Source organism: Hymenobacter sp. B1770 (assembly GCF_049896385.1).
Lineage (GTDB): Bacteria > Bacteroidota > Bacteroidia > Cytophagales > Hymenobacteraceae > Hymenobacter.
The window spans coordinates 288,107-400,973 of record NZ_JAFCUF010000004.1; the positions used below are offsets into that span (position 1 = coordinate 288,107).

The 112,867-nt window shown below is 59.2% G+C and carries 110 protein-coding genes (2 of these 110 cut by a window edge); 55 read left to right on the top strand and 55 right to left on the bottom strand.

Annotated elements, in window-relative coordinates; all coding sequences use genetic code 11:
• Together ACP7AJ_RS10410 and ACP7AJ_RS10415 are read left to right on the top strand one after the other, a co-directional pair.
• A protein-coding gene (locus ACP7AJ_RS10410; RefSeq protein WP_426060131.1) for a phospho-sugar mutase crosses the window boundary here: on the top strand, positions 1-775 show its 3' end. 962 nt of this gene lie to the left of the window's left edge; the window shows 775 of its 1,737 coding nt (coding positions 963-1,737); its start codon lies off the left edge, out of view; it ends in the stop codon at positions 773-775.
• A 140-nt stretch (positions 776-915) separates the two neighbouring features.
• Positions 916-1,398 carry a hypothetical protein gene (locus ACP7AJ_RS10415; protein WP_426060132.1) on the top strand — a complete coding sequence of 161 codons (483 nt, stop codon included), beginning with the start codon at positions 916-918 and terminating at the stop codon, positions 1,396-1,398.
• 31 nt (positions 1,399-1,429) lie between these two features.
• Here ACP7AJ_RS10415 and ACP7AJ_RS10420 read toward each other — a convergent pair whose 3' ends face one another.
• From ACP7AJ_RS10420 to ACP7AJ_RS10465, 10 genes are all read right to left on the bottom strand, one after another.
• Entirely contained in the window at positions 1,430-2,509 is a 1,080-nt protein-coding gene (locus tag ACP7AJ_RS10420; protein ID WP_426060133.1) for a hypothetical protein, read from the bottom strand.
• Positions 2,510-2,710: 201 nt separating this feature from the next.
• A complete protein-coding gene (locus ACP7AJ_RS10425; RefSeq protein WP_426060134.1) occupies positions 2,711-4,876 on the bottom strand; it encodes a hypothetical protein in 2,166 nt (721 codons plus the stop codon).
• 102 nt (positions 4,877-4,978) lie between these two features.
• Entirely contained in the window at positions 4,979-6,670 is a 1,692-nt protein-coding gene (locus ACP7AJ_RS10430; protein WP_426060135.1) for an ABC1 kinase family protein, read from the bottom strand.
• Between the two features lie 183 nt (positions 6,671-6,853).
• Positions 6,854-7,330, bottom strand: a complete 477-nt coding sequence (locus ACP7AJ_RS10435) for a phasin family protein (protein WP_426060136.1) — start codon at positions 7,328-7,330, stop codon at positions 6,854-6,856.
• Positions 7,331-7,598: 268 nt separating this feature from the next.
• Positions 7,599-8,576 (bottom strand): alpha/beta hydrolase, encoded by a 978-nt coding sequence (locus ACP7AJ_RS10440; RefSeq protein WP_426060137.1) that lies wholly within the window; start codon positions 8,574-8,576, stop codon positions 7,599-7,601.
• Positions 8,577-8,673: 97 nt separating this feature from the next.
• Positions 8,674-9,837, bottom strand: coding sequence for a hypothetical protein (locus ACP7AJ_RS10445; RefSeq protein ID WP_426060138.1), 1,164 nt, complete (start codon positions 9,835-9,837; stop codon positions 8,674-8,676).
• An 86-nt stretch (positions 9,838-9,923) separates the two neighbouring features.
• Positions 9,924-10,592 carry a YggS family pyridoxal phosphate-dependent enzyme gene (locus ACP7AJ_RS10450; RefSeq protein WP_426060289.1) on the bottom strand — a complete coding sequence of 223 codons (669 nt, stop codon included), beginning with the start codon at positions 10,590-10,592 and terminating at the stop codon, positions 9,924-9,926.
• Positions 10,593-10,725: 133 nt separating this feature from the next.
• The gene (locus ACP7AJ_RS10455; RefSeq protein WP_426060139.1) at positions 10,726-11,748 is read right to left on the bottom strand and encodes a vWA domain-containing protein; all 1,023 of its coding nucleotides are present in this window, start codon (positions 11,746-11,748) and stop codon (positions 10,726-10,728) included.
• A gap of 115 nt (positions 11,749-11,863) precedes the next feature.
• A complete protein-coding gene (locus ACP7AJ_RS10460; protein WP_426060140.1) occupies positions 11,864-12,787 on the bottom strand; it encodes a hypothetical protein in 924 nt (307 codons plus the stop codon).
• Positions 12,780-13,682 carry a DUF58 domain-containing protein gene (locus tag ACP7AJ_RS10465; protein WP_426060141.1) on the bottom strand — a complete coding sequence of 301 codons (903 nt, stop codon included), beginning with the start codon at positions 13,680-13,682 and terminating at the stop codon, positions 12,780-12,782. Before ACP7AJ_RS10465 ends, ACP7AJ_RS10460 begins: the two co-directional genes overlap by 8 nt.
• Positions 13,683-13,719: 37 nt before the next feature.
• Between ACP7AJ_RS10465 and ACP7AJ_RS10470 the strand changes: the two genes are divergently transcribed.
• Positions 13,720-14,139 carry a DUF4296 domain-containing protein gene (locus ACP7AJ_RS10470; protein ID WP_426060142.1) on the top strand — a complete coding sequence of 140 codons (420 nt, stop codon included), beginning with the start codon at positions 13,720-13,722 and terminating at the stop codon, positions 14,137-14,139.
• On the opposite strand, the gene ACP7AJ_RS10475 is transcribed toward ACP7AJ_RS10470, so the two are convergent.
• From ACP7AJ_RS10475 to egtB, 6 genes are all read right to left on the bottom strand, one after another.
• Positions 14,136-14,480 (bottom strand): tRNA-binding protein, encoded by a 345-nt coding sequence (locus ACP7AJ_RS10475; RefSeq protein WP_426060143.1) that lies wholly within the window; start codon positions 14,478-14,480, stop codon positions 14,136-14,138. The genes ACP7AJ_RS10470 and ACP7AJ_RS10475 overlap by 4 nt on opposite strands.
• Positions 14,481-14,506: 26 nt before the next feature.
• Entirely contained in the window at positions 14,507-15,091 is a 585-nt protein-coding gene (locus tag ACP7AJ_RS10480) for a DUF922 domain-containing protein (protein WP_426060144.1), read from the bottom strand.
• Positions 15,092-15,213: 122 nt separating this feature from the next.
• Positions 15,214-16,587, bottom strand: coding sequence for an MATE family efflux transporter (locus tag ACP7AJ_RS10485; RefSeq protein WP_426060145.1), 1,374 nt, complete (start codon positions 16,585-16,587; stop codon positions 15,214-15,216).
• Positions 16,588-16,734: 147 nt separating this feature from the next.
• A complete protein-coding gene (locus ACP7AJ_RS10490; protein WP_426060146.1) occupies positions 16,735-17,859 on the bottom strand; it encodes a pyridoxal phosphate-dependent aminotransferase in 1,125 nt (374 codons plus the stop codon).
• A gap of 118 nt (positions 17,860-17,977) precedes the next feature.
• Positions 17,978-18,937, bottom strand: a complete 960-nt coding sequence (egtD, locus tag ACP7AJ_RS10495) for an L-histidine N(alpha)-methyltransferase (protein ID WP_426060147.1) — start codon at positions 18,935-18,937, stop codon at positions 17,978-17,980.
• A gap of 125 nt (positions 18,938-19,062) precedes the next feature.
• A complete protein-coding gene (egtB, locus tag ACP7AJ_RS10500; protein ID WP_426060148.1) occupies positions 19,063-20,373 on the bottom strand; it encodes an ergothioneine biosynthesis protein EgtB in 1,311 nt (436 codons plus the stop codon).
• 268 nt (positions 20,374-20,641) lie between these two features.
• On the opposite strand from egtB, the gene ACP7AJ_RS10505 reads away from it, so the two are divergent.
• The 4 genes from ACP7AJ_RS10505 to ACP7AJ_RS10520 all read left to right on the top strand — a co-directional run bounded on the left by ACP7AJ_RS10505 (position 20,642) and on the right by ACP7AJ_RS10520 (position 23,793).
• The gene (locus ACP7AJ_RS10505) at positions 20,642-20,911 is read left to right on the top strand and encodes a KGG domain-containing protein (protein ID WP_426060149.1); all 270 of its coding nucleotides are present in this window, start codon (positions 20,642-20,644) and stop codon (positions 20,909-20,911) included.
• Between the two features lie 39 nt (positions 20,912-20,950).
• Complete coding sequence (locus ACP7AJ_RS10510) at positions 20,951-22,021, top strand: o-succinylbenzoate synthase (RefSeq protein WP_426060150.1); 1,071 nt, start codon at positions 20,951-20,953, stop codon at positions 22,019-22,021.
• Between the two features lie 68 nt (positions 22,022-22,089).
• Positions 22,090-23,352: an aspartyl protease family protein gene (locus ACP7AJ_RS10515; RefSeq protein WP_426060151.1), complete on the top strand. Its 1,263-nt coding sequence runs from the start codon at positions 22,090-22,092 to the stop codon at positions 23,350-23,352.
• A 60-nt stretch (positions 23,353-23,412) separates the two neighbouring features.
• On the top strand, positions 23,413-23,793 hold the full coding sequence (locus ACP7AJ_RS10520; RefSeq protein ID WP_426060152.1) for a DUF423 domain-containing protein: 381 nt from the start codon (positions 23,413-23,415) through the stop codon (positions 23,791-23,793).
• A gap of 100 nt (positions 23,794-23,893) precedes the next feature.
• On the opposite strand, the gene ACP7AJ_RS10525 is transcribed toward ACP7AJ_RS10520, so the two are convergent.
• From ACP7AJ_RS10525 to ACP7AJ_RS10535, 3 genes are all read right to left on the bottom strand, one after another.
• Positions 23,894-24,448 carry a DUF1573 domain-containing protein gene (locus tag ACP7AJ_RS10525; protein ID WP_426060153.1) on the bottom strand — a complete coding sequence of 185 codons (555 nt, stop codon included), beginning with the start codon at positions 24,446-24,448 and terminating at the stop codon, positions 23,894-23,896.
• Between the two features lie 228 nt (positions 24,449-24,676).
• Positions 24,677-26,107 carry an ATP-dependent DNA helicase gene (locus tag ACP7AJ_RS10530; RefSeq protein ID WP_426060154.1) on the bottom strand — a complete coding sequence of 477 codons (1,431 nt, stop codon included), beginning with the start codon at positions 26,105-26,107 and terminating at the stop codon, positions 24,677-24,679.
• Between the two features lie 141 nt (positions 26,108-26,248).
• Complete coding sequence (locus tag ACP7AJ_RS10535; RefSeq protein WP_426060155.1) at positions 26,249-26,707, bottom strand: PaaI family thioesterase; 459 nt, start codon at positions 26,705-26,707, stop codon at positions 26,249-26,251.
• 229 nt (positions 26,708-26,936) lie between these two features.
• Between ACP7AJ_RS10535 and ACP7AJ_RS10540 the strand changes: the two genes are divergently transcribed.
• From ACP7AJ_RS10540 to coaD, 4 genes are all read left to right on the top strand, one after another.
• Entirely contained in the window at positions 26,937-27,512 is a 576-nt protein-coding gene (locus ACP7AJ_RS10540) for a DUF4126 domain-containing protein (RefSeq protein ID WP_426060156.1), read from the top strand.
• Positions 27,513-27,643: 131 nt separating this feature from the next.
• Positions 27,644-28,159 carry an NUDIX domain-containing protein gene (locus tag ACP7AJ_RS10545; protein WP_426060157.1) on the top strand — a complete coding sequence of 172 codons (516 nt, stop codon included), beginning with the start codon at positions 27,644-27,646 and terminating at the stop codon, positions 28,157-28,159.
• A 114-nt stretch (positions 28,160-28,273) separates the two neighbouring features.
• Entirely contained in the window at positions 28,274-29,149 is an 876-nt protein-coding gene (locus ACP7AJ_RS10550) for a DUF3822 family protein (RefSeq protein ID WP_426060158.1), read from the top strand.
• Between the two features lie 104 nt (positions 29,150-29,253).
• Positions 29,254-29,721, top strand: coding sequence for a pantetheine-phosphate adenylyltransferase (gene coaD, locus ACP7AJ_RS10555; protein WP_426060159.1), 468 nt, complete (start codon positions 29,254-29,256; stop codon positions 29,719-29,721).
• Positions 29,722-29,728: 7 nt separating this feature from the next.
• On the opposite strand, the gene ACP7AJ_RS10560 is transcribed toward coaD, so the two are convergent.
• Positions 29,729-30,172: a hypothetical protein gene (locus tag ACP7AJ_RS10560; protein ID WP_426060160.1), complete on the bottom strand. Its 444-nt coding sequence runs from the start codon at positions 30,170-30,172 to the stop codon at positions 29,729-29,731.
• A gap of 52 nt (positions 30,173-30,224) precedes the next feature.
• Positions 30,225-30,929, bottom strand: coding sequence for an NUDIX hydrolase (locus tag ACP7AJ_RS10565; protein WP_426060161.1), 705 nt, complete (start codon positions 30,927-30,929; stop codon positions 30,225-30,227).
• 137 nt (positions 30,930-31,066) lie between these two features.
• Between ACP7AJ_RS10565 and ACP7AJ_RS10570 the strand changes: the two genes are divergently transcribed.
• Positions 31,067-31,573 (top strand): metallophosphoesterase family protein, encoded by a 507-nt coding sequence (locus ACP7AJ_RS10570; RefSeq protein ID WP_426060162.1) that lies wholly within the window; start codon positions 31,067-31,069, stop codon positions 31,571-31,573.
• 170 nt (positions 31,574-31,743) lie between these two features.
• Here the strand turns inward: ACP7AJ_RS10570 and ACP7AJ_RS10575 are convergent, their stop codons facing one another.
• Positions 31,744-32,121 carry a hypothetical protein gene (locus ACP7AJ_RS10575; RefSeq protein ID WP_426060163.1) on the bottom strand — a complete coding sequence of 126 codons (378 nt, stop codon included), beginning with the start codon at positions 32,119-32,121 and terminating at the stop codon, positions 31,744-31,746.
• Positions 32,122-32,357: 236 nt separating this feature from the next.
• Here ACP7AJ_RS10575 and ltaE point away from each other — a divergent pair, with 236 nt between their 5' ends.
• A complete protein-coding gene (gene ltaE / locus ACP7AJ_RS10580; protein ID WP_426060164.1) occupies positions 32,358-33,437 on the top strand; it encodes a low-specificity L-threonine aldolase in 1,080 nt (359 codons plus the stop codon).
• A gap of 90 nt (positions 33,438-33,527) precedes the next feature.
• On the opposite strand, the gene nhaA is transcribed toward ltaE, so the two are convergent.
• The gene (nhaA, locus tag ACP7AJ_RS10585) at positions 33,528-34,721 is read right to left on the bottom strand and encodes a Na+/H+ antiporter NhaA (protein ID WP_426060165.1); all 1,194 of its coding nucleotides are present in this window, start codon (positions 34,719-34,721) and stop codon (positions 33,528-33,530) included.
• Positions 34,722-34,925: 204 nt separating this feature from the next.
• Between nhaA and ACP7AJ_RS10590 the strand changes: the two genes are divergently transcribed.
• Entirely contained in the window at positions 34,926-35,579 is a 654-nt protein-coding gene (locus ACP7AJ_RS10590) for a metallophosphoesterase family protein (protein WP_426060166.1), read from the top strand.
• Between the two features lie 33 nt (positions 35,580-35,612).
• Complete coding sequence (locus ACP7AJ_RS10595; protein WP_426060167.1) at positions 35,613-36,245, top strand: DNA-3-methyladenine glycosylase family protein; 633 nt, start codon at positions 35,613-35,615, stop codon at positions 36,243-36,245.
• A gap of 2 nt (positions 36,246-36,247) precedes the next feature.
• Here ACP7AJ_RS10595 and ACP7AJ_RS10600 read toward each other — a convergent pair whose 3' ends face one another.
• Complete coding sequence (locus ACP7AJ_RS10600; protein WP_426060168.1) at positions 36,248-36,787, bottom strand: 2'-5' RNA ligase family protein; 540 nt, start codon at positions 36,785-36,787, stop codon at positions 36,248-36,250.
• A 6-nt stretch (positions 36,788-36,793) separates the two neighbouring features.
• The gene (locus tag ACP7AJ_RS10605) at positions 36,794-37,375 is read right to left on the bottom strand and encodes a DUF1572 family protein (RefSeq protein ID WP_426060169.1); all 582 of its coding nucleotides are present in this window, start codon (positions 37,373-37,375) and stop codon (positions 36,794-36,796) included.
• A 157-nt stretch (positions 37,376-37,532) separates the two neighbouring features.
• Between ACP7AJ_RS10605 and ACP7AJ_RS10610 the strand changes: the two genes are divergently transcribed.
• Complete coding sequence (locus tag ACP7AJ_RS10610; protein ID WP_426060170.1) at positions 37,533-40,229, top strand: hypothetical protein; 2,697 nt, start codon at positions 37,533-37,535, stop codon at positions 40,227-40,229.
• A gap of 90 nt (positions 40,230-40,319) precedes the next feature.
• On the opposite strand, the gene ACP7AJ_RS10615 is transcribed toward ACP7AJ_RS10610, so the two are convergent.
• Positions 40,320-41,360, bottom strand: a complete 1,041-nt coding sequence (locus tag ACP7AJ_RS10615; RefSeq protein ID WP_426060171.1) for a hypothetical protein — start codon at positions 41,358-41,360, stop codon at positions 40,320-40,322.
• Between the two features lie 168 nt (positions 41,361-41,528).
• Here ACP7AJ_RS10615 and ACP7AJ_RS10620 point away from each other — a divergent pair, with 168 nt between their 5' ends.
• Positions 41,529-43,439: an ABC-F family ATP-binding cassette domain-containing protein gene (locus ACP7AJ_RS10620; protein ID WP_426060172.1), complete on the top strand. Its 1,911-nt coding sequence runs from the start codon at positions 41,529-41,531 to the stop codon at positions 43,437-43,439.
• 194 nt (positions 43,440-43,633) lie between these two features.
• Here ACP7AJ_RS10620 and ACP7AJ_RS10625 read toward each other — a convergent pair whose 3' ends face one another.
• Positions 43,634-44,758 (bottom strand): trans-sulfuration enzyme family protein, encoded by a 1,125-nt coding sequence (locus ACP7AJ_RS10625; protein ID WP_426060173.1) that lies wholly within the window; start codon positions 44,756-44,758, stop codon positions 43,634-43,636.
• Between the two features lie 75 nt (positions 44,759-44,833).
• On the opposite strand from ACP7AJ_RS10625, the gene ACP7AJ_RS10630 reads away from it, so the two are divergent.
• Positions 44,834-45,151 (top strand): hypothetical protein, encoded by a 318-nt coding sequence (locus ACP7AJ_RS10630; protein ID WP_426060174.1) that lies wholly within the window; start codon positions 44,834-44,836, stop codon positions 45,149-45,151.
• Between the two features lie 139 nt (positions 45,152-45,290).
• On the opposite strand, the gene ACP7AJ_RS10635 is transcribed toward ACP7AJ_RS10630, so the two are convergent.
• Both ACP7AJ_RS10635 and ACP7AJ_RS10640 read right to left on the bottom strand, forming a co-directional pair.
• Positions 45,291-45,626 (bottom strand): dihydrofolate reductase family protein, encoded by a 336-nt coding sequence (locus ACP7AJ_RS10635; protein WP_426060290.1) that lies wholly within the window; start codon positions 45,624-45,626, stop codon positions 45,291-45,293.
• A gap of 216 nt (positions 45,627-45,842) precedes the next feature.
• Complete coding sequence (locus ACP7AJ_RS10640; RefSeq protein WP_426060175.1) at positions 45,843-46,487, bottom strand: hypothetical protein; 645 nt, start codon at positions 46,485-46,487, stop codon at positions 45,843-45,845.
• Positions 46,488-46,729: 242 nt separating this feature from the next.
• Here ACP7AJ_RS10640 and ACP7AJ_RS10645 point away from each other — a divergent pair, with 242 nt between their 5' ends.
• The 3 genes from ACP7AJ_RS10645 (at position 46,730) to ACP7AJ_RS10655 (ending at position 51,163) form a co-directional block, all read left to right on the top strand.
• Positions 46,730-48,076, top strand: coding sequence for a DUF5103 domain-containing protein (locus ACP7AJ_RS10645; RefSeq protein ID WP_426060176.1), 1,347 nt, complete (start codon positions 46,730-46,732; stop codon positions 48,074-48,076).
• A gap of 108 nt (positions 48,077-48,184) precedes the next feature.
• Positions 48,185-49,645 (top strand): M48 family metalloprotease, encoded by a 1,461-nt coding sequence (locus tag ACP7AJ_RS10650; RefSeq protein ID WP_426060177.1) that lies wholly within the window; start codon positions 48,185-48,187, stop codon positions 49,643-49,645.
• Positions 49,646-49,759: 114 nt separating this feature from the next.
• On the top strand, positions 49,760-51,163 hold the full coding sequence (locus ACP7AJ_RS10655; RefSeq protein ID WP_426060178.1) for a M48 family metalloprotease: 1,404 nt from the start codon (positions 49,760-49,762) through the stop codon (positions 51,161-51,163).
• A gap of 84 nt (positions 51,164-51,247) precedes the next feature.
• Here ACP7AJ_RS10655 and ychF read toward each other — a convergent pair whose 3' ends face one another.
• Both ychF and ACP7AJ_RS10665 read right to left on the bottom strand, forming a co-directional pair.
• A complete protein-coding gene (gene ychF, locus ACP7AJ_RS10660; protein WP_426060179.1) occupies positions 51,248-52,348 on the bottom strand; it encodes a redox-regulated ATPase YchF in 1,101 nt (366 codons plus the stop codon).
• 235 nt (positions 52,349-52,583) lie between these two features.
• A complete protein-coding gene (locus tag ACP7AJ_RS10665) occupies positions 52,584-52,952 on the bottom strand; it encodes a DUF3276 family protein (protein WP_426060180.1) in 369 nt (122 codons plus the stop codon).
• 268 nt (positions 52,953-53,220) lie between these two features.
• On the opposite strand from ACP7AJ_RS10665, the gene ACP7AJ_RS10670 reads away from it, so the two are divergent.
• From ACP7AJ_RS10670 to ACP7AJ_RS10690, 5 genes are all read left to right on the top strand, one after another.
• Complete coding sequence (locus ACP7AJ_RS10670) at positions 53,221-54,144, top strand: DUF58 domain-containing protein (RefSeq protein ID WP_426060291.1); 924 nt, start codon at positions 53,221-53,223, stop codon at positions 54,142-54,144.
• Positions 54,145-54,206: 62 nt separating this feature from the next.
• On the top strand, positions 54,207-54,428 hold the full coding sequence (locus ACP7AJ_RS10675; protein WP_426060181.1) for a hypothetical protein: 222 nt from the start codon (positions 54,207-54,209) through the stop codon (positions 54,426-54,428).
• A gap of 115 nt (positions 54,429-54,543) precedes the next feature.
• Entirely contained in the window at positions 54,544-54,741 is a 198-nt protein-coding gene (locus ACP7AJ_RS10680; RefSeq protein WP_426060182.1) for a hypothetical protein, read from the top strand.
• 57 nt (positions 54,742-54,798) lie between these two features.
• Positions 54,799-55,263, top strand: coding sequence for a hypothetical protein (locus tag ACP7AJ_RS10685; protein WP_426060183.1), 465 nt, complete (start codon positions 54,799-54,801; stop codon positions 55,261-55,263).
• A 74-nt stretch (positions 55,264-55,337) separates the two neighbouring features.
• Positions 55,338-55,511 carry a hypothetical protein gene (locus tag ACP7AJ_RS10690; RefSeq protein WP_426060184.1) on the top strand — a complete coding sequence of 58 codons (174 nt, stop codon included), beginning with the start codon at positions 55,338-55,340 and terminating at the stop codon, positions 55,509-55,511.
• Between the two features lie 140 nt (positions 55,512-55,651).
• Here ACP7AJ_RS10690 and ACP7AJ_RS10695 read toward each other — a convergent pair whose 3' ends face one another.
• The gene (locus tag ACP7AJ_RS10695) at positions 55,652-56,269 is read right to left on the bottom strand and encodes an OmpA family protein (RefSeq protein WP_426060185.1); all 618 of its coding nucleotides are present in this window, start codon (positions 56,267-56,269) and stop codon (positions 55,652-55,654) included.
• Between the two features lie 278 nt (positions 56,270-56,547).
• On the opposite strand from ACP7AJ_RS10695, the gene ACP7AJ_RS10700 reads away from it, so the two are divergent.
• A complete protein-coding gene (locus ACP7AJ_RS10700) occupies positions 56,548-57,858 on the top strand; it encodes a cystathionine gamma-synthase family protein (RefSeq protein ID WP_426060186.1) in 1,311 nt (436 codons plus the stop codon).
• An 83-nt stretch (positions 57,859-57,941) separates the two neighbouring features.
• A complete protein-coding gene (locus ACP7AJ_RS10705; protein ID WP_426060187.1) occupies positions 57,942-58,322 on the top strand; it encodes a PH domain-containing protein in 381 nt (126 codons plus the stop codon).
• Positions 58,323-58,397: 75 nt separating this feature from the next.
• Here ACP7AJ_RS10705 and ACP7AJ_RS10710 read toward each other — a convergent pair whose 3' ends face one another.
• The 5 genes from ACP7AJ_RS10710 to ACP7AJ_RS10730 form a co-directional block, all read right to left on the bottom strand.
• Positions 58,398-59,369: a deoxyhypusine synthase family protein gene (locus tag ACP7AJ_RS10710; RefSeq protein ID WP_426060188.1), complete on the bottom strand. Its 972-nt coding sequence runs from the start codon at positions 59,367-59,369 to the stop codon at positions 58,398-58,400.
• A gap of 118 nt (positions 59,370-59,487) precedes the next feature.
• Positions 59,488-60,027, bottom strand: a complete 540-nt coding sequence (gene hslV / locus ACP7AJ_RS10715) for an ATP-dependent protease subunit HslV (RefSeq protein ID WP_426060189.1) — start codon at positions 60,025-60,027, stop codon at positions 59,488-59,490.
• 134 nt (positions 60,028-60,161) lie between these two features.
• Positions 60,162-62,711 (bottom strand): TonB-dependent receptor, encoded by a 2,550-nt coding sequence (locus ACP7AJ_RS10720; protein ID WP_426060190.1) that lies wholly within the window; start codon positions 62,709-62,711, stop codon positions 60,162-60,164.
• A gap of 139 nt (positions 62,712-62,850) precedes the next feature.
• Entirely contained in the window at positions 62,851-64,572 is a 1,722-nt protein-coding gene (locus ACP7AJ_RS10725) for a pyruvate dehydrogenase complex dihydrolipoamide acetyltransferase (RefSeq protein ID WP_426060191.1), read from the bottom strand.
• Between the two features lie 131 nt (positions 64,573-64,703).
• Complete coding sequence (locus ACP7AJ_RS10730) at positions 64,704-65,327, bottom strand: histidine phosphatase family protein (RefSeq protein ID WP_426060192.1); 624 nt, start codon at positions 65,325-65,327, stop codon at positions 64,704-64,706.
• Positions 65,328-65,467: 140 nt separating this feature from the next.
• Between ACP7AJ_RS10730 and ACP7AJ_RS10735 the strand changes: the two genes are divergently transcribed.
• The 13 genes from ACP7AJ_RS10735 to ACP7AJ_RS10795 all read left to right on the top strand — a co-directional run bounded on the left by ACP7AJ_RS10735 (position 65,468) and on the right by ACP7AJ_RS10795 (position 80,124).
• Positions 65,468-65,899, top strand: coding sequence for a hotdog fold thioesterase (locus ACP7AJ_RS10735; RefSeq protein WP_426060193.1), 432 nt, complete (start codon positions 65,468-65,470; stop codon positions 65,897-65,899).
• Positions 65,899-67,128, top strand: coding sequence for a chorismate-binding protein (locus ACP7AJ_RS10740; RefSeq protein ID WP_426060194.1), 1,230 nt, complete (start codon positions 65,899-65,901; stop codon positions 67,126-67,128). Before ACP7AJ_RS10735 ends, ACP7AJ_RS10740 begins: the two co-directional genes overlap by 1 nt.
• 91 nt (positions 67,129-67,219) lie before the next feature.
• Positions 67,220-68,929, top strand: coding sequence for a 2-succinyl-5-enolpyruvyl-6-hydroxy-3-cyclohexene-1-carboxylic-acid synthase (gene menD, locus ACP7AJ_RS10745; RefSeq protein WP_426060195.1), 1,710 nt, complete (start codon positions 67,220-67,222; stop codon positions 68,927-68,929).
• 112 nt (positions 68,930-69,041) lie between these two features.
• Positions 69,042-69,866: a 1,4-dihydroxy-2-naphthoyl-CoA synthase gene (menB, locus tag ACP7AJ_RS10750; RefSeq protein ID WP_426060196.1), complete on the top strand. Its 825-nt coding sequence runs from the start codon at positions 69,042-69,044 to the stop codon at positions 69,864-69,866.
• 149 nt (positions 69,867-70,015) lie between these two features.
• On the top strand, positions 70,016-70,429 hold the full coding sequence (locus ACP7AJ_RS10755) for a DUF2809 domain-containing protein (protein WP_426060197.1): 414 nt from the start codon (positions 70,016-70,018) through the stop codon (positions 70,427-70,429).
• 20 nt (positions 70,430-70,449) lie between these two features.
• On the top strand, positions 70,450-71,238 hold the full coding sequence (locus tag ACP7AJ_RS10760; protein WP_426060198.1) for a class I SAM-dependent methyltransferase: 789 nt from the start codon (positions 70,450-70,452) through the stop codon (positions 71,236-71,238).
• A gap of 152 nt (positions 71,239-71,390) precedes the next feature.
• Positions 71,391-72,269: an HAEPLYID family protein gene (locus tag ACP7AJ_RS10765; RefSeq protein WP_426060199.1), complete on the top strand. Its 879-nt coding sequence runs from the start codon at positions 71,391-71,393 to the stop codon at positions 72,267-72,269.
• Positions 72,270-72,444: 175 nt separating this feature from the next.
• Positions 72,445-72,894 carry a hypothetical protein gene (locus tag ACP7AJ_RS10770; RefSeq protein ID WP_426060200.1) on the top strand — a complete coding sequence of 150 codons (450 nt, stop codon included), beginning with the start codon at positions 72,445-72,447 and terminating at the stop codon, positions 72,892-72,894.
• A 217-nt stretch (positions 72,895-73,111) separates the two neighbouring features.
• Positions 73,112-74,860: a DUF885 domain-containing protein gene (locus ACP7AJ_RS10775; protein ID WP_426060201.1), complete on the top strand. Its 1,749-nt coding sequence runs from the start codon at positions 73,112-73,114 to the stop codon at positions 74,858-74,860.
• Between the two features lie 173 nt (positions 74,861-75,033).
• Positions 75,034-75,501 carry a hypothetical protein gene (locus ACP7AJ_RS10780; RefSeq protein ID WP_426060202.1) on the top strand — a complete coding sequence of 156 codons (468 nt, stop codon included), beginning with the start codon at positions 75,034-75,036 and terminating at the stop codon, positions 75,499-75,501.
• A 196-nt stretch (positions 75,502-75,697) separates the two neighbouring features.
• Complete coding sequence (locus tag ACP7AJ_RS10785) at positions 75,698-76,804, top strand: AMP-binding protein (protein ID WP_426060203.1); 1,107 nt, start codon at positions 75,698-75,700, stop codon at positions 76,802-76,804.
• A 178-nt stretch (positions 76,805-76,982) separates the two neighbouring features.
• A complete protein-coding gene (locus ACP7AJ_RS10790) occupies positions 76,983-79,076 on the top strand; it encodes a dipeptidyl-peptidase 3 family protein (RefSeq protein ID WP_426060204.1) in 2,094 nt (697 codons plus the stop codon).
• A 178-nt stretch (positions 79,077-79,254) separates the two neighbouring features.
• Positions 79,255-80,124, top strand: coding sequence for a DUF481 domain-containing protein (locus tag ACP7AJ_RS10795; RefSeq protein WP_426060205.1), 870 nt, complete (start codon positions 79,255-79,257; stop codon positions 80,122-80,124).
• A 40-nt stretch (positions 80,125-80,164) separates the two neighbouring features.
• Here the strand turns inward: ACP7AJ_RS10795 and ACP7AJ_RS10800 are convergent, their stop codons facing one another.
• The gene (locus tag ACP7AJ_RS10800) at positions 80,165-80,857 is read right to left on the bottom strand and encodes a hypothetical protein (protein ID WP_426060206.1); all 693 of its coding nucleotides are present in this window, start codon (positions 80,855-80,857) and stop codon (positions 80,165-80,167) included.
• A 156-nt stretch (positions 80,858-81,013) separates the two neighbouring features.
• On the opposite strand from ACP7AJ_RS10800, the gene ACP7AJ_RS10805 reads away from it, so the two are divergent.
• The 7 genes from ACP7AJ_RS10805 to ACP7AJ_RS10835 all read left to right on the top strand — a co-directional run bounded on the left by ACP7AJ_RS10805 (position 81,014) and on the right by ACP7AJ_RS10835 (position 88,623).
• Positions 81,014-81,463, top strand: a complete 450-nt coding sequence (locus ACP7AJ_RS10805) for an ABA4-like family protein (protein WP_426060207.1) — start codon at positions 81,014-81,016, stop codon at positions 81,461-81,463.
• Positions 81,464-81,504: 41 nt separating this feature from the next.
• Positions 81,505-82,380 (top strand): hypothetical protein, encoded by an 876-nt coding sequence (locus ACP7AJ_RS10810; protein WP_426060208.1) that lies wholly within the window; start codon positions 81,505-81,507, stop codon positions 82,378-82,380.
• Between the two features lie 50 nt (positions 82,381-82,430).
• Complete coding sequence (locus ACP7AJ_RS10815) at positions 82,431-82,949, top strand: DUF2867 domain-containing protein (RefSeq protein WP_426060209.1); 519 nt, start codon at positions 82,431-82,433, stop codon at positions 82,947-82,949.
• A 4-nt stretch (positions 82,950-82,953) separates the two neighbouring features.
• The gene (locus tag ACP7AJ_RS10820) at positions 82,954-83,985 is read left to right on the top strand and encodes a sensor histidine kinase (RefSeq protein ID WP_426060210.1); all 1,032 of its coding nucleotides are present in this window, start codon (positions 82,954-82,956) and stop codon (positions 83,983-83,985) included.
• 6 nt (positions 83,986-83,991) lie between these two features.
• On the top strand, positions 83,992-84,798 hold the full coding sequence (locus ACP7AJ_RS10825) for a LytR/AlgR family response regulator transcription factor (protein ID WP_426060211.1): 807 nt from the start codon (positions 83,992-83,994) through the stop codon (positions 84,796-84,798).
• Between the two features lie 351 nt (positions 84,799-85,149).
• On the top strand, positions 85,150-87,633 hold the full coding sequence (locus ACP7AJ_RS10830) for a TonB-dependent receptor domain-containing protein (protein ID WP_426060212.1): 2,484 nt from the start codon (positions 85,150-85,152) through the stop codon (positions 87,631-87,633).
• Positions 87,634-87,882: 249 nt separating this feature from the next.
• A complete protein-coding gene (locus ACP7AJ_RS10835) occupies positions 87,883-88,623 on the top strand; it encodes an outer membrane beta-barrel protein (protein WP_426060213.1) in 741 nt (246 codons plus the stop codon).
• A gap of 38 nt (positions 88,624-88,661) precedes the next feature.
• Here the strand turns inward: ACP7AJ_RS10835 and ACP7AJ_RS10840 are convergent, their stop codons facing one another.
• The 4 genes from ACP7AJ_RS10840 to ACP7AJ_RS10855 form a co-directional block, all read right to left on the bottom strand.
• Positions 88,662-89,486: a LytR/AlgR family response regulator transcription factor gene (locus ACP7AJ_RS10840; RefSeq protein ID WP_426060214.1), complete on the bottom strand. Its 825-nt coding sequence runs from the start codon at positions 89,484-89,486 to the stop codon at positions 88,662-88,664.
• A gap of 275 nt (positions 89,487-89,761) precedes the next feature.
• Positions 89,762-90,850: a sensor histidine kinase gene (locus tag ACP7AJ_RS10845; RefSeq protein WP_426060215.1), complete on the bottom strand. Its 1,089-nt coding sequence runs from the start codon at positions 90,848-90,850 to the stop codon at positions 89,762-89,764.
• A 209-nt stretch (positions 90,851-91,059) separates the two neighbouring features.
• On the bottom strand, positions 91,060-91,773 hold the full coding sequence (locus ACP7AJ_RS10850) for a hypothetical protein (protein ID WP_426060216.1): 714 nt from the start codon (positions 91,771-91,773) through the stop codon (positions 91,060-91,062).
• A 321-nt stretch (positions 91,774-92,094) separates the two neighbouring features.
• The gene (locus ACP7AJ_RS10855; RefSeq protein ID WP_426060217.1) at positions 92,095-94,344 is read right to left on the bottom strand and encodes a TonB-dependent receptor; all 2,250 of its coding nucleotides are present in this window, start codon (positions 94,342-94,344) and stop codon (positions 92,095-92,097) included.
• Between the two features lie 290 nt (positions 94,345-94,634).
• On the opposite strand from ACP7AJ_RS10855, the gene ACP7AJ_RS10860 reads away from it, so the two are divergent.
• The 3 genes from ACP7AJ_RS10860 to ACP7AJ_RS10870 are packed head-to-tail and all read left to right on the top strand — an operon-like array spanning position 94,635 to position 96,359.
• Positions 94,635-94,922 carry a hypothetical protein gene (locus ACP7AJ_RS10860; protein ID WP_426060218.1) on the top strand — a complete coding sequence of 96 codons (288 nt, stop codon included), beginning with the start codon at positions 94,635-94,637 and terminating at the stop codon, positions 94,920-94,922.
• An 18-nt stretch (positions 94,923-94,940) separates the two neighbouring features.
• Positions 94,941-95,939, top strand: coding sequence for a PAS domain-containing protein (locus tag ACP7AJ_RS10865; protein ID WP_426060219.1), 999 nt, complete (start codon positions 94,941-94,943; stop codon positions 95,937-95,939).
• Positions 95,940-95,996: 57 nt separating this feature from the next.
• Positions 95,997-96,359: a hypothetical protein gene (locus tag ACP7AJ_RS10870; protein ID WP_426060220.1), complete on the top strand. Its 363-nt coding sequence runs from the start codon at positions 95,997-95,999 to the stop codon at positions 96,357-96,359.
• Positions 96,360-96,386: 27 nt separating this feature from the next.
• Here the strand turns inward: ACP7AJ_RS10870 and ACP7AJ_RS10875 are convergent, their stop codons facing one another.
• Entirely contained in the window at positions 96,387-97,154 is a 768-nt protein-coding gene (locus ACP7AJ_RS10875; protein ID WP_426060292.1) for a TatD family hydrolase, read from the bottom strand.
• Between the two features lie 152 nt (positions 97,155-97,306).
• On the opposite strand from ACP7AJ_RS10875, the gene ACP7AJ_RS10880 reads away from it, so the two are divergent.
• A complete protein-coding gene (locus tag ACP7AJ_RS10880; protein ID WP_426060221.1) occupies positions 97,307-97,699 on the top strand; it encodes a BlaI/MecI/CopY family transcriptional regulator in 393 nt (130 codons plus the stop codon).
• Between the two features lie 107 nt (positions 97,700-97,806).
• Here ACP7AJ_RS10880 and ACP7AJ_RS10885 read toward each other — a convergent pair whose 3' ends face one another.
• The 5 genes from ACP7AJ_RS10885 to ACP7AJ_RS10905 all read right to left on the bottom strand — a co-directional run bounded on the left by ACP7AJ_RS10885 (position 97,807) and on the right by ACP7AJ_RS10905 (position 103,094).
• The gene (locus tag ACP7AJ_RS10885) at positions 97,807-98,925 is read right to left on the bottom strand and encodes a glycosyltransferase (RefSeq protein ID WP_426060222.1); all 1,119 of its coding nucleotides are present in this window, start codon (positions 98,923-98,925) and stop codon (positions 97,807-97,809) included.
• Entirely contained in the window at positions 98,922-99,602 is a 681-nt protein-coding gene (locus ACP7AJ_RS10890; protein WP_426060223.1) for a polysaccharide deacetylase family protein, read from the bottom strand. The genes ACP7AJ_RS10885 and ACP7AJ_RS10890 overlap by 4 nt, the downstream gene beginning before the upstream one ends.
• 5 nt (positions 99,603-99,607) lie before the next feature.
• Entirely contained in the window at positions 99,608-100,144 is a 537-nt protein-coding gene (locus ACP7AJ_RS10895; protein ID WP_426060224.1) for a hypothetical protein, read from the bottom strand.
• A 93-nt stretch (positions 100,145-100,237) separates the two neighbouring features.
• Positions 100,238-101,377 (bottom strand): glycosyltransferase family 4 protein, encoded by a 1,140-nt coding sequence (locus ACP7AJ_RS10900; RefSeq protein WP_426060225.1) that lies wholly within the window; start codon positions 101,375-101,377, stop codon positions 100,238-100,240.
• Positions 101,378-101,597: 220 nt separating this feature from the next.
• A complete protein-coding gene (locus tag ACP7AJ_RS10905; protein WP_426060226.1) occupies positions 101,598-103,094 on the bottom strand; it encodes a polysaccharide biosynthesis C-terminal domain-containing protein in 1,497 nt (498 codons plus the stop codon).
• Between the two features lie 120 nt (positions 103,095-103,214).
• Between ACP7AJ_RS10905 and ACP7AJ_RS10910 the strand changes: the two genes are divergently transcribed.
• Together ACP7AJ_RS10910 and ACP7AJ_RS10915 are read left to right on the top strand one after the other, a co-directional pair.
• Positions 103,215-104,297, top strand: coding sequence for a hypothetical protein (locus ACP7AJ_RS10910; RefSeq protein WP_426060227.1), 1,083 nt, complete (start codon positions 103,215-103,217; stop codon positions 104,295-104,297).
• On the top strand, positions 104,294-105,763 hold the full coding sequence (locus ACP7AJ_RS10915) for an O-antigen ligase family protein (RefSeq protein ID WP_426060228.1): 1,470 nt from the start codon (positions 104,294-104,296) through the stop codon (positions 105,761-105,763). The genes ACP7AJ_RS10910 and ACP7AJ_RS10915 overlap by 4 nt, the downstream gene beginning before the upstream one ends.
• A gap of 190 nt (positions 105,764-105,953) precedes the next feature.
• Here the strand turns inward: ACP7AJ_RS10915 and ACP7AJ_RS10920 are convergent, their stop codons facing one another.
• The 6 genes from ACP7AJ_RS10920 to ACP7AJ_RS10945 all read right to left on the bottom strand — a co-directional run bounded on the left by ACP7AJ_RS10920 (position 105,954) and on the right by ACP7AJ_RS10945 (position 111,791).
• Positions 105,954-107,258 carry a PP2C family protein-serine/threonine phosphatase gene (locus ACP7AJ_RS10920; RefSeq protein ID WP_426060229.1) on the bottom strand — a complete coding sequence of 435 codons (1,305 nt, stop codon included), beginning with the start codon at positions 107,256-107,258 and terminating at the stop codon, positions 105,954-105,956.
• 48 nt (positions 107,259-107,306) lie between these two features.
• Positions 107,307-108,509 (bottom strand): ABC transporter permease, encoded by a 1,203-nt coding sequence (locus ACP7AJ_RS10925; protein WP_426060230.1) that lies wholly within the window; start codon positions 108,507-108,509, stop codon positions 107,307-107,309.
• Positions 108,510-108,511: 2 nt separating this feature from the next.
• Positions 108,512-108,769: a hypothetical protein gene (locus tag ACP7AJ_RS10930; RefSeq protein ID WP_426060231.1), complete on the bottom strand. Its 258-nt coding sequence runs from the start codon at positions 108,767-108,769 to the stop codon at positions 108,512-108,514.
• 143 nt (positions 108,770-108,912) lie between these two features.
• Entirely contained in the window at positions 108,913-109,440 is a 528-nt protein-coding gene (locus tag ACP7AJ_RS10935; protein ID WP_426060232.1) for a c-type cytochrome, read from the bottom strand.
• A 102-nt stretch (positions 109,441-109,542) separates the two neighbouring features.
• Positions 109,543-110,712, bottom strand: coding sequence for a glycosyltransferase (locus ACP7AJ_RS10940; protein WP_426060233.1), 1,170 nt, complete (start codon positions 110,710-110,712; stop codon positions 109,543-109,545).
• Entirely contained in the window at positions 110,709-111,791 is a 1,083-nt protein-coding gene (locus ACP7AJ_RS10945) for a lysylphosphatidylglycerol synthase transmembrane domain-containing protein (RefSeq protein WP_426060234.1), read from the bottom strand. Before ACP7AJ_RS10945 ends, ACP7AJ_RS10940 begins: the two co-directional genes overlap by 4 nt.
• Before the next feature lie 120 nt (positions 111,792-111,911).
• On the opposite strand from ACP7AJ_RS10945, the gene ruvC reads away from it, so the two are divergent.
• A complete protein-coding gene (gene ruvC, locus ACP7AJ_RS10950; RefSeq protein ID WP_426060293.1) occupies positions 111,912-112,493 on the top strand; it encodes a crossover junction endodeoxyribonuclease RuvC in 582 nt (193 codons plus the stop codon).
• Positions 112,494-112,588: 95 nt separating this feature from the next.
• Here the strand turns inward: ruvC and ACP7AJ_RS10955 are convergent, their stop codons facing one another.
• A protein-coding gene (locus ACP7AJ_RS10955) for a glycosyltransferase (protein WP_426060235.1) crosses the window boundary here: on the bottom strand, positions 112,589-112,867 show its end. 2,241 nt of this gene lie beyond the right edge of the window; the window shows 279 of its 2,520 coding nt (coding positions 2,242-2,520); the start codon falls outside the window, past its right edge; it ends in the stop codon at positions 112,589-112,591.

Below are 112,867 nucleotides of genomic sequence, written 5' to 3' on the forward strand. Positions count from 1 at the left end.
GCTGCTCAACGGCAACCAAACCGCTGCCCTGCTCACCTACTACCTGCTGTCGGCACGCCACCGCGCTGGCCAAGCCACGCCCCAGGATTTCATCGTCTACACCATCGTAACAAGCGAAATTCTCGGCGACATTGCCCGCCAGCACAACGTAAAAAGCTACCAGACGCTCACGGGCTTTAAGTACATTGCCGGCCTCATCCGCGACTTGGAAGGCCAGGAGAAGTACATCGGTGGCGGCGAAGAGAGCTACGGCTTCCTAATCGGCGACTTCGTGCGCGACAAAGACGCGGTATCGGCCTGCGCTCTTATTGCCGAAATGGCCGCCGTGGCCAAAGACCAGGGCCGCACCCTCTACCAGGAAATGGTGCAGATGTACGCTCACTACGGCCTCTACGTCGAAGACCTGATTTCCCTCACCAAAAAAGGCCAGCGCGGCGCCGAAGAAATTCAGGAGATGATGGCTGGCCTCCGTGCCAACCCGCCCGCGACCATCGCCGGCATGCAAGTTGTTGAAATTCGCGACTACAAAACCGGGCGCATCCACGACCTACGCACCGGCATCGCCACCGAAACCGGCCTGGAAAGCTCCAACGTGCTCCAGTTCCTCACCGAAGACGGCAGCAAGATTTCGGCCCGTCCCAGCGGCACCGAGCCCAAAATCAAGTTCTATTTCAGCGTGAAGCAGCCGATGAAATCGGTAGTTGATTTCGACTTGGCCACGCGCTTGGCACAGGAGAAGATTCAGGCGATAATTGCAGATATGCAGCTGCAATAGCTCTTGGCACTATCTTTCTTATCAATAGCAAAAGCCCGGCGAGCAAATGCGCCGGGCTTTTGCTATTAAAAAAGCGTCAAATGCCGAGGTATTTCGAAACCCGCTTAGTCCCAATTACCAGCATTCGAAGCATTGCCACGTTGCTGCTGACCGTTGGCGGCGCTGCACTTATCGCTGTTGCCCACCATGTCAGCGAGAACTCAGAAATAGCTTTGGGCAAGCCTGCCCGAGGGCCGCTACCTGCGTTTACAGGTTTTTTCTCTTTGGTAATTGCTTTCGTTTTAGCAGTTGATTGCCCCGACTTTGCTATTGACAAAGTCAAGCGCCGATATCGCCATTTCACTCGTCTGCTTGGCGTGCGTGTTGGGGAGTGGAAGAAATGCCCCCAAGTGACTAGTGTGGTAATAAAGTACTTTTCTGAATATACTGTTGCAGGTCGACGCAATTGGCAAGTCAACACGCCAGAGCAGAGCTACATTGTCATGCTATCGAGTGAAGCAGTTAATCACAAGGGAATTATCGTTCATAAATTCAGCTACCGAGATAAAGAGCAGGCTGTTCAAGTCGCTACTGAGCTTGCTGATTACCTAGCTGTACCCTGCCATTACTTCGATGAACCGTGACATGCGTAATTAACCCACTCAGCATCTCCAGCTAAAACACAAAGTTAAACGACGCCTGTCCCAGCAGCCCGCGCAGCTCACGGCTCTTTTGGTGCAGCGGAATAAAGTAGCTGCCTTTAGTATCGATGAGGATGTGGCGGGTTTTGAGCAGTTCCACGCCCAGGCCCAGGTTGAGGTTGGGAATGAATTCGTTTTTCTCGCCACCCTGCCGGTTTAAAATGAAGCCGCCCATCTGGTAGCTCGAATACAGGTTGAGGTAGCGGCGGCGGCCCCGGCCGAAATTGCGCGGGTAGAAATCCTGGCCGAAATTGATGATGAACAGCTCATCCACGAATTTGGCGCCTTCCTGCTTGATTTGCGGCTTGTACACGCCCAGGTTCAGGTAGCTTTTGCCGCGCGTAAAGAGGTATTTGATGGCGTAGCCCTGGTAAGCCTGGCTGGTGAGGCCCGACTGCGGATTGTCGAGGCGCAGCATGCCGTATTCCACGCCGGGCATGTTCACGAAGCTAACGCGGTGGTTGCCAGTGGGGAAGCTCACTTCATCGAACAGCCGCAGCGTCACGTAGGTCTGGCCAGTGTGCCCAGCGAGGTCGGCCATCTGTTCGCGCACCACTAGCAGGCGGTTTTTGGCGATGTCGATTTGCGCACGAAAGTCCTTTTTTTCCTTGCCAGTCGCCGCCCCTAAATCCTCGTTGAGGCCGGTTAGTTGCTGAGTCAGGCTCTGCTCCTCAGCGCGCAGGTTTTGCTGCTGGGGCGTGAGGTCGTAGGTATTGAGGTTGTTTTCCAGCACCATGCCCAGCGCGCCGGCCAGCGAATCGAGGCGGGCCAAGTCGCCCGTGGCCAAGCCAAAATCAGCAATGAGCTGCTCGGGGGCCTCCTCTTGTTTGTGGAGCCGCAAGGCCCGGGCCCGGATAAAGCCCGTGAGGGCCGCGTGGGCTTCGGTGTAGCGCGTCACGGCAATGGTGATGTGCTTGCGGGTGTCGTAGCCGGTGTCGTACCTCTCGGTGCTTTGTGGTTTCGAGCTTTTAAAAGACGAAGTGGGTTGTGCCGCGGCGGGAAGAAGCACGCCGGTCAGCAGCAGTGTGAGGAGGTGAGTAGTCAGGAATTTCATGAGCAGCGTCGTTGCCGTAAAGCGGCTTGCCAATAGCAGCAAGCGGGGGCAAGTTTGCCTGACTACCCTCAATGCCGCCAGCAAGATTTTACCAAAACCTGACGTTATGCTGGCCTTGACTTACTAGTATCAAAACCTAATTTTCAGCAGATTACTCAAGCCTCAACTCCATTTTAAAGGACTTTTGAATTCGCTAAAAGCTTACAACCGCACCCCAATTCCTGGCCCTAGCAGGTAAAACCACTTGCCGGCGCCCAGCAGCCGCCCCCCGCCCAGATACAGCGGAAAAGTGAACTTGGCATCGCGCCGCGTCGGGTACACCGACCCCAGAACGACTATGCCCAAGTCACGCTCGCTGGTGCTGGTGGGGCTGAAATTGAAAGCGTTGAGGGCCACGAAGCCAGCGCCAATTTTGTACGGGCGCAAGCGGTTGATTTTGTCGGGGCTGTAGAAGCTGAGCTGCGCCAGCGTGGCCAACGAAATACCCCCAAAATTGCCGTAGCCGTCCTGGCCCTGGCGCCGGGTGAGCAAGCCCGCCGGGAAGCTCACGTCGATATCGAACTTGTAGCGACGCTTAAGCACTACCTCCACGGTCTGGGTGTAGCCGGGCTCGCTGTATTGGGCGGCCTGGTGCTTCACCGTTACTACCACGCGGCTCCAGTCATCAAAGTCGTAGGTTTTGCGGCCCAGCAGGGCATTCAGGCTGAGGGGGTCGGTGCGGCACTGCTTGTCGGCGTAGAAAGCGAAGCGAGGCGAGTTTTCGCCGGGGCAGATGACCACGTTCTCGACATTGCGCATCTCCATCAGCTCCCCTTTGTTGTTCAGAGTTCGGATTTCGAAGCTCAGGAACTGCTTGCCATAAAACTGCTCGCCTTTGTCAATTCCTTCTGGGTTAAACTGGAACACCACGTCGCGGATGGTGCCGTTGTGCAGCACCGGGCCATCGAGCCGCGTGATGGGCCGGGCAGCCTCCCCGTAAAGCACCGACACAAAGTCCAGCGGGTGAGGGCGCTGAAACTCTTTCACCGTTAGGGAATAGCCGGTGGGCTGGCTGCCGTTGTAAATAATGCTCTTACGCTTGGCGAAGCTCACGGGCACCTGCACCCGGTACACGAGCCGCGCATCGGTGCGAACGGTGGAATCTGAAGGAATAATGGGCAAATCCTCAAAAAACAACCGAGCTTTCTGCAGGCCTTCGCCCTCCAGGCACACGTCCACAATTTCGCCGGGGCTCACGTTGAGTGAGGGCGTCCATTCGCCGCCGCGGTGCAGCACCTGCACGCTGCGTACCACGGTTTGGGGCGTAATGTCGAGGTTGGTGACGTAGCGAGCCACGTCGTTCCCCTTTATGTAGAGGTAGCCTTCGGTTTGGCGATGAGTATTGTAGGGCCGCAGGTAGCAGAGCACCCGGTCGTTGCTGAGGTACTGGCGCGTATACACCTCGGCTATGAGCGTGCCACCCGGCTCTTCCTGGTCCTCGACGCGGTAGGTCCGGTGCAGGTCGAAGCTGCGGCCGTTATCCAGAATCAGCTCCACCCCCTTGCGGCGGCTCACTTCGTCCATAGTCACGCTCCGCTTATCGGGCGACAGAAACCGCAGGCGGCTGCCTTTCACATTAAAGTCCTGGCGCAGCACAGGCAACTGATAGCTCAGGCGCCCGCCGGCCACCAGCGTGGGCCGCTCGGTCTGGAGCTTTACCAGCAGCGTGCGCACGCCCAGCTGGTGGGGCAGCACGTGCAGGCGGAGCATGCCGTTGGCCTCGCTCACGAGGCGGTAGTCAAATTCGGCTCCCCGCACCCACTCGCCGGTGGCATGCACGTTGCGCGCGTTGGAGCTGGTCAGCTCAAAAACCTTTTCTTCGCCCACAAATAGCTCGTTCTCGGCCGCGCGCAGCGACAGCGTGGTGCGGGACAGCGGCAGCAAGGGCACCACCTGGCGGCGTGCTTCCCGGCCCACCGAGTCAGAAGCCTGCTCCACCACCAGCCGCAGGAACCCCCCTGTCGTTAAATTTTTAAACTTGAGGCGAGTGCGGAAACCGCCGTCGTCCTCCTTGGTTAGGGAGTCGAGCTGCTGATAATCGGGATTACGGCGCAGGCGCAAGGGCGCGCTACGACCCACCACAGCCGGATACAGGCGCAGCTCCACGGTTTCATCGTCGCGCCGATACCAGAAATACATCGTCGGCACGCCCTGCACGTCCACTTTATTTCGGCTCAGCAGGTAGGTCGCGGTATCGGTTCGCAGGCTGGCCTCGCGCAAAACCACCAGACCCTCGGCGCTGGTTTGAGCAGTGGCCAAAGAGGGATAAAGGCCCATTAACAGGCCAAAAATGGCCAGGAGAACTCGGTAGCGTAGCGGTAAGGGCATTTAAAATCAAGCAAGGCAGAGATACGGCCTTACTCCGCAAAGTTCGGCCCGTTTAAGCTCGGCTACAATGCTTGGAGTCAAATTATTGGTTTGACCGGGGGCCTACCCTTTCTCCTTTTCCCGACGCCCGGTACCAAGCAGCAGCAGTATCAGCATCATGAAGCCGGTAGCACCCAGGCTCCACCACGTTATTTCGGGTACGCCACGCCGGTAGGGCATGTCGGGCGAGTAGCGGCCCAGCAGCGACAGCCCGGAGAAAATGAGCCCTCCCACGCAGAGTAGCGCCAGAATGGTGCGGCTCACCAGCTGGTCGGTCTTGCGCATGAGCATGTTGTAGCCCACCAACTCAAACTTAAGCCGCAGCTCACCTTTGCTGATTTTGCGCACTATCTGGCGCACGTCCGACGGCAGGGTTTGCAGCAGGGCCAGCAGTTGGGTGCCAGTATATTCGGCCTCCAGCATCAGGTTTTGCTTCGAGTACTGTTCGCGGATAATCTTGGCGCCGTAGGGCCGCACAAACTCAAATGTATTGAATCGGGGGTGCAGCACCTTGCCAATACCTTCCAGAATCACCAGCGCCCGCAGAATAAGGAACACCGCGCCCGGCACCTGCAGCTTGTAGTTGTAAATAACAGTTTGCAGGGCGTCGGCAAGGTCGCTCATGCTCATCTCCTTCACGTCGAGCGTGGCAAAGTCTTCAATCAGCTGGCTGAGGTCCGACTCGAACATGCGCATATCCGGAATCTCGGCCGTGAGGGCCAAGCGTCGGAAACTGAGCGCCATGTTGCGCGCATCCTGTCGGGCCATGCCAATAAACACGCCCGCAAACGCATACTTCTGCTGCTTGGTGAGGCGCCCCACCATGCCAAAGTCGATGAGCACCACCGTACCATCGGGCTGCACCAGCACGTTGCCGGGGTGCGGGTCGGCGTGGAAAATTCCGAACTCAAAAATCTGGGTCAGGTAAATATCCATGCCCGTTTCGGCCACCACCTCCGGGCTTAGCCCCCACTCCAGCAGCTGGGGCTTGTCGGTGATTTTGCAGCCGCTCACGAACTCAATCACCAGGATGCGCTCGCTGCTCAGCTCCCGAAACGGCTTCGGGATGTAGAACGTGGTGTAGTCTTCGTACAGCTTGCGGAACTGCTCCATCGAGCGGGCTTCGGCGGTGTAGTCCAGCTCCTTGCTCATGCTGCGCTCGAAGGCATCCACAATGTCCTGCGGATTGGAGAGGCCCTGCTTTTGCAGGAAGCCGGCTGTGAGGCGTACCAACTCGTGCAGCAAGGCCAGGTCGGAACGCACTTTTTCGCGCACGCCGGGGCGCTGCACCTTCACCACCACTTCTTCGCCGGTCAGCAGCCGTGCCCGGTGCACCTGCCCAATGCTGGCCGAGCCCAGCGTGGTATCGTCGAACTCGCTGAAAACCTCTGTTATCGGGCGGCCCAGCTCTTGCTCAATAATCTGCCGCGCAATGGCTACGTCGAACGGCGGCACGTTGCTCTGCAGCTTCTCAAACTCGTCAATTAGGGCCTGGGGCAGCAGGTCGGCCCGATTGCTCATGGCCTGGGCCAGCTTAATGAAAGTAGGGCCCAACTCCTCAATAATGAGGCGCACCCGCTCCCAGCGCGTGGTTTCAAATACCTGGCGCTCGGAGCGCTGCCAGCTCAAGCGGCGACTTTGGCTTACCAGCCGCCGCAGCGGCGTGGTGGTCACCACATCCTCAAACCCGTAGCGTAACAGCACCTCAGCCACCTGCCGGATGCGGGTGAGGTTGGAAATCGTGTTCTTAAACATCGACAGTGAAAGTAGTGCTACGGCGCGGCATCAGATGGCGGGGCCGGTTTGAGAATGGGCGAATTTACTGTTTTGTATTTCCGAAAGAACCTCCCCTTCCCAGCCCTGCTCCCCTTCAACCCACAAAAGCCCCGCTTACTTCACGCAAACGGGGCTTTTGAATGTGGGCAAGAAGCAAAGCGCTTACTCCTGGTCGGCAGCGGGCGAAGGTGCTGCGGCAGGCTTCTTGGGGGCAGCGGGCTTTTTGGCAGCGCCAGCTTTAGCAGCGGCCGATTTTTGGGTCGTGTCAGCTGCAGAGCTCACTTTATCAGCAGCTTTCTTGGTAGCACCGGCGGCTTTGCTGGTGGCGCTACTGGCCGGCTTAGCGCTCGACTTGCTAGCGCCCGACTTGGCCGAGGCTGGCCGCTGTGTGCCTTTCGTTTTGGTGTCGCCCAGGCCAACGGTGCTTTTCACGCGCTCAGTGAGGCCTTGAAACTGCTTTTCGAGTTCTGCCCGCTTGGTTTCGCCGCTCTTCTTCAAGTCATCAACAATCTTTTTGCCCTCTTCTTGGGTCATCTTATTGTCTTTCACCAACTTCTCGATGGTGGCTTGTACTGACTTGCTGCCTTGGGCAATGTAGCCAACGCCAGCATTAACGAACTTTTTGAATAAATCTTCCATGGTAAGGAAAGGATTGGGGTGAAAATAAAAGCAGGGAAGTAGTTGAAGTAAAAGCCCTTGCCGCATTAATTTAGTATGCAAGCCGACTATTTCCGTTGCAAACCTACGAACACTATCCAATATAGTTGAAACGTGTACGCCGCATTTTTAGAAAAGTAGCCTTATTCCTTCAAAATCAGGAATATTTTTTCTACTTCCCCCCTTGCACCTTACGATAAGCCTATCACCAGCTAAAAAGCTTGGTATCACCTACTGTCCGGGGTCAAAATCAGGCTGCCCGGCGGCGTTCAACTGTTTGGCGGCGCTCAACCACCGGCAAAGCCACAGGCGCAGCATCGGCAGCGTCCCACACTTGCTCTACAAAGCCGGCTACCTTGTCGAGGGCCTGCCGGGCCTCCGGCACCACTCGCCAAAAGAGGTGCCACCAGTGCACCAGGCCTTCAAAGGGCTGAAGCGTCACTTTGCTGCCAGCTGCCCGGGCTTTGTCAACGAATTTGAGCACGTCTTCATAGAGTACTTCGGCGCTGGATACCTGAATGAGCAGCGGAGGTAACCCGTGCAAATCGGCCTGGGCGGGCGATAGCAACGGGTGAACGAGGGGCGTCTTGCGGGCATAGAGCGGGCCCCAGGTGCGCATTTGCAGAGCTTCGAGCAGAAGGCCTTCTTCGCGAGCCACGCGGCGCAGAGCCGTCATGGGCAGGTTGAGGTCGGTCCAGGGCGAGAGGCCGACGGCCGCAGCGGGCATCATGTCGCCGGCGTCGCGCAGGGCCAGCAGCAAGGCCAGCGCCAGGCCACCACCGGCCGAGTCGCCGGCCACCACAATGTCGTGGGGCCGGTGGCCCTGGCGCAGCAGCCAGCGGTAAGCACGCTTGGCGTCGTCGAGGGCGGCCGGAAACGGGTGGTCGGGCGCTTTGCGGTAGTTGATGGTGAGGGCGTTGAGGCCGCAGCGCTGGGCCAGGCTGCCCACCATGCTGCGGTGGGTGTTCAGCGAGCCCAGCACGTAGCCGCCGCCGTGCAGGTACAAGAGCACCCGCGTGGGGTGGGCACCGCGGGGCCGCAGCCACTCAGCCTCCAGCCGATTATCCACTTTCAGGCTCTCCAGGTGCACGTGCCAGGGCATAAACTGGAATAGCGCGCCGGCCTCCATGGCTGCGCGCATGGCGGCCACACTGGGCTTGCGCCGCGCCAACGGCGACGCAGCCGCGGTTAATAGCTGCTTGAGCAGCAAGTGCTGAAACGAGGGCATCGGGTGGGATTTGGAGAACGGGAGAGCGTGTAGGGCAAAGGAGAAAGAACGTCATGCGGCGCACAGCATGAAGTTCTTTCTCCTTTTTAACAGCGGCTTAGGGCTTTTGCCCCAGCTTATTGCCGCGGTATCCTTTGATGGCCAGCGGAATCCAGCCCAACAAGGGAATGAAATAAGCAAGGGTAATGGGGTTACGCCAGAGCATACGCAACCAGGCACCGGGGCGGTCGAGCTGCATCCGGAAATTGCGACGTCCTTCCTTCACGTAAAGGCGCTCGAATTCAGTAAATACAGCCGGCCAGGCAAAGGGCAAAAAGAAGGGAAAGAAGCGCCAATTTTCTTTGATGCGCTGCCACAACTCGCGCCATTGATAGGGGCTTTGGCCGTAGGAGGCCACAGCGGCGTCCATCTCGACCTGCATTTTTTGGCGGATTTGTTCCGACAGCTCGGCGTAATCCTCACGGGTATGTTCTTCGGGCTTTTTGGTGGTCAGCTCCGAAGGCCTGATGCGGGTGCCCATCACAAAGGTGAGCTTGGCGGGCAGGGCCAGGTAGAATGCCCAGGGCTGAATAAGAACCAGCAGCAGCAGCACCGTAATCGGCAGAAACGGGATGCCTATTTTCTTGGTGTACTTGTTCAGCCAGTCCCAGGAATAGGCGTAGGGGTTGAGGTATTCGGCGTTGATGGTGTAAAAGGGCATGATGTCGGTGCCGTGCTGCAAACTCAGGCGCACCATGCTGGTGGCCAAGCGCTGCAGCTGGTACTTGCGGTTGAACCCTTTGCCAATGCCGAGCACCCCCTCCGGGTACAGCATCAGGTTGTGGTCCTGGTAGTACATCATGGTTTCAAAATTCAGCGTGGTGGCATCCACGCAGCCGCATTTTTTCCAGAAATCCTTCACCAGATAGGGATTCATGAGGGCGGTTTGGGAAAGCAGCGGGGCCGAGAGCGGCCGGGGCAAATCATGCAGTACCCCGTCTTTTATGAGGTGCCGCCACAAGTGCGACAGGGCCACAATAGCGTCCCAGGGAAACGCCATGCCCGAGTGGTTGGACGCAAAAATCAGCGGCCGGTCGGGGTTGTTGCGTTGGGGGTAGTTTTCGAAGCCGACCAGCTCGGAACGAAACCACACGCGGTCTAGCAGCTGCAGGATATTCTCGTCCAGCGTTTGGGTAAATTCCTCCCGGAAATAGTCGTCATAAATATGCTGATTCGCCCGAATGGCTGGCGGAGGCGACGTAGCGGAAGCGGCATTGGGCATAAGCAAGAAGCAGCGGATGGAGGAAAGATAGGAGAATTTCTCCTGTTACGCCACTGGGTTGGCGGGCTCCAGCTGCTGGTGCGCCACTAGCTGCGGCTGCCGAAGATGGCACTGCCTACCCGCACCAGGGTGCTGCCTTCGGCCACGGCCAGGGCGTAATCGCCGCTCATGCCCATGGAAATTTCGCGGAAGCTGGGCTCTTCAGCAAAGTAGGCAGTCTTCAGCTGCTCGAAATAGCCGCGCAGCTGGCGAAACTCCTGGCGCAGCTGGGCTTCGTCGGAGGTGAAGGTGGCCACGCCCATAACGCCGGTCAGGCGCACGTGCCGAAGCTGCTGGTACTCTTCCGAAGCCAGGATTTCTTCGGCTTCTGCCAGCGTCAGGCCCGATTTGTTTTCTTCCTGGGCGATGTGAAACTGCAGCAGGCCATTGATATGGCGGTCGTTGGCGGCAGCGTGTTTGTCCAGCTCGCGCAACAGCTTGAGGCTATCGATGCTTTGCACGGTGTGCACGAAGGGCGCCAGCAACTTCACCTTGTTGGTTTGAAGCTGACCGATGAGGTGCCACTCCACGTCGGCCGGCAGTTGGGGGTGTTTGGCCGCCATTTCCTGGGGACGGTTTTCGCCAAAAATGCGGGCGCCGGCTGCGTAAGCTTCCTCCAACTTTTCGACAGGGTGCGTTTTGGTGACGACTACTAAGCGGGCCGTTGTGCCCGCGAGCTCCTGCTCGATGCGGTGGATATTATCGGCGATAGACATGTTATTCATTTAACAGGTAACAATTATCATTTAACAATCTCTTTCAAGAGTTGCATTGAGCAACAATTAGCTTCATAATCAAAACCTTAAGGACAAGTCTGTTGAATGATAATTGTTACCTGTTAAATGATTTTCAATCTTCCAGCGGATTGCTCATGAAGGAGCTTTTCAGCACCAGCCACAGCAGCCACAGGCCGATGGACAGCCAGAGGTAGGGCAGGTAAAAATCCTTGGTATTGCGGTAGCGCAGCTGCTTAATTTCCGACTTTTCGAGCTGATTTATCTGCTTGAAAACCTTGCTTAGACCAGCCGTGTCGGTAGCCCGGAAAAACTGCCCATCGGCAGCGACGGCGAGCTGCCGCATGGTGGTTTCGTCGAGTCGGGTTTGCACGTAACGGGGGCGGCCTTGCGCGTCCTTGCCGTAGGGCACAAAACCGTCCTGGCCCAGCCCGATGGTGTAGATGCGGATGCCGTAGGCGTGGGCCAGTCGGGCAGCCAACTGGGGGTCGAGGCTGCCGGCATTGCTTTCGCCGTCCGAAAGCAGGATGCACACCCGCGAACGGGCCGTGGACTCGCGCAGCCGGTTGGTGGCCACGCCCAAGGCCGTGCCAATGGCGGTGCCGTCCTGCTTCATCATGCCAAAGCGGAGACTGGCCAGGTGTTCGCGCAGCAGGTCGTAGTCGGTGGTGAGGGGGGCCAGCGAGTAGGCCTCGCCGGCAAAGGCCACCAAAGCCAGCCGGTCGCCGGCCCGGGAATTGATAAAGTCGGTGGCAATGCGCTTGGCCGCTTCGAGGCGGTTGGGCAGCAAGTCCTGGATTTCCATGGAGCCCGACACGTCGATGGCCAGCACCAGGTCAATGCCGCGGCCGGATTGCTCCACCCGCTCGTCGGTGCGCTGGGGGCGCGCCAGGGCCACAATGGCAAAGCTAAGTGCCAGCCCCAGCACCACATCGGGCAGGAAGCGCAGGGCCGCAACCCAATCGCGCGGCGCGGCCCCGGGGCCAAACGCCACCACTACCTGGGCCCGCCGCCGCGCCAGCACCCAGCGCAGCACAAACAGCAGCGGCACCGCCACAATAAGCAGCAGCAATCGGGGCTCCTGCCACTGATAGCTGGCCAGCGTGGAATAGCGCAGAAGGTTAAAAAAATCGTTCAAAGCAACCGCGAAGGTAGGGTCAGGCCGTGAGCCGTGAGCGAGCGGGCACACCTCGATGAGCAGCAATGAACTGCTAAGGCCGCACCAGGCAGCTGCTGGCAACCGTGCAACCCGCTCATTGGGTTACCGAGGCATACCGGCGCTCGGCAAACCCGCGCAGGCGCTGAAAGGCGCGGTCAACCTCCTTGGCGTCGTCGGTTTGCAGATTGCCGTAAATCACTTTATCGGTAGCGCTGAGGGCCTTACGCACGTCCACGTCGTTTTCAAAGTAAGCCACAATCTCGCGGGTGGTGAAGGAGCTGAGCTCGCTGTTTTCAAGACCGGCGAGGTAGTTTTTCCAGAGCGCTACGGCCCGCTCCACGTTGGTAGCCGACCGCGACAAGTCAAACCGCTCGACGTGCCGGGCAAACTGCGCCAGAAAGTACCCATGGTTTTTGCGGAGCTTATACGCCTGGTAGCGCCGCGTGAGGCGCCGCCGAAACAACGTAGCACCCCCCGCCAGCAGCAGCAGCATACCCATACTGCCGGCTAGCCAGTACGGGTAATTGAAAACGGGCTCCACGGGCACCAGCGCCAGGTTTTGTTGCAGCTCGGGCAGGGCGGTGCTGGCGGGCTGCGGGGGGGCCGTGCGCAGCAGGCGCACCCGGCTGGGCTCCGGAGCTACCCGCAACGTATCGCGGCCCTGCAGCACCACCACAGGCAAGGCCAGTGTTTGCACCGAGTCGAGGCGAAAGGTGCGCAGGTGGTAGATGGTGCGGTCCAGGCTGCGGCCGTTGCGGGTGCGGGTTGGGAAATACGTCTTGCCCGCGTACTCGAAAGGCACAAAGGCCGCCAGCGAATCCGGAAACACAACCTCCAAGTCGGGGGCGTGGTCGTAGCGCAGCTCGTAGTCTATGGGCTCACCAACGAGAGCCGTTGGCTTCAAAAAGCGCCCTTGTGGTGCAGCTGGCAAGCCCGGCTGCGCGGCCGCGTTATTACTCAGGAGCAGGCCCAGGGCCAGGCAGCCGGCCAGGCGGGTACTTGTGCTGCGCTTATCCACGGCGGCCGGATTGCTGGCGGTGACGAAACAAATTGACCAACTGGGGCACGAAGTCGCCTTCGGTGCTCAGGGCCACAAAACCGGTGCGGGTACGGCGGCAAATATTGACCAGCTGGGCCTCCTGGGCATCGGCGGTGGCTTGCACCTGCGCTCGAAAACCAGCCGAAGAAGTGTTAACCCAACGCAGCTGCCCGGTCTCGGAGTCGCGCAGGGGAATGATGCCCAGGGCCGGAAAATCACGCTCGCGCGGAGCCAGCAGCTGCACCACAATCAAGTCGTGGCGCTGGGCAAGCATGGTCAGCTCGCGCTCGTAGCTGCCGTCGATAAAGTCCGATATCAGCACCACCAGCGTGCGGCGCTTGAGCAGGCCCAGGGCCTGCTTGATGCCCGCGCCTACGCCCGTGCGGCGCGAAACCGGCTCCAACGCAAAAAGCCGCTGAATGAGGGCGTACGCCGCGCGGGGGCCTTTGCCAGGGGGCAAATACATCTCTTTTTGGTCGGAAAAAGCAAACAAGCCCAGCGCCGAGCCCTGCCGGGCGGCCGAGAGGGCCAGCAGGCCGGCAATGTCGCGGCCTACGTCCAGCTTGCGGCGCTGGCCGTCGCTCACGTCCAGCGAGCCGCTCACGTCGAGCACCACCAGCACCTGCTGCTCTTTCTCCTCTCGGTAGGTTTTTACAAAGGTGCCGTGGCCCTTGCTCGATACGGCCCAGTCGATGGCCCTTACCTCATCGCCGTACTGGTAAAGGCGCACATCATCGGCTTCCAGGCCCGTGCCCTTGAACACGGAGTGGAAATCGCCCTGCAGCTGGGCCTCCACCGCCTTGCGGATGCGAATTTCGAGGTGGCGCAGGCGGCGCACCAGGGCGGTGAGGGCCGAAGGCACGGAGGGGTTCATGCAGGCGAAGCTACGGCTTGGGACTAACTTTGCGACTGTGAAATCATTCTTGCGTCATTGTCTGGGGCTGATGCTAACCCCGCTGCTGCTGGCTTTGCCCGCCTGCCAGCGCCCCGAAGAGGCGCCCCAGCCCGCCGACTTAATCCCGCGGGAGAAGATGATACGCCTGCTCGCCGACCTGCACGTGCTCGAAGCACGCGTGGAAAGCAGCCAACTTCAGCCCGATTCGGCCCGGGCCCTGTTCCTGGCCGAACACAAGAACCTGCTTTGGAGAACCCAGGTTACGGACTCTGCTTTTCAGCGCAGCTACCGCTACTACGGCATCCACGGCAAGGACTTGGACGAGATATACAAAGCAGTAATCGACACGCTGGGCCTGCGGGAACAAAAGCTGGATTCGGCCGCCGCCAAAAAAGCGCGGGTGGCTACTCCCGCCCCCACTCCTCTAGCGCGCTAAACTAGGCGGCTGCCATTGGGCACGGGGCTGGCCACGCTGGCTAGCACAATGTGCCCGTCGGCGTCGGCAAAGCCAGTTACCAGCACTTCGGACCGAAACTTTCCTATTTGCTTGGGCGGGAAGTTCACCACGGCAAGTACTTGCCGGCCCACCAGGGTTTCGAGCGTGTAGTGGTGGGTGATTTGCGCACTCGACTTTTTCAGACCGATTTCGGGGCCAAAATCGACCAATAGCTGATAGGCAGGGCGCCGAGCTTCGGGAAAAGGCCGTGCCTCCACGATGGTGCCCACGCGCAGGTCCACGTGTTCGAATTCAGCCCAGGTCAGCGAGGGAGTAAGCATAGGCGAAGGTAGCGCCGACGGCCGCGCTACTGGGGCAACGCAAAAGCCTCGAGCTGCGCCAATCTGACCTGGGTTTGCTTTTCCCAATAGTCCTGGCGCACGGCGTTGAGACCGTGGTTGGTTTCGGCATCGTAGCGGTTCTGCTCCCGGTCCCACTCGGCATAAATGCCTTTGGTGAGGTTGTTGAAGGCCGGCTGCAGCTTGGCACAGTCAACCTTGGCCTGAAAAATCACCATCTTTTGGCGCAGCAAACGGGCGTAGACCTCGGTCAGGTCGAAATGCAACTGCTCGTGGCGCAGAAGTTGCGCCGTGTTGTTTTTGGGGTCCCGAAACCAAGAAGCGCTGGGGTCGAAAGTAGCCTTTACGGTGCCCGAGAACACGAAATCGCGGCAAGCGGCTCCCGCTTTAATGTCGGTGGTAGTGAGGGCAGCCAGCTTCTCGTAGGGCTTGGGGCGGCTCTGAAAATCGGCCACGGTGAGCGGCCGATTCGCCGACCATTGAATAGGGCCGGCTGGCGCTGGCGCCGTGGGCGGGGCAGCTTGGGCGGGCTTGGGGGCCGGGCCTTGGAGCAGGGCAGCTACCACCAAGAAAGAGGTCAGAAAGGAAAACATAGCAGAGGGATATGAGGACGGGACACCAGCCCACGGGTTGATTGGGCTGATTGAACATTACCGAGGCTACAAAAATTGCCCAGGCCGCGCAATTTAATCGTTCCGCATCATTGCACGTCTGCCTACACGGTCGCGGGTTCCTCGGCCGAGGCGGCCAGCGTAGCGGCAAACTCGGGCTCCGTCTCGCGCATGAAGCGCAGGAGCAGCACCACGGCCACAATTGTGAGGCCCACGAGTAGCCCGGTCCACACGCCGGGTGCCCCCATGCCGAGCTTAAAGCCCAGAAAATACCCCAGGGGCAACGCCACCGCCCAATAAGCCAGCAAAGCCACCACAGATGGCACTTTAACATCTTCCAGCCCGCGCAAAGCTCCCAGGCCAACCACCTGCAGGCCGTCGGAAACCTGAAACAGCGCCGCCACCAGCAGCAGGGTGCTGGCCTGGGCCACCACCTGCGGGTCGGTGATGTAGACGTACGGCACTATGTGGCGTGTCATAATCAACAGCGCTGCCATGACGCCCATGAACGCAAACGTGAGCCAATAAGCAGCAAACCCGGCTTGGCGGGCGGCCCCCAGGTTGCCCGACCCGCGCAGGTTGCCCACCCGGATAGTGGCGGCCGCCGCAATGCCGCTAGCCGCCATGTAGGTCATGCTGGCCACGTCGATGGCCACTTTGTGAGCCGCCTCGGTGGTCACACTCAGCCAACCAGCCATGAGCAGCGACAAGCCAAAGGCGCCTACTTCCAAGGCCATTTGCACGCCAATAGGCGCACCCAGGTCGGCGGCCCGGCGAATGGTGGCACTGGCAGGCAGCAGGCTGGTGACAGCCGCGCGCTCTTCGCGCAGGCGTTTGGCGTTCAGCACATAGGCGGCCATGAATGCCGCCATCATGCCCCGGGCAATGAGCGTGGCCCAGGCCGAGCCCATCATACCCATTTCGGGCGCCCCCCACCGGCCGTAAACAAACGCGTAGCAGAGCACACCGTTCAGGCCGTTGGCGAGTATGGAAAGCCACATGGCTTGCTGTGTGAGACCCAGCCCCGCCGCAAACTCCCGAAAGCCCTGAAACACCATGAGCGGAAACAGCGACAAGCTGATGACCTGCACCCAGGGGCCGGCCAGCCGCACCACTTCGGCGGGCTGCCCCAGCAGGTACAGCAACGACGGTAGCAGCTGGCCCAGCCCGGCCAGCACCAGTCCGGCCAGTGCGCTCATCCACACCGAAGCCACCAGCAGGCGACCCAGTTCGGGAAGGTCGCGGCGGCCATCGGCGGCGGCTACCAGGGGCACCGTGCCCATGCTCAGGCCAATGCCCAGCACCAGCAGCACGCTGGTGGTGCTCACCCCTACCCCTACCGCGGCCAAGGGCACCTTCCCAATGTGGCCGACCACCACCGAATCGACAAAATTTACAAGTACGTGGCCCAGCTGCGACAGCATGACCGGGTAAGCGAGCAGCAGCGTGGGACGCAGATGCGGACGAAGTTTTTCCAACTTAACAAACAAAATCAACCGGCCACCTAGCCGGCCGCAAAGGTACGCCCGCCGGCTTGCGGGGCACTCCCAGCAAGGGAGCCGTGGCGGCTAAAGCACCTGCCACAGACGCCGCAAGCCCGGGCTTTGTTCCCCAAGGCCGTTAACTTAGGCTACGGGCTGGGCCAGTACACCCTGCATGCGGACCAAGGCTTCCCGTAGGTCGGCCTCTGGCACTGCATAGGACAGCCGCACGAAGCCCGGGGCACCGCACGTAGCACCATCCACTACCTCCACCCCGGCGGCCCCCAGCTGCTGCACCAGCTGCGCTGACGCAGCGGCAGCGGGCAACTCAGGGCTGAGCCAGCGGGTGAAATCGGCAAACACGTAGTACGTGCCCTCGGGCATAATTACAGCAGGCGCATCTGGCAGACTGGACAAGCCATCCAACAGGATTTGCCTTGTCAATTTCAATTGCTCGCACAGCAACCTGCTAATGGCCTCGGCCTGCTGGGTGGCGGCCAGGGCCGCCGCCTGCACCGGCACGGGCACCGCCGCCCCAGTGGCGAATATTCGGGCCGTTACCGCTTCGGCGAGGGCCACTGGCGCTACCAGGTGCCCCACCCCCCACCCGGCCAACGCCAGCGACTTGGAAAAGCCGCTCACCACCACGTGCCGCTGGTGCGGGTCGGGCAGGGCCAGCAGGGTGGGCACGGGTTTGGGGCCAAAGGAAATTCCTTCGTAAATCTCATCGCTGAGCACCCACAGGTCGGGGAAATCCTGGGTTACGGCCAGCAGTTCCGCCCATTCTGCCCGAGAGTACACGCGGCCGGTGGGATTGTTGGGGTTGCTGAGCAGCAGCAGCCGGGTGTTGGGCTTGAGCTCTGTTCGTAGTGTTTCGGGCAAAAGCTCGTAGTTCGTGGCAGCGGCCAGCGGCAGGGGGCGAAGGGTGCCACCCGCCCGGTGTACCAGTTCCTGAAAGCCAAACCAGTTCGGGGTTGGCATCAGCACGTCGTCGCCGGGCCGGAGCATTTCGCTAAGAAGGGCAAAAAGGCCGGTTTTGGCCCCGGTTGTTACCACCACTTGCTCGGCGGTGATGGTAGTGGCGCCGCGCTGCTGGTAGCGCTGGGCAAGTGCTTCGCGCAGCTCGGGAAGGCCAGCTGCCGGACTCACTGCCAGCGGGGCCTTATGTTGCTGCACGTTAGCCAGTGCCTGGGCCGCCGCTTCAAGCGCTACGGGTGGAACTGCAAAATTGCCGTAGCCGGAGGCCAGGCTGATGGGTACCGCTGCCATGGATGATGCGCGTTAAGGCTCTCTACGCGAAGAGCCGGTTAGTACCTGCAAATATGCAGGCGCTTCCTGACCTCCTCGGTCGTCCCGATGCACGGCTGGGCGGTTGGCTATCGCCTTACTAGTCTTGGGGGGCCAATACCACATCGGCAAAGTCACCCGCTACGTCGGTGAAAGAGGCCACCACACGCAAGCCGACTTCGGCGGCAAGAGCCTCAATCTGGGGCAGGGTAAATTTGTAAGAGTTTTCGGTGTGAATGACTTCCCAAGCCGCAAAGTCGAAGGTTTCTTCCAGGGCTTCGATGTGCACTTTTTGTGCGCAGGTGCTCACCAAAAACGAGCGTACGGCCCCGTTCAGGGGATTGTAATCGGTGTAGTGCTGCCACTGGCTGAGGTCAAAATCCGCTCCCAGCTCGCGGTTGAGGCGGGTGAGTAGGTTGAGGTTGAAAGCAGCCGTCACGCCCTGGGCATCGTCGTAGGCCGCGCGGATGCGGCGGGGGTCCTTCTGCAGGTCGAAGCCAATGAACAGGCGGTCGGTGGGGGCCAGCGGAGCCGCCAGCTTGCGCAGAAATTCCAGCCGGTCGGCCGGATGAAAATTGCCAATATTGGAGCCGAGAAATAGCACCGCCTTACTGCCCGGGCGGGTGCGCAGCTGCGTGAGGGCCGTAGCGTAGTCCGACACCACGGGCACCACCCGCACGGCGGGCAGCTCGCGGCCCAGGGCCTCCACCAGGCCGGTCATGGCGCCGACTGAGATGTCGACGGGTGCATAGGTAAAATCCGTGCTGACCTGGAGTAATTCGCGCAGCAGCAGCTTGGTTTTGGCTCCATCGCCAGCCCCCAGCTCCACCAGGGCAAACTCTCCGTCGCCCTCCGGACGCAGCGCAGCGGCAATGGCCGGGCCGTGTTCCCGAAATATGGAAAACTCGGCCCGGGTGGGGTAATACTCCGGCAGCTCCATGATTTGCTGAAACAGCCGGCTGCCCGCGTCGTCGTAGAAATACATAGACGACAGAGCTTTGGGCATGCGCTTAAGCCCTTCGGCAACGTGCTGGGCAAACTCAGTGGCAGCAGCCTGCATAACAAGTGAACGGCTGGTATTCATATTAGCGGCCAGAGGCATGGGAAAAGGCCCGAAAGCCTGGTTAGGAGGAATGATTGGCGCAGCCAGAACTCCGAAAAGAATCTTGTCCTGCTCATCAAGAGCTAGCGGGCCAGCCGAATGCCGGTAAACTGCCAGCGCTTGTCGGCGTGGAAAAAGTTGCGGTAGCTGAGGCGGATGTGGTTCTCAGGCGTGGCACAGGAGCCGCCGCGCAACACCAGCTGGTTCACCATAAACTTGCCGTTGTACTCGCCCAGGGCGCCCACCGCGCGTTGGTAGCCCGGGTAAGCATGGTAGGCCGAGTAGGTCCACTCCCAGCAGTCGCCGAGCAGCTGATGGCACTGCGTGGGGTCGGCATCGACGGGCAGTGGCTGCGGGTCCAAGAGGTTGCTCTCCAGCCAAGTGCCTTCGTCGGTGGTGGCCCCAAAGTAGCGGGCGGCGGTTTCCCATTCGGCCTCGGTGGGCAGGCGGGCGCCGGCCCAGTTGGCGTAAGCGTCGGCCTCGTAAAAGCTGATGTGCGTGACGGGCGCGGCGGGGTCTACGGGCTGCAGGCCGTGGTGCGTGAACCGGTGCCAGGTGCCTTTCTTATGCACCCAGTACAACGGCGCTTCCCAGCCTTCGGCCTGGGCCAGGTCCCAGCCCTCCCCCATCCAGTAGCGAAAGTCGCGGTAGCCCCCTGCTTCCAGAAAGGCCAGGTACTCGGCATTGGTCACCAATCGGTTTTGCAGCTCGAACGGCGCCAGCAACGCTTCGTGCGCCGCCAGCTCATTGTCGAAGCAGAAGCCTTCCTCCTGAAACCCGATGCGGTGAATGCCGCCGGGCACTTGCAGAAAGCTGGCAGGCGGAATGGAATCAGCTGAGTTTTCTTTACTGGCGGCCGATTTTCCATTGAGATGGGCGTAAGCCGGAGCCAGCGGACTGGTGCTGAGGATGTACTTAATGTCGGTTGCCAGCAGCTCCTGGTGCTGCTGCTCGTGCTGCAGACCCAGCTCTAGCAGCTCGTAGAAAGTGTCGGGCAGGTCCTCCTCTTCGGTCAGCAGGGCCGACAAGGCCACGTCGACGTGGGCACGGTAAGCCAGCACATCGGCCAGCGGCGGCCGGGAAAGCGTGCCACGGTCGGCACGGTTCACGCGCGAGCCCAAGGAGTTGTAGTATGAGTTGAACAGATAGGCGTAGTCGGGGTGAAATACCTGGTAGCCGGGGGCGTATTCGTTCAGCAGGAAGGTTTCCCAGAACCACGTGGTGTGAGCCAGGTGCCATTTGGGAGGGCTCACGTCGAGCATGGGCTGCACCACAGTGTCTTCGGGCAACAGCGGAGCGCACAGGGCTTGGCTTTGGGCCCGCACCGCCTGGTACCGGCTCAGCCAAGACTGTGTGAGGGCCGGGGCCACTGAGGAAGCATGAAGTTGAGACATAAGCACAGCAGAAAAGGTGACCATCTTCCTAACAGTGCTTGCACTCCCGAGGTTACATTAGGTTGAAAACGCACTTCGGCTACGAATCTTCCGCAGGCGAAATTATAAACACGCAGAACGCTACAGTAAGTACGTAGAAGCTCTTCCGTAGAAAGTGGTATTTATGGGCCTTTTACCTGTAAACCACAACTAAATGAGGGGGTTATAGTAAGATTACGGCCGGTCAAGCTTAAACTTGTAATACACTTAACCTCCTTTCCAAAATACTATGGCATCTTCAATTTCCAATATCGCCAATTCAGCAGCTGCGGCCGCCAAATCGTCCACCCGACCTGCTAACCGCGTAGGGACCAAGAGCCGTCGTGGTTTCGCCGCCATGAGCCCCGAAACCCAGCGCCGCATTGCCAGCGAAGGCGGCAAGGCTTCGCACGCCAGTGGCCGTGGCCACCGTTTCTCGGCCGAAGAGGCCCGCGACGCCGGTCGCAAAGGAGGCTTGGTAAGCCGCCGTGGCAAGACCAACACCAGCACCACTAAGTAAGGCCCAGCCGGAGCACTTGCCACCGCGCATCTTTGCGGCATGCTCCGTCTTCGCTTTACCCAACGCGCGCTGCGTTTCAACTTCCCCGCTCGTACCTCGCGCGGGGACCTGGCAGAACACGTGGCCTGGTACCTGCACCTCGTCGACGACGCCTACCCCGCGGCCGTTGGCATAGGTGAAGCCGCGCCACTAGCAGGACTCAGCCTCGATTACACCCCTGCCTTTCCCAACGCAATAGCCCAGCTTTGCGAACGGTTCAATGCCGGAGCTTTTGCCACCTTCCCGGTGGCCGATGCTCCGGCATTTGTGGGTCCGGGCTATCCGTCGCTGGTGTTTGCCCTCGAAACCACCCTCCTAGACCTGGCCCGGGGCGGCCGCCGGCAGCTTTACCCCAACGCCTTCAGCCAAGGCACGGCGGCTGTGCCCATCAACGGCCTGGTGTGGATGGGCGATGCCCCCTTTATGCGCGAACAGATTCAGCAAAAGCTGGCCGCTGGCTACTCCTGCCTAAAGCTCAAAATCGGCAGCCTGGACTTTGCCACCGAGTTGGCCTTGTTGGCCGAAATCCGGGCCGTGGCCGGCCCCGAGCAGCTTATTTTACGGGTAGACGCCAACGGGGCCTTCTCTCCGGCCGAGGCGCCAGCCAAGCTCGAGCAACTGGCCGCGTTCCATGTGCACTCCATCGAGCAGCCCCTTGCCGCCGGACAGCGGCCAGCCCTGGCAGCGCTCTGTCGCTCCTCCCCCATTCCCATTGCCCTCGACGAGGAGCTGATTGGCGTGAGCGACCCAGCCGAGCGGGCCGCCCTGCTCGACGAGGTCCGTCCGGCCTACATCGTGCTCAAGCCCACACTGCTGGGCGGCCACGCCGCTACCCGGCATTGGATTGCCCTAGCCGAAGAGCGGGGCCTAAGCTGGTGGATGACCTCAGCCCTCGAATCCAACATCGGGCTCAACGCCGTGGCCCAGCTCACGGGCGAATACGACGTGCAAGGCTTTGCCCAGGGCCTGGGCACGGGCCAGCTCTACCACAACAATATAGCCGCTCCACTGTATATCGAACGCGGCGCCTTGCGCTACGACCCCGCCGGGCCCTGGGAACGGCCAACGTAATACGACCCCGCTAGGTAAAGGCGCGTCATATTCGCTTAATTTACTAGTCGTGTAAGGCGTGTATGGCTATGGGTGTCTTGCGTTTTGTGTTTCTGCTGCTTTTCCTAGGCATTGGCTGGGAAGGCGCAGACGTGCACGCTCAGCCGGCCAATGCCCCAGCCCCGTTCACTTTTCTGCAAGCCGGCCGCAACAAAGCCCGAGTACCCATTGCGTTACATCGCAACCTGTTGGTGGTAACCGGCACCTTGAACGGGTTTGGCCCGTTTAATTTCCTGCTGGATACCGGCGTCAACACTTCCATTATCACGAGAGCGGCGCTCGGCGATTCCCTGGGGCTGCGCCGAGGGCAGCTGTTCCGGGTAGTGGGCGCGGGCGGCGCCGACACGGGCTTGCAGGCTTACCAGACCGACAGTGTGCGGGTGCAGTTTCCTGGCGTGGTGGCACCGCACATGACCTGGCTGGTGCTTTCCGAAGACGTCCTGAACCTGTCCGGCTACATTGGAGTGCCCATCCACGGCATTCTGGGCTCCGAGCTGTTTCGCAGCTTCGTCGTTACCCTCCGACCCGACGAGGGCCGGATGCTGCTGGAGAACCCAGCCACTTACCGTGCGCCCCACGGCCGGCGGTGGTCGTCGGTGCCGCTTACGCTGCAAAAAAACAAAGCATACCTAACGGCCACCGTGCAACTCACCGATTCGCTGACACTGCCCCTGAAGCTGGTGCTCGACACTGGCGCCAGCCACGCGCTTTCTCTCGAGCTCGATTCGGACCCCCGCCTCGTGGCGCCCGCCCCGCGCCTGGCTGCCGACCTGGGCCGGGGCCTCACGGGGCTGGTGCAAGGCTACCTGGGGCGCGTGGCAAACCTGCAGTTGGGCCGCTACACCCTGCGCTCCGTGCTAACCTCCTACCCCAACGCAGCCGACGTTCATCGCCGGGCCGAAGTGCACCGCAACGGCAACGTGGGCTATGAACTGCTGAAACGCTTTTCCCTGGTTGTCGACTACCCACACCAGCGCCTGCTGCTGCGGCCCAACCCGAAGTTTCGGGACCCGTTTGAGCATGACATGTGCGGCATCGAGCTGCTCGCCCTCGGCCCTGATTTTCGGCGCTATCTGATTTTGCGCGTCATGCCCAATTCGCCGGCTGCCGCCGCAGGCCTGCAAGTAGACGACGAACTGCTGAGCATCAATTTCTTGCCGGCCAGCTCCTTTAGCCTCACTCAGCTGGACCGCATGCTGCACTCTGAGAACGGCCGGGCCCTGCTCCTGATACTGCGCCGGGCCGATGGCAACCTGCACACGGCCACCGTGCGCCTCAAGCGTCAAATCTGAGCACGGCCGCGGCCCGTGGGCCGTACCTTCGCGCATTCGTTCTCCTTACCCAACTCGTTCATGACTGCTCGTCTTCTCCTTCAACTTACGGCCCTGCTGGGTGGGCTGGGCGTGGCCATTGGGGCATTTGGCGCCCATGCGCTGCGCGAATCCCTGGTTAAGGCCGGCCGCCTCGACACGTTCGAAACCGCCGTGCGCTACCAGTTTTACCACGTGCTGGCGTTGCTCGCCATCGGAGTGCTGTGGGCCGTACGCCCCGAGCTGCGGGCGCTGGGTCTCACGGGCTGGCTGTGGCTGGGCGGCATCGTCGTTTTTAGTGGCTCGCTCTACGCGTTGTGCTTCACGGGCATCACCAAGCTTGGGGCCGTAGCGCCCGTGGGAGGCCTGCTGCTGATGGCCGGCTGGGTGAGCTTGCTGCTGGCCTTGCGCAAGCTGTCGTAGCCAGTTCCGTTGCTGGCAGGCTTTGCCAGCTGTGTTGACAAACAAAAAGGGCCATCCGCTTGCGCAGATGGCCCTTTTTAGGATAATAGCCTTAGGTGAATTACTTCACCTTGGCTTTGAATTTAGCGTCGGAGGTCTTCTCCTTCACTTTCTTGCTCTCGCCTTTCGTTGCACCGGTTGCGGCCACGGCCGAGCCGTTGGCGTCTACGCGCGTGCTGCTGGTTGCGCTGGAAGTAGCCGAAGCTTCTTTCACCTCGCCAACCAACGACACCGTAGCGCTGCCAGCTGGCGCGTTCGACTCCACGGTCAGCACTTTGTTCTGCATACCCAGCTTACCAGCCGTATTGAAGTGGGCGGTGATGCTACCGGTTTTGCCGGGCATTACCGGGGACTTGGTCCACTCCGGGGTGGTGCAGCCGCAGCTTACGCCAATGTTAGAAATGACGAGGGGAGCCGTACCGGTGTTCTTGAACTTGAAGGTATGGTCAACCACCGCGCCCTGGGCTACGGAACCGAAGTCGAACTTCGACTCTTCGAACGTGATGGCGGGGCCGGCAACCGGGCCAACCGCTTTGGTGACATTCTGGACAGCCTGGGCCTGGGCAGTGTAAGCTGCGGCAGTCAGGCTAAGGGCGAGGAGCAAGGATTTTTTCATGGGGCAGGTATTGATGAGATTGAGAGCTTTCGCTTGAAGTTGCTGGGTTTAACAAATTTACTGGATTTAAGCTGCCAGGCAAATTTACTACCAAACTACCTCTGGGTGCTTAAATCGGCCATAAAGTCCTCCCTAACCAAGGCATTAGCTTTTAAATTCTTCGGCATAGGAAAATTTGCGTGTAGCCTATGCAGTCAGATGCCGAATAGGCAACAAGAGTCGCGAGTCTTAGTCCGGCTCAACGGGGTCGCTGAGCAGCTTGGCTTGAAAATTCAGCAAAAACAGTCGCTCCGAAGCGCGGGTAATGGCCGTGTAGAGCCAGCGCGCAAACTCGCCTGCCAAGGGCTCGTCGGGCTTGATGAAACCGTGGTCGACGAACACGGCCTGCCACTGCCCGCCCTGTGCCTTGTGGCAGGTAAGGGCATAGGCAAACTTCACCTGCAGCGCGTTTAAATACGGGTCCTTGCGCATCTCCTTGTAGCGCTCCGACTTGGTTTTGAGGTGGGCATAGTCCTCGCTCACGGCCATATACAGGGCGTTATTGCGGTCGGAGGGCAGGGCTGGGCTTTCGGTGTGCAGGGTATCGAGCAGCAGCTTGACCTCTATTTGAGGCTCATCGGGGTAGTCGACAAGCCGCACTTGAGCCTGGGCAAAATGGAAGCCGTAGACCTCCTCGCGGCGAATTATCTTAGTAATTTCCAGGAAGTCGCCATTGGCCAAAAAGCCAATTTCCGATTCCTTGGGCAGCCAGAAGTAGTTGTTGCGCACCACCATGAGGTAGTCGCCGCCTTCAATCTCCTCCTCGGCATCGAACAGCGCCCGCCGAATGAGCTGGTTGTACTGGTTGGCGTTGCGGTTGGAGCGGCAGATGATGGTGGTGTTTTCGTGGCCAAAGTTGCGATAGGCCCAGCGCAGGCCGTCTTCCAGCTTGTCGCCACCCATCTTAAAAATGTCGCCAAAGCCCTTGGTGTGCAACTGAATGTTGGGGGCTTCCTCGCGTAATTCCTCGCGTAGCTCGGTGGCGTTCACCAGAATGCCTGATTCCTGAGCCTGGCGCATCACCTGGCGCAACTCTACGCTGCCCACGTGGGCTCGGAAGCGGTGGGCCAGCAACTCGGGGTCGAGGGCGGGGCTCAGGAGCTGGCCTACCGGCGGCAGCTGTGCCGTATCGCCGATGAGCAGGAGCTTGTTGCTCGTTTTCTCGAATACAAAGCCCATCAAATCGTCGAGCAGGCCGCTTTCGCCAAAGGCTTTCTCGTCCGAAATCATCGAGGCCTCGTCCACGATGTACAGGGTTTGCTCGGCGCGGTTGGGCTGGCGCTGAAAGTTGAGCCGCTCGCTGGGCGAGCCGGAGGTTTGGCGGTATATTTTTTTGTGGATGGTGCTGGCTGCCACGCCCGCGTAGCCGGCCATTACCTTGGCGGCGCGGCCGGTGGGGGCCATCAGGGTATAGCGGCGCTGCAACTTGTGCAGCCACTGCACTAAGGCACTCACCACGGTGGTTTTGCCGGTGCCCGCGTAGCCGCGCAGCACAAACACCTTGCGCCCCGGCAGGTCATCTTTTAGAAACGCATCGAGCTGCGTGAAAAGCAGGGCCTGGTCGTCGGTGGGCTCGTAGGGGAAATAATCCCGAACGGAGGGAGTGCGGAGTTTTAACATAGGTATCAAATAAGCTGCTTTTCCCTCAGCGTTAGAAACAGGGTTGCAGCTGCTGGAAAGAAGAATTCCAGGTAGTTTCTCTCAACATAAGCCGAGGCGTAAACGTCCGCTTTGCAAGTGGTTCACGCATTTTTTTTTCGGCTATTGCTGGGGCTCAATCGCCACCATCGTAGCACTGGCTTTGGCAATGAGCAAGTCATCGCACCACACCTCCGCCTCACAGAACTGCAGCCGCCGCCCGGCTTTCAACACCCAACCGATGGCTTTTAATTTCTGACCGACGCCGGGGTGCAGGTAGGAAATCTTTAAGTCGGAGGTTACTAGGCCATAATCATCCGGAATGAGGGTGACCCCGGCGAACCCGGCCACCAAATCGGCCATGGTGGCGATAAGCCCGCCGTGGGCAAAGCCGCGCTGCTGCTGGTGCTGCTCGCCCAAGACTAGTTCGGCCTCCACGCGACCGGGGGTTATCGCCGTCAAATCGGCACCAATGAGGTGCATGAAGCGCTGGCGCGTGAGCTTGCGGCGGATGCGCGCTTCGAGGTCGCTGGGTACGGTTTCGGCTGCCGAAGTAGGAGCGGAATTCGGGTTAGAAGACACAGGGAATTACTTATGTTTGCCAGCCAGCCGGGCCTTAAACCACATGCGCGCTGAGTTATGTACTAGGATATACTTTGAGCCGTTGCCAAGAACTTTTTAGTGCCTACAAACAGCCCTTTGAGACAATAAAGCTGCCCTTGGCTCGGGCTATCAAAGGTACTGCCTCAGCGGCGGGTCCTGCTTATTCATCCATTTTTTAGACCCACCCCCGATGGAACAATTGCCAGCAATGCAATACTTCGTGGCAGGCGCCCTGGGCCTGGGACTGGCCGCGTGCAGCGGTTTTAGAGTATTTGTGCCGCTGCTGGCCGCCAGCATGGCCTACCATTTCGGCTACCTCACGCTAGCGGCCGGGTTTGTTTGGCTGGGCAGCTGGACTGCCATGCTCACACTGGCCGCGGCCACGCTGGTAGAAATAGCCGGCTACTATATTCCGGCAGCCGACCACTTGCTCGATACGCTCACCACGCCGACATCATTTGTTGCGGGCACCATCCTCATGACCTCGGCTCTCCCCCACCTCGACCCCACCCTGCGTTGGACGCTGGGTGTGCTGGTAGGTGGCGGCACAGCCGGCTTGGTTCAAACCGCCACGGCCCTGCTGCGCGGTGCCTCCACCGTTGCCACCGGGGGCTTGGGCAACCCGGTGCTGGCCACGGCCGAAAATGCTTTAGCCGTGGGTGGTGTGGCCTTTACGCTGCTGCTGCCCTTGGCAGCGGCCGGCGTGGCGTTGCTCTTCGTAGCGTTCATCATAAGTCAGTTGGGGCGCTGGCGGGCGCGCCGCCGCACCCGAGCCCGGCAATAAACCTTGCCCAGCCCACGCAGGTCCGGGGCTTTTCTTTTTTGGGGCGAAGAAAACAATGTCAGAAATCCAGCGTTAGTCGTACATCTCCGCGCGCTCCCCTATTGGTGGAGTCCGGCTTTCCACGACGCTCAATGCCCAATTTGAAAAGTATTACCCCCGATGCCTTGCTCCAGGCCTACGCCGGCAAGGTGCGGGTCCGGATTGGGGGACTGTTGCTGCGCGACGGCGCCATTTTGCTGGCGGCCCACCGCGGCTTGTTGCCAGAGGGAGCCCCCTTTTGGTCGCCACCGGGCGGCGGCTGGCAGTTTGGCGAGAGCATTCAGGCGGCGTTGGTCCGAGAGTTTCAGGAAGAAACGGGCCTGGATGTGCGGGTAGGCCGTTTCTTGCACCTCCACGAGTTCAGCAACGATAAGCTGCAGGCCTTGGAGCTCTTTTTTGAAGTAGTAGCCCCCAACGATGCCCTGCCCCAGCTGGGCCACGACCCCGAACACACATCCGACCAACAACTGCTGACGGAATTGGCCTGGCTCACCCCCCGCCAGCTAATGCAACTGTCTCCCGCCCAGGTGCATCCGGTACTGCGCATGGTGCTTAGCCTCGATGATATTTTTGTGCCGCAAACCCGGTTTGTGGAGCCGCGGGACTGAGTGATTACAGCCAGAAGCCGGGGGGCGACCCGGGCTAAGTTTCTCACCTCCCCTTCTTCCTAAAGCAAAGCATTATCTTTAGCCCCGGCCACTGGGCCTGTTTAGCTTCGATTCGTGCCTGCTTCCGCTGTTTCTTCGTCTTCTGTTCCCACGGCCACGCCGTCGTTCCTGCTGCGCTTACGCGACGAGACGTTTGACCTTGCCAACCCCGCCGCCTACAACCTTTACTTGCTGGCCGGCCCGGCCCGCCTGTACCTGGCCGTGGCCGATGTGGAGCGGGGGAAATTTGTTGCTCTGGAAGAATACGCCCTGACCGCAGGCGGCGTGCCTGCCCTGGCCGCCCAGCACGATTTTCTGGGCTTGCGCGGCTGGAATGCCGTGCGCCTGGCCGTCACGGGCCGGGCCTTTACGCTGCTGCCCGCTACCCTTTTCCGTCCCGGCGATGAAGCGATGGCCCTGCGCTTGCATCATACCCCCACGCTGGCCGAAACGGTGCGCCACACAACCCACCCCGGCCTGGAATTAGTGAATGTGTTTGCCGCCGACACGGCCCTGGTCGATTGGCTGGCCAGCACGCACGGCCCCACCGGCCGGCTGGTGCACCACACCAGCGCGCTGCTGGCCGGGCTGGTACACCAGCGCGGTGCCGCTGCCCCCCGCCGCCTCTACCTCAACCCCGGCCAGCAAGAACTGACGCTGGTGGTGATGGGCCAGCACCTCGAATACTGCAACGTGTTTTCCTGCACCACCGCCGAGGACGTCGTTTACTACACCATCCTGGTCATGCAGGAGCTGAACCTCGACCCCGACCAAGACGAGGTGACCATTTGGGGGGAACTCACCCCCGATTCTGCTGTTTTCAGCCTGCTGCGCACCTATGTGCGCAACGTTCGGTTTGGCCCCCGACCCGGCAATGTGCACTACAGCTACCGCCTCAACGATGTGTTTGAATACCGGTACTTCGAATTATTCAGCCTGCACTTTTGCTAGTTAATTATCAGCTGTGAATCATGAGTTATGACTTCCCGCTTTGCTTCGAACGACTCGTAGCCTTAAACCCGAATTCATAACTTATAATTTATAACTACCTATCCATGCCCCGTATCGCCATTTTCCCCGGGTCCTTTGACCCTTTCACCAACGGGCACCTCGATATTGTGCGGCGCGGCGTGGGCTTGTTCGATGAAGTAATTGTGGCAATTGGCACCAACAGCAGCAAACAGCGCTACCTGCCCGTAGAACAAATGCAGGAGCTCATTGCCGAGGTGTTTCGGGACGAGCCCCGGGTGTCAGTCCGTACATTCAAGGGCCTCACGGCGGAGTTTGCCCGCGAAACCGGCGCCAGGTACTTGCTGCGTGGCCTGCGCAACAGCCCCGACTTTGAGTACGAAAAGCCCATTGCTTATGGCAATCAGCACGTAAACCCCACCTTGGAAACGGTTTTCCTGCTCACTTCGCCCACGCTGGGTGCCATTAGCAGCACCATTATCCGCGATATTCACCGCTTCGGCGGCAACGTGGAGGCTTTTGTTCCCTTTTCACTGCCTCCGCTGACTAAGTAGCCGCCGCTTATTGGCTGTACTCAGTGGCTATTACCCGCACGCCCAATATCTTGCTCACTTGGCCTACCCGAAAAACGGGCAGCACCAAGTACCGCTCCGAGCTGAGTCGTAAGTTGGCCTCGGCCATGAGTTTGTCTTCGTCGGCCCCCAAAATCAGCAAGTTGCTTACCCGACGCGTGTGGAAATCATAAGAAGCAACCAGCTTCATCCCCTTGTGGTGAAACAGGAGGGTTGAATCCAATTGTTCGTTTTGCTTGGCCAAAGGCACTAGAATTGGGTCAACAAAACCAGTCGGCATCGGCTGGCGCGGTCCAATCTTTTGGCTGAGACCGTCGATGGACAGCGCCAGCAAACTGGGCACGTCCAGTATGGTTTTGTGCTGAACCATGGCTGGGGCACTGCCTGTGGCAAGGTCGTGCGGGGGCTCGTGCGAGCCAGAACAAGCCCCCATTCCCAAAGCAAAAAGCAGCAAAGCAACCGGTCGCATAGACCGCAATATAACACTATTTTCCAGCGGCAGGCGTCACCTTGGCCGGTTTGCCGGCCATGTTGTTGAGGTAATGCCGCACCACCAACGCAATGGAGGCATAAGAGTCCTCAAGCTTGGCCAGAGCTTCCTCTGGCGACATCCACCTAACCTCCTCAATATACTCTTCCGTTTGTGGCTTCATCAGGCTGTCGTCCAAGCACTTCATCAAGTACCAGCTGGTCTTTTTTAGCATCTTATTGCCTTTGTAGGCATAGCTGTGCCACGTGCTGGGTAATTTTTCGCCTAGTTCCAGCTTAATGTTGGTCTCTTCCTCTACTTCGCGCAGGGCACCGGCAGCAGTGTCCTCATCGCTCTTTAGTTTGCCCTTAGGCAAATCCCATTTGCCGAGACGATAAATCATCAGCACCTTGTCGTCTTTCACCACCAGTCCGCCGCCGGCCTTGGCAATTTTGAACTGGTCTTTGAAGTGCAGAATAACGTGCTTCTTCTTTTTCACCAGCATGGTGAGCGAGTTCAGCTTTTTAAGCTTCTTTACTTCCATTAGGCGCAGCAAACGGTCGATGAACAACGGCCCCGCGTCGCGCACCAGCACATCGCCTACCAAGTCTTTTGAGGTAAACTCGTCATCGGGGTTCAAAATCAGGTCGAACTTGTGCTTGTACACTTTTTCGCTGAGCTTTTTGATGACCAGCGGAATGTCGTTGATGAAAATATTCATCGGGATAGGCGAAATAAGAAGATGATGACGGGCAGCGAGTGGCGCCGGGGTCAGTAAATTAAGAAAAAAATATCCTCGGGCAATGGCTGCAAGATACGGGAGCGTACCGATTTGCCGGTCCGCCTCATCTTTGCGGCATGACCCGAATAGGCTTGCTTTCCGACACCCACGGCTACCTCGACGAACGAATAGCGCATCATCTGCGCGATTGCGACGAAATATGGCACGCCGGAGACTTTGGCGACGCCCGCGTAGTGAACGAATTGCAGGGCTTATCGCCGCGCTTTCGGGGCGTGTACGGCAATATCGACGGCTCGGACGTGCGCAGCACGCAGCCATTAGTGCAAGACTTTGAAATTGAGGGACTACGCGTGCTCATGACGCATATTGGCGGTTACCCTGGCCACTATGCGCCGGCGGCCCGGTCCTTGCTGGCGGCTGCGCGGCCGGGCCTGTTCATCACCGGCCATTCGCACATATTGCGGGTGATGCCCGATAAAAAGCTGGGGTTGCTGCACCTAAACCCCGGGGCTGCGGGCCGCCACGGCTTTCACCAGGTACGCACCTTGCTAAGGTTTAGCATTGAGGCCGGCAAGGTGGTCGACCTACAGGCCGTGGAGCTGGGCAAGCGGGCCAGTGGATGAGGCTGTAGGGTCGCACCAGGTAAAGGTCGTGGCGGCATCAAGCCAACAAGCCCCGCCGCCTGACTTGCAGGGGACGGGGCTTGCTGGCTTTGTGGCAATCGCTGCAAACGGGCCGAATGCTTACGCTCAACTGCGTTGGCTTTCCGCTGAGGGCAACGACAAGCGGCTATTTACAGCGCGATTTCGGGCTTTGGGTGTTCGCCGGCCTGGTCGTCTTCGTTCACGGGCTTGGTTACGGCTTCGGCGTCGTCGAAAGCTTCGGCGTTGTCGGCAGCAGTCGTGTCGTTAGAACCCGAAACTACTTCTTTTACCGACTCAACAGCGTCGCTCACTACTTCTTTTACTTTTTCAACGGCAGCAGCGGCAGTGTTTTTCACGGCAGCAACGGCGTCGGTGGTAGCACCAGTCGTCGTGAAACGCGACTTCAGCTCTTCCAAATCAACGTTTTTCAGAACGGGCGTGCGGAGCAGTTCCTTGATGATGTGCTGCTTGTTATTGGCACGGGCAATATTTTTGCGGTGCTTGCGCTTGAGGCGGGTAACGGTCATGATGCCGGAGTGGTTAAAGTCTAGGGGCTTACGAAACGGAGGGCAAAAGTAAGGCTTTCATTTTGAAAGTGCAAGCCCATGAGGCATTTTGCTGAACTACTGCGTATTCGGGCCAGTGAGAACGGGCCGCTTTCGGGCGTTACTTTTGTCTGGGCGACAGCCCCTGCTGCCGGCGGCGCGTCTCAGGGCCCGCTCCGGCCCTTATTATCTTCTCTCAATTAGCCCGGCCTGCTTTTATGTCCTATTCCGCTTTTTCCGTTGATAAGTCAGCTAGTGCTTCCTCCCTGCCCGTGGTTGACCTTCGTTCCGATACTGTAACCCGCCCTTCCCCGGCCATGCTCGCGGCCATGATGGCAGCACCCGTGGGCGACGACGTGTACGACGAAGACCCCACCGTGCGCCGCCTCGAAGAAACTGCCGCTGCGCGCTTTGGCCTGGAGGCGGGCCTGTATTGCCCCTCGGGCACCATGACCAACCAGATTGCCATCAAAGCCCACACCGAGCCGCTGAGCGAAGTTATCTGCGAGCAAACGGCCCACGTTTACCTGTGGGAGGTGGGGGGCATCGCCTTCCATTCCAGTGCCTCGGTGGCGCTGTTGGCTGGCAACCGTGGCCGCCTCACGGCCGAGCAGGTGGAAGGGGCCATCCGGCCCGAGAACCTGCACTACCCTACCACGCGCCTCGTGTGCCTGGAAAACACCCACAACCGCGGCGGCGGCAGCTGCTACAGCTGGGACGACATGGCCGCCATCAGCGACGTAGCCAAGCGGCACGGCCTGGCCCGCCACCTCGACGGCGCCCGTGTTTTCAATGCCTTGGTGGCCACCGGGCAGCGCAGCCAGGACTACAGCCAGCTGTTTGATACTATTTCGGTGTGCCTCTCTAAGGGCCTGGGCGCGCCGGTGGGCTCGGTGCTGCTGGGCTCGGCCGATTTCATCAAGAAAACCAAGCGCATTCGCAAGGTGATGGGCGGGGGCATGCGCCAGGCCGGCTACATTGCTGCGGCGGGCCTCTACGCCCTGGAAAACAACGTGGAGCGCTTGGCCGACGACCACCGCCGAGCCACGCGCCTGGCCGAGGTGCTGCGCCAGCAGCCCTACGTGACGGATGTGCTGAACCCCGAAACCAACCTCGTTATCTTCCGCCTGCACGACAGCCAGCCGGCAGCTGAGTTCTTGGAAACCCTAGAGCAGCAGGGCATCCGGGCCAGCAGCTTCGGGCCGCAGTGGATACGCTTTGTAACGCACCTTGACGTGGATGATGCCGGCATTGCCCGCGTGGAGGAAGCCTTGCAGCAAGTGGCTCAGCTAGCCTAATTTTCAGCAGTTGCTCCTAAACACCAAAGCGGCGGCGCTACGTGTAAAAACGTAGCGCCGCCGCTTTGGTGTTTAGGGGAAGCAGCGATTTTATGCTTTAAGCGGCGAAGCCGAGGCTTCGTCAGCTTTCACAGCGGCCTCTACTTCCTCGGGGTTGTTGGTGAACCAGAGCACGGCGGCACCTAGGGTAGCGGCAACGGCAGAGCCAAGAAGCACGGCCAGCTTGGAAACGTCGATGGCAGCGGGGTCGCGGAAGGCCAACGTGGCGATGAAGATGGCCATGGTGAAGCCGATGCCGGCCGTCAAGCCCAGGCCTACCATCTGGCGCCAGTTGACCTGCGAGGGCAGTTCAGCCAAGCCCATCCGCACCAATAGGGCAACCACGCCCACAATGCCCAGTGGCTTGCCTACCAGCAGCCCAAGCCCGATGCCCAGCGCCAGCGGCGAAGTAAAAATGGGGCCCAGGCCCCCACTCAACACAATAGCTGTGTTGCAGAGCGCAAACATCGGCAGCAGGATGTAGTTGACGGGACGCTGCAGCGCGTGTTCTATGCCCTCGATGCGGTGCTGCGGAATGGTGAGGGCCAGCAGCACGCCGGCCACCGTGGCATGAATGCCCGATTCGAGCACGCAGAACCACAGCACTGCGCCCAGCGCCAGGTAAATGCCAAGCTTGTCAACCTTCAGACGGTTGAGTACCAGTAGCAGGGCAAAAACAGCCGCGCCTCCCACAAGGTAAGCCAGGTGCAGGTTGCCGGAGTAGAAAATGGCGATGATGAGCACGGCCAGCAAGTCGTCGATGATGGCCAGAGCTGTGAGAAAAATGCGGAGACTGGCCGGCACGCGCTTGCCCAGCAGCGCCAGGATGCCCAACGAAAAAGCAATATCAGTAGCCGTGGGCACGGCCCAGCCAGTAGCCCCCGGCGTGCCGTGGGTGAACGCCAAATGCACAAGAGCCGGCGCGGCGACGCCGCCCACAGCGGCCAGAGCAGGCAGCAGGGCCTGGCGCGGCTCTGACAGTTCTCCATCAACGACCTCGCGCTTGATTTCCAGGCCCACCAGGAAGAAGAAAATGGCCATGAGGCCCTCGTTTATCCAGTGAGACACGGATTTGTCCAGAGGGCCGTAGCCTACGTGTAACTCCCACAAGGACAGGTACCTGGCGCTGGCGGCGCTGTTGCTGAGCACTAACGATACAATAGTGGACAGAATGAGCAACAGCCCGGCTAGTTTACCACTTTCAGATAATTCCCGAATGGGACGAAGGACGCGACGAATGGGCATAGAGCAGCTTAGGAAACGACGGCCAAGGCGGGTCGTTGGGTCACAAAAGTACCGCTTACGATTTCCCCAGCTCCGTTCAGCCTAGTTCTTGAATTTGCTTTCTTATTACGGGCAAGCCCGTTCTATTGATTTGAAAGTGCGTAAACAGGCGGCCAAATCGGTCGCTACCGGACCCAAAATCCGGCTTTGCACGTTCTATCACCCATGAATATTTTCATTGTTGGCGATGTACACGGGTGCTTCCACACATTCAGCGAAGTGCTAACGCACTGGCAGCCGGCCACCGACCATTTGATACAAGTGGGCGACCTGGTGGACCGTGGCAGGTACGTGGTGGAGACCGTGGAGCTGGCCCGCCAGCTAAGCGAGGAGCACCCCAACTCCACTACGTTTTTGATGGGCAACCACGAACATGGCATGCTGCAGCATTTCGGCCCCGAGGGACCTTACCCCCAATGGCTGCTTTGGGGTGGCCGCAGCACCCTAGAGCAGTACAAGCGTCAGCCCAAGAAGCTGGTCCTGCACTTGCCTTGGCTGGCCCAGCGCCCGCTACACTGGCAAAATGACCACTTGCTGGTGAGCCACGCCGGTATGGCCGATTCGCCCCACGCCAACGACCCCGACCACCCCGACGGACTGCTCTGGCGGCGCGGCCCCCTCAAAAAGCTCAACAAACTGCAGGTGGTGGGCCACACCCCTACCCCCAAGGGCGAGCCGGTGACCGACCCCGCCAGCAACACCCTCTACATTGATACGGGGGCGTTCTTGCGCCGCCACTTGACGGCCGTGCGCCTCTCCCCCACGGCCGAGCTGCTGGACATTGTTTCGGTGGGCACCCACCGTCAGGATTTAAGTTAAAGCACCGCCTTTGCCTCTTACCCCTTTGCATTGATGATAAACCAAGCTGCTATTCAGCACCTGTCTGCCGCCGACCCTCTCTTGGGCAGCCTGATTGCCCGGGGGCGCGAAATTCACCCGCGGCCTCATGAAGACCTGTACCTGGCGCTGTTGCGCGCCATTGTGAGCCAGCAGATTTCGACCAAAGCTGCCGCTGCCATCTGGAAGCGTTTCCAGGCATTGTTTCCACCCGAGGGCTACCCCGAGCCCCGCGAAGTGCTGCAGATGGACGAAGACCTGATGCGCAGCGCGGGCCTCTCGCGCCAGAAGGTGGGCTACCTCAAGGCCATTGCCGAATACAACGAGCGGGGCCTGCTCGACTACGAGCACCTCAGCGGCCTGTCGGAAGAAGCCTTCACGCTGCACCTCACCGCCATTCGGGGCGTGGGACGCTGGACGGCCCAGATGCTGCAGATGTTTGCCCTCGACCAGCCCGATGTGTTTTCGGAGGGCGACCTGGGCGTGCAAAACGCCATGCGCAAGCTCTACGGCCTGGAAGAAACCGGCCGGGCCCTGCAAAAGCGCATGCTGCTCATTGCCGAAAGCTGGCGGCCCTACCGCACATTGGCCTGCAAGTACCTCTGGCAGTCGCTGGACAACGGCACCCAGATTCCACCCACTGTGTGAATTCAGTGTTTGCCTGTTAGCTCAAACATCTCTTCCCGCACAAATAAGTCACCCTTTTTTCGCAGGATGGCCAGGTTGTTCACATTTAAACGCAGGTTATAGGTCTCCTCGTTGAGGTGGCCCAGCACGGGGCCCAGCAAGTCGGGGGTGGTGTCGTGCAGGGCCAGGGAGATGTGCGGCAGCCAGCGGTCGGGGCTGTAGTAGGTGCCGGCGCGGCAGAACGGCGACGTGACGTCGAGCACGCGCTGGTGCAGCAGATTCAAGTCGTTGGAGCGCAGCACCGGGATGTAGATAACCGGATTTCTGCCCGGAAAAACCCCCAGCCCGGTGGTAAAGGCCGAGAAGGGCGGCGTGGTGGCAGCCAACTCGCGCAGCACGGCTTTCAATTCGTTGAGGCGGCGCGTACCCGTGAGCAAGTAGGTCAGGTGCGGGTCGGGCGTGTCCTGCACATCGTCGAGGCCAAATTGGGTTTCCAACTCTTTTACAATGCGATTGATGCGCTTGGCATTGCGGGGGTTGAGCAGCGAGGTGATGGCGAACATACCGGACTAAACTGGGGAAGAGAGCTCTGGGTTGGCGCGAAGGTGCATTTGCTGATTGAACTGTTCGCTCTGCCCGCGCGGAATGCTCAGGGATTGGAAGGCTTCGCCCCGAATAATTTTGGCTAGCTGCACCAGCTGGCCGGCGTGGCTGGCATAGTGCGCTACTTGGCGCTGAACGGCCGCAAGCACCGTGTGCGCTTCGCCCCGAATGGTTACTGGGCGCAGCAGGTCGTTGGGCTGCAGGCTGTCGAGCAAAGTGAAGAGAATGGCCCAGGCGGCTTCCCAGTCAGCGCGCAGCGCAGGCACGGCCGCGGCAGACTGAGGCTCCTCAAACTCGGCATCGCGCCGGTGGCTGGGCTTTTCGCCGTCGGAGGTCAGAAAGTCAGTGAAACGCGAGCGCAGGTTGCCCACCATGTGCTGGACTATCACGGCGGCGCTGTTGCTGCCAGGCGCCGGCTGGTATAGCCACTCGGCGTCGGAAATCTGATTTAGCGCGCGGTCGGCCAGGGCTTTGTAGGCCAGGAAGCTTTGCCTGAAGGCAGCCAGCAGAGCGGCGCCGACAGCCTCGGATGCAGCGGGGGTGAGCATGGGCCAAAGTAACGCCAGCCCCGGCAAACAATTTGATTCGGGAAGGTATTTGAATTCACTCGCTGGTCGAGGAAATTTCCTCTCTCATCGCCTTAAGGCCTCCCGGTACAACCCCGGCCGTACCATTTATCGTTACGTTAGCCTTTCTCCTGTCATCGTGCCCGAAACTCTTGCCACTGCTGGTTCCTCTGCTGCTCCTTCGGCCCCGAAGAAAGCCGCTACCCCACGGCCCCGCCGGTGGGGGCGCTGGCTGCTGGGCATTGTGGGGCTGGTGCTGGTGCTGGCTTTCGTGGCCCTGCAATTTCTCGACCCCTGGCTGCAGCGCAAGCTGGAAAAACAAGTAACTAGCCAAACCAGCGGCCAGTACCGCCTGCAGGTAGGCGAGTTGCACACCAGCCTCTGGCAGCGCGCCATTCGGCTGCGCAACGTGCGGCTGCGCCCCGCCGCCACCGTGGCCGACACCCTGCCCCGCGTGCGCCTCGACGTGGCCCAGCTCAATGTTACCGGTGTGAGCCTGCTGGCCCTGCTGCGTAAAAGCGTGGTTCCCATCGATAGCGTGGTGCTGGACTCCGCCCGCATCGAGGTGCTGGCCCTGGCCCGAAAGCCCACCAAAAACGCCGGCAAGCCCCTCCACGAGCAGCTACCCATGCAGCTGAAGGGCCTGGAAATTGGTTACTTCGGCCTGTTGCACACGCAGGCCCGCTACCTACCTGCAAGCCAGACTACGGCTCAGGTCGAACGGGCTTTCCTCAGCGCCCACGACTTGCTCATCAGCCCGGCTGGGGCTGCCGATAGCCAGCGCCTGGGCTATGCGGCCAACTGGTACTTAGCCATGCAGCAAAGCGAGGGCCGGGCGGCCGGCCACCGCTTCGCCGTAGCGGGCCTGCTGCTTTCTACCGCCAAGAAGCAGCTACAGCTTGATTCCATTCGCATTAGCCCCGAAGGCCCCGGCCAACTCCAAAATCCCAGGCTTGACCTGGACCTTCAGCGCCTGCGCCTTACCGGGCTCGAGGCGGCCGCGCTGCAACACCAGCGGCACTTCCGGGCCGACTCGCTGCTCGTGCAACGGCCGCAGCTGGCCTACACGGCAGCTCAGGCGCCGGCCAAAACTAAAGGGGCTCCCACCCCCTTTTTTAAGGAGTTAGACCTAGCCCACTTGGTGGTAAGCGGCGGCATGCTGCAAGTGAAGGGAACTGCGGAGCCCACCGAAATTCAGCGTATCGAAATCGGCGCCACGGACATGCACTATGCCGCTGGCACCATGCCCGATTTAAAACGTCTGCTCTACGCGAAAAGCTGGACCGTGGCACTCGGTCAAGCCCGAAGCACAGTGGCAGCTCATGCGCTCTCGATGGTTAGCCTGCGCCTGGCGTCTGCCGCGGGCACCCTTGATTTGCGCTCGCTGCGCATTCGCCCCCCCGGCCCTGGCCAGGGCAAGCCCGGTGGAGCTCGCGTCGACCTCACGCTGCCCAGCCTGGCCCTGACCGGGCTTGATGCCGCCGCCTTGCAGCACCAACAGCATTTCAAGGCCAATTCCCTAGTACTGAATGAGCCGAGGCTGACCTTCACGCCCCCGAAGCAGGCGCCGCCCCCGGTCTGGAAGCTGCTGTCTAAGTTTCTGCGTCGGTCCGATTTAACTCAGTTCAAGGTGAACAAGGCCGACCTGCAGATTGGCGGCCTGCGCCACTCGCCCGAGGTGTTTGACCTCAACCTCACCGGCCAGTCCATCCGCATCGACTCCCTGACTGCTACCGCGCCGGACCGCATTGCCTACGCCCGCTCCTGGCAGGCCAACTCCGGCCTTGTCACGGCGCCTTTCGACCCGCCGTATTACCGGGCCACCAGCCAAAAGATGCGCCTCGATACCGATGCCAAAACGTTTCGCTTCGACCAAATGGCTCTCACACCGAAGTACTCGGCCGTGGGCATGAACCTGCACAAAGGCTACCAGGCGCCCTCCATTAGCATAAAGGTGGCCTCGCTCGTGTTCGATGGGTTGGATTTTGCCGCCTTGGTTCGCAACACCGATTTCCGCATGGCGCGCATCACCGCCCACAGCCCACTCGTGCGCATCGCCTCTGATGGCCGCGGCCCCATCAACCCCAACATGTCCAAGGTATCGCCGGAAGAGATGCTCAAACTGCCAGTGGTTGTGGATGTGCGGAAGTTCGAAATCAAGGGCGGCAACCTGTATTCCAGCTACCGCAGCCCTCTCACGCCAGTAGTTGGCACGCTGAGCATCAATCGTTTCAACAGCATCTTTTACAACCTAAGCAACGACCCCAAGCGCCAAACGCCCGCCACGCCCCTCACCGGCAAGGCCACCACGTACCTGCAAAACCGCTGCCGGCTCGACGCCAATGTTTCCATGTACCTGCTCGACCCGCGCGGCCGCCACCGCGTGTGGGGCGCTTTCGGGCCTGGGCCCTTCGCCATGCTCAATTCCATGACCGTGCCCACCCGCCTGGTCAAGTTTAAAAGCGGCGATGTACGGCGCATGCGCTTTGATTTGCAAGCCGACCGCCAGGGCGTGACGGGCACTAGCTGGACCGAGTACTCCGGCCTGCAGATGACGCTACTGAGCTACAAGGAGAGCGAAGAAGAAATCAAGAAGTCGCTCTTCAGCCGGGTTAAGTCGAAGGTGGTGAACGTGGCAGTGGTTCGCGACCAAAATCCCCGCAAGCGCGGCGAGTTAGTGACCGGCGAGATGACCTCGACTCGGGAGCCTCGCTTCTCGGTGTTCACACTCTGGCGGCAGGGCATTGTGAGCGGCCTGTTTCATAACGTGGGCGTGCCACAGAAAATAGCGCAGAAGCTTAGCGAGAGCAAGGATGAAGCACCCCTGCCCAAGTAGACTACCGCTCCGGTTGGACCGGCAAAACTAAAAGCGGCTGCCTCAACAGAAGCAGCCGCTTTTTAGGGGCTTGGGTTCAACAATCCGGGTTTATTGGAATTCAACTCGGTTGATGCTGTATTGGCTTACGGCCGGCTGGCCCGAAAACAGAGCGTTGAGGTTGGCATAGAGCACGTAGCTGGCATCGCCGCGGCGGGCCAGGGTAGTCGGAAATTGTGGCTGCGTCACGAACGTGCCCGACAGCGTGGCCGACGTGAAGCCGTTGGTGCTGGCCATTCGGAACACCCGGGCCTGGGCGTTGCTCACCACCTGCAGCGTGTTGTTATCCTGCAGCAACAGGCCATCGGCCGCCGACAGGTTTTGGGTGGTCGTTACCTGCGTGAATCTACCGGGGTTGCTGAGCGGCACTTTGTAGATGGCGCCATTGTCGGATTTTGCCACCAGCAAGTAGCCATCGGGATGAAACACGATGCCGTTGAAGCCGAAAGCACCAGGAGTGGGCGCGGCCAGCCGGGCGGCGTCTTCCAAAAACACGGTGGGCGTGTTAGTCTGGGCGTCAACTTTATAAATAATGTTGGCGAAGCTGTCCGTCACATAGGCATTGCCCTGGGCGTCCACGGCCACGTCGTTGGCAAAATGGTTGAGGGCGGGCCGCAGGTTGCCCAGCTCGATAATGGTGGGCGCTGCAGTGGCATTGGTGTTATTGAAAATCGCCAGCCGGGCCAGCTTGCCCTGGGTGGCAGCGGTGCTGCGCTGCTGGTTGGCGCCCGGGTCCGATATGGCAACTAATACGCGGCTGCGGGGGGCGTCAAGGAACATGCCAATGGCCGACACCAGCCGAGGCTCGTCGGGGAAAGCGGAGCTGTAGGTGCCGTCGTCTTTGACTTGGCCTACCCGGCCTGTGGTGAGCGAAGTAACCAAAAAACGGCTGTTGGGGGCGTCGTACTGCACGCCTTCCGGGTACAGGCCGGTCTGGGTGAAGGTAATGGTGGCCGGTGCCGAGGGCATCGGCAGCCCCTGATTACCTGTTCTAGTATCGCAGGACGACAGCATTGCGAGACCTAAGAAGGCCACAGGAACAAGGCGGCGGGCCGAATCAGCCACGCGGTTGTTGAGACGAAACGCAGACATAGAAGTGAAAAATGATTAACGATTGAATAGGATGAAGAACGTATTCGTGTACGAACATTGTTTATACAACCAAGCCTGCTTTTTAGTTATGAATTAGGTCTTCGGGCAATTTTGACTGATGGGCTCCAATCGGGCGCCGTACCTTTGCCCCCCAATACCTCTGACCAGATGATTTCCATTTCCGACCTCGACTTCCACTTTGGCTCCCGCACGCTTTACGACAACGCCAGCCTGCACATCAAGCCCAAAGACAAAATCGGCCTCATTGGCCTCAATGGCACCGGCAAATCCACGTTGCTGCGCCTGCTGGTGGGCGAGTATAAGGCCGACGGCGGCTCGATATCGATGGCCAAGGACGTGAGCCTCGGTTTTCTCAACCAAGACCTGCTGAGCTACGACACCCACGAAAGCATTCTGCACGTGGCCATGGAAGCCTTCCAGGAAGCCCTGGAGCTGCAGAAAAAAATTGACGACATCCTGGTTCAATTCGAAACCGATTACTCCGACGACCTAGTTGACAAGCTGGCCACCATGCAGGAGCGGTTTGAGGCCCTGGGTGGCTACACCATGCAGGCCCAGGCCGAGGAAATCCTCGAAGGCTTGGGCTTCAGCACCGAAGAGCTACAGAAACCGCTGAAGACTTTTTCGGGCGGCTGGCGCATGCGCGTGATGTTGGCCAAAATCCTGCTGCAGAAGCCCTCCCTCCTGCTGCTCGACGAACCCACCAACCACTTGGACTTGCCCTCTATTAAGTGGATAGAAAACTACTTGGCCGACTACGAGGGCGCCGTCATCATCGTATCGCACGACCGGGCCTTCCTCGACCGCACCACCAACACCACCGTGGAAGTAACCGGCGGCAAGCTGGTGCCCTACGCCGGCAACTACTCCTATTACCTGGAAGAAAAAGAGGAGCGCAACATCATCCAAAAGGGTGCTTTTGAGAATCAGCAGTCCCAAATCCGGGCTGCCGAGCGCTTCATCGAGCGCTTCAAGGCCAAAGCCAGCAAGGCCAAGCAGGCCCAGAGCCGCGTGAAAGCCCTCGATAAGCTTGAGCGCATTGAGGACGTGGCCCAGGACGCAGCTAAAATCAACATGAAGTTTACCTTCAAGGTTGAGCCCGGCCGCCACATCCTGCGCATGGAGCACGTGACGAAGAAGTACGACCAGAAGCTCATTTTCCGCGACACCAACGTACACATCGAGCGGGGCGACAAAATCGCCCTCATCGGCGCCAACGGCAAAGGCAAGTCTACACTCATGCGCCTGGTGGCCGGTACCGAAGCCCCCACCGCGGGCAAGCACCAGCTGGGCCACAACGTCATCATGTCGTTCTACGCCCAGCACCAGCTCGAAAGCCTAACGCTCGACAATGAGATTTTGCAGGAAATGAGCGAGGCCGGCTCGAAGCGCAACGACATGGAGCTTCGCTCGGTGCTGGGCTCCTTCCTGTTCACGGGTGAGGAGGTTTTCAAGAAAATCAAGGTGCTGAGCGGTGGCGAAAAAAGCCGCGTGGCCCTGGCCAAAACCCTAATTTCAGAAGCTAACTTCCTCCTGCTCGACGAACCGACCAACCACTTGGATATGGTGTCGGTAAACATTCTGATTCAGGCGCTGGAGCAATACCAGGGCACGTTCATCGTCATCAGCCACGACCGGTTCTTTGTGGAGAACGTGGCCACCAAAATCTGGTACATCGAAGACTTCCAGCTGAAGGAGTACCCCGGCACCTACGCCGAGTACGAGCAGTGGCAGGAAGACCGCGAGAAGGCCGCCAAGAAAGCCGGCCTGCCCAGCCCTTCGGCTCCCAAGCCCCTGCCCGTAGAGCAGCCCAAGGCTGTTGCGAACAACAGCAGCAACAGCAGCAACAGCAACGACGCCAAAAAAGCGGCCAAAGAGCTGGCCGAAGTGGAAGCCCGCATCACCGCGCTGGAGAAAGAGCTGGCCGTCTACGAAGCCCAGCTCGCCGACTCGGGCATCTATTCCAACGCCGCGCAGCTGAAGGACACGACCATGAAATTCGAAGCGGTGAAAAAGGAGCTGGCCGCCCAAACCCAGCGCTGGGAGCAGCTGGTATAACCAACTACTGCCTTCGCTATTTGCAATAAAAAACGGCGCTGCTCCTAACTCGGAGTAGCGCCGTTTTTGTTTATGGCTTTGTCGTTTACCGCCGACAGAATAGGCCGTTAAGCAGTATGTGCATTTGAAAAACTGCTGCTTTAGCTCTTGTTCAACTGAAAAATATTTTGTGCTTGCAATAAGATGCTTGAAAGCTATACCGTGAGAGCTTGATTCAAATCACCTATTATATCATTTATATCTTCAATGCCAACTGAAAGCCGGAGTAAAGAATCAGTTATTCCTTGTTCTTCACGCTCTTTAGGTGATAAACCGGCATGTGAAGAAGTGGAAGGTTGACAGATGGTAGTTTCTACACCGCCCAAACTTAGTGCAGGGATAATCAGGCTTAGCCTATTCAAAAAGGAGACAGTTTGCTCAGGCTCTTTCAATTCAAATGATAACATTCCACCAAAGCCACCTTTCATTTGCTTAGCTGCTACTTGATGATTAGGATGATCTGTAAGACCCGGATAATAAACCTTGGCAATTAAAGGGTTTCCTTGTAAGGCAACAGCCACCTTCATTGCATTGGCACTCTGCTTTTCTACTCTTATTGCAAGCGTTTTAAGGCTTCGCTCAATAAGGTAACAGTCAAGAGGATTCAAACTACCACCATAGTTTACGGCAGATGGATATATCTTTTCTCTTAACTCTTTAGAAGTTATGAGAGCGCCAAAACAAAGGTCATGGTGACCACCTAAATACTTGGTGCCACTATGAATGACTACATCAAACCCGAGTGCAATCGGATTCTGAATAATAGGACTGGCGAAAGTATTATCTACAATGGATACCAGTTGATGTTTTTTAGCAACCGCAGCAACTGCTTGCAGGTCTACTATAGAAAGCAAAGGATTGGAAGGGGTCTCTGTATAAACAACTTTGGTATTGTCCTGAATCTTTGCCTCCAGGTCTACCATGTCATGGTTTGATATAAAATCAAACGCGATATTGAACTTCGGGAATTCTTCTTCAACAAGCTTTACAGTACCGCCATATATTTCTTTTGATAATATAATGTGGTCACCCGATTTTAAAAAGGTGAGCAAAGCAGTGGTTATAGCAGCGGTTCCTGAACTAAAAATAAAACCTTCTTCGCCTTGTTCAAGAGTACAGAGCTTGTCTACAATGACTTTTTGATTAACTGTGTTGTAGTTTCTGGGATATAATATCTCATTACTACCTATATACCTATAGGCTGTTGATGTGTAAACAGGAGTATTTACTCCATCAAATTGCTGTTTACTGTGGACGCATTGCGTGTTTTTACTGTACATATATAAGCGAGCTAAAGCTATGTCAACTATTCCGATTCTAAAGTTACGCTACTTCCTCTTCGATGGCTATACCTCGTGATTCAGGCGCTGGAGCAATATCAGGGCACATTCATCGTCATCAGCCACGACCGGTTCTTTGTGGAGAACGTGGCCACCAAAATCTGGTACATCGAAGACTTCCAGCTGAAGGAGTATCCCCGGCACCTACGCCGAGTACGAGCAGTGGCAGGAAGACCGCGAGAAGGCCGCCAAGAAAGCCGGCCTGCCCAGCCCTTCGGCTCCCAAGCCCCTGCCCGTAGAGCAGCTCGTGTAACCGTCCGCGAATTTAAATTATGCCGAAACGAAAACCGGGGCTGCTCCCAAATTAAGCAGCGCCGGTTTTCGTTTTATTAGCCCCAACGGTTACCACGCGAAAATGCTGAGGCATTTGAGAAACGGAAGCCTCACTTAGTCTTTACTATCTGTTAGAGATGATTTATTCATAATCTATTCTTCAGCTTTTTCTCCCAAAGCTGATGGTATGCCTTGTGTCTTATGCAAGTGTATATGTCAAAGAAACCAGTCCTGATAAATAAGCCTTTGTGTCCACTAGAGTTGGTGGTACTCTGTCTGTTGCTTGACTAAACAATGGGTTGCCGCTGCCCAGAATAATGGGATGAACCACGAGGCTGATTTCGTCTACTAGGCCCAGTTTAAACAGTGAAGAGGTAAGGCTTGCGCTTCCGAAAAGCCAAATGTCTTTACCCGGTTCATCTTTTATCTTTCTTAATGCTGCTTCAATGTCTCCGCTTATAAGAATATAACCACGCTTTAATTCCTTTAATGTTTTCTCTAAAACATTAAAGGAATTTTTGGTAAAACGGGAAATACTACCTCGTCATCGGACGCCTCCACAGATAAAGTAAGCTCGTAGGACTTGCGACCATAGAACACACCATCTATTCGTTTAAAAAAATCAGCCATTCCAAAATCCTGGTCAGTGTAACATCAATCGTATTCACCATTTGGTCCTTCTATGAAGCCGTCCAAACTAATGGCTAATTGCAGAATGAATTTTCGCATAGCGGAGAATTTAAGATGGTATTTACTCAATATTGGCAGCCGTGCTGTTTCTTTTTCTTATCGCCATAAATCCAAGGATAAGATTGAACACTAAACTTAGGCCCAGACACCAGTACATTGTTTTTATAGTCGCTTCTTGCTGCATGTTCTGGTTGTTTCCCTTTTCAAGATTCTCCAGTGTAGAATTCTCAACCATTATGAACTGCTCTAGCTTCGGCTGCTTAATGTCCTTTTCTTTTGAGATAAGTCGCAATTCGTGAATCTCTTTAGATTCTTGAAAATCTTCCGTTAACTCCCTTGTCTTGGTGCATTGATTTGTGAACACCATTCCAGAAGGTATCCGATGCCCATAGACCACGTATATCTTTCCTTCCTCAAAAGAGACGCTGCATGAATTTTCTGAATAGTCTAAAGTGATGAGATTTTGGTTAGCCTCAATATTCTTGTAACCTTCAATAATTTCGAAGTTTGCAACCTTTTGCTGTTGCCCATCACTGTCATATACTCTAGAAGCATTTATTATCTCGGACGCTTTTCCCAAGAAAATAATGTCGCTGGTTTCCCAACCTTTAGCTATTGGTTGAGCCCATGGACTAGTGGAACAAATGCATGCGTAAGAGGTGGATAAAAAGTGGAACAGTATAAAAAAGGAAAGAGCTTTCTTCATTAGGCACTACTTCGGGCATAACTTTTCGGTACACAAGCAAATAACGGATATAATATGAAATTAAGTAAGTTACTCGCAACTGCGGTACTACAGGCCCAGGCTACACAGCAGTGACGGGTCTTTTTGGTTGAGCCAAATGAGTATAAATTTCAGTTATTCTGCTGCTGTAGCTAATTAGTTTCTCAATGTTGCGAAAGTGAAGACCATTCTTCACAAGCATCGATGAGCCTTACTTTCGCGCCATGCGCTTTCTTCCCTTCGCCTCCCTCCTGCTTGCCACTGCCTGCGTGCCCCTGGGCACCCCCATCACCGACCCCAACGCGGCCCGTGGCACAGCCGGCACCCAAAAACCGCCGGAGTACTACGCCGACAAAACCCTGCGGTACCAAGACCATACCTACTCTCCCGAGGTGCGCAGCGTGCAGTGCTACGTGGCCACCGGCCAAGTCAACGAGGTATTTCAGCCTCCCGTGGTGCCGCTGGGCCGCAGCCAAGCCATTACCCTGGAGTTTGACGTGCTGGGCGACCAAAGCCAGCGCTTCACCGCCAAGCTGATTCACTGCGACCAGAACTGGCAGCCGTCAGTGCTGACGGACCTGCAGTTTCTCAACGAGATAAATGAGTTTCTCATCACCGACTACCGCGTAGGCATCAACACCCGCGTGCCGTATTTCCACTACCGCATGCGGGCGCCGGGCGTGAAACTGAGCGGCAACTACCTGCTGGTAGTGCAAAGCACGGGCGGTGTGCCGGTGGTATCGCGGCGGCTGCTGGTGTATGAAAACCAGGTGCAGGTGGGCCTGAAGCCCGGCATCGTCATCGGCGGCGAGCAGCGCTACACGCTGCAGCAGTTGGATTTCGGTGTCAGCTATGCCGGGGTAAACCTCGTGAACCCGGCTTCGGAAGTGAAGGTGGTGCTGCGCCAGAACTTCCGCTGGGACAATGCCAAGTACAACCTGCGTCCCACCTTTGTGCGCGACAACGAGCGGCGGCTCGAATACCAGTATTTCGGCTTTGAGAATGCCTTTCCGGGCCTGAGCGAATACCGGTTCTTCGACACCCGCTCGGTGCAGGCGGCCGGCATTGGCGTACTCCGTGTCGACCCGCAGTCAACGCCCGTGGCAGCGCTGCTGCAGCCCGAAGTGTCGCGGGCCAAACAGAACTACACCCAATACCAAGACGCCAACGGCCAGCGCGTATTTGAAAGCCGCGAGTTTGGCAACGGCGCCACCAATGCCGACTACGCCGAAGTCACTTTTCAGCTGAAAGCCGACCAGCCCGCTCCCGGTCCTGTGTACGTGCTCGGCGCCCTCACCGACTGGCAGCTCAAAGATGAGTTTAAGCTGACCTACGACGAGACCAAGCAGCTTTACACCGGTCGCGCCCTGCTCAAGCAAGGCTACTACAACTACAGCTTCGCCGTGGCCGGGACCGGGGCCGGCCGCGCCGCGCCCAACGAAGTGTACTTCGAAGGCAGCCACCAAGAAACCGAAAACCAGTACGACCTGCTGGTGTATTACCGCCCCCCGGGAACCCGCGCCGACCTGCTAATTGGCTACCAAACCGTGACCATGAACAATCGCCAGTAGGCGGGCGCTACAACCTGCTCGGTTCGGCTGCGTTTGTTAGCACATTCCAGCTTCTGGCGAGCAGCGGGGCCAATTCCGGCTCCGTCCCCGGCAGCACCTCTTACTATTATGAAATCACGACTTCACCTAAGCGTTGGGGCAGCCGCCGTGTTGCTGCTCAGCGGCTGCGCCACCAATCCCGTCACGGGCAAAAGAGAAGTAAGCCTGGTATCGGAAGGCCAGGAAGTGGCCATGGGCGCACAGTCGGACCCGGCTGTGACGGCCCAGTTCGGCCTATACGAAGACCCCAAGATGCAGAAGTTCATCGACGAGAAGGGGCAAAAAATGGCCGCAGTGTCGCACCGCGCCAACTTGAAATATCAGTTTCGGGTGGTTGACTCACCGGTCATCAATGCCTTTGCTGTGCCCGGGGGCTACGTGTACTTCACGCGCGGCATCATGGCTCACTTCAACAACGAGGCCCAGTTTGCCGGCGTGCTCGGTCATGAGATTGGCCACGTCACGGCCCGGCATTCGGCCCGCCAGCAAACCAAGGCCATTCTGGGCCAGGTGGGCCTGATGGGCGCCATGATTGCCTCGCCCCAGGTGGCGCAGTTTGGCGAGCAAGCCATGCAGGGCATGCAGCTGCTGTTTTTGAAGTTTGGGCGCGACGACGAGCGGCAATCTGACGAGCTGGGCGTGGAGTACGCGTCGAAAATTGGGTACGACGCCAGCCAGATGGCTGACTTCTTCCAAACCCTGGCCCGGCAGCAGCAGTCGTCCGGCAGCGAGGCCATTCCCGACTTTCTCTCCACTCACCCCAATCCCGAAGACCGCTACACCACCGTGCACAAGCTGGCCGACCAGTGGAAGCAGCAAAACGGCAACCCCAAGCTGGCCATCAACCGCGACCAGTACCTGCAGCTCATCAACGGCATGGTGTACGGCGAAGACCCCAAGCAGGGCTTCGTCGAAAACAGCATGTTCTACCACCCCGTGCTAAAGTTCCAAATGCCCGTGCCCACTGGCTGGAAGCACCAGAACACCCCCCAGCAGTTCCAGATGGTTGACCCTGCTGGCAAGGCCATGCTCGTGCTGATGACGGCCCCCGGCAACACGGTGGAGGAAGGCGCTCAGGCCCTGGTGCAGCAACTGAAGCTGCAGCCCGCCGACTCGCGGCGCACCACCATCAACGGTTTCCCAGCCCTGTTTTTTGTGGCCGACCAGGTGCAGCAAGACCCGCAAACCGGCCAGCAGGTAGCAGGCGTGCGGGTGATGGGCCATATCATTCAGGACGGCAAAACTATGTACGCCCTGCTGGGCGTGTCGGGCCCGGCCGATTTCCCCAATTACTCACAGCAGTTTAGCAGCGTGGCCGAAGCCTTCCGCCGCCTCACCGATGCCGACAAGCTCAATCGCCAGCCCGAGCGCCTCCGCATTAAGAAACTGACCCTGCGCAGCACCCTGGCCCAGGCCCTCACCAGCAATGGCGTGCCTGAGAAGCGCCACGTCGAGTTGGCCATTCTCAACGGCATGCAGCTCAACGAGCAGCTCAACGCGGGTTCGTCAATAAAAATCGTCGGAAAATAACTGGCATTATGTTGGTTTAGGAGTGGCTAAGCTTGGCGCGCAACCCTGTTTCCTGGCGTGCGTTTGCAAGCTCAGTCGCCGCATCTCACGCGGTCCATATAGCTCTTTACAAATATGAACTTCTCCTTCTTGCGCACCGGTGCCGCGCTGCTGCTGCCGCTGACTCTCATCAGCGCCATCCCCACCAGCCCCACCCAAGGCCCCAAACCCGACCCCCAGGTACTGGCCCAGTTTGGCTTGTACAACAACCCCACCCTGCAACGCCTGATTGACACCAAAGGCCAGCAGATGAACAAGGTCTCGGACCGTCCCGGCAACTACGGCTTCACCATCGTAGACTCGCCGGTGATTAACGCCTTCGCTACGCCCGATGGCCACGTGTACTTCACGCGCGGCATCATGGCCCACTTCAACAGCGAGGCCCAGTTTGCCGGCGTGCTCGGCCACGAGCTCGGCCATATCACGGCCAAGCACGGGCAGAGCCAGCAGCGGCGTTCCACGGCGGCGGGCATCGGCCTGCTGCTGGGCTCCATTGTGGCCCCGCGCGTGATGCAGTCGGTGGGAGGACTTGTGCAGCAGGGTGTGGGCCTGGGCATGCTCAAGTACGGCCGCGACGACGAGCGGGAGTCGGACCAGTTGGGCGTGAAATATTCTACCAAGATTGGGTACGACGCCAGCCACATGGCTGATTTCTTCCAAACCCTGCAGCGCAATGAGCAGGCCAGCGGGGGCGGCGGGATGCCCGGTTTTCTCTCCTCGCACCCCAATTCCGCTGACCGCTACGCCACGGTAAAGAAACTGGCAGCACAGGCCAAGCAGAACGCCGGCCGCCAGCAGCTCACCGTGGGCCGCGAAACCTACCTGCGCATGATTGATGGCCTGCCCTACGGCGAAGACCCGCGCCAGGGCTACGTGGAGCGGGGCGTGTTCTACCACCCCGAACTTAAGTTTCAAATGCCCATTCCGTCGGGCTGGAAATCGCAGAACTCCCCCAGCCAGTTCCAGATGGCGGAGCCCAACGGCAAAGCCCTCGTGGTGCTGGTTCCGGCTGGCGGCAATTCGCTCGACGAGGCAGCCCAAGGCCTGGCCAAGGCCATCGGCCTACAATCGGCCAACGCCCAGCGGGCCACGATTAGCGGCTTCCCCGCCGTGGTGATGCAAGGCGACCAGGCTGCCCAGCAGGGCCAAGCTGGCGCCCGGGTGCTGGCCCACGTCATCCAGGACGGCAGCAACTATTACGGCATCGTGGGCCTCACCACGGCCGCCGCTTTCCAGACGTATGCCAACACATTCAGCGGCGTGGCCCAGGGCTTTGCCCGCCTCACCGACGCAAGCAAGCTGAACCGCACGTCGGAGAAAATCCGCATCAAAAGCGCCACTGGCAACCAGACGCTGGCCCAGGCTCTGAGCGCCAACGGTGTTCCGACCAACCGCCACGAAGAACTGGCCATCCTCAACGGCATGCAGCGCACCGACCGCTTGACCTCGGGCATGCTGTTTAAGACAGTAGGAAAGTAAACCGTCAATTAGGCATTTGTTGCTACCAAAAAAGCCGCCCCTTGCAGGGCGGCTTTTTTATTGTTTCTCGCTCGATGCGCGTGGCTACACGTTGAAGCGGAAGTGCATGATGTCGCCGTCCTGCACCACGTAGTCCTTTCCCTCTACCGACATCTTGCCGGCCTCTTTAATTTTTACTTCAGTCTTATACTCCTGGTAATCCGGCAGCTTGATAACTTCGGCCCGGATAAAGCCCTTCTCGAAATCGGAGTGAATAACACCGGCCGCAGCCGGGGCTTTGTCGCCGCGGTGGATGGTCCAGGCGCGAACCTCCTGCACGCCGGCAGTGAAGTAAGTTATCAGATTCAGCAGCTCGTAGCTGGCGCGAATGAGCTTGTTCAGGCCCGACTCCGTGAGGCCATATTCGCCCAGGAACATGGCTTTCTCTTCGGGGTCTTCCATCTCGGCAATCTGTGCCTCAATGGCCGCCGACACCAGCACTACCTGGGCACCTTCGGCTTTCACGTGCTCGCGCAGGGCGGCCACGTGCTTGTTGCCATCGGTGGCAATGCTGGTTTCGTCCACGTTGGCCACGTAAATCACGGGCTTGATGGTGAGCAGTTGCAGGTCGGCTACGGCCTCCAGCTCTTCGGGCGTGGCCTGAATGGCGCGGGCGTTCTGGCCGTCTTCCAGGGCTGTTTTGAAGCGCTGCAGGGCTGCTACCTCCTTCTTAGCCACGGCATCGCCGCCTTTTGCGCTACGCTCCGACTTTACCAACTTTTTGTCGACGCTCTCCAAATCCTTAATCTGAAGTTCGGTGTCGATAACATCTTTGTCGAACACGGGGTCTACGCCGCCGGCTACGTGCACGATGTTGGGGTCGTCGAAGCATCGCACCACGTGGATAATGGCGTCAACCTCGCGGATGTTGGCCAGGAATTTGTTGCCCAGCCCTTCACCTTTGCTGGCGCCTTTCACGAGGCCGGCAATGTCGACAAACTCGATGATGGTGGGCAGCACGCGCTTGGGATTCACGAGACTTTCCAGAATCTGGAGCCGCTCGTCGGGCACGGTAATCACGCCCACGTTGGGCTCAATGGTGCAAAAAGGATAGTTGGCCGATTCGGCCTTGGCGTTCGAAAGCGCGTTGAAAAGGGTGGATTTACCGACGTTCGGCAAGCCGACGATACCGCAGCGGAGGCCCATGTGTGGGAGTAGTTGAGTGACGGAGTGATTGAGTGAACTGCCTGGCAATTCAGCCGCAAAGGTACCGCAACGGCAGGGTTGTCACTCCAACTTTTAGTTGGATAATCGTTGAGCCGCAATCATTGAGCTATTCAGCGCCGTCGCCAGTGCCGCGCCACTCAAACGAAAGAAGCCAGAAAAAGGCGCGAACGGACTTGCATCCACTCGCGCCATCAGGCAATTCCCAGCCGAAAAACTAGTAGTTGTCTTCGCTCTTATTGGGGTCAAAAGCCGGTCGTTCAAACTCGGAACGGGGCCGGTCCCGGTCTTCAAAGTCGCGCGGTCGGTCGAGCTCGGCTACTTCCTCGGGGCTCAGCAGTTCTTCGCGCACATAGTCCACGGCATCCTGCAGAGCATCTACGAATTTGAGAAAATCTTCCTTATAAAGGAAAATCTTGTGTTTTTCGTAGGAAACCGAGTCGTCACTGTTCTGACGGCGCTTGCTCTCGGTGATGGTCAGGTAGTAATCCTGGCCGCGGGTGGCTTTCACGTCGAAGAAGTACGTGCGCTTGCCGGCTTTAATTCGTTGGGAATAAATCTCTTCCTGTTCGTGACGGTCGTCCACGGAAATGGGTTGGGGGTATGAGTGGGGAATAAATTTGGTCGGTTGAATGAAAGGCCTAACTTACGAAGGGCCGGGCAAAGGTAAATGCCGGAGGTAGCGTTGGTGTTGAATAGCGTAGTAATAAGGAAGCAGCAAAACCGCCGGTCATGTAGAGCGCTGCCGAGGCATCTCGCCCGCTTTGAACTCACGATTGGGTTTACAACCACACGCAAGATGCCTCGGCTGCGCTCGGCATGACGTTCTTTATGGTACCATTGCCTAGCTCACTCTGCACATGCCCATCGACCTAGCCGCCATCCGTTCCTTCGAAAACCTCGAGTTTCTGGCCCGTCAACTCGTAGACGGCTTCATTACCGGCCTGCACCAGTCGCCCTACCACGGGTTTTCGGTCGAGTTTTCGGAACACCGCCTATATAATCCCGGCGAGAGCACCCGCCACATCGACTGGAAAGTATTTGCTCGCACCGATAAGCTGTTCGTGAAGCGCTACGAGGAAGAAACCAACCTGCGCGCCCATATTCTGCTCGACGTCAGCCCCAGCATGTACTATCCCGCGCCGAACTTCGACAAGCTCAAGTTCAGCATTCTGGCCGCGGCCGCGCTCACCACCCTACTCACCCGGCAGCGCGACGCCGTGGGGCTGGTCACCTTTGCCGAGACGGTGGAGCTGCAAACGCCAGTGCGCTCCACCAGCACTCACCGCCACACCCTGCTGCTGGCCCTGCAACAGCTGCTGGAGCGCCCGCCAGCTCCCAAAACCGTGCGCGGCACCGACGTAGCCGGCACCGTGCACGCCATTGCCCAACAGATTCCTAAACGCTCTCTGGTCATCCTGTTTAGCGACATGCTGGGCCGTAGCGCCAGCGAGCAGGACGCGGCCCTGGCTGCTCTGCAGCACCTCAAGCACCAGCACCACGAAGTGCTGCTCTTCCACGTGCTCCACCGCGCAACCGAGGCCAACTTTGATTTCGCGGAGCGCCCCTACATTTTCGAGGACGTCGAAACCGGCTTGGAAATCAAGCTGCAGCCTTCCCAAATCAAAGAACAGTACCAGGCCGCCATGTCGGCCTACGAACAGGAATTGGCCTTGCGCTGCGGGCAGCTCCGCATCGACTTTGTGCCCGTCGACGTGCGAGAACCGTTCGAGAAAGTACTCTACGCCTACCTGGTTAAACGGGGCAAAGTGCGGTAGGCGGCCAGCCCTGCAACATCTTCTGCGAGCAGCGGTTTGCTACGTAGCCCTCCCGATTAGCCGTGCGCCTCCTCGATATTTTACTTGTTCTCATACCGGCCACGCTGGTCTTCGCGCCCATCACGGGCTACATCGCAGCGAGTCACGGCCGGTCGTTCTGGCGCTGGTATGGGCTGGGCATCCTCCTGCCCTTTGCCTCGGTTTTTGTGGCGCTTTTTGTAGCCATGTGGTCCCAAGTTGCCGAAACCAAGGCCAAGCGTGGGTTGCCCAAACCCCCTCCGTAGCCCTCCTACCGCCTTTATCCTGCATCCCGCTGTAGGATATGGATACTACAGTGCTCCATCTTGGATAACAGTTCCGGCCTACCTTTGCTTTCGGTTGAACTGTGATTATTCCTTTATGCTCGAAGCTCTTATTGTACTTCTCTCGCCAATACTGTTCATGCCCGTCATGACGGCATTTATGGCTTACAACCACAATCGTTCCTTCTGGCGGTGGCTTGGCATTGGGTTCGCACTGCCCTACCTGTCGTTGTTCGTGGTTATGTTCGTGGTGCACCGCGACCAGAAAAGGCTGAGCCATCAACCGGCCAGCTAGCCTACGCCTTGCCCACAAAGCTCTCCTTTTTCTCACGTTTACCTCTTTTCCAATTTCATGTCTGCTTACTCAATTCTTCTTGCGTTGCACTCCTGGTCTCGTTGGCTGGTAATTGTATTCGGTCTTATTGCCATCTACCGCGCCTACGTGGGCTGGACCGGTCGCCGCCGCTTTCTGGGTGCCGATAACGGCATGGGAGCCAGCTTTGTGGGCTCCATGCACCTGCAGGTGTTGTTAGGCCTGGCTCTTTACTTTGGGCTTAGCCCCTGGGGCCTGAACGCCATGAAACAGGCAGGCGCCATGAAAGACCCCACGGCTCGCTTTTTCGGAATGGAGCACATAGCCGTGATGCTTTTGGCAGCGGTGCTGGCCCAGGTAGGCCGGAGCCTTTCCAAGAAGGCGAGCGATGACACCCTTAAACACAAAAAAGCCTTCACGTTTTTCGGCATTGCCTTGCTGCTCGTGCTGCTCATGATTCCGTGGGGTATTTGGAATCCGGCCCGGCCACTATTTCGTTTTTAATTATTAAGTTTGGGGGTCTGCGTATAAATCGCTCTCTTTTCTTTCTTCTATTTGATTGTATACCTATTTAACCCGTGTCCACCGCACCGAAACGCTCCTATACTGTAGAGGACTTCTCCGACTTGATAAACGCGCGCCTACAAGCTATTGAAAGCCAGAAAGAAGCAAAGCAGCGCTACGGAAGTCTGCTGGCTGTATTGCGCCAACAGGTAGATTCCTACCGCCGTCAGATGCACGGAATTAAATAATAAATTCTTTATAAAATACGAATAAGTATCAAACGCACAAAGGCCAGTCGGGTACTTACCTGGCTGGCCTTTGTGCGTTTGGAGCATGCCTTAAACAGAGTGCGCAAAGTGCGACCCTGGCTGCAGGCGGGAGCACTCGGTTAGCGGGTGCGCACCACAATTTCTACGCGCCGGTTTTTCTGGCGTCCTTCGGGAGTGGCGTTAGTCGCGACAGGCTGCTCCTGGCCAAAGCTTTCGGTGCTTACTTTATCGGCGGCGAGTTTGCCGTTTTGAGTCAGGTAATTTTTTACAGCTTCAGCGCGCTGTTTGGCCAAGTCGAGGTTGTAGCTGGCTGCACCCCGCGAATCGGCGAAGCCCATTACCCGCACGTCTTTGCCACTATAACGCTGGTTGATAGAGCCGAGGACTTCGTTCAAAGCATTAGCAGCGCTGGGCTTAATGGCGGCTTTGTCGGTGTCGAATAGCACCACTTCGTCGACCGAATAAACCTGGTAGTCGGCATCGCCCCGTACGGTGGTGCCTTTCGTTTTAATTTCGGGCAGGGTGGCATCAGCAAGCTTGGCCTTACTAAGGTCGAACGCGTCGCCGGTGGCATCGGCGGCCCCTTCGGCTACGTCGCCCACGGTGCGGCCGTCGCGGTATACGACTGCGGTATCGGCAGTGGCTTCGGCGGGGTCGTTGGCAACTTCGTTGGTTTGATTACAGCTAGTGAAGCCAATGGCTGCTACTGCTAAGAGGGGAAGAAAGAAGGTTTTCATTGGAAGGTGTGGATATTAAATAGAAATATTCTTAACGAGCACCTACGGGTTAATGTTGGGTTTACACAGGGCGCATGGCCACCATCCGAGAACCTTATACTTGTTAACCAGGCAGTTACCGTGAAAATGCTTTTCGAGAAGCAGCCAAGACAAAACTGATTTGGCCGCCCGAACAACCTGAACTGTCAATCAATGCTTCTGTCGGGGCCAGGATTGGGCGTTTAGCAGAAAAACCTACCTTCACGGCACTTCTACTCTTCCCACCCATTCACATTTTCATGTCCAACATCCAAGAACACGCCCAGATAGCCGGCAAAATGCTCTGTCCCGAAAGCCTGATGATGAGCTACGGCTACACGCCGGCCTGGAGCGAAGGAGCCATCAAGCCGCCCATTTTCCAAACTTCTACCTTCGTGTTTAACAGTGCCGAAGAGGGCAAGGCCTTCTTCGAGCTTGCCTATGGCCTGCGCCAGGCAGCCCCCGACGAGGAAATGGGCCTTATCTACTCCCGACTCAACAACCCCAGCCTCGAAATTCTGGAGCACCGCCTCACCCTCTGGGACGGCGCCGAAGAAGCGGCTAGCTTCGCCAGCGGCATGGCCGCCATCAGCACCACCCTTTTGGCCCTGCTGCAACCTGGAGATGTGGTGTTGCACTCCGAGCCCGTGTACGGTGGCTCCGACTTCTTTCTGAAAAACGTGCTGCGCAAATTCGGGATTGAGGCCGTGGGCTTCCGCCCCACCGCCACCCCCGCCGAGTTGACGGCCCAAGTTGCCAGCATCGAGCAAGGCCGCCTTGCCATGATATTCGTGGAAACTCCCGCCAACCCCACCAATCACCTCGTCGACCTGGAAGCCTGCGCTGCCTTGGCACGCCAGCACAGCACCCCCGAGCACCCCATCCGGCTGGTGGTCGATAACACCTTTTTGGGGCCAGTTTTCCAGCATCCGCTCAAGCACGGTGCCGATGTGGTGCTGTATTCGGCAACTAAGTTCCTGGGTGGTCACTCCGACCTCATTGCCGGCGCTGCCTTGGCCAGTAAGCCACTGATGAAGGAGATAAAAGCCATGCGCACCTTCATGGGCACCATGTGCGACCCCAACACCGGTTGGATGCTCATGCGCAGCCTCGAAACCCTGAAGCTGCGCATGGAGCGCGCCGCCCATTCGGCCCAAATTATTGCCGACTGGCTGCGCGAACATCCACTGGTGGAGCGCACCTACTACCTCACCCACCTGGAGCATAATCCGGCCCAGCAGGACATCTACCGTCGCCACTGCCTCTCGCCGGGCTCTATGATTTCCTTCGACATCCGCGGCGGCGAGGCCGAAGCCTTCCGCTTCCTCAACGCCCTCAAGCTCATCAAGCTGGCCGTGAGCCTGGGCGGCACCGAAAGCCTGGCCGAGCACCCCGGCACCATGACGCACTCCGACATCACGCTGGACGAGCAGCGCGAAATGGGCATCACGCCTCAAATGATACGTCTCAGCATCGGCGTAGAAGACCCGCAAGACTTGATGCTGGATTTGGGGCAGGCCTTCGGAGCGGTGCGCCTGCCCAAGCAGCTACCTCAGCTGGAAATGGCTTAATTGCTCTGTTGCAGAAATGCAAAGCTTACGGCTGGCAACAAGTCTAGCAGAACACTTTCAAGTAACTTTTTTAACCGCAAACCATGGGATTTTTCTCTGCATTAATGGGCAACGCCGGTGTTGCTCAACCTTCCGAGCTGAACAAGGAATACGGCGTTCTTCTCGCGGAAGGTGAGGTTATCGAAATCGGCTTTAAACTGGTTCGCGATGTCTTTGTCTTCACCAATAAGCGCCTTATCTTGGTTGAAAAACAAGGCCTTACCGGCAAGAAGGTGGACTACCTTTCCATTGCTTACAAAAGCATCTCAAGGTTCGGCATTGAAACTGCCGGCCATCTGGACCTCGATGCCGAATTGAAAATTTGGGTATCGAGCGAGGTTCAGCCCAGTATCGTCCGAAAATTCAACAACCAGGTCAATATCTATGACCTACAAAGGGTGTTAGCCCAGCACGTATTGGGCTAAAAGCTAAGCACCAGAAACAAGAAAAGCCTCCGCTGACATTCAGCGGAGGCTTTTCTTGTTTCCATACCTAGACAATTACTGCCCCAGCACGATGGCAAACACCAGCGGCGCCACTATGGTCGCGTCGCTTTCGATGATGAACTTCGGCGTGTGCTCGCCGAGCTTGCCCCAGGTGATTTTTTCGTTGGGCACGGCGCCGGAGTAGCTGCCGTAGCTGGTGGTGGAATCCGAAATCTGGCAGAAGTAGCCCCACAGAGGCACTTCGTGGCGGCCAAGGTCCTGGTGCAGCATGGGCACTACGCAGATGGGGAAGTCCCCGGCAATGCCGCCGCCAATCTGGAAGAAGCCCACTTTGCTTTCATCAGTGGCCTGGGCGGTGTACCAGTCGGCCAGGTACATCATGTACTGAATGCCAGTGCGCATGGTGTGCACGTTTTTCACGTCGCCGCTCATCACGTGGCCGGCGTAGATGTTGCCGAGGGTCGAGTCTTCCCAGCCCGGGCAAATGATGGGCAGGTTTTTCTCAGCCGCGGCCAGCATCCACGAGTTTTTTGGGTCAATTTGGTAGTACTGCTCCAGCTCGCCCGAGAGCAGAATCTGGTAGAAGAATTCGTGCGGGAAGTACGACTCGCCGGTCTTGTCGGCCTTTTCCCAGAACTTGAGCACGGTGTGCTCGATGCGGCGCATGGCCTCTTCCTCGGGGATGCAGGTGTCGGTGACGCGGTTCATGTGGCGCTTGAGTAGCGCGGTTTCGTCGGCGGCGGTGAGGTCGCGATAGTTCGGCACCCGCTCGTAGAAATCGTGAGCCACGAGGTTGAAGATGTCTTCTTCCAGGTTGGCGCCGGTGCAGCTGATGATTTGCACCTTGTCCTGGCGAATGAGCTCGGCCAGTTGGATACCGAGTTCGGCGGTGCTCATGGCACCGGCCAAGGTTATCATCATCTTGCCACCTTCGGCCAGGTGCTTGTTGTAGCCATCGGCGGCGTCAATCAGCGCGGCGGCGTTGAAGTGGCGGAAGTGATGGCGGAGGAAGTTGGTTACTTGCATGTGGGGTAGTTTGTCATTCTGAACGCAGCGAAGAATCTTATCACGTCCGCGCGGCAAGGAAATGAATGAGCTAGGAAACGCAGCCGTGATAAGATGCTTCGTTCCTCAGCATGACAGATTAAATAGGCGACTCAATCATCAAATTATGATTGGTATAAATGCAGATATCAGCGGCAATGTGAAGAGCGTCTTCCACCATTTGCCGGGCTGATAAATGCGGTGCGTGCTTTTTTAGTGCCAACGCCGCCGCCTGGGCATACATGGCGCCACTGCCGATGGCGGCTACGTCGGTATCTGGTTCCAATACGTCGCCGGTGCCGCTAAGGATGAGCAGCTCGTCGCGGTCAGCCACCACCATCATGGCTTCCAGCTTGCGCAGGTACTGGTCTTTGCGCCACTCCTTGGCCAACTCGATGGCGGCGCGCTTGAGGTTGCCGCCGTAGCCGTTCAGCTTTTCATCAAACTTGTCGAGCAGCATAAAGGCATCGGCCGTGGAGCCGGCAAAACCAGTCACGATTTTGCCATCCTGGAGCTTGCGGATTTTGCGCACGTTGTTCTTGGCTACGTGCTTGTCCATGGTGGCCTGGCCGTCGGCGCCGAGGGCTACTTCGCCGTTGTGGCGGATGCCGAGAACGGTGGTAGAACGAATTTTAGTCATTTATTAATAGCAGTTAACACGCTGGCACCACGGTATTGGGGCAAGTGGCAAAATTACGCGGTGCTGCTTAACCAAACCGCCCGGTCGTTGAGACCGGGCGGCTGACAAGGCTTAACCAACACGCAGTAAATAAGTTAAAAGCGCGCCTGCAATTTGCCGAAGAGGAAACGGCCATTGGAACCCATCTGCACCGGGTCCCAGGCGCCACCGGTTTCCGTGCGCTGCGGGTCAAACAGCGTGGGGAATACGCCAAACAGGTTGGAGCTGCCTACTGCCAGTTGCAGGTGCGGAGTCAGCGCATAGCTCAGCGTGAGGTCGGTGGTGATGCGCGAGTCGTATTTCATTGGCTCATTGTCAAAATCGAGCAGAGTCACCTCATCGAAGCGTACGAAACGCAGCAAAGCACCCCAGCGGCTCACCTGATAATCGAAGGTGAGGTTGATTTTGGAAGGCGGTGCCGAGGCCTTCACAAAAGCTTGCTCGCGCGGGCCAAAAAAGTCGTCTTCGCGTCCTACCAGGCGGCCGGAGGTCTGTACCCGGTCGATGCGGAGGCTGTTGAAGTTGGCTGCCACCGTGGAGGTTAGGCGACCAGTGCCCACGGCCACAAAATGATTGAGCACCACGTCGAGACCCAGGGAGCGAGTATCGGCGGCATTGGCGAAAAACTGTGCCTGGTCCACGTTCAGTGCCACCAGGTCGGCCCCAATCACGGGGTCGTCGGCGCTGAATTGGCTGGTGAGGACCACCCGGTCTTTCACCTTGATGTAGTAGCCATCCACGGTCAGGTTCACCGACGAGCCTAGGCGGCTGGTGAAGCCCACGTTGGCACTGGTGGAGGTTTCCTGTTTCAGCGATGGAATTCCCAGTTTCTGGGTAACGGCGCTGTTGTTGCGGGCCAGCAGCACCTCCACCGGGCTGCCGCTGATGAAGTTGGTGAAGGTAGAATTGAAGTTTTTCTGAGCCAACGAAGGCGCCCGGAAGCCGGTGCTCAACGTGCCGCGCACGGTCAGGAAATCCGTCACGTTGTAGCGGGTCGACGCTTTGTAGTTCAGGGTGCTGCCGAAGTCGCTATAGTTTTCAAAGCGCAGAGCACCCGCCAGCAACCAGCGCTGGGTCACGCTCAGCTCAGCATCAACGTAGGCGCCTAGGTTGTCGCGCTGCGCCTTGATTGCGTCGCTGGGCTGGTAGCCCGGAAAGCCCTGGGAGCCCCCGGACAGGTTGGGGTCGTAGTTGCGATAAGAGCCTTCCTCGCCTGCAAACAGCGAATACCATTCGCGCCGCGCCTCGGCACCAGCCGCCAGGTTGAGACCTTGTAGCACAGTTTTGTAGTTGCGCGTAAGGCCCACGTTCACCACGTTTTGCTGCAGTTGGAAACCGCCGGCGTTGAAGGAAGTGGGCGAGGCAGCACCCTTCGACGCATTCAACGTGTTACGCAGACCGTACTCAAAGCGGTTGGAACCAAAATTGTTGCTGATATCCAGCTCCCACTCGCCTAGCGACGTGCGCACTCCGGCCACGGCCGAGGCATCCAGAATGTCGCTGGAGATAATCGGGTCGAAGCCGTCAGGGTAGATGGCGGGCACGTTGCGGTCATCATCGGCAAAACGAGTCCAGGCGTAGGCATCGCCCTTGCGCTTGTTTAGTCCGCCAAAGGCATAAACGTGCGCCTTATTGCTGAGCGCAAACTTCGAGTTCAGGTACAGCGAAGCGTTAGAGATTTCCGGGTCGCCGTACTCGCGGCGCGCCAAGCCATTGGGCGACGGCACGTTGGCCCGCTGGGTGTGCTGGCGCTTGTTGTAATCGAGCGTGGCATTAATAAAGCTGCCGTTCTCGCCCAGGCCCACGCCGTAGTTGACGTTGGCGTTGAAGTTGCCCCCATCGAAGCGCTTGTCGTCGCGGCGGTACTTCGCATCATACACGCCGTAGTTGGCGCTGGCCGTGAGTTCTTTCACGGAGCTTTTCAGCACAATGTTGATGACACCGGCAATGGCATCGGAGCCGTACTGAGCCGCAGCGCCGTCGCGCAAAATCTCAATCCGCTCGATGGAAGCGGCCGGTATCACGTTCAGGTCGGTGCCGGTGTTGCCGCGGCCGCGCGAGCCAAACAGGTTTACCAGCGCCGACTGGTGCTGGCGCTTGCCATTCACCAGCACCAGGGTTTGGTCAGGGCCGAGGCCGCGTAGAGAAGCGGGGTCCACGTGGTCGGCGCCGTCGGAGCCAGTCTGGCGGTTCGAGTTGAACGACGGCGCCACAAACTGCAGCAGCTGGTTCACATCGAGCTGGCCGGTTTTGGCCGTCACCTCCCGAATGTCAATGATATCTACGGGCGAAGGCGAATCGGTGACGGAGCGGTTGGCGCTGCGCGAGCCCACCACCTGCACGGCATCGAGGCTAGTGCTGCTTTCGGCCAGGCTGATGCTAAGCGAGCCGCCAGTGGCCACTTCCTCTCTGGTGGCGTAGCCCAACGAGCTGATTACGAGCCGCGGCTGGGCCGTGCGAGTACGTAAGGTGAAACGGCCTTCGCCGTCGGTGGCCGTGCCGTTATTGGTGCCTTTTTCCACCACCGTAGCCCCGATAACGGGCCGGCCAGTGGGGTCCAGTACCTGGCCGCTCAGGCTAGCGCTTTGCCCCCAAGCAGTGCTGCTGACCACACAGATTAAGGGTATAAGTAAGCTGTTCTTCATGAAAATAGTAGAAAGAGTGATTGACTTAAGCTGAGTAGCAAAGGACAATTGGCATTGTCCTATTTTTCGCAAGCTAATGCTTTCCAGCAAAAAAAAACCAGCCGGTTAGAGCTGGTTTTTTTCATGGGGAAATATTCAATCAAATAAGCATGCGCATGGGATCTTCCAGCAGGCCTTTCAGGGTCTGGAGGAAGGCGGCGCCAGTGGCACCGTCCACCACGCGGTGGTCGCAGCTCAACGTCACCTTCATGATGTTGCCGACCACAATCTGGCCGTCTTTGACGATGGGCGTCTGCTTGATGCCGCCCACGGCCAGGATACAGGCGTCGGGCGGGTTGATGATGGCCGTGAATTCGTCGATGCCGAACATGCCCAGGTTGGAGATGGTGAAGGTGCTGCCCTCCCATTCAGCGGGCTGCAGCTTCTTGCTCTTGGCTTTGCCGGCTAGCTCTTTCACTTCGGTGGCGATTTGCGACAGGCCTTTCTGGTCGGCGTTACGAATCACGGGCACCAGCAAGCCTTCGTCCACGGCCACGGCCACACCGATGTTGATGAGCTTGTTCTGACGGATTTTATCGCCGAGCCACGAGGAGTTTACCACCGGATGCTGGCGCAGCGCCACGGCAGCCGACTTCAGCACCAAGTCGTTGAAGGAAAGCTTCACCGGCGACAGTTCGTTGAGACGCACCCGTGCTTCCATGGCCTTGTCCATGTTGATTTCCATCGTGAGATAGAAATGCGGAGCCGTGAACAAGCTTTCCGACAGGCGCTTGGCAATCACCTTGCGCATCTGCGACACGGGGGTGTCGGTGTAAGTACCTTCGGTAGCGGCGGCTGCCGGAGCAGCTTGTGGCGCAGCAACGGCGGCTGGAGCGGCAGCCGGGCTGGGGGCAGCAGCGGGCGCCGCTTGGGTAGCCGGAGCAGCAGTTGCAGCCGAGGGCTTGAAGTTCTCCACGTCGCGCTGCACAATGCGGCCGTTGTCGCCGGTGCCCACAACCTGCGAGAGGTTGATACCTTTTTCCTTCGCTATGCTCTTGGCGAGCGGCGAGGCCAGGATGCGACCACTAGGCGCTGCTGCTGCGGCGGGCGCAGGTTGGGCGGCAGGAGTAGCGGGCGCTTCAGCTTCTTGTGGTGCTTCGGCAGCTTTAGGGGCTTCGGCGGGGGTAGCACCACCGCTTTGGCCGCCTAGCAGAGCTTCAATGTCGGCGCCTTCTTCGCCGATAATAGCCAGGATGCCATCAACCGGGACGGCTTCGCCGGCCTTCGGGCCGGTGTAGAGCAGGGTGCCGTCTTCGTAGTTTTCCAGCTCCATGGTGGCCTTGTCGGTTTCGACTTCAGCCAGCACATCGCCCGATTTTACTTTGTCGCCCACGTTTTTCAACCAAGCGGCAATGGTGCCTTCGGTCATCGTGTCGCTCATTTTGGGCATGCGCACCACGGTAGCTTTTTTGCCATTGGCAGGCGCGGCAGGCGCAGCTTTGGGCGCTTCGGGAGCCGGCGCGGCGGGAGCAGGAGCAGCCTCTGCTTTGGGAGCTTCGGCGGCCGGGGCAGCTTCCGCTTTGGGAGCCTCGGCCGCGGGGGCGCCGCCGGTAGCTCCGGCTAGCAGGGCCGAGAAATCTTCGCCCTCTTTGCCAACAATGGCCAAAATTCCATCAACTACGACAGACTCTTTTTCTTTCGGCCCAATGTACAGGAGCGTACCGTCTTCGTAATTCTCCAGTTCCATGGTGGCTTTGTCGGTCTCGACTTCGGCCAGGATATCACCGGATTTAACTTTATCACCCACTTTCTTGAGCCAAGCAGCGATGGTCCCTTCGGTCATCGTGTCGCTCATTTTGGGCATTTTTATGATTTCGGCCATCAGTTTGTCGCGCTTGTATTGAGGAGGCCAAAATTAGCCCGAAAAGTTGGGCACACAATTATCGCGAGGTTTCGCGGGCAAAATGCTAGGCAAACTTTGTCAAATCTTCTTCCGCCGCGCTAAGCTCTGCGCTAAGCCAGCACCTGCAAATGCGCCACATCGAGGAAGTTCTTCACCGTAAATACCGTCCCGGTGAATTCCAGCTTGTACAAGCATAAGTTGCTGTGCTCGAAGCCTTCCATGCAATAGAGCGGGTAGTTTAGCAGCTGGCACAGCATGACGCGCATGGCGCGGCCGTGCATGCAGACGAGTACCGTTTCTTCGTCGTGGCGGGATTTCAGAAGCTCAATAAACGGGCGTTGCCGGGCAGCTACTTCTTCGGGACTTTCTCCTCCAGTAAGGCGCGAATCGGTGCGGCCGGCTGCCCAATCGGCCAATACCTGGCGGTATTCGGCATCTTCTTCCATGGTAATGCGCGTGCCTTCGCGCACGCCCCAGCTTATCTCGTTGAGGCCCGCATGGGCTTCGTGCGGCAGTCCCAAGTCCAGAAACTGCTGCACCGACTCCTGCGTACGCCGCAGGGCCGACGTGTACACTTTGTCGAACGGCATGTGCCCATAGGCGGCAAAGAACTGCGCGGCCTGGCGCCGGCCGGTCTCGTTCAGACTCGAGTCGACGCCGCTGCCCTGCACAATGCCCTGCACGTTAAAATCGGTCTGGCCGTGGCGTAGAAGGAAGATGGTCCGGGGCCTCACGTTGAGTGGTAGTTTTGCGTGAACTTGCGTCAACAATCTGTCAAAGTACGGGGTTTTAACCCCGGCCGTTGGTCATTAATCTGAATTTATTCGTGGCGAACGGGGCTTTCCGCCCGTGCTCGCCTGTCCTCCCCTGTCCTATGACCCTGGAAGAAGTGAAAAGCTGGACGGCTTCCCGCCCGACTCTGGCCGATGCCCTCGGCATCGAAATTACTGCCGTGACAGAGAGCTACCTCGAAGGCCGTATGCCGGTTGATGGCCGTACCCACCAGCCCATGGGCCTGCTGCACGGCGGTGCCTCGGTGGCGTTTGCCGAAACGCTGGGCAGCATCGCCGCTTCGCTGCGCGTGGACCGTACCAGGCAGGCCACTGTGGGCCTGGAAATTAACGCCAATCATATTAAGGGGGTTCGCAACGGCTGGGTATGCGGCCGTGCCACGCCGGTGCACGTAGGCCGCAGCACCCAGGTATGGGAAATCCGCATTACGCACGAAGAAACCGGCGCCCTGGTCTGCATCAGCCGCATCACCATGGCCGTGATTGACCTGCCGGCCGCCGCAAAAACCGCCTAATGGGCACCAGCGACTATCGGCAACTGAAGTGGCCGGCCGCCGCGGCGGGCCTCTCCTCTTTGGCCCGGTTGAGCCACTTGGCGGCGGGAGCCCTGCGTACGGGCCGGCCCCTGGCCATCTGGCGCGAGCCCGGGGCAGCGCAGCCGCGACTACTGGTGGCGCGTTCGCTGGAGGCGACTTTCACTGGCCTGCCGCCCGCACTTGATGCTCAGGCACCCGCAGGCTTTGCCTTCTTTCCCTTCCGCGAGTCGGACCTCAACCCGGCCCTGTTTCTGCCCGCCGATGTGCTCTTTGATGCCGCCCAGGCCGAGTTGGTGGCCGTAGCGCCCGCTGCCCGCGACTTGGTGCCGGCCCTCAGCGCTTGGCTGGCCGCGGCACCCCTGGAGCACCTAGCCTGGCACTACGCCACGCCTACTGTTCCCCACGCCGCCACCGAGGCCGAGTATAAGGAATTGGTGCGCGTCGGAGTAGCCGCTATTGAAAACAAGGAAGTGGTGAAAGTGGTGAGCTCCCGCGCTGCCCGCCGCCCACTGCCTGCTGGATTTGACCCTTTAGCAGCCTTTATCGACTTGGAGCAGAAGTATCCGCAAGGTTTTGTGTCGCTGGTGAGCGCGCCCGGCGTGGGCACTTGGCTGGGCGCCACCCCCGAGGTTCTGGCCGAAGTAACGGCCGACGGCACGTTCCACACCATGGCGCTGGCCGCCACCCAGCCCCTCACGGCCGAGTTCATGCCCCGCACGGCCATCTGGCGCCAGAAAGAAATCGAAGAGCAAGCTTTGGTGGCGCGCTACATCGTGAACTGCTTCAAGCAGCTGCGGTTGCGAGAATACCAGGAAACCGGCCCGCGCACGGTGGTTGCGGGGGAACTGCTGCACTTGCGCACCGACTTTGAGGTGAGCCTGAAACACGTACCCTTTCCGTCGCTGGGCACCGATATGCTACGGCTGCTACACCCTACTTCCGCCGTGGGCGGCATGCCCAAAGCCGCTGCCATGGACTTTTTGCAAAAACACGAGGGCTACGACCGCGCTTACTACAGCGGCTTCCTGGGCCCGGTGAATGTGGCCGCGCCCGGCGTTGCGCGCCTCTACGTGAACCTGCGCTGCCTGCAGGTGCGCGCCGACGAAGCCATTCTGTATGCCGGAACCGGCCTGACGGTGGATTCGGACCCGGAGCGCGAATGGGAGGAAACTCAAATGAAATTGCAGACCATTGCGGCCGTGCTCTAGCGCCTTTTTTTAGTTCAAGTCCGTTTGCGCCAAGCAGCTTTATACTACAACAACCGTTTAACGACCTGCCAACTCGAAGTTGGGGTTACTTATGCAAGCAGTTTATAACATTGCCGAAATCTGCGCCCAGCATGGCATCACCGATGTGGTGCTGTCGCCCGGCTCCCGTTCGGCACCCCTCACCTTGGCCTTTGCCCGCCACCCGGCTCTTACGGTGCGCGTGGTACCCGATGAGCGGGCGGCGGCTTTTATCGGCCTCGGCATAGCGCAGACCCAGCGGCGCGCGGTGGCGCTGGTCTGCACCTCCGGCACAGCGGGTCTGAATTACGCGCCGGCTGTGGCGGAGGCGTTTTTTCAGCACATTCCGCTGGTGATTTTTACCGCCGACCGGCCGCCGGAATGGATAGACCAGCTTGATGGGCAAACCATTCGGCAGCGCAATTTGTACGGCGCGCACGCCAAGGGCGAATTTGAGTTTCCGGTTGACACCTCGCACGCAGATGCCAAGTGGCATTCGGCGCGCATTGTCAACGAAGCTATCAACCTGGCACAAGCTGCGCCCGCTGGGCCGGTGCAGGTGAATGTGCCGCTGCGCGAGCCGTTTTATCCGAAGGCAGACGATAAAATCGGGTATGAGAAGGACGTAAAAATCACGCACGAGCCGTCGCTCTCAACCGACCTTTCCAAGGCTGCCATTTCTGAATTTACCCAGCAATTACTCTCCACCAAGCGGGTATTAGTTGTAGCCGGCCAACATGCCGCCGATGAGAAGCTAAACCAAGCCTTGCTGGCATTTGCGGCTATATATGGGGTCACGGTGGTAGCCGATACCATTGGCAATATGGATGGCATCGGGAGTTCTCTCGTCGGGAAGCATGATGTCTTCCTAGCTGGGCTAAGCAGAGAGCAAAAAGAGACCCTGCGGCCCGACTTGCTTATCACCTTTGGCCAGTCGCTGATTTCGAAAAGCCTGAAACTGTACCTGCGTGAGGCGGTTCCGCAGCAGCACTGGCACATCCAGGCCAGCGGGGCAGTAGCAGACACTTTTCGCAGCTTAACTTCTATAGTAAGGAGTGAGCCGGCCGCTTTTTTTGCCGGATTGGCAGTTAAACCGGTTTCTATTGAAATGAATGGGGCATCGGATTGGCAACAAGCCGAAACTGCTGCGCACTCGTTTTTGAGCGACTTCTTCTCTGCTTCCAATCCGCCATTCAATGAGTTTTCGGCCTTTCACCGCACGCTCGCTCAACTCCCGGAAAACACAGCCCTGCACCTGGCCAATAGCATGGCCGTGCGCTACGCCAACATCATCGGCATCCCAGCGGGCCGGCAAATCGAAGTCTTCGCCAACCGCGGCACTAGCGGCATCGACGGCTGCAACTCCACCGCCGTGGGTGCAGCCCTGGCCCAGCCGCAGCGCCCGGTGGTCCTCCTCACCGGCGACGTGGCGTTTTTCTACGACCGCAACGCCTTCTGGCACAACTATCCTACACCCAATATGCGCGTCGTGCTCTTCAACAACCACGGCGGTGGCATCTTCCGCCTCATCGATGGACCGCGGCAGCAGCCGGAGCTGGAGGAGTTTTTTGAGACGCGCCAGATGCTGACGGCGGAGAACACGGCGCGGGATTTTAACCTGCGCTACTTCCCCGTTTCAACGTTTGAAGAACTTGCTGCCGCGCTACCGGTTTTCTTTGCGGCCGAAAGCGGCGCGGCCATCCTTGAAATTTTCACCGATAGCAAAACCAACGCGGCCTTTTTTGCGGAATACCGGGCGGCGGTAAAACAAGCTTTTTCCTAATCTGTCATGCTGACGAAGGAAGCATCTTATCACGGCTTCCCTTTCGGCTTTTTAAATCCCAGCGGCGCGGACGTGATAAGATTCTTCGCTGCGCTCAGAATGACAACTTTCTATGCCAGAAACCATTCAGTGGAGTCCCATTAAGGAGTTCCGTGAAATCCTTTTCACGCAGCACGGCGGCATCGCCAAAATCAGCATCAACCGGCCGCAAGTACACAACGCCTTTACGCCGCTCACGGTGCAGGAGATGATTGAGGCGATGAACATCTGCCGCGACCGCACCGACATCGGCGTCATCATCCTTACGGGCGAAGGTGGCCGGGCCTTTTGCTCGGGCGGCGACCAGAGCGTGCGCGGCCACGGCGGCTACGTAGGCGAAGACGCCATGCCCCGCCTCAACGTGCTCGACCTGCAGCGCATCATCCGCACCATTCCCAAGCCGGTGATTGCCATGGTGGCGGGCTGGGCCATCGGGGGCGGCCACGTGCTGCACGTGGTGTGCGACCTGAGCATTGCGGCCGACAACGCCCGTTTCGGCCAAACCGGCCCCAACGTGGGCTCGTTCGACGGCGGCTTTGGGGCCTCCTACCTGGCCCGCGTGGTGGGCCAGAAAAAAGCGCGCGAAATCTGGTACCTCTGCGACCAGTACGACGCTCAGGAGGCCCTCGACATGGGCCTCGTCAACAAAGTGGTGCCGCTCGACCAGCTCGAAGAAACCACCGTGGCCTGGTGCCACAAGATTCTCCAGAAAAGTCCGCTTTCGCTGCGCATGCTCAAGTCGTCGTTCAATGCCGAGCTCGACGGGCAGGCTGGCATTCAGGAGCTGGCCGGCAACGCCACGCTGCTCTACTACCTCAGCGACGAGGCCAAGGAAGGCCGCAACGCCTACATGGAGAAGCGCCAGCCCGACTTCTCGAAGTTTCCCAAGTTTCCGTAAGCAAGCGTTTGCTTTAGAGCACAAAAAAAGGCCTGCAGTTCATGCAGGCCTTTTTTTGTGCTTACTTTTCGTTTTCGTGTTACTGACTCGCGGTTCGAAATTGCACCGCGAGTCAGTGAATTTTTAACCTGAACGAACCAACCAGCAGCTTGAGATTTAATAGCAAATACTTTTACCCCACCATTGTACTATTTGTTATTGAGGCAATTATTGCACTTTATGTACACGACCGAATAGTCCGGCCTTATGTCGGTGATTTTTTAGTTGTATTGCTGCTTTACTGCTTCGTCAAAAGCTTTTTTGCTATCCGGTTTCTTCCAGCAGCACTCCTTGTTCTGCTATTATCTTATTTAGTTGAGGGACTGCAGTACTTTAATTTATTACACCACCTAGGCTTTCAACACTCACGACTGGCCCGTACCCTGCTTGGAAGCTCGTTTTCGTGGGCCGATATGGCAATTTATACTGCCGGGTTTGTAGCGGTTTTAGTGGTGGAAAATGTATCACTCAAATCCAAGAAAAGCCAGCAGGCAGTCAAGATTGCTGCGATTGACAATTCCTAACCTACTTCTGCAAACGAGTTATGGACTACATTGAAATCAACAGAGACTCTTGGAATAAACGAACGGACTTCCACGTAAATTCAGCGTTTTATGATGTTGAAGGCTTCCTAAAGGGCAATAGTTCGCTCAATCAAATTGAACTCGAACTACTTGGCGATATACAGGGCAAGAGCCTTTTGCATTTGCAGTGTCATTTTGGACAAGACACGATTTCCCTGGCTAGATTAGGTGCTATACCAACTGGTGTAGACCTTTCCGACAAAGCCATTGAGCAAGCCGAGGCCCTTGCCAAAGCAGCCGGCGCAAATGCTGAATTTATCTGCTGCAACATCTATGAACTACCCGCACGGCTCGACCAGCAATTTGATGTTGTCTTTACCAGCTATGGCACCATAGGCTGGCTGCCCGACCTGGATAAGTGGGCAAAAGTCATTGCAGCAGCTTTAAAGCCTGGAGGCAAATTCGTGTTCGCAGAATTTCACCCGGTAGTGTGGATGTTTGACGACAACTTTGATAAAATCGATTATAACTACTTCAATACGGGACCGATTGTGGAAACAGAAACGGGGACTTACGCAGACCGGGGTGCCCCAATTGACCAAAAATGCGTGACGTGGAACCACAGCATCGGCGAGGTCCTGACAAGCTTACTCGACAATGGTTTAATGCTACATGCATTTAAGGAATTCGACTACTCTCCATACAATTGTTTTAGAAATACTGTAGAATTTGAACCCAATAAATACCGCATAAAAACCCTAAGCAATAAAATACCAATGGTGTATGCCCTTATGGCGTCGAAAGCTTAGCGGACGGCCTTCTAAACTGGCTTTTTCCGATGCAATTTCTAGGCTTCTTGTATCTTTTTTTTAAAAATATTCAACACCAAAATTACTTAAAGCTGCTTTGAATACCTTTTCACGCCTGATGTAATATCATGCGCATACCCTTTCGGAAATACATGAAACTACCCGCACTACTAATTCTATTTTTTCTGACCATAGGCAGCTCAAATGCACAGAATGCCGATAGCACTCAATTAAAAAACGATAAACTGGACAGCATTTATATTAGGGAAACAGAAGACAAGCCAGGCCGTGACAAAGTCTTGCACGCCGAGCCGCTTTATATCGACCTAATACGGGACCTTGGAGCTCGAAAAGGCGAAAAAGAATGGAACGTTGGGGTAGGCATAACCGACAATAAGAATTTTGACGAATACATTGCTCTCGTAGAATACGAATTTGCTCCAATCGACAGATTAGGATTGGAAATTGAATTGCCTTTTTCAATTAGCTATCCCACTGAAAAATCAGTAGCTGCACCAAAAAGCAAGCTGAGTAGCTTCAAACTGGCGGCTCAGTATTCCTTCTTCGTTTCTGATAAATTAAATACATCAATGGCCGTTGGATATATCCACGAATTTGAGCTCAACAATTTTAGTAGCTATGGAAGAGAGCGGCTATTTACCGGGAATGTCTACAACCCCTTCTTTGTGGCAGCCAAGCGCTGGGGCCAAAATTTTCACACCCTCCTTTATACTGGCCCACAATTATTCCACCACTTTGCGAGCAATGCAACTCAGGGCAGGCACACCATCTGGCAGATAAACTCCAACTTTCATTACATGATTGATGGCACTAGAAATTTTATTGGAGTTGAGTTTAATAAAGAATTGGGCCGAAACGATTTCGACATGACCATCCGCCCTCAGATGCGGGTTGGGCTGGCCGACAACCTATTGATTGGTATTGTTACCGGCATCCCGATTAAAAGAGAAAACGAGCGATTTAGCAGCTTTTTGCGGCTTATTTATGAGCCCGGCCACAAAAGCAAATAAGGGCTCGCTGAAAACCGGGGCGCGCCCTGCCGGTAGCCAGTCGTGCTCATCGTTTTTCTACTTAAATTCACTGCTCTTTATTCGTAAACCTTAACCTCGGAGCAGTGCTCCCCCGTACGTACCGTACCTATTGCGACAAGGGGATAAGAGTCCCTATTATGCTGAGATACCGGACATGACGGACGCTGACTTTCGCAAAGCCATCCGCCGCCTTCAGTGGCAGCACTGGTTGCATTACCCGGTGCAGGGCCTCCTGATGGGATGCGTGGTGCTGATGGCTGGGAGCCATGCCGCCGCGGGCCAGACCCTGGAGCCCCACCTCGCCACCTGGCCCGCGCTGCTGGTGCTGGTAGCGTTGCTGCCGGTGGCAGGGCTGCTGCTTTATTCACTTTACCGACGGATGCGGCCTAACCTGCGGCGGCTCCCCGAAGGAAATATGCGCATTTACCAAGGCCGTTTATTTCTGCGTAACAGCTTACTGGCGCTGGTGCCCCTGCCCTTGCTGGCCTCTTACGTTGTCACGCACAAGCCCTTCGACATGCTCGCGGCGGGTGCCATGCTGGTGGCGCTGTGCTGGCGGCTTACGCCCACGGCCACCACCTACCAGCGCTGGCTGCTCAGCTAGCGCTGGGGCCCGGTGACGCCCCGCTGCCTCGTTTTCCAGGCCAGGGCAAGTGGCTTGGGCAATACTGCCACTGCATAGGCAGGCGCAACGCGAGCCACTGGCTACCTTCAGCTTTTGGGGCAAGCGAGCGGGGAAGAGCGTTTCAGCGAAAATGGAAACGTCGAATCTTCACTTATAGAACTGCAAACGTTAGGCCTGAACCTATATAAAATCAATAATGAGCCGCTCTTTATTACTTGCCTTGGCGTTATTCCCGCTTTCTTCTGAGCTTCATGCGCAGCAGAAGCTTCACAAAGACATTGCGGGGGCGCTGAGCAGCATCAAGGATTTTGAAACGCAGGCAAGGCGGCGCGACAGCAGCAGCACCCACCTGCTGGGCTCTCATACCGAGGCTGCTTTCCTGGCGAAGCACTCCTTCTACAAGAAAATAGACGCCGGTTTGCAGCAGATAAACCGCAAGTCGCTCTCGTTTGAAGATGAGATTAACCTGGAGTTGTTGCGCCATGAAGTGCAGGACGAGCTGTCGGACTATCAATACAAATCGTACCTGAACCCGCTGCTCACCGATGCTGGCTTTCATGCCAGGCTGGCTTCCCGGGGGAATACGACCATTAACTCCCGAAAAGACGCCGAGCAATACATTCTGGTTCTGAAGGATATTCCGCGGTTCGTGGATGAAAACCTGCAGCTTATGCGCACCGGGATATCCATGGGAATCACCCAGCCCAAAGAGGTGATGCTGCGGTACGCCTCGAGCTATACCCAGCACATTGTGGACGCCCCGGAGAAATCGGTTTTCTGGAAGCCCTTTATTAAAAAGCCGGCAGCCATTAGCGAGTCCGACTGGGCTGTATTTCAAGCTGAAGCGAAGGCAGTGGTGACGAAAGACGTTATCAGTAGCTACCAAAAAATCAAGGAGTTCTTTGAAAGGGAATACCTGCCGAAAGCCCGCGCCAGCTTGGGGGCAACCCAGTTTCCCAACGGGCAGGCTTACTATGAGAACAGGGTGCGCCACTACACGACCACCAACCTGACCTCGGAACAGGTATATCAGCTGGGCCTGAGGGAGGTAGCGCGCATCAAAGCCGAAATGGACCAGGTGATTCAGGACGTGAAATTTAAAGGCGGCTTTAAGGAATTCGTTTATTTTTTACGGAACGACCCGCAGTTTTACCCCAAAACCGGCGATGAGTTGCTGAAAGAAGCCGCCTACATTGCCAAGACCATTGAGGGCAAGCTGCCCACACTGTTTGGGAAGCTGCCGCGCCAGCCTTTTACAGTGGTGCCGGTGCCCGAATACCTGGCACCGAACTACACGACGGGTCGTTATTCGGGAGCACCGATAACTGGCAAACGGGCGGGAGAATATTGGGTAAACACTTTCAACCTGCCCAGCCGGACGCTATACACGCTTGAGTCGCTCACACTGCATGAGGCCGTGCCGGGCCACCATCTGCAGAATGCGCTTAGCCAGGAACTTACCAACCTGCCGGAATTCCGGCGGCGCCTGTACATCAATGCGTTTGGAGAAGGCTGGGGCTTGTATAGCGAGTACCTGGGGCATGAAATGGGCCTGTACAAGAGCCCCTACAGCAGGTTTGGCCGCCTGACCTACGAAATGTGGCGGGCCTGCCGACTGGTAATTGACGTGGGCATTCATGCCAAAGGCTGGACACGCGAGCAGGCCGTAACCTACCTGGCCGATAACACGGCTCTGTCGCTGCACGAGGTGAACACCGAAGTAGACCGCTACATTTTGTGGCCGGGGCAGGCGCTGGCCTACAAAATGGGTGAGTTGAAAATCAAGGAAATGCGGACAAGGACCGAAAACGCCTTGAAAGCGGACTTCGATGTGCGGGCCTTTCACGACATGGTGCTTTCTAATGGCACGGTTACGCTGGCCATATTGGAGAAGATGACTGACCGGTTTATTGCGAAGCAGCTGAAGAGGAGGAAAAAGGTCTGAAGCTGCTGTGGGGCCGCGCGGCCAAATTCTTGACACAGTGTAGCAGTTGCGTAATCACACCCGGTTTGCTTTATGCAAGCGCATCGCGTCCTGAAGAAGTACTGCCGCTATTGGTGTGCTTTGCAGCAACGGCACTCTAAATGTTATGCGGCATTTTAGAAAGACCGACAAATATGAAACAGTTGACATTTAAACTCATACTTCCACTGACAGTAATTTCATTTGCGACAGTTACTAAATGGTGGTATGCTTTGCCCGTTGAAGCACCGGACACATTGTTTGCCGGTTTCCCATTTCCATTCGTTTGTGACGGCTGGCACACTTCTATGTCTTTGCAAATTTTCGCGACAGAATTTATAATTGACTTCTTGACTTACTTTTTATTTTTGTTTGCATTAGTATTTTGCATTAACCGCTTTCTGACAAAAATTAATCCTCACAATATTCTAACAATTGTAGTATGGATTTTAGCTGGGCTTGTTATCAGTGGAGCAAGTGTTATTACAAGTAACTCTGACAATATATTTTATGTAAAACGACCTTTCGACATTGAAGTAGTGGAGACTAGCTACAAATTTATTTGGCAGCAGACAGAGCGACCTGATTATTATAAATTTCACCCTGAAGACAAGAAAGAATAAAAAAACAACCACATAACAGGCGTTGGCAAAAAGCGGGTTCATTGGTTAATTGAACATCCTACCTCGTACCAACTTTTGTGCTGGATTGACAGTTTAGTGCTACGAAATTCGCTTCTTCGCCAAGCGCCAAAACGTTGGCCCAACCAACACAATCCGTTCCCTGAACGGAAGCAGCCGTGGCCGCTAGCTTTGCCCCATGACTACCGCTCTGCCCACCTCCCTCCTTCTCAACGGCCGCGAATTTGAGTACGCTGCCATCCGGCAATACCCGGCGCAGCTCGACGTGCCCGTGAATGGCTACGAAGCCAAGGTGCTGGATTTTGTGCGGCAGTGGCTGACCGGCACCCAGGAATTCAACCTCAACACTTCGGGCTCGACGGGTACGCCGCAGCCCATTGTTTTGCGGCGGCGGCAGCTGGAAGCCTCGGCGGCCCGCACCGGCGACTTTTTCGACCTCGGCCCGGGCGACCGGGCGCTGGTGTGCCTGAACTGCGAATACATAGGCGGCATGATGATGCTGGTGCGCGGCCTGGAGCGCAACATGCACCTCACTATAGTAGAGCCACAAGGCAACCCCTTCGACATGGTGGCGGCCGATGCTGCGTTTGACTTTGCCGCCTTTGTGCCCCTGCAACTACGGGCCATACTCGCGGCGGACCAAGCGCCGCGCCTCAACCCAATGCGTGCCCTGCTGGTGGGCGGCGCAACCGTTGACAGCACGCTGGCCGGCGAAATCCAGACGCTGCGCGTGCCCGTGTACCACACCTATGGCATGACCGAAACGGTGTCGCATATTGCCCTGCGCCGACTCAATGGCCCCGAGACCACCACTCACTACCGGGTACTTACAGGCATTGCGGCTGGGCTGGACGAGCGCGGCTGCCTAACCCTGCGCGGCGACGTGACCGATGACCAGTTGGTGGTGACCAACGACCGGGTGAATCTGCTCGACGCCCACACGTTTGAGTGGCTGGGCCGGGCCGATTTCATCATCAACTCGGGTGGTGTGAAAGTGCAGGCCGAGAAAGTGGAGCTGGTGCTGGACGTGGCCCTAGCCGAGCTTGGCGAGTCGCGCCGCTGCTTTGTGGCCGGCCAGCCCGATGCCCGCCTAGGCGAGCAGGTGACGGCTTTTGTGGAAGGCGATGCCCTGCCCGCGGAAACTGAAAAGCAGCTGCAAATTCTACTGGCCGAGCGGCTGGAGAAGTACGAGCGCCCCCGACAGCTGGTGTACGTGGCGGCATTTGAGACCACCGCCAATGGCAAGCTAGACCGGGCCAGCACCTTGCGCAAGGCAGGCAAGTAAACCGATGTAGAGACGCATAATTGCGTCTCGGCGTCCGCGCCGTCACGGCTTCCTGTAACGGGCACTATTATGGCGCTAGTCGTTCAACGCCGAGACGCAATTATGCGTCTCTACAGCGTTCTGCTGCTTCGGAAACGGGCTTAGCTTTGCTGGGCTTTTTCCCACCTATTATCTTTTTATGAAACGAATGGTTTTGCCCGCGGCGCTGCTGCTGGGCTCCTTATCCTTGGTGCATTGCTCCAGCAACAAAACAGATGCTGAAAGCACCGCTACCACCGCCAGCACCGATACATCTGACTTCAAAGTCGTGAGCGAGCAGTTTGCTGACTTGCGCATGTTGCGCTACCAGGTGCCGGGCTTCGAGGCGCTGCCAGCTAAGCAAAAGGAGTTGCTTTATTATCTCTACGAAGCGGGGCTGAGCGGGCGCGACATCATTTACGACCAGAACTACAAGCACAATCTGCGCGTGCGGCGCACCCTGGAGGCCCTGTACCCCGCCAATCAGCAGAACCTGAGTGGCGGCGATAAGGCTGATGAAGCCAAGAAATTTGACGTGTACGCCAAGCGCGTGTGGTTCTCAAACGGCATTCACCACCACTACTCCACGCGCAAGATGCTGCCGGAGTGCAGCGCCGACTACTTTGCCAGCCTGGTGCGCGCCGCCGACCCCAAAACCCTGCCCCTGCAGCCCAACGAAACCGTAGACCAGTTTCTGGCCGCTATCACGCCCATCATCTTCGACCCCAACGTAGCGGCGAAGCAGGTGAACCAGGAAGCCGGCGCCGACTTGCTTCAGACCTCGGCCACTAACTTTTATGAGGGCGTGACCCAGGCCGAAGCCGAAGCCTTTTACGCCAAGAAAATTGATAAAAAAGACCAGCAGCCTATATCCTATGGCTTGAACTCCAAGCTGGTGAAGAACAGCGCGGGCCAGCTCGAGGAGCGGGTGTGGAGCGCCCAGGGCATGTATGCCCCGGCCATCAAGAAGATTATCTTCTGGCTGGAAAAGGCCTTGACTGTGACCGAAACGGCCGAGCAAAAGGAGGCGTTGAGCAAGCTCATCAGCTACTATAAAACCGGCAGCCTCAAGACCTGGGACGAATACAACATTGCCTGGGTGAAGGACACACAGTCGCTGGTAGACGTGGTGAACGGCTTTATTGAAGTGTACGACGACCCGTTGGGCTACCGCGCCAGCTACGAGTCGGTGGTGTCCTTCAAGGATTTAGAGGCCACCAAGCGCATCAAGGCCATCGGCGACCAGGCCCAGTGGTTTGAGGACAATTCCACCATTCTGCCCCAGCACAAGAAAAAGAACGTGGTGGGCATCACGGCCAAGGTAATAACGGTGGTGGCCGAATCGGGCGACGCGGCCCCGGCCACGCCCATCGGCATCAACCTGCCCAATGCCACCTGGATTCGGGCTGCGCACGGCTCGAAGTCGGTGAACCTAGGCAACATTGTGGAAGCCTACGACCAGGCCAACGCCAGCTCCGGCATGCTCGACGAGTTTGCCCTGACCGATGCCGAGCGCACCCGAGCCCGTCAGTACGGCGCCTTGGCCGGCAAGCTGCACACCGACATGCACGAGGTAATCGGCCACGCCTCGGGCCAGATTAACCCCGGCGTGGGCACCACCAAAGAAACCCTGAAGAGCTACGCCTCGGCCATTGAAGAAGGCCGTGCCGACCTGGTGGCGCTGTACTACCTACCCGACCCCAAACTGCAGGAAATCGGCGTAACCAAATCGGCCGATGTGGCCAAGGCCGAGTACGACGGCTACCTGCGCGGCGGCCTCATGACCCAGCTCACCCGCCTGCAGCCCGGCGAAACCGTGGAAGAAGCCCACATGCGCAACCGCCAGATGGTGGCCAAGTGGGTGTATGAAAAAGGCAAAAAAGACAACGTGGTGGAGATGGTGAAGCAGAACGGCAAAACCTACGTCCGCATCAACGACTACGACAAGCTGCGCGGGCTCTTCGGCCAGCTGCTGCGCGAGCTGCAGCGCGTGACGAGCGAAGGCGACCACGCCGCCGCCAAAAACCTCATCGAAACCTACGGCGTGCAAGTCGACCAGGCCTTGCACAAAGAGGTACTGGAGCGCTACAAAAAGCTCAACATCGCGCCCTACCAGGGCTTCATCCAGCCGCGCCTGGTGCCGACGATTAACGACGGCAAAGTCACCGACGTGAAGCTGGAATACCCAACTGACTTTGCCAAGCAAATGCTGGAGTACGGGCAGAAGTACAGCCTGCTGCCGAACTACAACTAAGGAGAAACCACCCGGCCAGCCTTAACTTTTTGAAAGCGGCGCCTCCGGACAGGAGGCGCCGCTTTTGCGTTCGGCCCCTGCCGGTTACTGCCCGATGCAGCCGGCGAAGCGGAGCCGCGAGCAGGAAAAAAGCCCGGGGCGCAAAGAACCTTGCCTCCGCAGAACCGTTGTTTTCGGTGTGATAAGACTTCTACTAGTGCTAGCAACTGCCTTTTTGCTAGTGGGCACCCGCTTGGTTGGCCACGCCCAAACCGTACCTGACTCTACCGCTCGCCCAGTCAACGCAGCACCGGCTGACACCGCCGCTGCTCCCGAAGTAGCCCCCACGGCGGGCGCTGCTGGCAGTGTGCCGGCTACCGAATTTGAAACCTACAACGCCAGCGGACGGGGCCTGCGCTACACCGCCGCCCTCACCGGCCTTTATACCACGGGCACCGTGGAGCGCGTGTTTTTCAGCACCAACCACACGGCCAACTTTGCGTTTCGGGGCGGGCGCTGGCGGCTGCCGGTGGGAGCTAATTTCAGCTACGGGCGGCAGGATGCGCGCCTGAAAGAGCGGGAAGGACTGCTATTGCTCACGCCCTCGTACCAGCGGGGCCGGTTCCGGGGCTACGCCCTGAGCGAAGCGGGCTTCAGTAACCTGCGGGCCATAGAACGGCGCCTGGTGCATGGCCTTGGGGCGGGCTACAACCTCTATACCGATTCGCTTCGCAACGAAATCAACCTGAGCTACTTGGTGCTGTACGAAGACACCCGCTACCTCACCGACCTGCACCGGCAGGTGCTGCGCCACTCGGCCCGCGTCAAAACCAAATTCACCTGGGGCGTGGTCTCGCTCGATGCGCTGGTGTTCTACCAGCCCGCCGTGCGGGCCCCCACCACCGACTACCGCATCAACGGCACGGCCTCGCTGGCCGTGCGTCTTACGCAACGGCTGGCCTTCACCACGGCCTACACCTACTCCTACGAAAGCATTAGCGTGGCCGGCCGCAGCCCAGCCAATGGAAACTTGTCGGCTGGCTTGGCTTACGCTACCAGCAAAAAATAACTCCCTGCAGACAGCTGGTGATCAGACGAAAGACCACGGCTTATTCATCCCGCAGGCCTTCCTGAGTAAAGAGCCGTTGCTTGCCGCGCACAACCTTCAGCAAGTCGCCGAGGAAGAGCTTGGCCCGAACGTAAAACACTGGGCCGTTGAGCTCCTTTTGCACCGAAATGGGCACAAACACGGGCTGCCGCCACCCCACGCCCGCGCCCATGCCGGCCCAGCGAAATACCCGCACGTGCCCGGTGAGCGAGGGCTCTACCACGCCCATGAACTCGCGAGGCGTCCGGTTGAAATTGCCTTGCTCCGTGGTGTAGGCCACCCGGGCCGAGCCGAGGCCCAGTTGCAGCTGCGTGCCAAGCTCCCAGCGCCGGTTTTCGAGCAGTACGTATTCGCCATAGCCCGCCAGGTAGCGAAAGCGCAACTCGGCGGGGGCATCTTCGGCGGCGTTGTCGGGCCGGGGCTGGCGGGTGGGCACGCCGGTGCTCAGGAAATAGATGGCGCCGCCCATGCGCATCCGGTTCTTAAGCTCGACGCCCAGCTTCAGCCCATTGATGGTGGTGAGCTTATAGTTGATAATGGCATAGCGGGAATCGTAGAGAACCACAACGCGGGTGCGGTCGAGGCGCGACACCGCGCGTCGCCCAACTGTGTCGGCCGGGGTTTGGGTTTGAGCCCACCCCACTCTTGGCATCAGCGCCAAACTCAACAACACAAAACGCAGCAACAGGAGCATGACAGGCAGAGAACTATGCGGGGCAACAAGAGGGAGGACGTTTCACTAGGCGATTTACTGTACCTCACCCCACCACTTTGCGGCTTCAGCCCCAAAGCCCTGGCCTCAGATACGGCCGCCGCCTAGCTTTGGACCCATACCCACCCCTAAAAGTTTATGCTTAACCCGGATTCTCTCTTTCAGATAGGCAACCCGATTGCCTTTCTGGGCTGGCTACTCCTGCTGGTGGCCCCGCGCTGGCGGGGCACCCGGGCCATGGTACTCAGCGGGGCGCTGCCCCTGCTACTGGCGGCAACCTACGTGATACTCATTGGCTACCAGACGTTCGCCCACCCAGCCCCGGGTGCTGGCTTCGGCTCACTGGCCCAGGTGGCGGCGCTGTTTCGCGAGCCGTGGGCGCTGCTGGCCGGCTGGGTGCACTACCTGTGCTTCGACCTGGCCGTGGGGGCCTGGGAAGCGCGCGATGCCCACCGCCGCGGCATGCCTCACTTGGTGCTGATACCCTGCCTGGTGGCCACGTTTATGCTCGGCCCGCTGGGCTTGCTGCTCTATTGCGGCCTGCGCCAGCGCTGGCAGCCTGCCCCAGCAGCAGCCCCTCTTGCTTGATTTGCTCGACTTCTTTTCGCCCAACAACCATGGAAACCCTGATGATACCTGCTTCCCAGGCTGCAGCGACTCCTCCAGCGGCCGCCCAACTACCCAACGGAACCACTGCGGGCGCTTGGCTGGAGCAGCCCCGCGTGGCCCTGCGCGTACTGCACCGCGCCAACCCGGCGCTTTCGTGGACGGGCTGGCTGAATGTCGGCCTATTGCTGGTGGCACTCGTGCTGCTGCCCCTCGACCAGCGCTACGTGACGGGCGCTCTGGTCTGGGTCAAGCCCATCAAGTTCTGCTTGTCGGTCATTGCCTTCGTCTGGACGCTGGGCTGGCTGCTGGCCGACCTGCCCGGGGCCGCCCAGCGCGCCGTGCGCCGGTTGAGCTTGGGCATAGCGGTGAGCATGATGGTAGAGCAGGTAATAATCTTCACGCAGGCGACGCGCGGCACATCGTCGCACTTCAATGTTACCTCAGTCCTCGACGGCGTGTTGTTTCAGGTGATGGGGATTTTCATCATGCTGAATACCGTGCTGACTGTGTGGGCCGTGTACCTGGTGTGGCGGCACCGGCCCCACGGCCCTGCTGGCTACGTGTGGGGCGTGCGCCTGGGGTTGCTGCTGTTTCTCATCGGCAGCGTGTTGGGCGGCATGATGATACACCTCAACCAGCACACGGTGGGCGCCCCCGATGGCGGCCCCGGCTTGCCGGGCATCGGCTGGAGCACGCGGGCCGGCGACTTGCGCATTGCCCACTTCATTGGCTTGCACGCGCTGCAAGTGGTGCCGCTGCTGGGCTGGTGGCTGTCGGGGTTGGTACCGCGCCGCGCCGCGCTGCTGACGTGGCTGGGGGCCCTGGCCTACGCTAGCTTGGTAGGAGCGTTGTTTGCCCAGGCCATGGCGGGCGTGCCACTGTGGGCCGGGCAGTAAATGACTGATACCGAGTCAGCCTTCTTATTCACAAACAAAGCACGCCGGCCATGCCCCCATCTGCCATCCCTGCTGCCAGTCTTATCCAGGAGTCTTTGCCGCAGGTCGATTTTCTAGACACTTTCTGTCTGGACCTACCCCCGGGTAGCCAGCTTTCGGCGAGTGAGGCGGCTCAGACGTGCTTTCTGCATGCGCCCGCCTGGGTGCTCTGGCTGATGCGGCTACGCAATGCGCTGGTGAAGAAACTGGGCCTCGCCACTACCCTGCCGCCCGGCATGCAGCCCCTGCACCGACCGCTGGTTGTAATCGACTTCGTAGGGCCGTTCCGGACATTTGCCGCCAGTTCTGCCGAAGTGCTGCTGGGCCTGGACGACCGGCACCTCAACTTCCGGGTGTCCGTGTTGGTGGCTCAGGAACCGGACGCCACGCGGGTTTTTATGAGTACGGCGGTGCAGTACCACAACTTGGCCGGGCGCCTGTACTTTGCAGTGGTGCGGCCGTTTCATTCCGCAGTAGTACCCGCCATGCTGCGAGCCGGCCGGGCCCGGCTGCTGGCCCGGGTAACTTAGCCCTTTGGTTCGACAAAGCATTTACATGAACGAGCGCCGCCTCCTGCTTTTTGGCATCCCGGTCATTGCGACCTTGGCCATGCTCATGCGCGGCGTGAGCGAGCTGCCGCTGCTGCCTACTCTCTTACTGAGCTGGCTGATTTCAGTGGTTTACACCGTCATTTTCTGGCTAAGCAACCGAGCGCTGTGGTTTGCCCTGATTCGGCGGTTCCCGAATGTAGAGCAAACGACCCGCCGGCTGTGGCGGCTGGCCCTGGGCAGCCTGGCCATCGGGGCCGTGGCCACACTACTGCTGGGCGAGGGCCTTCACTGGATATTCTACAAACAGCACATCCGTGCCGACCAGTTTTGGCAGGAGCTGGCCCTCAACATGGTGCCCACCCTTGTGGTGCAGCTGATTTACGAAAGCCGTCACTTCTTCGAGCAGTGGAAAACCAACCTGCAGCGCGCCGAGCAGCTGTCGCGGGCCGGTACCCAGGCCCAGCTCGACGCCCTGCAAAGCCAGCTCGACCCGCACTTTCTGTTCAATAACCTCAACACGCTTTCGGCCCTCATTGAGCCCGGTAATGCGCCCGCCCAGCAGTTTGTGGAGCAGCTGGCCGACGTGTACCGCTACGTGCTGCAGGCCCAGGGGCAAGCCACCGTGCCGCTGGCCGAAGAGCTGGCTTTTGTGGAAATCTACTTGTCGCTGCACAAAGCCCGTTTTCGCGAAAACCTGGTGGTGGAAATTTCTGTGGCCCCTGCGGCGCTGGCGCGCCGGGTGGCCCCGCTCAGCGTGCAGCTGCTAGTAGAAAACGCACTAAAACACAACGTGGCTTCGCGCCAACAACCGCTGCACCTGCGCATCGCCAGTTGTCCCGCCGCCGATTCGCTCACCATCGAAAACACGCGGCGGCCCCGCACGGCGGGCCTGGCGCCGGGCACAGGCACCGGCCTGACCAACGTGCGTCGGCGCTACGAGCTGCTCCAGGCCGGGGCTGGGGTGGAAGTACTCGAAGAAAGCGAGAGTTTTGCAGTGAAAATACCCTTGCTGTAGCTCCTCATGAATGTTCTGCTGCTAGAAGACGAGTACCCGGCCGCCGAGCGCCTGCAGCGCCTGCTGATGCAAGCCGCGCCCGGCGCCCAGGTGCTGGCCGTGCTCGACACCGTGGCCGGCGCGCTGGCATGGCTGGCCACCCATCCAGCCCCGGATTTGATTCTGAGTGATATTCAGCTAGCCGACGGCCTCAGCTTGGAAGTCTGGGAGCAAGCCCTAGTGCCCAGCCCGGTCATTTTCACCACAGCTTACGATGCCTACGCCATTAGGGCTTTCCAGGCTAATAGCGTGGCGTACCTGCTAAAGCCCGTGAAGCTGGCTGAGTTGCAAGCGGCCCTGGCCAAGCTGCGCCATTGGCCCGTGGCGCACCCCGAAACAGCCAGCAGCCAGCCCGAAGCCTTGCACGGTGCCGCTGATTCGTCTATGAGTCTGGAGCGCCTGCTTGACGCCCTCCCACGCCCCGGCAAGCCGTACAAAAGCCGTTTTCTGGTGCGGCAGGGCGAGCAGCTGTTGCCCCTTCCCGCGGCCGAAGCGGCCTGGTTTCAAAGCCGGAACGGCATTACCACCCTCGTGGCTGCTGACGGCCGCCGCTTCGTGGTCGACTATACCCTGGAGCAGCTCGAAGCCCTGCTCGACCCCGCGCTTTTCCTGCGCCTCAACCGCCAGGTTATTGCCCAGCTCTCAGCCGTGCGCCGCCTGCAGCCCTATTTCAGCGGCAAGATGGCCGTGTACCTGCACCCCGCCGCCAGCGAAGAAGTGCTGGTGAGCCGCGAAAAGACCGGCGCCGTGAAGGCCTGGCTGGAAGGCAACTAGGGCAACCTGAGCAAAAATCAGCCGAATCTGTTTGCGAATCAGGCTGAATGCCTTACCCCGAGAAAAAATTCGTAAAATTCCTGTAACGTTTGGTAAGTCGCGCGGTATTCACATCCAAATACCCTACTCACCTTTCTCTGCAAGTAAAGTTGCTGGCCTCCTGAGGCCGCCGGAGCAGGCTAGTCGCTAGCCTGCTCCGGCTTGGAGGTTCGGATTCGCCACCCCTCTCCCCCTCTTCGAAATCACCATTTGCGCTACGCCCTCCAGGCCGGAACGGGACTCGCCATGCCCTTTTATCAGCGCTGCCATTAAGCTGTCTTTTCAAGCCTTTAATCTGCTCACCACCATCTTATGCCTCACTGTTACACCATAAAAAGCGTTGGTTTCCTTTGCAAAGGAACCAGCATCCGGTCGGCGGCTTTTTTGCTGGCTACCTCCTTGCTCACGGCCTTCACTACGTTTGCCCAAACCACCGCGGTCACAGGCAGCGTGCGCAACGGCGTTGGAGCTGGCATCGAGTTTGCGACCTTAACCCTGCACCGGGCAGCAGATTCGTCGGTGGTAAAAACAGAGTTCAGCGACGCGCAAGGCGGCTTCCGCCTCGAGCATCCGGCCGGGGGGCGCTACCGGGTTTCGGCCTCGCAAGTGGGCTACGTGCGCTTCTGGAGCGAGGCGTTTGAGTTGCCCGCCGCAGGCCTTAAGCTACCGGCATTTACCCTGCAAACCAGCGCCGCCACGGCTCTGAAAGAAGTGACCGTAGTGGGTCAAAAACCGCTGTTTGAGCGCCTGGCCGACCGCACGGTGGTGAACGTAGAGGGGTCGACCCTAGCCTCCGGCAACACCTCGCTCGACGTGCTGACCCGCTCCCCCGGCGTGACCGTGGACGGCAGCGACAACCTGGCCCTGCGCGGCCGCACCGGCTTGCTCGTGCTCATTGATGGTAAACGCCAGCCCATGACTGGCACCGAGCTAGCCGACTACCTGCGTGCCCTGCCCGCCGACCAACTCAAGAGCATCGAACTGATTACCAACCCGCCCGCCAAGTACGACGCCCAGGGCAACGCCGGCATCATCGCCATCAACCTGAAAAAGGACCAGCGCCTGGGCACCAACGGCACCGCGAACCTGAGCTACGGCCGCAGCGTGTACGGCAAGTTGAGCACGAGCATGTCGCTGAACCACCGCCAGGAAAAAGTCAACGTGTTTTCATCGGCCACTTACGGCAACCGCAAGGGCTTCAACATCCGCAATACCTACCGCTACTTCTACGAGACACAGGACGGCCGCCCCGTGCTCACGGGCACCAGCGACCAACGCAACCGCATGGTTTCCAAGGACCATTTTTTGATTTGGAAAGTGGGCACCGACTACAACCTGTCGAAGAACACCGTGGTGGGCGGCGTGCTCACCGGGTTTTCCGTTCCCCGGCCCCTGCCGGGCGGCGCGGGTGTCAACACCAGCGTGTTCTATGATGCCAACGGTCAGGTGGAAGACGCTTACACGGCCCTGAGTACCGGCCAGGGCAACAACCCCAACATCACGGGCAATCTCAATTTCAAGCACACCTTTGGTGAGGGCACTGGCCGGCCCGAGCTCACGGCCGACGTGGACTACGCCCGTTACTCCACGCACCGTACCCAAAGCCAAACCATCTTCCCCGAACCCAATCGGATGGGACCTACCCTGGCCAGCGACCAGCGCAGCGAGCTCACGATTCAGGCCGTGAAGGCCGACTTCACGCGGAACCTCGACCCCGAAACCCGCCTCGAAGCCGGTGCCAAGGCCAGCCGTGTCTTTGCCGACAACGACATCCGGTTTGAAAACACCCGCGAGGGCGTCACCACGCTCGACACGAACCTGAGCAACCGCTTCCGCTACAACGAAGTCATCACGGCGGCCTACGTCAATGTCAATAAAACCATCGACAAGCTGAACTTGCAGGCCGGCCTGCGCGGCGAGCAAACCCACGCCACCGGCGAGCAAGTGGTTACCAGCGAGAACTTCCAGCGCGACTACTACCAGCTGTTTCCCAGCGCGGCCCTGAAGTACACCCTCAACGACCGGCACGAAACGTCGCTCTCGCTGAGCCGCCGCATCAACCGCCCCTCCTACCGCCAGCTCAACCCCTTCCGCTTCATCATCGACCCGGCCACTTCCGGCAAAGGCAACCCCGAGCTGCGCCCCCAAACCAGCTACAACATGGAGGTGAACTACACCTTCAAGCAGAAGTACACCGGCGGCATCAGCTACAGCGTCACCCACGACCCCATCACGGACGTGGCCTACCCCGAAACCGCCACCACCACGGTATCAACCGACGTCAACCTGGACCGGCAGCAGTATGTGGCCCTCACGCTCACGGCGCCCGTCACGGTAGGCAAGTGGCTGAGCATCTACAACAACGCCGTGCTTTACTACATCCATTTCGAGGGCAGCCTCGCCGGCACCTCCCTCCGGGCCGGGCAGCCTACCTTTAACCTGAGCAGCAACGGCACGTTCACGCTGGGCAAGGGCTGGGGCGCCGAGCTCAATGGCTGGTATTACTCGCGCCAACGGGTCGGCTTCTTCGATTTTCAGGACATCGGCCAACTCAGCGTCGGCGTCAAAAAAGAGGTTTGGGACCGCAAAGGCACGCTCAAGCTAGCCGTTACGGACATCCTCTACACCACGCCGCTCAACGCCGTTTCCATCTACAACAATTACCAGCAGGACCTCTACCTACGCCGCGATTCGCGCGTGGCAACCCTCTCATTCGCTTGGCGCTTCGGCAACGATAAATTGACCAACAAAACCCGCACTACCGGCGCCGAAGAAGAGCGGCGGAGGGCCCAGTAGGTGGAGAGATGACGAGCAAGTGGACGGTCATGCAGCGCAGCCAGGGAACCTCACCCCCGGCCCCTCTCCGCGGGAGATGCATGACGGGTTTTGCTTATTTCTCTTTTTACAGCCCCCTCCTAGACACGTTCGCTTTCTCGCAAATAGCCAGCACCTGGGCGTCGGGCACCAGTGCAGAAGCGTGGTGTTAACAAGATTAATCCAGCGCCATGCAACGCTTTGCCCGCTTAGGGCACCTTACTTGCAATCTTGTTACATTCTACACTCTACTCCGTGCGCCTACCCCAACTTACCCTCGGCGGCCTGCTCCTGGCAGCGACCCTCCCCGCCCTCGCCCAAACCACCCCCGAAACAACGGCTACTCCCCGCTTTTATGTGGGCCTGGGGGCTTATAACAGCTATTACCAGCAGATTGGCAACCAATTGCTGCGCCAAGACGGCAGCTTCCGGATGCCGATACAACTCACGGCCGGCTACCTGCTGCGGCCACGCCTAGCCTTACAGGTAGGCGTAGCCTACAGCGGCAGCACCGCCCGCTACGGCCAGAGCACGCAATTCACAGGCGGGGCAGCCGGCCCAAATTCAAGCTACTACACCCTTAATGGCGACTATACCCAGCGCCAAACATCGGTGTCGGGATTGGCCCGCTACACCCTCACGGCTAATCCGGCTCGCCGGCTGCAATTCGATGCAATCGGGGGCTTCACCTTGGAGAGCCGCAACATCCACAGCCGTGGCACCCAAACCACATACATTAGCGGCAGCCCAACCAGCACTTCCGACTTTGCTTTCCGCAGAACCCAGAACACGTTGTTGGCCACCGGAGGCGTGGGCGTTCGCTACCGCGTGAGCTCCCGCTTGGAGCTGACCTACGATTTTCTCGTGAACAAAGCACTTACCGGCCGGCAGTTTGAAGGTCTCAACAATCCCAACAAGGACGTTTTCACGGGTAGCCAGGCCCTGGGGCTGCGTTACCGGTTTGGGCAGTAGTGCTGGCTCAGCGCTGGGGGCGCTCGCAGCGGCGCCCCCTACCTATCCAACCAGCTCTTGAACACGTTCACCTTCTCGCGGCTCACCAGCACTTGAGCGTCGGGCGCCACGGGCTTGAGCACGGTTTGCAGGCGGGAATTGGTGTAGTGAATAATGTCCTGAATGGCAGTTTGCTGCGCCAGATACGCGCGGTTGAGGCGGAAGAAGCGACGCGGGTCGAGCAGGCCTTCCAACTGGTCCATGGTGTAGTCAACCACGAATTTCCGCCCTTCGATGGTTTGGAGAAAGGTGGCCTTTTCAAGGCTAAAGAAGTAGGCTATCTGGTCGAGGGGCACCACTTTCAGGTGCTCGCCCACGCGCACCACAAATTGCGTTTTGTAGCTGGCGGCAGGTGTGGCCGTGCCCGGCAGGGTTTGCTGCATTTGCTGCACCAGCTGGGCCAGCAGCGACTGGTCGAAGGCCGGCGCAGCGGGCTGGGCAGCGGGCAGCCCTACCGGGTACGACCGCTCGCGCAGCTTGCGCAGAGCGGCGGTTAGCTCGTCCTCGTCAATGGGCTTCAAGAGGTAATCCACGCTGTTCACCTTGAATGCTTGCAGCGCGTACTGGTCGTAAGCAGTGGTGAAGATGACTGGGCAGCGCACCTCCGTCCGCTCAAAGAGCTCAAAGCTGAGGCCGTCGGCCAAGTGAATGTCGAGAAACAGCACGTCCGGCGCGGGCTGCACGCCATCAAGCAAAGCCACCGCCTGCGTCACCGATTCGGCCGTACCGAGTACCTGCACAGGTTCGGGCTGGCGGGCCAGCATATCGGCAAGGCGGCGAGCGGCCAGGGGCTCGTCTTCAACGATGAGGGCGCGGAGTGGCATGTTTTACGGAAGCAGAAAATGAGAAGAAATAGGACAGGAAAAGACGGTAATAATGTTAAAAACTGTGGAAAGAACGGTCATGCTGAGCTTGTCGAAGCATCTCGCTCGCTTCGTTGATAAGCGTCTATCATGCTGAGCTTACGTAGCATCTTCTCACGCCACAACGATTTTTCCGAACGAGAGAGGATGCTTCGCAAGCTCTGCATAACAACCGATTGGTTTACGACCCCGAGCGAGATGCTTCGACAAGCTCAGCATGACGTGCTCATTAATTACTACAGCGTCAGCAGCGGCAAGGCCACTACAAATTCACCGTTCTCTTCGCCAACCTGCAGCGGCTTGCTGGAGAGAAAAGCGTAGCGAGCCGCCAGGTTCTTCAATCCCAGCCCCGACGACTCGCCTAGCGCGAGGCGGCGCGGGCGCAGGGTGTTGCGCACGGTGAGCGTGCCGGCGGCCGCGTTCAGAGTCACGCGCAGGTGCAGCGGGTCGTTTTGGAAGGCAGTGTTATGCTTCACCACGTTTTCCAGGAGCAATTGCAGGGCCAGGGGCGGCACGAAATACCGGGCGGCATCGGTGGGAGCCACATCCATTTCCACAGCCAGAGCGTTGCCTAGGCGGGTTTTCTGTAGGAATAAATAGCTTTCGGCAAACTTCAGCTCGTCGGCCAGCGGCACCAGCTCCTGGCTTTCGCTGTCGAGCACGTAGCGGTATACCTGGCTGAGTTGGCGGATGAAGCGCACGGCCCGGGACGGGTCGTTTTCCTCGACCAGGCTGGTGAGCGCGTTCAGGGAATTGAATAGAAAATGTGGGTCGACCTGCCGACGCAGGGAGTCGAGGCGGGCCACGGCGGTTTCTTTTTCGAGGCGCTCGGCGCGCACGGCGGCTTCGCGCCAATGGTAGAAAAACGCCCGGCTGTGGTTGAACAGCGAGATGATGACCGTGATGATGAGTGGCAGCATGAGTGGCCAGTACATCTCCTGCGAAAAAAGCTGGCTCACGGGCTTGCCGCGAAGAACCAGCAGCACGGCATTCATCAGCAGAATCACGAGCATGGACCCGCCCAACGACACGGCCAGCGTGAGCAGCAAGCGCCTGCCGGGCTGCACCGTCCAGGTGTAGCGGCGGTTCAGCCACTCTACTACGAAGCCATTGGTCAGCCACAGGCCCATGCTGTACATGAGCGTATAGGCGTAAGTAATGGCGAAGGCCGTCCAACTGCGCAAAGCGCCGGGGTTCACCAACACGCTGATAACAAGCGAAAGCACCAGCATAATGCGGACTGCTTTCAATATACTTTGCCGCGTGGTAGTGGGCTGGAAGCCTCCCGTCATTGGCTGGTACTTCACCGCCGATGGTACTTCCATAAGGGCAGCGGAAGATTTAGGAACAGCAGACACGGCGGGCGACACGACAGAATTGAACGGTTAAAGCTATAAAAAAGGGCCGAAGCTAGGGCTTCTCAAATTGCGACCGTAGCACGAACGCTGGCTACGCCGACCTTCGGTTGCAGTTCGCTTCTCCGCAACGTTTGGGTATCGTGCGGGGGAGCAAACTGCCGAATGCGCGCTACGTGCTATTTAGCAGCGGTAGCATCGTACTGCTTCAGGCGGCCCAGCAGTTGGCGCTCGCCCCAGTTGGGTGCCAGTGGGCCGCTGGGCTTGAAGGCGGCAAAACGCACTTTGCCTTCTTCGTACAAGGGCTTGGCCACGTCGGCCCCGCCGCCAAACATCTTGGGCGTGTAGTAGAGATTGTTGGCTTGCACCAAGTATATGCGGGGGTTGGTGGGGTTCAGCTTTTTGGCTTCGGTCAGGGCTTCGGTCACCAGGGCCGAGTACTTCATGGAGCGCATCATGGGCGAGATGCCCAGGCGGGCTTGGTAGAGGTAGGCCTGCAGCACGAGCAGCTCGGATGGCTCGCCGCCTAGCTTGCGGGCGCGGGCCAGGGCGACCTCGGCCTGGTCAAGGGTTTTGTCTTTGGCGTCGCCGTCTTCTTTGCTCGTGAAGCAATTGATAAGCAACGCGTAGGCCTGGTAGTACGAGGGGTGCCAATCGGCGGGCACCACCGTGCTGGCCCGCTCAAACTTGCTGGCAAGCTGCTTGAGCTGGGCAGGGTCGCCGGTGCTATGGAGCTCCGTGATGGTGGCGGCCATCATGTCGGTGTAGGCAGCTGGGGCGGCAGCGGCGGAAGTAGCAGCAGTTGGGCGGGCCGCCGAAGCTACAGCAGGCGACTGGGCAGCGGCCGAGAACGAAGTGGCAGCCAGGGCGAAGAAAATGAGGTGCTTCTTCATAGCGGTTAAGAAAAACGAGTGAGAAGAATGTGGTTGAAAATGTGGGGCTGTGAGCGTGAGGAGTGGCAGCAGCGGCGCTTGCCGTGGTTGATGATTCAAAGGTGGGCGCCGGCCGAAGCGTCTGAAATTTTCTGTGACCGAAGCGTCAGATAAAGCGGATGAAGTGTCGGGGACTGTACCCTGGCGCAACCTCACCCCCCGTCCCCATCTCCAAAAAAGAGCGGGCACTGGAAATGCACCTCACGGAATCGTTTGGCCCCCTCTTTTTTGGAGAAGGGGCCAGGGGGTAAGGCTCTGGCTTGAGGGAGGTTCTGCTCCGTCCTACTCCGGTGCCACATTCGTATCCGCCGGCCGGGCTTTGTTAATGGAAATCATCAGCGCCACGAACACCATGCGCGGGGCCGAGGGCATCACGGGCACCCGCTGGTAGCTGCCCTGGTCGGTGGGCGCGGCGCCGTAGCGGTAGCCGAACACGTTTTCGCGGCCCAGCAGGTTGGAGCACGACACGTGCACGATGGTGTAGTTCTTCCGGATGGTGGTAACGTAGCTCAGGTTCATGCTGAACTCCTGGTAGCTGGGCGTGCGGAAGGCCTGGAAAGCGGGGTCGTAGGAAAGGCGCGGGCTGCTGTAGTTGAAAGTGGCACCCATCAGCGTGTGCAGCTTATTGAACCAGTACTTGCCCACTACCGACATATTGTGGCGCGAGGCGAACGAGGGCATGGCCACGGCAGGGGCGATGCGCTGCTGGCGCTTTGTGTCAAGCAAGCCGTAGCTTACCCAGTAGTCGAGTTTGGGCACGCTTTTGCGGTCGCGGAAGAAGAAATCCACGCCGCGGGCGTAGCCGTGGCCGGTGCTCTGGTAGGTGCCGGGGCGGTGGGGCTGGGCGGCGTCGAAGCGCAGCAGATGGCGGTAGTCTTTGTAGTAGCCCTCCACCCGCAGCGTGCGGAGGCTGGTGAGCCTCTGGTACGTGAGCAGGTAGTGGTCGGCGCGCTCGAAGCGCAGGGCGGGGCTGTACTGGCCGGAGAGCAGCAGGTCGTTGGCGGGCGTTTGGTAGAAGTGGCCGAAGGCGGCGGATACCTGGTTGTCTTCGTTGAGCTGGTAGGCCAGGGCCAAGCGCGGGGCGGTGTTCCAGCGGTTGAGTAAGGCGGAGTATTCGGCCCGGGCCCCTACCCGACCGGCCAGCTGGCTGGTAAATGAGATGTTGGCCTCGGCAAAGCCGGTGGCGCGCTGCTCGTCGAAAGCGCGGTGGGGCAGGGCGGTTCCCTGGCCTTCGCGGTTCATCTGCACTTGCCGGGCAAAGTGCTGGCCCAGGCCTTCGGCGCCTACTTTCAGGTTCCAATAGGTGCCCACCGAGTCGTTGGTGAGCACCACGCGGCCTACTATGGACTGCTCCAGCTCGTGTACCTTGTTGACAGTAGAAGCGCCGGCTTGCACGCCCAGATTCACGCGTTGCTCGTCGCGGGTGGCGGCCAGGCCGGTGTTCACGCTCCAGCCGCCGCGCAGGTGGCTGCGGAAGCTGGTGTTCAGGTAAGTGTTGTTGTTGCGCAGGTCCACGGGCTGGCCGTTTTCCCAGCCTACGGCCGGCGTGCGCACGCCGCTATGCGACTTGCTCACGACGCCATAGGCCTTGAACATGCCGCCCTCGCCGGTGCGCTGCCGGTAAGAGGCCGAGGTGCTCATCGTCTCGTGGGCCGTGAGCATCTGCTGCGGAATCACGCCGAAGTAGGGCTGCATGTTCATGTAGTCGCCGGTCACGGCCACCGAAGCCCGCTCCCAGCGCTGGGTTTGCGAGAGGCCAACCTGCCCCAGCGAGAGCAGCGTGATGCCGGTCTGGGTTTCGGGGGCCAGGTCGGTCGAGTTCAGTATCACCGCCGCCGACAAGGCTTGCCCGTACTCGGCCGAGTAGCCGCCGGTGCTGAAAATGGTGCCTTTAAACATGGTGGGCGAAAACCGGCCCCGCGCCGGCGAGCCACTTACGTTGGCCGAGTACGGGCTTTGCAGCGGCAGACCGTCCATGAACTGCTTGGTTTCGCCGGCCGCGCCGCCGCGCACAAACAGCTTGCCTTCCTCGCCGTTGCGGCTGGTGCCGGGCAGGGTGTTGAGGGCGCCGGCCACGTCGGCCAGGGCACCGGCCGTGGTGAGCACATCGCGCGAGTTGAGTACGCTGCTGCGCTTTTCGTCGCTGGCCTCGAAGGCGCCGGCCGTCACCACCACGTCGCCGAGAGCGGCGCGGGACGCTTTCAGCTTGATGCTGGACAGGGCAATGGGGCCCTGGCCCAGCGCAACGGGCAATTCCTGGGGCTCGTAGCCGATGTAGGCCACCACCAAGGTCATGCTGCCCGTTTGGCGGGTATCGAAGCTGAACTTGCCCAACGAATCGGTGCTGACACCATCGAACGAACCTTTCAGAAAGACGTTCACGCCGGGCAGTGCGTGGCCGGCTGCGTCGCGCACCGTGCCGGAAATAGGTGTGCCCGAGGGGCTGAGATAAGGAGTTGAAGCGGTGATTTGGGCAGCGGCGGGGCGGGATAAGCTCAGCAGCAACATGGACAAGAGTAGCGTCGTTTTCATGAGAACCAGCAGGTAAGTAGTGGTTCAAAGGTGACGACCGGGGCTACCCGCTTTCACCTTATTGTTGCCGAACCGTCGAAAGGTCCGGACGAAGCGTCGGCGCCTCCAGACGAAGATTTTCAAAAATGGGCGACTCTCCGCGGCTGCTTGCCTTATTACCCAGTTCTCGGCACGGCAGGCAGCCATCTGCCCGTGTTTAGTAGCTTTGCGGCGGCCGGTTTTTGAACACGCTTGCTTCCAGCCCTTTCCCCAAACGGCCCGCTGTGGCCCACTTGTCGCTTATTCCCGCCATGTCCGCTCTCGATTCTGCTGTCGATTACCAACACCTGTTCCGCTCGTTGCCCAACAACCTGCTGCTCATGTCGCCGGATTCCACCATTCTGGACAACACCGACAGCCATGCAGCGGCGACGCTCAAGCCGCGGGAAGACATTATCGGCCGCAACCTATTCGAGGCCTACCCGTCCGTCGACCAGAACCAGGGCAACATCATTGCCGAGTCGCACGAGCACGTGCGGCAGCATCTGGAGCCGCACACCATGCCCATCATCCGCTACGACCTGGCCAGGCCCACCTAGCAGGGCGGCTTCGAGGAAATGTACTGGCAGGCCACGCACTACCCCGTGCTCGACGAGCGGGGCCAGTTGCAGTACATTTTGCAGCGCACCCAAAACGTGACCGAGCAGTACCTCGCTGCCCAGGAAGCCGCCCGCGCTCAGCAGGCGCTGGCCGAAGCGCAGGAACGCACGCGCTTTGTGCTCGACAACCTGCCTGTGTTCATCTGGACGGCCACGGCCGATGGGCAGCGTGACTACTTCAACCCGCGCTGGCTGGCGTTCACCGGCCGCAGCCTGTCCGAAGAAACGGGCTATCAGTGGACCGACAACATTCACCCCGACGACCAGAAGCGGGTGCTGCGCGCCTGGGAGCACTCGGTAGAAACTGGCGCCTCCTATCAGGTAGAATACCGCCTGCGCCGCCACGATGGCCAGTACCGTTGGATTCTGGCGCGCGCCACGCCCCGCCACGACGATGCCGGTGTCGTTGACCTGTGGGTGGGCGGCGCCACCGAAATTCACGAGCAGCGCCTGATGGTGCAGGAGCTGCTCGAAGCCAACGAGCAACAGAACCTGCTGGCCGAACAGGCCTATGAGCAGTTCCAAAAAGCCGAAAACCAGCGTGAGACTTTCCACAACCTGTTCATGCAGGCCCCGGCCATGATTTCCATTCTGCGCGGCCCGGAGCACCGCTTCGAGTTTGTGAACCCGGTGTACCAACAGCTTTTCCCACACCGCCAGCTCCAAGGCCTCACCGTGGCCGAGGCCCTGCCCGAAATCAAGGAGCAAGGCATCATCGACCTGCTCGACAAGGTGTACCAAACCGGCGAAACCTTTCATGGCGATGAGATGAACGTGAAGCTGGGGCGCGACGACAGCGGGCAGTTGCACGATGCCTATTTCAACTTCATCTACCAGCAGTTCCGCGAGCAGGGCCAGCCGGCCGGCATCATGGCTTTTGCCTTTGAAGTAACCGAGCTGGTATTGGCCCGGCAGGCTTTGGAGCGCCAGCGCAACAGCTCTGGTTCCGCAGCATAAGCGCCCGCTTCCAATCCAACCGCTGTTTTTCCCGCATTACCCGCTTTCCCTTCTCGCATGGCCCTCACTTCTTTCGACTTTCAGCAAGCCCGCGTGAAGCAGGTGTTGTTTAAGTCGCGGCTGCGCTCGGTGCTCTACGGGGTACGGGAAGCGGAGCCGGAGTTGTTTTCTATTCGCGACAACCCGCTCGGACAGTGGATACAGACCACCCTTAAACCGGCTCTCCAAACTTCGGCCGAAGTGCGTGACTTGGAGCACTTGGTTCAGCAGATGCTGCAGACCGGGAAGGAGCTGGCAACCCGTTACAGCCGCGGTCAAATCGAAGAATCTCGTGCCGGTCTCGACCAAATCAATGCCTTCGCTGCCCAGATTGAAGCCCTGCTAAACAGGCTGGAAGCGGGCGTAAAACCGGGCGCGTAACGCCTTTTCAGCTAGGGCATGGTCGCGCTAAAGGTTGAACAGCGCCGCGGCGTTGCGCGTGGTGGCCTCCGCCACTTCCTCCACGTCCTTGCCCAGCAGCTGGGCCACGCGGTGCAGTACCAGCGGCAAGTAGGCCGGCTCGTTGCGCTTGCCGCGGTGCGGCACGGGCGCCAGGTACGGGCAGTCGGTTTCCAGGAGCAAATGTTCCAGGCCAATGCCGGGCAGCACTTTATCGGCGCCGCCGTTCTTGAACGTGGCCACGCCCCCAATCCCCAGCATAAAGCCCAACTTGATAGCGCGCTCGGCTTCCTCGGGCGTGCCCGAGAAGCAGTGGAACACTCCGCGCAGGGTTCCGTCCTGGGTGGCCTCCACCAAGTCGGCAGTTTCGGTGAATGCTTCGCGGGTGTGCAGCACGATGGGCAGTTGGTGCTGCTTGGCCATCTGCAGCTGTATCCGGAGGGCTTCCTGCTGCTGAGGCAGCAGGGTTTTGTCCCAATATAAATCGAGCCCGGCCTCGCCTATCGCCGCAAAGGGACGACGGCCCAGCCAGGTTTCTACTTCATACAAATCCTGCTCGAAGCTCCGCGTAACCGAGCACGGGTGCAGGCCCATCATGGCAAAGCAGGTTTCCGGCGCCTGGGCTTCCAGTTCCAGCATGGCGTCGATGCTGCTGTGGTCTACATTCGGCATCACAATGGTGCGCACGCCGGCCTCCTGGGCGCGGCGCAGCGCATCTAGCCGGTCGGGCTTAAACTGTTCGGAGTAGAGATGGGCGTGGGAATCGGTGATGTGCATGGTGCGGCAAAGGTCGGGTTGGAAGCGGACCAAACACGAATTTTTCGGCACGAATCCTCAATTACAAGCCGGAATGGGCCCCGAACTGATAATTACGTTACATAACTTATTTGTCAGTTATGTAACGTAATTATCAGTTAAATTTTTGAAGCATGGAAGAATTAACCAAAACCGAAGAACGCATCATGCAGGTATTCTGGAAGCTAAAGAAAGCTTTCGTGAAGGACATTATCGACCAGCTGCCTGATGAGCCCAAGCCGCCCTACAACACTGTGTCGTCGGTGGTGCGCATACTGGAGCGCAAGGGCTACGTGGGCTTCAAAGCCTACGGCAAGACCCATGAGTACTTCCCCCTCATCAGCAAAACGGAGTACCGGGCGGCCAGCCTCAAGCGCATGCTCACGCAATACTTCGACAATTCGCCCACAGCGCTGGTCTCCTTTATGGTGGAAGAAATCCTGAGTCAGCGTGAGAAGCAGCAGCTGCTCGACATGCTCCACGATTCGGACAGCTCTACGTCCAAAGCCGACGGCAATGCTAAGTAGCGCCCTACTTTGCCTGGCCGAGGCCAGCTTTGCCGGACCGCGTTTGCCCTTGCCTACCGCCTTCTGCTGGCCGAACTCACCTACTTCGCCTAGAGCCGCGCGTACGTTTAATCGTAGCGCCGCCCCTTCCAGACCACCCCGCCACCCAGCATCCGGTAGCCGACCAAGCCTATGGTTAGCCCAATTGTGTACAGTTCAAACAAAGGCAGCAGGTGCCACGCAAGCCGCAGCCCGGCCCGACGGTGAGCGCAATGAGCCAACGTGCCCTGCACCAGCACCTTCAACCCCCAAATTCCCACAGCTAACCACCCCCCTCCAGCCACTGCCACAGCCGTCAATGCCGGCCAAAACCCACTGAAGAACAGCAGCTCCAGACGCAGGCGTAGCGGCAGCGCCTCCACCCCCTTCAGCCAGCGGCGGCGCTGCTTCATGAGGGCCGCCCAGGTGAAAATGGGCAATGAGTCGGCTCGGGTTTTGGGCGCGTACACGTTGCGAAAGCTGTAGCCTTGCTCCAGGGTGGCTTTGAACAAGGCAAAATCCTCGGTGACGGAGAAGGGCAGCGCTTCATAACCGCCCGTGGCTTGGTAGGCGGCACGGCTCACGAGCATGTTGTTGCCCATGGCCGTCACGGGCCGGCCCAGGTCGCTCACCACCTGCACCATGCTCAGGGACAACAACCAATCGATGCCTTGCAGCCGATGAAACAGCCGAGGCCCCTCCACCGCCGTGATGCCCGTGACCGTGCCCACACCCGGCCCAGCATGAGCCAACAAGCCAGTTATCCAGGTTGGCGGCACGCTGATATCAGCGTCGGTAATGAAGAAGTATTCTGAGGTCGCCAATCTGGCCAAGTGGGCCAGCACATTGGCTTTGCCGCGGGCTTCGCCCAACGTTGCGGTAATGGTTGTGACCCGAAACTGCCCCTTATAGTCCTGCATGGCGGCGGCAGCTACCGCAGCCGTGCCGTCGGAGCTGGCATCGTCGCCCAGCAGCACCTCAACCAGTTCGGGCGGGTAGTGCAGGGCCCGCAGGCTGGCCAGGCAGCGCGGCAGGGCGGCGGCCTCGTCGCGGGCCGCAATCAACACGCTCACGCGGGGCAGCGGGACAGGCAGCGCTCCGGCGGGCTTGGCTCCGCGGCGGGTGGCAAAGCACCAGGCCGCATATGCCATGCCCAGCAGCCAAATGGCCAGAAAGCCTAGCGCAATGAGTAGCCCCAGCTCGCTCACAGCGTGACAAACTGATAGCCCTGCGCGCCCAGGTGCGCCAGCAGCCGCGGCAGCACAAACCGCAGCCGGGCACTGGCCTTCCGGCTGTCGTGAAACACCACGATATCGCCGGCCCGCACCGCGGCCAAGGTAAAGCGCAGGCAATTTTCCGGGCTGAGGTCTGGGTCATAGTCCCGGGTCAGGACCGACCACATGGCCACCCGGTACTGGGGGCGCAGGGCATGCAGCAAGGGCCAGGTAAGCCGGCCGTGGGGCGGCCGAAAGAGCATGGTGGGGACCTTATTTTCCTGGCTGAGACTCAACCCTACGGCTGCCAGTGCCTCCTGGCAATCGGCAATGCCCTGAGAATAGTCGGCGCGGGTGGTGCCCCAGGCGCTGCGGTGCTGGTGGGTGTGGTTGCCCAGGCGGTGGCCGGCCGCCAGGGTTGCGCGGGCAATGTCGGGGTAGCGCGCCAGGTTCTCGCCCACGCAAAAAAACGTAGCGCGCGCATTGAACGCTGCCAACTGCTCCAGCACCCAAGGCGTTTCTTCGGGAATGGGGCCGTCGTCAAACGTTAGGTACACCACTGGGGCCCCGGCGGGCGTAGTGCGCGGGCCGGTCCACTCGCAGCCGGGCAGCAGGGCGTGCAGCAGCCGGGGCGGGCGCGTGAGTAAGGCCGCATCTAGCCGGGCACGCATCGGCATCAGGAGCGCACCACGCGCATGTAGGGCTCTCCCTTATCGGGCAGCGGGCCCAGCACCAGGGCCAGGGTTTCGAGGAAAGCCAAATGAGTTTCGGGCTGACCGCCAGCGGGGCCACGGCCCAGGTGCCGGTGCACTTCGCCCGACCACTCCCCTACCATAGTGGGTGTGCCGGCCGCGCTGCTCAGGCCCAGCGTGGCTTCTAGGGTGAAGTAACGAGGGCGCACGTCATCAGCTTCGGGGTCGTCGTCGCCCTCATACACCAGGGCAGAATAGTACGCTTCCATGGTGGCCTGGGGCAGCGGCAGGTGAAACAGCGCCGTGGCCCGGCCAGCTACTTCGTGCCAACTCATGCGCAGGCCTTTGGCCACTACCTTTTCGGCCGGAGCCAAGCCTTCGGCCGCTTTTTCCCACACATACAACAACAGCTCGCGGGCCAGGTAGGGGTCGCTCAGCTCGCGCCGTACCGAGCCGGGGCGGCGCCAGGCCAGCTGTGGCAGCAGCACATGCGTGAAGTTGTAGGGGTGCGAACGAGCCATAGGTTTGGGCAAAAGTACAGCTTCGCACCATGAGGAAGAAAGAATAAGAAAGAATGGTCGGCTGGCTCCTGATTTCGGCTTCGGCTTACTTGCTTATTTGCACACAGCCGTGAGGGCTGCCCAAAGCACCTCCGCACTTGCAGCCCACGAAAAACGGCTTAGGTTCTGGTGCCCCTGGGCCACTAGTTGCTGGCTCAAATCGGCATCGAACCACAGGCGCGTCAGCCCGCCAGCAATGTCCTCCGTGCTGTTGGGGTCAACCAAAACCGCCCCGCCTGCCCCTGCCACTTCGGGCATGGAGCTTAGATTAGACGTTAGCACCGGGCAGCCGCTGGCCTGGGCCTCCACAATGGGAATGCCAAATCCCTCAAAATAAGGAACGTACACCGTGGACCGGGCTGCGGCATACAGGGCCGCCAACTCGGGGTCGGCCACGCGGCCCGTGAAATGCACGTCCGCCTGGTGGCGCATCTGCTGGTAGGCCGTGAGAATGGGCCCGGCCTTCCAGGCCTTGCGCCCAACGATGAGCAGCTGCGCGTGGGCCACGGCCGGACCGCCCGTCGTTTTAAATGAGTCAAAGGCGCGCAGCAGGTTGCCCAGATTTTTGCGCGGCTGCAAAGCCCCCACAAACAAAAAGTAGGGCTGCCCATGGCTGAAGCGCCGCCGCGTTTCACGTTGGGCCTCCTCGGCCTGGGGCCGAAAGAAAGCCGCCGGCGCGTTGTAGGCCACGCTGATTTTACTGACCGGAATGCTATAAGTCTTTGCAATATCGGCCTTGGTGGCCTCCGACACGGCCACCACATGCTCGGAAGCACGGGCAAAGCGGGGCATGAACCAATGGTAATACTTGCGCTGTAGCAGTCCCACATCGAGCGGAAAGTGCTCGAAGGCGAGGTCGTGCATTACGGTGACGCGGGGCACGCGGGTGTTGAGCGTGGTGTGCCCGTCGAGGCTGAGAAAGGCTGCCGGCTGGTGCCGGGCCAGCCACCGCGCCACCGCGCCCTCGAACCACGCCACGTAGAGAAAAGGGTGGCGCGCCGGCGGAAACAGCACGTGCGGCACCACGTTGGGCCCCAATAAATACCGCGCATCGTAGGGCCGGTCGAACAGAAAATGAAACGTAACCTCCGGGTGCTGGGCTACCAAGTGACTCAGCGTCTCGTAGCTGAAGCGGCCGATGCCCTCCAGGTGGTCGCCCGGAAGCAGGAAACGAGTATTGACGGCGATGTGCACGAAAGGAAGGAAAGGAAGGCAGGAGATTAAGCAACCAAAACTCCCCTCCTTATCAAGGAGGGGACGCCGGCGCGAAGCGCTGGCTGGGGTGGTTGGACTCGTTGCACGATACCCGAACGACTCGCAGCAGAATCGTTCGGGTATCGTGCAACGGGTCTAACCACCCCCACTTTCGCTGCGCGAAAATATTCCCTCCCTGAATAAGAAGGGAGCTAGTCGTTCAACCTTTGCGCCTCAGACTCAGAATTTCACTACGACGCACCAGCCCCGTTCCCAACACAATCAGCCCGAAAACAACCGCCATCACCCCAGCTTCCAGCCACCAGCTCAGCGTTCTATTCAAGCCGTACTGCAGCATGTGCCACGTACCGCACAGCAGGCCAAACGCCAGCAGCAGCTTGGCCAATAACCGAAACGGCACCCCCACGCCCGTGCGCCGCGCCACCAGTACCAAATAGCCCACCGACACTGCCACTGCGCACAGCAATGTGTCGAGCGAGGCCGCTACGGCGCCGTAGCGGGGCAAGAAAAACAGGTTCAGGCCCACGTTGAGGGCGATGCTGCCGGCTACCAGCCAGCTCACGGCCCGCTCGTGCATGGTACTGGTAAGCAGCGTGCTATAAATGGCGAAGAAAGCATGCACCAGCACGTTGACAAATAATATCTTCAGGCACAACGTCATGCGCGCAATTTCAGTGGGGGTGCTGTGACTGAACTGCCAAAACAATACCTCGCCCCGAAACAGCACGAAGGCCACCACAAACAACAGCGGCAGCGTGAGTACCCGCTGCCCAAACCACAGCAGCTGCCGCTGGGCCGGCGCATCGCGAGAAACACTGGCAAACTTGGCAAAAAACAGCGGCAGCACCGTCCAGGCGTACATCATCACGGCATCGACCCAGCGGTAGGCTCCGGCATAATACCCTGCCTCGGTGGGCGAAGCCAGGCGTTCGAGCATCACCATGTCGATGCGCTCGTTCATGCCGTAAAGCAGCGTCATCATGGCAAAGGGCAGGCTGGAACGCAGGGCTTTGCGGGCCACTGGCCCCTGCCAGCGGTATTTTATGCGGCCAAACAGCCGCGTCATCAGCCCGTAGAGCACCACCGTGGTGAAGGCGGCGGCGGCCAGGCGCACGCCCACGTAGCGCGGCAGCGTGAGCCCGATAGGAATGAGCACCAGCACCATGCCCAGCAGCAGAAACTTCTCCACTACCGAGAGCACGGCGTCGGTATTAAACTTCTGGTGGGCCTGCAGGGTGCCGCGCAAAAACTGCCCGTACTGCGTCAGCAGCAGCGCAATGCCGATGGCCCCGAGCAGGAGCAGTTCGGCCCCGCGGTAGCCCAGCGCCCAGCCTACGCCCACCATGGCAGCCAGCGCCACGCCATTGAGCGCGCCACGCAGGGGCAGCAGCGTGGGAAAAGTCTCGGCCATGAAGGTGGGTTCGGCGGCCACCCGCTGCACCGAATAGGGCGTGAGGCCCAGGTCGGAAAGGGCGGCCACCACCAGCGTGAGCGCCGAGAGGGCCGTGATGAGGCCAAACGAGGCGTGCCCCAGACGGTCCTGCACCAGGTTTTCGACCACCACCCAGCCGGGTTTCACCAACAGGTTGAGCAGGACGACGAAGCTGATATTGCCAAAAAACCGTTTGATGCCGAAGAGGTCGCTAGATTCCGAATAAACAACTGCGCCAAGTGCAGGAACCGCAAAGCTACGCATCGCGCCGGGGCAGCCGCCGTATTGGCCGCGTGGGGCTAATTTCGGGCTATCTTTGCCCGCCACCTTCCCGCTTCCTGCCCAAGCAATTTCGATGGCGGGGCTGGTGGCTTTCTTCTCTTTATGTCTGCACCTTCTTTCTCGCTGGTGGGCCTCGGGCCCATTATCAACCGCTGGAAAATCTTCGTGGCCGGGGCTGTGGCACTCGCCGCGCTGGTGAGCATTGTGGTGGCGCTGCTGCTGCCCAATGTGTACCGCTCAACAGCTGTTTTTATTCCGACCAACCCGCAAACCGCTGACCCTGACCGGCTGCTGGAGGAAAACGAGGAATCGCGCGGCAAGCTGGAACTGAGCAGCCGGGCCGAAGACCTGGACCGCGTCATCACCATCGGCGAGTCGCAGCCTGTAGCTGAACTCATCATCAATAAGTTTAACCTCCATAAGCACTACAAGGCCGGCACGCCCGGCGACGATGCCACTGATAACTACGTGCTGAGCGAGTTCAGCAGCAACTTCAATATCGTACACAACGAGCGTGATGCTATCGAACTCACGTTCATGGATGAAGATAAAAACCTGGCGGCGGCCATCGCCAACACCATGGTGCACGTCATCGACTCCATCAACCAGCAGCTGACGCTGGAAAACCGGCGCACCGTGCTCGACCTCTACCGCCAGCGCTACGACTACCTCCGCACCAGCTTCGAGCGCAGCCGCCGCGAGCTAGTAGGAGCCCGCAAGCGCTACGGCATCTACGGCCTCGAAATGCAGGGCCGCTACATGGCCAGGGAAATTATTGAAACCGAAGTGGCCCTGCGTAAGGCCGAAGCCAGCGGCGGCGACGTGGCCGGCCTGCGCCGCGCCCTGCGCGGCCTGACCCGCGCCGACGGCGGCAACGTCATCAACTTGGAGAGCTACGTGCAGGGCACCGATTCGCTCACCATGTTTACCAGCCGGGTGATGGACCTGCAGCAGCGCCTCATTGCGGCGCGCTCCGCGTTCGAAACGGCCGAGCTCAGCATCAAAGGGCGTATCTCCAGCATTTATCTGGTGCAAAAGGCCTACCCGGCCACCCGGAAGTTCAAGCCCGTGCGCACGCTCATCGTGCTGGGCTCGGTGCTGCTGACGTTTGCGCTTTCGGTGGTGTTTGTGGCGCTGCTCGAACTCTATCGCTACAACCGGCCCAGCGCCGCCCGCCCGGCGTGAACCCGCCCGTGAACGAGCTGCTGCACCGACTCCGGCGCTCCTTCGACGGTGCCCAGCTCCTTTTTATGGGCTTTGTGCTGCTGCTGCTGGCGGGTGGCGCCGCCGCCGCCATGCGCCAGCAGCCGGCCTTGCTGCTGCCGGGCCTGCTGGCCGTGGGGGTGCTGGTGGCGCTGGTAGAGTGGCGCTGGCTGTATTATGTGCTGTTTCCGCTACTGCCCTTCACCCAGGAAATCGGGCTGGTGGGCAGCCTGCGAATGGACTTTCCCTCCGAACCGCTGATGCTTGCCCTCACTGCCTGCGTGGGGGTGGCGCTGCTGCTGCGCACCGGGCAAGTGCCGCTGCGCGAGTGGGCGCACCCCCTGGTGGTCCTTCTGGGCCTGATGTTTCTGTGGACCGCCGTGGACATCGCCTTTTCCGTCGACAAGGTCAAATCCTTCAAATACCTGCTTGCCAAGGTATGGTACCTCGTGCCGTTTTTGCTGGGCACGCTGCTCATAGTGCGGCGGCCTACCGAAACCTGGCGCTTTGTGGCGCTGTACGTGGCCGGCGCCTGCCTGAGTGTGCTGTACGTGGCCGCTCGCCACGCCACCAAAGGATTCAGCTTCCAGGGCATCAACTGGGCGCTGCACCCGTTTTTCCGCAACCATGTCATTTATGCCACCATGCTGGCGCTGCTGGTGCCGTTTGGATGGCTGGGCATGCAGGCGGCCCGCAAAGCCGGTGCCCGCCTGGCCTGGCAGGTGGGGCTGGGTATTCTGCTGTTTGGGTTGCTCACTTCCTACACACGGGCGTCCATTTTGTCGCTGCCCATTGCCGGCTTGTTTTATCTGATTATGCGGCTGCGCCTCACGCGCGTGGTGCTGGTCACGGCCGCCGTTACCCTGGCGCTGTCGGTGAGCTACATTGCCAGCGGCGACAACTACATGGCGTTTGCGCCCAATTACGAGCGCACGGTTTTCAACGGCCACAACTTCGAAAAGCACCTCGCCGCCACCTACAAGCTCCAGGACGTATCGGGCATGGAGCGGGTCTACCGCTGGGTGGCCGCCGCCCGCATGATTGCCGAAAAGCCCCTAGTGGGCAGCGGGGCCGCCACTTTTTACCCCGAATACAAGCGGTATACGCTGAAAAGCTTCCGTACCTACGTGAGCGAAAACCCCGAAAAGTCAACGACGCACAACTATTTCCTGCTGCAGCTGGCGGAGCAGGGCATCCCCGGGTTTCTATTGTTTATCAGCCTCGTCACGGTTGCCTTGCTGCGGGCCGAAAGCCTTTACCACCGTTCGCGGCAGCAGCCCGAGGTGCGGCGCGTGGTAGTGGCAGCGTCCTTGTCCTTTGTCATCATCGTCTTCCACCTCACCCTGAATGAGCTGGTGGAGGTCGACAAGATTGGGCCTATGTTTTTCCTGTGCCTGGCCTTGCTGGTGCGCGCCGAGTCGTGGCTGGCAGTGAGCAGTGAGCAGTGAGCAGTGAGCAGTGAGCAGTGAGCATAAGGAACGTCATGCTGAGCTTGCCGAAGCATCTCTACTGCGCAACTAATCAATTCTAGTACTGCGGTAGAGATGCTTCGGCAAGCGCAGGATGACTGACGTTCTTATTCAGCCTGACGTTCTATTTGGCTGTTCGGATTGTCCCTACTTGAAAAGGAACTTTTCCCTACTTAAACCGGCAGCTCAGAATGGTCACATCATCCGCGAACTGCGAGTCCTGCGAGCTAAATTCATCAATGCTCCTGAGCAATTCCTGGTGCAGTCGCGCCAGAGGCAGATAGCGGTTGCGCTGCAAGACAGCGAGCACCCCTTCTTCACCAAATTCGTTGTTCTCACGGTCAAATACCTCGGTGAGACCGTCGGTGTAAAGCAGCAGCAGCGAGTGGGGTGGAATCTCGACCTCGCCAACCCGTAGCATGGGCAACTCTTCCATGATGCCGAGCATGACGGTGCCGTGCTTTAGTAGTTGTACTTCGGTGTTGTCGGTGATGAGCAGCGGGTCGTTGTGGCCGGCGTTCACGTATTGGAGGAGGCGGCTGCGGCGGTCGTAAATGCCCAGAAAGGCTGTGATAAACTTCTCGCCGCCGGAGTTGCGAAATAGCAGGTGGTTGAGCTCGGGCACAATGGTTGCCAGCTCCACGCCCTGGCGCAGCAGCGTACGCAGCCCGGCCTGGAAATTCGACATCAGCAGCGACGCCGGCACGCCCTTGCCGCTCACGTCGGCCACGCACAGCAACAGGCGATGCTCGTCAATCTCCACCACGTCGTAATAGTCGCCCCCAATTTCGGTGTGGGGCACGTAGCTGCGCTCTATGCACAGGTGGCTGTCGTTGGGCAGGGTGCGGGGAAAGAGCATGGCCTGCACCTCCTGCGCAATTTCAATTTCCTTGCGCACGGCCGCATCTGCCACGCGCTGGGCTTGCAGGCGGCGGTTTTCCACGGCGCCGATAAGAGTATTGGCCAGCGACCCCAGAAACGGAATGAGTTGATGCCGGTCGAAGTCGCTGCGCAAGCCGCCTACAAACACGTAGGCCGCCACCCGCTTCTGGCGCAGAATGGGAATCACCAGCTCGTACTTATCCCAGGCCGGGCCTAATGCCAAGTCTTCCACGGCCTGGGGCTGCGTCACCCCGCCTTGGGTAAGGTGCTCGGAAAGGGTGAGCTTTTCGGCTTCTGCCAGGTCGCAGCCCAGCGACACGCGTACCCGGAAGCCATCTTCTTCCAGCGCAAATAAAAGGAGCTGCACCACATTGCGCTGGCCCTGCAGGGTGAGGCGCAGCATGTGGTAAAGCTCGTCGACGGTGTGGTCCCGGGCCGTCATGTCGTGCGCCACGCCCAGCACCGTATCCAGCTCGAACTGCTTGAGCAGCAGCTGTCGCCTGAGCTGCTTGATTTGCTCATTATACGCCGCTTGGCTGGCCGCAGAGTCAGCCAAAGGCTCAACAGAAGAAATAGGAGTGGCTAAGGACATAAAGCAAGGTAAGCAACGTGCCCGGAACACGAGCACATTGATACAAATTTAACCAGCCACGGGCGTTTTGGGGTCGTAGGCGTCGCGCAGACCGTTGCCGAGGAGGTTAAAGCTGAGCACGAGCAGCGAAATGGCCGCCCCGGGCAGCAGTGTGAGCCAGAGCCCGGCCTCGGTGCCCAGCAAGTCATAGCCTTCCTTCACCATGAGGCCCCAGCTAGGGGCGGGCGGCTGCACACCCAGCCCCAGAAAGCTTAGGCCGGCTTCGAGCAGAATAGCCGCCGCAAAGTTGCTGGTCGCCAGCACAATGAGCGGCCCGCGCATGTTGGGCAGCAAATGCTGAGCAATAAGGCGCCAGGTGGGCAAGCCCAGCACCCGCCCGGCCTCCACAAACGTGGCCGAGCGCAGGCTGAGCATCTGGCCGCGCACCACCCGGGCCACGTCGACCCACATGGTGAGGCCTACCGCCACAAAGGTCACCCACACGCCTTTGCTATCGAGCGCCAACGAAATAGCAATGACCAGCATGATGCCCGGAATGCTCCACACCACGGTCATGACGCCGAGCAGAACCGAGTCGACCCAGCCGCCGAAGTAGCCGGCCACGGCGCCCACTGCCATGCCCAACATCAGCGAGATGAGCACTGCCACCAGCCCGATGCCCAGCGAGATGCGCGTGCCTAGCAGCAGACGGCTTAGCTCGTCGCGCCCGGCTTTGTCGGTGCCCAGCCAGTAGTTGCGGGTGGTGAGGTGGTTTTCTTCTACTTCTTTTCGTAGTTCAGCCGGGGGACCCGGGCGGCCCACCACGTCGGTCAGGGCTAGGCGCCGGAGCCGGCCGGATTCGGCCGAGTGCTCGCTCAGGGGCTTGAGGATGATGGAATCACCGGCGAATTCGTAGCCGCCGATGGGGGTTTCGTGTACGTCGGGCTCGCGGCCGCGCAGCCAAGTGGCAAAGAGGTTGTCGGCCGCATGGTTGTCGCGGGCCGAATCGGCCAGGGGCTGGCGCAGCAGCAGCACCCGCAGGCCGGGCCGCTCTTTCTGAATTTGTACGAAGCCGTGGTTGGCATTGGGCGAGTTGTCGGGCAGTACCCAGTAGCCCAGCAACGCCACCAGGGTGCACAGGGCAATGAACCCCAACCCGGCCACGGCCGGCCGGTTTTGCCATAGGCGCTGGCGTACGTAATAGCCCGGCGGCCGGGCCACCGCACTCGCGCTGGGCCGGGTAGGCGCGACCGTGGAAACTGCCGTTGCCACGTTTAGCGGGTGTTGTGCTGCAGCAGGCCTTCTTTCGAGGCCAGGTAGGAAGCATCGCGGGCGATGGCGCCAAACGAAGTGGTTTCGTAGGCCAGCTCGGTATCCGGGTCGGGCCAGAAGCTGCGGATGAGGCCCTGCTCCAGCAAGGTCCGCAAGTGGCCCTCTAGGTCAGCCGCTGGCAGGCCGGTCTTTTCCAGCAAGGTGCGGAACGGGGTAACGAAGTACAGTTCGTCGAGCAGGTCGAATTCGGGGTCAGTCACGGGGTTGTGGGCGCAAAGAGGTAGTTGGGCAAATGTAAGCCCTGCATTCCTATTGCTTCCGTGCTGCTCTTATCAGTATGCAACTCGTCAAGAGCCAGGTTAACTCCTTCTGCTTCCAAAGCAGCTTGCACACCGCGGCCGCTTTAGCGTACTGCCACGGCGCTTACCGGTAATGCCCTTTGAGAAACGATGTAAGCCAAGATGGAGTTAATCTGCTCGTCGGAAAGGGCAAAGGAGGGCATTTGCTGCTTACTATACTTGTTGTAAATGGCCACGGCGTACTCATCGCCGCTGGCTACCACTTTGCTGGAGTTTTTAATCCACGGAATTAGCCAGGACTTCGGGCGACGCTTCTCTATGTCGGCTAAGGCCGGCCCCACCACTACCTCATTCACGGCGTGGCACTGCGCACAATTGCTGGTATAAAGCGCGCTTCCTGCAGCAACTGCTGCAACTTCTGCCTCCGAAAGCACTGGGCGGGACAAACCAGCATTTACGAGCGCCATAGTGGTGTCTTGCGGCTGTAGTTTGCTTGATTCTATTCGCGCTGCCTGAACGTCGGCAGCAGAGAAGCCCACCAAACCGGCGGCGCTCAACAACGTGAATCCCATGAGTACGACTACTAATGCCATACCAACCGTGAGTGCGAAACCGACCGAATTGAAGCGCATGAGGTCCTAGGTGTAGTGGAATATATATGCGGCAAATTTACCTTCCAAGCCTCCGGGACGCATTTTTTCGACAAAAAAGAAGGCTTGTTTCTTCGCCAGGGCCTACCGCACCCTCCTCCCCTTCCACTGGTAGCCACCGCGCCAGCCCGCTGCCCCCACAGCCAGCGCATACGGCGCATATAGCACCTGCAGCGGCAGGAGGCCCCATAGCCACTTCCGGTGACCAAAAAACCCCAGCACCGAACTCAAAAACCAGGCATCGGCTCCCAGCTTGATGAACCACGCCGCGCCGACCCACGGCCAGAGCACCGGCCACGCCAGCCCCGCTCCCACTCCGGCGGCCAGGGCCACGTTGGCGCCCAGCACCAGCAAAGCCAGGCGGCTGGGGGCGGCGCTTTGGTAATGCCGCCATTTGCTGGCCCAACGCACCCGCTGCTGCAGCAGGGCGCGCAGCGTGTCGGGGGCAGCCGTGCGGGCTATGGCCGCCGAATGGTTCAAAAAATGCACCGAGCCGGGAAAGGCCGCGTTGATTTTGTGCAGCAGAAACTCGTCATCGCCGCTGGCTACGTGCAGGTTATCGGCAAAACCGCCAACGGCCTCAAATGCCGTGCGCCGGTAAGCCAGATTGGCGCCGTTGCACATGGTGGGCTGCTGGCGGGCAATGCAGGCGCCACCCACGCCCACCAGTCCCGCAAACTCCAGCCCCACAAGCAGGTGCTGCAAGCTGGCCGGCCCCGTGAGCAGCACTGGGCCACTGATGAAGTTAGCTCGCGGCTGCTGGGCCACAAGCGCCGCATAGGCCGCCAGCCAACCGGGGCCGAGGCGGCAGTCGGCGTCGGTGCACACCAACCACGGGGCCCGGGCTTGTTGCAAGGCGGTAAGCAAGGCGGCTTTCTTGCCGGTTTGGGCGGCTGGCAGCGAGACGAGGCGCAACGAAAAACGGGCTCCCTGAACCGCAGCAGTTACCAGCGCCGCCGTGGCGTCGGTGGAGTGGTCGTCGGCAATAAGGACTTCGAACTGCGCTGGGGGCAACATTTGGGCCGCCAGGTCCTGGAGCAGGCAGGGCAGGTTAGCAGCTTCGTTGCGGGCAGCAATGAGAATGGAGAACAGCGGCAGCGAAGCAGATATTTCAGCCACTACTTCGGCAGCCTTCATTTGTGATTCCTGAGCTCCCGAGGCTTCATTTTTCGTCCAGCCGCCGCGCAGCCACCCCATCAGCGCCGCATATAGTACCGGCAGCGCCAGCAGGGCAATTCCTACTGCCGCCGTCATCGTCCGGTGCGCTTGTCGCGCAGCACCCGCAGCCCCGGCACTAGCAGCAGCCCGGCGGCGCTGGGCAGCGCAATATTGATTACCCACAAACTCAGGCTGGCACTGAGCACCGGCAGCGCCGGCTGGCCCAACAGCCCAAACAAGTGGGTAGCTGACAGCTCGCGCACTCCCACATCGGCCAGGGCGTTGAGCGAGGGCACCAGCGACTTCATCAGGAACGTGCCGGCCACGGCGGCCAAGCCAGGCCCCAGGGGCGCGGCCACCCCGTAGGCTGCCAGCAGCAACAAAAACTGCGCACAAAACACGGCGTAGCGCAGGCCCGAAATGGCCAGCACCGCATGCAGCGCCCGCGCCGGATACGTTGGCATTATGGCCAAGGCCGGCCTAAACCGCCGCAGAGGCCGCCACAGCCCCAGAGCCGCTAACAGCAGCCGCGACCGGTACAGCGGCACCAGCACCGCCGCGCCAATCAGCAGCGCCGATACTCCCACGCCCAGCCCGGCCGCCGGATAACCCCGCAAATAAAACCGGAGCACAAAGTAGAGCAGCCCCGCCACACCGGCCAGCACCGTGGCCACCAGCTGGCAGTAGCGCCCCAGAAACACCGCGCCCAGCGCACTCACCCGGCGGCTTTTTAGCTCGATGATGCGGCCGGCGTAGTCGCCCACGCGGTTGGGCGTGGCAAAGCCTAGGGTGAGGCCCACCAGCACGGCCCGCAAGCTGCGCCCGTAGGTAACCGGCTCGAGGTGCCGGGCCAGGCGGTACCACTTCCACGCCTCCAGGCCCCAGTTGACGGGCACCAGGGCCAGGGCCAGCAGCACGGGCGTGCGCCCGGCTCCGCCCAGCGTGGTGGCCAGCAGCGTGCGCCACGCCGCGGCCGTGTCGGGCGCCGCAAAAATAGAATTGTAAAGCAGGCCCAGCGTGAGCAGGGTCACCACCACTTTGCCCCAGAACACTAGGCGCCCCCCTTTGGGAGAAGCGGGACCTTTTCCGGGCTCGTTTTGCCTTGTACTTGAGAAATGCGGCGGCAAAGCACTGCCCGCCGCTGCCAAGGCCTTGGCCCCTTCGTAGCTTTGCAAAGGAAGCCTACTTCCTGCTGCACTTTCTTCGCTTCCCGCTTCCCACTCTCCTCCCTCGTTTTGGCTGCTCCCCTTCGTCCCCGCCCCGCTCCTGCTATCGAGCTGCTGCCCAAGATTATCATGGGCGTCGACCCGGGCACTCAGATTATGGGTTACGCCCTGATTGAGGTGCGCGGCCAACGCGTCGACGTGTTGTGCTACGACGTTATCAATATGAAGGCGCTGGGGTCGAATCACGCCGTAAAGCTAAAGCGGATTTTTGACCGCATGCTCGAACTGATTGACGAGTACCTACCCGACGAGCTGGCCATTGAAGCCCCATTCTTCGGGGTAAACGTGCAGAGTATGCTCAAATTGGGCCGGGCCCAGGGGGTGGCCATTGCCGCTGCCCTCAGCCGCCAGATTCCCTACGTGGAGTATGCCCCTACCAAGGTAAAGCAGGCCGTAACGGGTTCGGGCGCAGCCACCAAGGAGCAGGTGGCCCACATGCTGCGCCAAACCCTCACCCTGCCGCCCATTGCCGAGGCCAGTAAGTTTCTCGACGCCACCGATGCCTTGTCGGTAGCGCTCTGCCATCACTACCAGAAGGGCAACAACGTGCAGGCCGGCAGCAAAAGCTGGGGCAAGTTTCTGGCCGATAACCCCAGCCGGCTCAATGCCACCACAACCACTAAAAAGGCTGCAACTAAGAAACCGGCATAAGCACGCTTTCTGGCTTTAGTTGTCAGTTAGCAGGGGCGTCTCAACTATCTAACGAGCAACTGACAACGAATAACCAGCAACTAAAGCCAGCGGCACTAGTTGCCGGACTTGCTGCGCAGAGCTACTTGTTTGGCGGACTTTTCCTGCGGAGGGGCGGGCGTAAAAATCACGGCTTTCACCTCAGGGTAGCGGGTTTCCAGCTTTTTGGCCCATACATACGAGTCGGTGGCATACGTCTGAGGCACAAACAGTATAACGGGCTTGCTCTGCATCTCAATTTGGGCTGCTATCTGCTCGCGTAAGGGCACATAGCAGCTGGCTGCCATGGCGGGCGTTGCGGGTGTGCTGCGGCAGTCGCTGGCTACCCACGTGAC

Bases quoted from the DNA above. Each gene is read 5' to 3' on its own strand.
- ACP7AJ_RS10420 (WP_426060133.1), bottom strand. From the start codon at position 2,509: ATGAAATTCCTGACTACTCACCTCCTCACACTGCTGCTGACCGGCGTG.
- ACP7AJ_RS10425 (WP_426060134.1), bottom strand. From the start codon at position 4,876: ATGCCCTTACCGCTACGCTACCGAGTTCTCCTGGCCATTTTTGGCCTG.
- ACP7AJ_RS10430 (WP_426060135.1), bottom strand. From the start codon at position 6,670: ATGTTTAAGAACACGATTTCCAACCTCACCCGCATCCGGCAGGTGGCT.
- ACP7AJ_RS10435 (WP_426060136.1), bottom strand. From the start codon at position 7,330: ATGGAAGATTTATTCAAAAAGTTCGTTAATGCTGGCGTTGGCTACATT.
- ACP7AJ_RS10440 (WP_426060137.1), bottom strand. From the start codon at position 8,576: ATGCCCTCGTTTCAGCACTTGCTGCTCAAGCAGCTATTAACCGCGGCT.
- ACP7AJ_RS10445 (WP_426060138.1), bottom strand. From the start codon at position 9,837: ATGCCCAATGCCGCTTCCGCTACGTCGCCTCCGCCAGCCATTCGGGCG.
- ACP7AJ_RS10450 (WP_426060289.1), bottom strand. From the start codon at position 10,592: ATGTCTATCGCCGATAATATCCACCGCATCGAGCAGGAGCTCGCGGGC.
- ACP7AJ_RS10465 (WP_426060141.1), bottom strand. From the start codon at position 13,682: ATGAACCCCTCCGTGCCTTCGGCCCTCACCGCCCTGGTGCGCCGCCTG.
- ACP7AJ_RS10475 (WP_426060143.1), bottom strand. From the start codon at position 14,480: ATGCTTACTCCCTCGCTGACCTGGGCTGAATTCGAACACGTGGACCTG.
- ACP7AJ_RS10480 (WP_426060144.1), bottom strand. From the start codon at position 15,091: ATGTTTTCCTTTCTGACCTCTTTCTTGGTGGTAGCTGCCCTGCTCCAA.
- ACP7AJ_RS10490 (WP_426060146.1), bottom strand. From the start codon at position 17,859: ATGGCAGCGGTACCCATCAGCCTGGCCTCCGGCTACGGCAATTTTGCA.
- egtD (WP_426060147.1), bottom strand. From the start codon at position 18,937: ATGCAGGCTGCTGCCACTGAGTTTGCCCAGCACGTTGCCGAAGGGCTT.
- egtB (WP_426060148.1), bottom strand. From the start codon at position 20,373: ATGTCTCAACTTCATGCTTCCTCAGTGGCCCCGGCCCTCACACAGTCT.
- ACP7AJ_RS10505 (WP_426060149.1), top strand. From the start codon at position 20,642: ATGGCATCTTCAATTTCCAATATCGCCAATTCAGCAGCTGCGGCCGCC.
- ACP7AJ_RS10510 (WP_426060150.1), top strand. From the start codon at position 20,951: ATGCTCCGTCTTCGCTTTACCCAACGCGCGCTGCGTTTCAACTTCCCC.
- ACP7AJ_RS10515 (WP_426060151.1), top strand. From the start codon at position 22,090: ATGGGTGTCTTGCGTTTTGTGTTTCTGCTGCTTTTCCTAGGCATTGGC.
- ACP7AJ_RS10520 (WP_426060152.1), top strand. From the start codon at position 23,413: ATGACTGCTCGTCTTCTCCTTCAACTTACGGCCCTGCTGGGTGGGCTG.
- ACP7AJ_RS10525 (WP_426060153.1), bottom strand. From the start codon at position 24,448: ATGAAAAAATCCTTGCTCCTCGCCCTTAGCCTGACTGCCGCAGCTTAC.
- ACP7AJ_RS10530 (WP_426060154.1), bottom strand. From the start codon at position 26,107: ATGTTAAAACTCCGCACTCCCTCCGTTCGGGATTATTTCCCCTACGAG.
- ACP7AJ_RS10540 (WP_426060156.1), top strand. From the start codon at position 26,937: ATGCAATACTTCGTGGCAGGCGCCCTGGGCCTGGGACTGGCCGCGTGC.
- ACP7AJ_RS10545 (WP_426060157.1), top strand. From the start codon at position 27,644: ATGCCCAATTTGAAAAGTATTACCCCCGATGCCTTGCTCCAGGCCTAC.
- coaD (WP_426060159.1), top strand. From the start codon at position 29,254: ATGCCCCGTATCGCCATTTTCCCCGGGTCCTTTGACCCTTTCACCAAC.
- ACP7AJ_RS10560 (WP_426060160.1), bottom strand. From the start codon at position 30,172: ATGGGGGCTTGTTCTGGCTCGCACGAGCCCCCGCACGACCTTGCCACA.
- ACP7AJ_RS10565 (WP_426060161.1), bottom strand. From the start codon at position 30,929: ATGAATATTTTCATCAACGACATTCCGCTGGTCATCAAAAAGCTCAGC.
- ACP7AJ_RS10570 (WP_426060162.1), top strand. From the start codon at position 31,067: ATGACCCGAATAGGCTTGCTTTCCGACACCCACGGCTACCTCGACGAA.
- ACP7AJ_RS10575 (WP_426060163.1), bottom strand. From the start codon at position 32,121: ATGACCGTTACCCGCCTCAAGCGCAAGCACCGCAAAAATATTGCCCGT.
- ltaE (WP_426060164.1), top strand. From the start codon at position 32,358: ATGTCCTATTCCGCTTTTTCCGTTGATAAGTCAGCTAGTGCTTCCTCC.
- nhaA (WP_426060165.1), bottom strand. From the start codon at position 34,721: ATGCCCATTCGTCGCGTCCTTCGTCCCATTCGGGAATTATCTGAAAGT.
- ACP7AJ_RS10590 (WP_426060166.1), top strand. From the start codon at position 34,926: ATGAATATTTTCATTGTTGGCGATGTACACGGGTGCTTCCACACATTC.
- ACP7AJ_RS10595 (WP_426060167.1), top strand. From the start codon at position 35,613: ATGATAAACCAAGCTGCTATTCAGCACCTGTCTGCCGCCGACCCTCTC.
- ACP7AJ_RS10600 (WP_426060168.1), bottom strand. From the start codon at position 36,787: ATGTTCGCCATCACCTCGCTGCTCAACCCCCGCAATGCCAAGCGCATC.
- ACP7AJ_RS10605 (WP_426060169.1), bottom strand. From the start codon at position 37,375: ATGCTCACCCCCGCTGCATCCGAGGCTGTCGGCGCCGCTCTGCTGGCT.
- ACP7AJ_RS10615 (WP_426060171.1), bottom strand. From the start codon at position 41,360: ATGTCTGCGTTTCGTCTCAACAACCGCGTGGCTGATTCGGCCCGCCGC.
- ACP7AJ_RS10620 (WP_426060172.1), top strand. From the start codon at position 41,529: ATGATTTCCATTTCCGACCTCGACTTCCACTTTGGCTCCCGCACGCTT.
- ACP7AJ_RS10625 (WP_426060173.1), bottom strand. From the start codon at position 44,758: ATGTACAGTAAAAACACGCAATGCGTCCACAGTAAACAGCAATTTGAT.
- ACP7AJ_RS10640 (WP_426060175.1), bottom strand. From the start codon at position 46,487: ATGAAGAAAGCTCTTTCCTTTTTTATACTGTTCCACTTTTTATCCACC.
- ACP7AJ_RS10645 (WP_426060176.1), top strand. From the start codon at position 46,730: ATGCGCTTTCTTCCCTTCGCCTCCCTCCTGCTTGCCACTGCCTGCGTG.
- ACP7AJ_RS10650 (WP_426060177.1), top strand. From the start codon at position 48,185: ATGAAATCACGACTTCACCTAAGCGTTGGGGCAGCCGCCGTGTTGCTG.
- ACP7AJ_RS10655 (WP_426060178.1), top strand. From the start codon at position 49,760: ATGAACTTCTCCTTCTTGCGCACCGGTGCCGCGCTGCTGCTGCCGCTG.
- ychF (WP_426060179.1), bottom strand. From the start codon at position 52,348: ATGGGCCTCCGCTGCGGTATCGTCGGCTTGCCGAACGTCGGTAAATCC.
- ACP7AJ_RS10680 (WP_426060182.1), top strand. From the start codon at position 54,544: ATGCTCGAAGCTCTTATTGTACTTCTCTCGCCAATACTGTTCATGCCC.
- ACP7AJ_RS10685 (WP_426060183.1), top strand. From the start codon at position 54,799: ATGTCTGCTTACTCAATTCTTCTTGCGTTGCACTCCTGGTCTCGTTGG.
- ACP7AJ_RS10695 (WP_426060185.1), bottom strand. From the start codon at position 56,269: ATGAAAACCTTCTTTCTTCCCCTCTTAGCAGTAGCAGCCATTGGCTTC.
- ACP7AJ_RS10700 (WP_426060186.1), top strand. From the start codon at position 56,548: ATGTCCAACATCCAAGAACACGCCCAGATAGCCGGCAAAATGCTCTGT.
- ACP7AJ_RS10705 (WP_426060187.1), top strand. From the start codon at position 57,942: ATGGGATTTTTCTCTGCATTAATGGGCAACGCCGGTGTTGCTCAACCT.
- ACP7AJ_RS10710 (WP_426060188.1), bottom strand. From the start codon at position 59,369: ATGCAAGTAACCAACTTCCTCCGCCATCACTTCCGCCACTTCAACGCC.
- hslV (WP_426060189.1), bottom strand. From the start codon at position 60,027: ATGACTAAAATTCGTTCTACCACCGTTCTCGGCATCCGCCACAACGGC.
- ACP7AJ_RS10720 (WP_426060190.1), bottom strand. From the start codon at position 62,711: ATGAAGAACAGCTTACTTATACCCTTAATCTGTGTGGTCAGCAGCACT.
- ACP7AJ_RS10725 (WP_426060191.1), bottom strand. From the start codon at position 64,572: ATGGCCGAAATCATAAAAATGCCCAAAATGAGCGACACGATGACCGAA.
- ACP7AJ_RS10735 (WP_426060193.1), top strand. From the start codon at position 65,468: ATGACCCTGGAAGAAGTGAAAAGCTGGACGGCTTCCCGCCCGACTCTG.
- ACP7AJ_RS10740 (WP_426060194.1), top strand. From the start codon at position 65,899: ATGGGCACCAGCGACTATCGGCAACTGAAGTGGCCGGCCGCCGCGGCG.
- menD (WP_426060195.1), top strand. From the start codon at position 67,220: ATGCAAGCAGTTTATAACATTGCCGAAATCTGCGCCCAGCATGGCATC.
- menB (WP_426060196.1), top strand. From the start codon at position 69,042: ATGCCAGAAACCATTCAGTGGAGTCCCATTAAGGAGTTCCGTGAAATC.
- ACP7AJ_RS10760 (WP_426060198.1), top strand. From the start codon at position 70,450: ATGGACTACATTGAAATCAACAGAGACTCTTGGAATAAACGAACGGAC.
- ACP7AJ_RS10765 (WP_426060199.1), top strand. From the start codon at position 71,391: ATGAAACTACCCGCACTACTAATTCTATTTTTTCTGACCATAGGCAGC.
- ACP7AJ_RS10770 (WP_426060200.1), top strand. From the start codon at position 72,445: ATGACGGACGCTGACTTTCGCAAAGCCATCCGCCGCCTTCAGTGGCAG.
- ACP7AJ_RS10775 (WP_426060201.1), top strand. From the start codon at position 73,112: ATGAGCCGCTCTTTATTACTTGCCTTGGCGTTATTCCCGCTTTCTTCT.
- ACP7AJ_RS10780 (WP_426060202.1), top strand. From the start codon at position 75,034: ATGAAACAGTTGACATTTAAACTCATACTTCCACTGACAGTAATTTCA.
- ACP7AJ_RS10785 (WP_426060203.1), top strand. From the start codon at position 75,698: ATGACTACCGCTCTGCCCACCTCCCTCCTTCTCAACGGCCGCGAATTT.
- ACP7AJ_RS10790 (WP_426060204.1), top strand. From the start codon at position 76,983: ATGAAACGAATGGTTTTGCCCGCGGCGCTGCTGCTGGGCTCCTTATCC.
- ACP7AJ_RS10800 (WP_426060206.1), bottom strand. From the start codon at position 80,857: ATGCTCCTGTTGCTGCGTTTTGTGTTGTTGAGTTTGGCGCTGATGCCA.
- ACP7AJ_RS10805 (WP_426060207.1), top strand. From the start codon at position 81,014: ATGCTTAACCCGGATTCTCTCTTTCAGATAGGCAACCCGATTGCCTTT.
- ACP7AJ_RS10810 (WP_426060208.1), top strand. From the start codon at position 81,505: ATGATACCTGCTTCCCAGGCTGCAGCGACTCCTCCAGCGGCCGCCCAA.
- ACP7AJ_RS10815 (WP_426060209.1), top strand. From the start codon at position 82,431: ATGCCCCCATCTGCCATCCCTGCTGCCAGTCTTATCCAGGAGTCTTTG.
- ACP7AJ_RS10825 (WP_426060211.1), top strand. From the start codon at position 83,992: ATGAATGTTCTGCTGCTAGAAGACGAGTACCCGGCCGCCGAGCGCCTG.
- ACP7AJ_RS10830 (WP_426060212.1), top strand. From the start codon at position 85,150: ATGCCTCACTGTTACACCATAAAAAGCGTTGGTTTCCTTTGCAAAGGA.
- ACP7AJ_RS10840 (WP_426060214.1), bottom strand. From the start codon at position 89,486: ATGCCACTCCGCGCCCTCATCGTTGAAGACGAGCCCCTGGCCGCTCGC.
- ACP7AJ_RS10845 (WP_426060215.1), bottom strand. From the start codon at position 90,850: ATGGAAGTACCATCGGCGGTGAAGTACCAGCCAATGACGGGAGGCTTC.
- ACP7AJ_RS10850 (WP_426060216.1), bottom strand. From the start codon at position 91,773: ATGAAGAAGCACCTCATTTTCTTCGCCCTGGCTGCCACTTCGTTCTCG.
- ACP7AJ_RS10855 (WP_426060217.1), bottom strand. From the start codon at position 94,344: ATGAAAACGACGCTACTCTTGTCCATGTTGCTGCTGAGCTTATCCCGC.
- ACP7AJ_RS10860 (WP_426060218.1), top strand. From the start codon at position 94,635: ATGTCCGCTCTCGATTCTGCTGTCGATTACCAACACCTGTTCCGCTCG.
- ACP7AJ_RS10865 (WP_426060219.1), top strand. From the start codon at position 94,941: ATGTACTGGCAGGCCACGCACTACCCCGTGCTCGACGAGCGGGGCCAG.
- ACP7AJ_RS10870 (WP_426060220.1), top strand. From the start codon at position 95,997: ATGGCCCTCACTTCTTTCGACTTTCAGCAAGCCCGCGTGAAGCAGGTG.
- ACP7AJ_RS10875 (WP_426060292.1), bottom strand. From the start codon at position 97,154: ATGCACATCACCGATTCCCACGCCCATCTCTACTCCGAACAGTTTAAG.
- ACP7AJ_RS10880 (WP_426060221.1), top strand. From the start codon at position 97,307: ATGGAAGAATTAACCAAAACCGAAGAACGCATCATGCAGGTATTCTGG.
- ACP7AJ_RS10890 (WP_426060223.1), bottom strand. From the start codon at position 99,602: ATGCGTGCCCGGCTAGATGCGGCCTTACTCACGCGCCCGCCCCGGCTG.
- ACP7AJ_RS10895 (WP_426060224.1), bottom strand. From the start codon at position 100,144: ATGGCTCGTTCGCACCCCTACAACTTCACGCATGTGCTGCTGCCACAG.
- ACP7AJ_RS10905 (WP_426060226.1), bottom strand. From the start codon at position 103,094: ATGCGTAGCTTTGCGGTTCCTGCACTTGGCGCAGTTGTTTATTCGGAA.
- ACP7AJ_RS10910 (WP_426060227.1), top strand. From the start codon at position 103,215: ATGTCTGCACCTTCTTTCTCGCTGGTGGGCCTCGGGCCCATTATCAAC.
- ACP7AJ_RS10920 (WP_426060229.1), bottom strand. From the start codon at position 107,258: ATGTCCTTAGCCACTCCTATTTCTTCTGTTGAGCCTTTGGCTGACTCT.
- ACP7AJ_RS10935 (WP_426060232.1), bottom strand. From the start codon at position 109,440: ATGCGCTTCAATTCGGTCGGTTTCGCACTCACGGTTGGTATGGCATTA.
- ACP7AJ_RS10940 (WP_426060233.1), bottom strand. From the start codon at position 110,712: ATGACGGCGGCAGTAGGAATTGCCCTGCTGGCGCTGCCGGTACTATAT.
- ruvC (WP_426060293.1), top strand. From the start codon at position 111,912: ATGGGCGTCGACCCGGGCACTCAGATTATGGGTTACGCCCTGATTGAG.